Source organism: Flavobacterium sp. NRK1, from assembly GCF_024054175.1.
Taxonomy (GTDB): Bacteria; Bacteroidota; Bacteroidia; order Flavobacteriales; family Flavobacteriaceae; genus Flavobacterium.
Map to the genome: position 1 here is coordinate 1,643,930 of NZ_JAMXLA010000001.1, position 115,343 is coordinate 1,759,272.

At 36.8% G+C, this 115,343-nt stretch carries 99 protein-coding genes and 1 pseudogene (1 of these 100 cut by a window edge); 51 read left to right on the plus strand and 49 right to left on the minus strand.

Going from position 1 to position 115,343, the window contains the following annotated elements:
- Both NHE85_RS07550 and NHE85_RS07555 read left to right on the plus strand, forming a co-directional pair.
- Positions 1-964 (plus strand): RHS repeat-associated core domain-containing protein (locus tag NHE85_RS07550; protein WP_308219349.1); only part of this gene is annotated, 964 nt, incomplete at its 5' end.
- Entirely contained in the window at positions 961-1,623 is a 663-nt protein-coding gene (locus NHE85_RS07555; RefSeq protein WP_252811249.1) for a hypothetical protein, read from the plus strand. The genes NHE85_RS07550 and NHE85_RS07555, both read left to right, overlap by 4 nt.
- A 284-nt stretch (positions 1,624-1,907) precedes the next feature.
- Here the strand turns inward: NHE85_RS07555 and NHE85_RS07560 are convergent, their stop codons facing one another.
- Positions 1,908-2,438: a hypothetical protein gene (locus NHE85_RS07560; RefSeq protein WP_252811258.1), complete on the minus strand. Its 531-nt coding sequence runs from the start codon at positions 2,436-2,438 to the stop codon at positions 1,908-1,910.
- A gap of 50 nt (positions 2,439-2,488) precedes the next feature.
- On the opposite strand from NHE85_RS07560, the gene NHE85_RS07565 reads away from it, so the two are divergent.
- The 8 genes from NHE85_RS07565 (at position 2,489) to NHE85_RS07600 (ending at position 9,137) form a co-directional block, all read left to right on the plus strand.
- Complete coding sequence (locus NHE85_RS07565; RefSeq protein ID WP_252811260.1) at positions 2,489-4,543, plus strand: thrombospondin type 3 repeat-containing protein; 2,055 nt, start codon at positions 2,489-2,491, stop codon at positions 4,541-4,543.
- Between the two features lie 21 nt (positions 4,544-4,564).
- On the plus strand, positions 4,565-5,005 hold the full coding sequence (locus tag NHE85_RS07570) for a hypothetical protein (protein WP_252811262.1): 441 nt from the start codon (positions 4,565-4,567) through the stop codon (positions 5,003-5,005).
- 853 nt (positions 5,006-5,858) lie between these two features.
- The gene (locus NHE85_RS07575; RefSeq protein WP_252811264.1) at positions 5,859-6,455 is read left to right on the plus strand and encodes a Crp/Fnr family transcriptional regulator; all 597 of its coding nucleotides are present in this window, start codon (positions 5,859-5,861) and stop codon (positions 6,453-6,455) included.
- Between the two features lie 172 nt (positions 6,456-6,627).
- Positions 6,628-6,768: a hypothetical protein gene (locus NHE85_RS07580; protein ID WP_252811266.1), complete on the plus strand. Its 141-nt coding sequence runs from the start codon at positions 6,628-6,630 to the stop codon at positions 6,766-6,768.
- A 77-nt stretch (positions 6,769-6,845) separates the two neighbouring features.
- Positions 6,846-6,995: a carboxymuconolactone decarboxylase family protein gene (locus tag NHE85_RS07585; RefSeq protein ID WP_252811269.1), complete on the plus strand. Its 150-nt coding sequence runs from the start codon at positions 6,846-6,848 to the stop codon at positions 6,993-6,995.
- A gap of 203 nt (positions 6,996-7,198) precedes the next feature.
- On the plus strand, positions 7,199-7,510 hold the full coding sequence (locus tag NHE85_RS07590) for an EthD family reductase (RefSeq protein ID WP_252811271.1): 312 nt from the start codon (positions 7,199-7,201) through the stop codon (positions 7,508-7,510).
- A gap of 24 nt (positions 7,511-7,534) precedes the next feature.
- A complete protein-coding gene (locus NHE85_RS07595; RefSeq protein ID WP_252811273.1) occupies positions 7,535-8,308 on the plus strand; it encodes an NAD(P)H-dependent oxidoreductase in 774 nt (257 codons plus the stop codon).
- Between the two features lie 502 nt (positions 8,309-8,810).
- Positions 8,811-9,137, plus strand: coding sequence for a hypothetical protein (locus tag NHE85_RS07600; RefSeq protein WP_252811276.1), 327 nt, complete (start codon positions 8,811-8,813; stop codon positions 9,135-9,137).
- 74 nt (positions 9,138-9,211) lie between these two features.
- Here the strand turns inward: NHE85_RS07600 and NHE85_RS07605 are convergent, their stop codons facing one another.
- Positions 9,212-9,967, minus strand: coding sequence for a helix-turn-helix transcriptional regulator (locus NHE85_RS07605; RefSeq protein WP_252811277.1), 756 nt, complete (start codon positions 9,965-9,967; stop codon positions 9,212-9,214).
- 206 nt (positions 9,968-10,173) lie between these two features.
- Here NHE85_RS07605 and NHE85_RS07610 point away from each other — a divergent pair, with 206 nt between their 5' ends.
- The 5 genes from NHE85_RS07610 to NHE85_RS07630 all read left to right on the plus strand — a co-directional run bounded on the left by NHE85_RS07610 (position 10,174) and on the right by NHE85_RS07630 (position 19,106).
- On the plus strand, positions 10,174-10,599 hold the full coding sequence (locus tag NHE85_RS07610; RefSeq protein ID WP_252813285.1) for a YbjN domain-containing protein: 426 nt from the start codon (positions 10,174-10,176) through the stop codon (positions 10,597-10,599).
- Positions 10,574-11,287, plus strand: a complete 714-nt coding sequence (locus NHE85_RS07615; RefSeq protein WP_252811279.1) for a PspA/IM30 family protein — start codon at positions 10,574-10,576, stop codon at positions 11,285-11,287. Before NHE85_RS07610 ends, NHE85_RS07615 begins: the two co-directional genes overlap by 26 nt.
- Positions 11,288-11,299: 12 nt before the next feature.
- Entirely contained in the window at positions 11,300-11,950 is a 651-nt protein-coding gene (locus tag NHE85_RS07620) for an OB-fold-containig protein (RefSeq protein ID WP_252811281.1), read from the plus strand.
- A gap of 160 nt (positions 11,951-12,110) precedes the next feature.
- Positions 12,111-14,144, plus strand: a complete 2,034-nt coding sequence (locus tag NHE85_RS07625; protein ID WP_374676576.1) for a flotillin family protein — start codon at positions 12,111-12,113, stop codon at positions 14,142-14,144.
- Positions 14,145-14,255: 111 nt separating this feature from the next.
- On the plus strand, positions 14,256-19,106 hold the full coding sequence (locus NHE85_RS07630; RefSeq protein ID WP_252811285.1) for a DNA repair ATPase: 4,851 nt from the start codon (positions 14,256-14,258) through the stop codon (positions 19,104-19,106).
- Between the two features lie 132 nt (positions 19,107-19,238).
- Here the strand turns inward: NHE85_RS07630 and NHE85_RS07635 are convergent, their stop codons facing one another.
- The 3 genes from NHE85_RS07635 to NHE85_RS07645 form a co-directional block, all read right to left on the minus strand.
- A complete protein-coding gene (locus NHE85_RS07635) occupies positions 19,239-20,291 on the minus strand; it encodes an Omp28-related outer membrane protein (RefSeq protein WP_252811287.1) in 1,053 nt (350 codons plus the stop codon).
- Between the two features lie 40 nt (positions 20,292-20,331).
- Positions 20,332-21,072, minus strand: a complete 741-nt coding sequence (locus NHE85_RS07640) for a T9SS type A sorting domain-containing protein (protein WP_252811289.1) — start codon at positions 21,070-21,072, stop codon at positions 20,332-20,334.
- 108 nt (positions 21,073-21,180) lie between these two features.
- Positions 21,181-22,740 carry a T9SS type A sorting domain-containing protein gene (locus NHE85_RS07645; protein ID WP_252811291.1) on the minus strand — a complete coding sequence of 520 codons (1,560 nt, stop codon included), beginning with the start codon at positions 22,738-22,740 and terminating at the stop codon, positions 21,181-21,183.
- Positions 22,741-23,076: 336 nt separating this feature from the next.
- Here NHE85_RS07645 and NHE85_RS07650 point away from each other — a divergent pair, with 336 nt between their 5' ends.
- From NHE85_RS07650 to NHE85_RS07660, 3 genes are all read left to right on the plus strand, one after another.
- Positions 23,077-23,553: a TlpA disulfide reductase family protein gene (locus NHE85_RS07650; RefSeq protein ID WP_252811293.1), complete on the plus strand. Its 477-nt coding sequence runs from the start codon at positions 23,077-23,079 to the stop codon at positions 23,551-23,553.
- Positions 23,554-23,557: 4 nt separating this feature from the next.
- On the plus strand, positions 23,558-25,255 hold the full coding sequence (locus NHE85_RS07655; protein ID WP_252811295.1) for a DUF6029 family protein: 1,698 nt from the start codon (positions 23,558-23,560) through the stop codon (positions 25,253-25,255).
- A 175-nt stretch (positions 25,256-25,430) separates the two neighbouring features.
- A complete protein-coding gene (locus NHE85_RS07660) occupies positions 25,431-26,411 on the plus strand; it encodes a Gfo/Idh/MocA family protein (RefSeq protein WP_252811297.1) in 981 nt (326 codons plus the stop codon).
- A 61-nt stretch (positions 26,412-26,472) separates the two neighbouring features.
- On the opposite strand, the gene NHE85_RS07665 is transcribed toward NHE85_RS07660, so the two are convergent.
- The gene (locus NHE85_RS07665) at positions 26,473-27,066 is read right to left on the minus strand and encodes a hypothetical protein (protein WP_252811300.1); all 594 of its coding nucleotides are present in this window, start codon (positions 27,064-27,066) and stop codon (positions 26,473-26,475) included.
- A gap of 186 nt (positions 27,067-27,252) precedes the next feature.
- Between NHE85_RS07665 and NHE85_RS07670 the strand changes: the two genes are divergently transcribed.
- Positions 27,253-28,125: an AraC family transcriptional regulator gene (locus NHE85_RS07670; RefSeq protein WP_252811302.1), complete on the plus strand. Its 873-nt coding sequence runs from the start codon at positions 27,253-27,255 to the stop codon at positions 28,123-28,125.
- Positions 28,126-28,235: 110 nt separating this feature from the next.
- On the opposite strand, the gene NHE85_RS07675 is transcribed toward NHE85_RS07670, so the two are convergent.
- The 11 genes from NHE85_RS07675 to NHE85_RS07725 form a co-directional block, all read right to left on the minus strand.
- Complete coding sequence (locus NHE85_RS07675) at positions 28,236-29,705, minus strand: alpha-L-fucosidase (protein WP_252811304.1); 1,470 nt, start codon at positions 29,703-29,705, stop codon at positions 28,236-28,238.
- 83 nt (positions 29,706-29,788) lie between these two features.
- Positions 29,789-32,026 carry a glycoside hydrolase family 3 C-terminal domain-containing protein gene (locus NHE85_RS07680; RefSeq protein WP_252811306.1) on the minus strand — a complete coding sequence of 746 codons (2,238 nt, stop codon included), beginning with the start codon at positions 32,024-32,026 and terminating at the stop codon, positions 29,789-29,791.
- Between the two features lie 14 nt (positions 32,027-32,040).
- Entirely contained in the window at positions 32,041-34,206 is a 2,166-nt protein-coding gene (locus tag NHE85_RS07685; RefSeq protein WP_252811308.1) for a glycoside hydrolase family 3 C-terminal domain-containing protein, read from the minus strand.
- Between the two features lie 3 nt (positions 34,207-34,209).
- Positions 34,210-36,207, minus strand: coding sequence for a glycoside hydrolase family 97 protein (locus NHE85_RS07690; RefSeq protein WP_252811310.1), 1,998 nt, complete (start codon positions 36,205-36,207; stop codon positions 34,210-34,212).
- 93 nt (positions 36,208-36,300) lie between these two features.
- On the minus strand, positions 36,301-38,700 hold the full coding sequence (locus tag NHE85_RS07695; protein ID WP_252811312.1) for an alpha-xylosidase: 2,400 nt from the start codon (positions 38,698-38,700) through the stop codon (positions 36,301-36,303).
- A 31-nt stretch (positions 38,701-38,731) separates the two neighbouring features.
- Complete coding sequence (locus tag NHE85_RS07700) at positions 38,732-41,206, minus strand: glycoside hydrolase family 2 TIM barrel-domain containing protein (protein ID WP_252811314.1); 2,475 nt, start codon at positions 41,204-41,206, stop codon at positions 38,732-38,734.
- Positions 41,207-41,268: 62 nt separating this feature from the next.
- Positions 41,269-42,117 (minus strand): hypothetical protein, encoded by an 849-nt coding sequence (locus tag NHE85_RS07705; RefSeq protein ID WP_252811316.1) that lies wholly within the window; start codon positions 42,115-42,117, stop codon positions 41,269-41,271.
- A gap of 28 nt (positions 42,118-42,145) precedes the next feature.
- Positions 42,146-43,738: a RagB/SusD family nutrient uptake outer membrane protein gene (locus NHE85_RS07710; RefSeq protein WP_252811318.1), complete on the minus strand. Its 1,593-nt coding sequence runs from the start codon at positions 43,736-43,738 to the stop codon at positions 42,146-42,148.
- A gap of 11 nt (positions 43,739-43,749) precedes the next feature.
- Positions 43,750-46,857, minus strand: coding sequence for a TonB-dependent receptor (locus NHE85_RS07715; RefSeq protein ID WP_252811319.1), 3,108 nt, complete (start codon positions 46,855-46,857; stop codon positions 43,750-43,752).
- Positions 46,858-46,903: 46 nt separating this feature from the next.
- Complete coding sequence (gene xylA, locus NHE85_RS07720; protein WP_252811321.1) at positions 46,904-48,229, minus strand: xylose isomerase; 1,326 nt, start codon at positions 48,227-48,229, stop codon at positions 46,904-46,906.
- Positions 48,198-49,724: an FGGY-family carbohydrate kinase gene (locus NHE85_RS07725; RefSeq protein WP_252811323.1), complete on the minus strand. Its 1,527-nt coding sequence runs from the start codon at positions 49,722-49,724 to the stop codon at positions 48,198-48,200. The genes xylA and NHE85_RS07725 overlap by 32 nt, the downstream gene beginning before the upstream one ends.
- 245 nt (positions 49,725-49,969) lie before the next feature.
- Here NHE85_RS07725 and NHE85_RS07730 point away from each other — a divergent pair, with 245 nt between their 5' ends.
- On the plus strand, positions 49,970-50,689 hold the full coding sequence (locus NHE85_RS07730) for an NUDIX domain-containing protein (protein WP_252813286.1): 720 nt from the start codon (positions 49,970-49,972) through the stop codon (positions 50,687-50,689).
- Between the two features lie 40 nt (positions 50,690-50,729).
- Here NHE85_RS07730 and NHE85_RS07735 read toward each other — a convergent pair whose 3' ends face one another.
- On the minus strand, positions 50,730-51,728 hold the full coding sequence (locus NHE85_RS07735; protein WP_252811325.1) for a GntR family transcriptional regulator: 999 nt from the start codon (positions 51,726-51,728) through the stop codon (positions 50,730-50,732).
- Between the two features lie 99 nt (positions 51,729-51,827).
- Between NHE85_RS07735 and NHE85_RS07740 the strand changes: the two genes are divergently transcribed.
- The 4 genes from NHE85_RS07740 to NHE85_RS07755 are packed head-to-tail and all read left to right on the plus strand — an operon-like array spanning position 51,828 to position 56,824.
- Complete coding sequence (locus tag NHE85_RS07740; protein WP_252811327.1) at positions 51,828-52,883, plus strand: aldose epimerase family protein; 1,056 nt, start codon at positions 51,828-51,830, stop codon at positions 52,881-52,883.
- Positions 52,884-52,907: 24 nt separating this feature from the next.
- Positions 52,908-54,077 (plus strand): galactokinase, encoded by a 1,170-nt coding sequence (gene galK / locus NHE85_RS07745; protein WP_252811329.1) that lies wholly within the window; start codon positions 52,908-52,910, stop codon positions 54,075-54,077.
- Position 54,078: 1 nt separating this feature from the next.
- Positions 54,079-55,131 carry a UDP-glucose--hexose-1-phosphate uridylyltransferase gene (locus NHE85_RS07750; protein WP_252811331.1) on the plus strand — a complete coding sequence of 351 codons (1,053 nt, stop codon included), beginning with the start codon at positions 54,079-54,081 and terminating at the stop codon, positions 55,129-55,131.
- Positions 55,132-55,153: 22 nt separating this feature from the next.
- On the plus strand, positions 55,154-56,824 hold the full coding sequence (locus tag NHE85_RS07755) for a sodium/sugar symporter (RefSeq protein ID WP_252811333.1): 1,671 nt from the start codon (positions 55,154-55,156) through the stop codon (positions 56,822-56,824).
- Positions 56,825-56,922: 98 nt separating this feature from the next.
- Here the strand turns inward: NHE85_RS07755 and NHE85_RS07760 are convergent, their stop codons facing one another.
- Together NHE85_RS07760 and NHE85_RS07765 are read right to left on the minus strand one after the other, a co-directional pair.
- On the minus strand, positions 56,923-58,026 hold the full coding sequence (locus NHE85_RS07760; protein WP_252811335.1) for a DNA alkylation repair protein: 1,104 nt from the start codon (positions 58,024-58,026) through the stop codon (positions 56,923-56,925).
- A gap of 124 nt (positions 58,027-58,150) precedes the next feature.
- Entirely contained in the window at positions 58,151-58,465 is a 315-nt protein-coding gene (locus NHE85_RS07765; RefSeq protein WP_252811337.1) for an HPF/RaiA family ribosome-associated protein, read from the minus strand.
- A gap of 181 nt (positions 58,466-58,646) precedes the next feature.
- Between NHE85_RS07765 and NHE85_RS07770 the strand changes: the two genes are divergently transcribed.
- The 6 genes from NHE85_RS07770 (at position 58,647) to NHE85_RS07795 (ending at position 63,852) form a co-directional block, all read left to right on the plus strand.
- Positions 58,647-59,237 (plus strand): TetR/AcrR family transcriptional regulator, encoded by a 591-nt coding sequence (locus NHE85_RS07770; protein WP_252811340.1) that lies wholly within the window; start codon positions 58,647-58,649, stop codon positions 59,235-59,237.
- Between the two features lie 95 nt (positions 59,238-59,332).
- On the plus strand, positions 59,333-60,511 hold the full coding sequence (locus NHE85_RS07775) for an acetyl-CoA C-acyltransferase (RefSeq protein WP_252811342.1): 1,179 nt from the start codon (positions 59,333-59,335) through the stop codon (positions 60,509-60,511).
- 4 nt (positions 60,512-60,515) lie between these two features.
- Positions 60,516-60,953, plus strand: coding sequence for a PaaI family thioesterase (locus NHE85_RS07780; RefSeq protein WP_252811343.1), 438 nt, complete (start codon positions 60,516-60,518; stop codon positions 60,951-60,953).
- 8 nt (positions 60,954-60,961) lie between these two features.
- Positions 60,962-62,209, plus strand: a complete 1,248-nt coding sequence (gene fabF, locus NHE85_RS07785; protein ID WP_252811344.1) for a beta-ketoacyl-ACP synthase II — start codon at positions 60,962-60,964, stop codon at positions 62,207-62,209.
- Positions 62,210-62,230: 21 nt separating this feature from the next.
- The gene (locus NHE85_RS07790) at positions 62,231-62,971 is read left to right on the plus strand and encodes an SDR family oxidoreductase (protein ID WP_252811345.1); all 741 of its coding nucleotides are present in this window, start codon (positions 62,231-62,233) and stop codon (positions 62,969-62,971) included.
- Between the two features lie 152 nt (positions 62,972-63,123).
- A complete protein-coding gene (locus NHE85_RS07795; RefSeq protein ID WP_252811346.1) occupies positions 63,124-63,852 on the plus strand; it encodes a porin family protein in 729 nt (242 codons plus the stop codon).
- A gap of 38 nt (positions 63,853-63,890) precedes the next feature.
- Here the strand turns inward: NHE85_RS07795 and NHE85_RS07800 are convergent, their stop codons facing one another.
- The 3 genes from NHE85_RS07800 to asnS form a co-directional block, all read right to left on the minus strand.
- Positions 63,891-64,505 (minus strand): hypothetical protein, encoded by a 615-nt coding sequence (locus NHE85_RS07800; RefSeq protein WP_252811347.1) that lies wholly within the window; start codon positions 64,503-64,505, stop codon positions 63,891-63,893.
- A 6-nt stretch (positions 64,506-64,511) separates the two neighbouring features.
- Entirely contained in the window at positions 64,512-65,978 is a 1,467-nt protein-coding gene (gene rpoN / locus NHE85_RS07805; protein ID WP_252811349.1) for an RNA polymerase factor sigma-54, read from the minus strand.
- Between the two features lie 253 nt (positions 65,979-66,231).
- Positions 66,232-67,665: an asparagine--tRNA ligase gene (asnS, locus tag NHE85_RS07810; RefSeq protein ID WP_252811351.1), complete on the minus strand. Its 1,434-nt coding sequence runs from the start codon at positions 67,663-67,665 to the stop codon at positions 66,232-66,234.
- A 206-nt stretch (positions 67,666-67,871) separates the two neighbouring features.
- Here asnS and NHE85_RS07815 point away from each other — a divergent pair, with 206 nt between their 5' ends.
- Positions 67,872-68,198: a multidrug efflux SMR transporter gene (locus NHE85_RS07815; protein WP_252811353.1), complete on the plus strand. Its 327-nt coding sequence runs from the start codon at positions 67,872-67,874 to the stop codon at positions 68,196-68,198.
- 39 nt (positions 68,199-68,237) lie between these two features.
- Here the strand turns inward: NHE85_RS07815 and NHE85_RS07820 are convergent, their stop codons facing one another.
- The 4 genes from NHE85_RS07820 to NHE85_RS07835 form a co-directional block, all read right to left on the minus strand.
- Positions 68,238-70,733 carry a DUF5686 family protein gene (locus NHE85_RS07820; protein ID WP_252811355.1) on the minus strand — a complete coding sequence of 832 codons (2,496 nt, stop codon included), beginning with the start codon at positions 70,731-70,733 and terminating at the stop codon, positions 68,238-68,240.
- Positions 70,734-70,824: 91 nt separating this feature from the next.
- Positions 70,825-71,385 carry a ribosome recycling factor gene (gene frr / locus NHE85_RS07825; RefSeq protein ID WP_252811357.1) on the minus strand — a complete coding sequence of 187 codons (561 nt, stop codon included), beginning with the start codon at positions 71,383-71,385 and terminating at the stop codon, positions 70,825-70,827.
- A 23-nt stretch (positions 71,386-71,408) separates the two neighbouring features.
- Positions 71,409-72,116 carry a UMP kinase gene (pyrH, locus tag NHE85_RS07830; protein ID WP_252811360.1) on the minus strand — a complete coding sequence of 236 codons (708 nt, stop codon included), beginning with the start codon at positions 72,114-72,116 and terminating at the stop codon, positions 71,409-71,411.
- Between the two features lie 105 nt (positions 72,117-72,221).
- Positions 72,222-73,016: a patatin-like phospholipase family protein gene (locus NHE85_RS07835; RefSeq protein WP_252811362.1), complete on the minus strand. Its 795-nt coding sequence runs from the start codon at positions 73,014-73,016 to the stop codon at positions 72,222-72,224.
- 100 nt (positions 73,017-73,116) lie between these two features.
- Between NHE85_RS07835 and NHE85_RS07840 the strand changes: the two genes are divergently transcribed.
- On the plus strand, positions 73,117-73,734 hold the full coding sequence (locus tag NHE85_RS07840) for a thioredoxin family protein (protein WP_252811365.1): 618 nt from the start codon (positions 73,117-73,119) through the stop codon (positions 73,732-73,734).
- A gap of 57 nt (positions 73,735-73,791) precedes the next feature.
- On the opposite strand, the gene NHE85_RS07845 is transcribed toward NHE85_RS07840, so the two are convergent.
- From NHE85_RS07845 to NHE85_RS07875, 7 genes and pseudogenes are all read right to left on the minus strand, one after another.
- Complete coding sequence (locus NHE85_RS07845; protein WP_252811367.1) at positions 73,792-74,856, minus strand: S41 family peptidase; 1,065 nt, start codon at positions 74,854-74,856, stop codon at positions 73,792-73,794.
- 70 nt (positions 74,857-74,926) lie between these two features.
- Positions 74,927-75,550, minus strand: a complete 624-nt coding sequence (locus NHE85_RS07850; protein WP_252811368.1) for a YiiX/YebB-like N1pC/P60 family cysteine hydrolase — start codon at positions 75,548-75,550, stop codon at positions 74,927-74,929.
- A gap of 1 nt (position 75,551) precedes the next feature.
- Positions 75,552-76,148 (minus strand): hypothetical protein, encoded by a 597-nt coding sequence (locus tag NHE85_RS07855; RefSeq protein WP_252811370.1) that lies wholly within the window; start codon positions 76,146-76,148, stop codon positions 75,552-75,554.
- Positions 76,126-76,824 carry a tRNA pseudouridine(55) synthase TruB gene (gene truB, locus NHE85_RS07860; protein WP_252811372.1) on the minus strand — a complete coding sequence of 233 codons (699 nt, stop codon included), beginning with the start codon at positions 76,822-76,824 and terminating at the stop codon, positions 76,126-76,128. Before truB ends, NHE85_RS07855 begins: the two co-directional genes overlap by 23 nt.
- A gap of 7 nt (positions 76,825-76,831) precedes the next feature.
- A complete protein-coding gene (locus NHE85_RS07865; RefSeq protein ID WP_252811375.1) occupies positions 76,832-77,641 on the minus strand; it encodes an undecaprenyl-diphosphate phosphatase in 810 nt (269 codons plus the stop codon).
- An 88-nt stretch (positions 77,642-77,729) separates the two neighbouring features.
- A pseudogene (locus NHE85_RS07870) lies at positions 77,730-77,963 on the minus strand (DUF3098 domain-containing protein); the annotation flags it as partial.
- 102 nt (positions 77,964-78,065) lie between these two features.
- Complete coding sequence (locus NHE85_RS07875; protein WP_252811377.1) at positions 78,066-78,938, minus strand: ABC transporter permease; 873 nt, start codon at positions 78,936-78,938, stop codon at positions 78,066-78,068.
- Between the two features lie 137 nt (positions 78,939-79,075).
- Here NHE85_RS07875 and NHE85_RS07880 point away from each other — a divergent pair, with 137 nt between their 5' ends.
- The 4 genes from NHE85_RS07880 to NHE85_RS07895 all read left to right on the plus strand — a co-directional run bounded on the left by NHE85_RS07880 (position 79,076) and on the right by NHE85_RS07895 (position 84,672).
- Positions 79,076-82,057, plus strand: a complete 2,982-nt coding sequence (locus NHE85_RS07880) for a leucine--tRNA ligase (protein WP_252811379.1) — start codon at positions 79,076-79,078, stop codon at positions 82,055-82,057.
- 209 nt (positions 82,058-82,266) lie between these two features.
- Positions 82,267-82,971 carry a hypothetical protein gene (locus tag NHE85_RS07885; RefSeq protein WP_252811381.1) on the plus strand — a complete coding sequence of 235 codons (705 nt, stop codon included), beginning with the start codon at positions 82,267-82,269 and terminating at the stop codon, positions 82,969-82,971.
- A gap of 86 nt (positions 82,972-83,057) precedes the next feature.
- Positions 83,058-83,759: a zinc metallopeptidase gene (locus NHE85_RS07890; RefSeq protein WP_252811383.1), complete on the plus strand. Its 702-nt coding sequence runs from the start codon at positions 83,058-83,060 to the stop codon at positions 83,757-83,759.
- A 295-nt stretch (positions 83,760-84,054) separates the two neighbouring features.
- Entirely contained in the window at positions 84,055-84,672 is a 618-nt protein-coding gene (locus NHE85_RS07895; RefSeq protein ID WP_252811385.1) for a hypothetical protein, read from the plus strand.
- Positions 84,673-84,746: 74 nt separating this feature from the next.
- On the opposite strand, the gene NHE85_RS07900 is transcribed toward NHE85_RS07895, so the two are convergent.
- From NHE85_RS07900 to NHE85_RS07910, 3 genes are all read right to left on the minus strand, one after another.
- Positions 84,747-85,619, minus strand: coding sequence for a family 16 glycosylhydrolase (locus NHE85_RS07900; protein ID WP_252811387.1), 873 nt, complete (start codon positions 85,617-85,619; stop codon positions 84,747-84,749).
- 43 nt (positions 85,620-85,662) lie between these two features.
- Positions 85,663-86,133, minus strand: coding sequence for an Lrp/AsnC family transcriptional regulator (locus NHE85_RS07905; RefSeq protein ID WP_252811389.1), 471 nt, complete (start codon positions 86,131-86,133; stop codon positions 85,663-85,665).
- Positions 86,134-86,243: 110 nt separating this feature from the next.
- Positions 86,244-87,614 (minus strand): saccharopine dehydrogenase family protein, encoded by a 1,371-nt coding sequence (locus NHE85_RS07910; RefSeq protein ID WP_252811392.1) that lies wholly within the window; start codon positions 87,612-87,614, stop codon positions 86,244-86,246.
- Positions 87,615-87,720: 106 nt separating this feature from the next.
- Here NHE85_RS07910 and NHE85_RS07915 point away from each other — a divergent pair, with 106 nt between their 5' ends.
- Positions 87,721-88,107, plus strand: a complete 387-nt coding sequence (locus NHE85_RS07915; protein ID WP_252811394.1) for a DUF423 domain-containing protein — start codon at positions 87,721-87,723, stop codon at positions 88,105-88,107.
- A 79-nt stretch (positions 88,108-88,186) separates the two neighbouring features.
- A complete protein-coding gene (gene pckA / locus NHE85_RS07920; RefSeq protein ID WP_252813287.1) occupies positions 88,187-89,788 on the plus strand; it encodes a phosphoenolpyruvate carboxykinase (ATP) in 1,602 nt (533 codons plus the stop codon).
- 169 nt (positions 89,789-89,957) lie between these two features.
- Here pckA and NHE85_RS07925 read toward each other — a convergent pair whose 3' ends face one another.
- Together NHE85_RS07925 and NHE85_RS07930 are read right to left on the minus strand one after the other, a co-directional pair.
- The gene (locus tag NHE85_RS07925; protein ID WP_252811396.1) at positions 89,958-90,707 is read right to left on the minus strand and encodes a uroporphyrinogen-III synthase; all 750 of its coding nucleotides are present in this window, start codon (positions 90,705-90,707) and stop codon (positions 89,958-89,960) included.
- A 17-nt stretch (positions 90,708-90,724) separates the two neighbouring features.
- A complete protein-coding gene (locus NHE85_RS07930) occupies positions 90,725-91,390 on the minus strand; it encodes a DUF4271 domain-containing protein (protein ID WP_252811398.1) in 666 nt (221 codons plus the stop codon).
- Between the two features lie 104 nt (positions 91,391-91,494).
- On the opposite strand from NHE85_RS07930, the gene NHE85_RS07935 reads away from it, so the two are divergent.
- From NHE85_RS07935 to NHE85_RS07945, 3 genes are read left to right on the plus strand one after another with little or no spacing between them, the layout of a single operon-like run.
- Complete coding sequence (locus NHE85_RS07935; RefSeq protein WP_252811400.1) at positions 91,495-92,217, plus strand: polyprenol monophosphomannose synthase; 723 nt, start codon at positions 91,495-91,497, stop codon at positions 92,215-92,217.
- A gap of 10 nt (positions 92,218-92,227) precedes the next feature.
- Entirely contained in the window at positions 92,228-93,571 is a 1,344-nt protein-coding gene (locus NHE85_RS07940; RefSeq protein WP_252811402.1) for a dihydroorotase, read from the plus strand.
- A gap of 7 nt (positions 93,572-93,578) precedes the next feature.
- Entirely contained in the window at positions 93,579-94,037 is a 459-nt protein-coding gene (locus NHE85_RS07945; RefSeq protein WP_252811404.1) for a DUF4296 domain-containing protein, read from the plus strand.
- Here the strand turns inward: NHE85_RS07945 and NHE85_RS07950 are convergent.
- Positions 93,979-94,971: an NAD-dependent epimerase/dehydratase family protein gene (locus NHE85_RS07950; RefSeq protein ID WP_252811406.1), complete on the minus strand. Its 993-nt coding sequence runs from the start codon at positions 94,969-94,971 to the stop codon at positions 93,979-93,981. The two genes, NHE85_RS07945 and NHE85_RS07950, sit on opposite strands and share 59 nt — an antisense overlap.
- Positions 94,972-95,162: 191 nt before the next feature.
- Between NHE85_RS07950 and tyrS the strand changes: the two genes are divergently transcribed.
- Positions 95,163-96,464 carry a tyrosine--tRNA ligase gene (gene tyrS / locus NHE85_RS07955; protein ID WP_252811408.1) on the plus strand — a complete coding sequence of 434 codons (1,302 nt, stop codon included), beginning with the start codon at positions 95,163-95,165 and terminating at the stop codon, positions 96,462-96,464.
- Between the two features lie 52 nt (positions 96,465-96,516).
- Here the strand turns inward: tyrS and NHE85_RS07960 are convergent, their stop codons facing one another.
- The 4 genes from NHE85_RS07960 to NHE85_RS07975 all read right to left on the minus strand — a co-directional run bounded on the left by NHE85_RS07960 (position 96,517) and on the right by NHE85_RS07975 (position 102,227).
- Positions 96,517-97,497: an acyl transferase gene (locus tag NHE85_RS07960; RefSeq protein WP_252811410.1), complete on the minus strand. Its 981-nt coding sequence runs from the start codon at positions 97,495-97,497 to the stop codon at positions 96,517-96,519.
- 217 nt (positions 97,498-97,714) lie between these two features.
- Positions 97,715-98,053, minus strand: coding sequence for a T9SS type A sorting domain-containing protein (locus tag NHE85_RS07965; RefSeq protein ID WP_252811412.1), 339 nt, complete (start codon positions 98,051-98,053; stop codon positions 97,715-97,717).
- 109 nt (positions 98,054-98,162) lie between these two features.
- Positions 98,163-99,287 carry a hypothetical protein gene (locus tag NHE85_RS07970; RefSeq protein ID WP_252811414.1) on the minus strand — a complete coding sequence of 375 codons (1,125 nt, stop codon included), beginning with the start codon at positions 99,285-99,287 and terminating at the stop codon, positions 98,163-98,165.
- Positions 99,288-99,470: 183 nt separating this feature from the next.
- Positions 99,471-102,227: a TonB-dependent receptor gene (locus NHE85_RS07975; protein WP_252811416.1), complete on the minus strand. Its 2,757-nt coding sequence runs from the start codon at positions 102,225-102,227 to the stop codon at positions 99,471-99,473.
- A gap of 182 nt (positions 102,228-102,409) precedes the next feature.
- Between NHE85_RS07975 and NHE85_RS07980 the strand changes: the two genes are divergently transcribed.
- Complete coding sequence (locus NHE85_RS07980; RefSeq protein ID WP_252811418.1) at positions 102,410-103,093, plus strand: response regulator transcription factor; 684 nt, start codon at positions 102,410-102,412, stop codon at positions 103,091-103,093.
- A complete protein-coding gene (locus NHE85_RS07985) occupies positions 103,093-104,136 on the plus strand; it encodes a cell wall metabolism sensor histidine kinase WalK (protein WP_252811420.1) in 1,044 nt (347 codons plus the stop codon). Before NHE85_RS07980 ends, NHE85_RS07985 begins: the two co-directional genes overlap by 1 nt.
- Here NHE85_RS07985 and NHE85_RS07990 read toward each other — a convergent pair.
- Positions 104,110-105,171 carry a glycosyltransferase gene (locus NHE85_RS07990; protein WP_252811422.1) on the minus strand — a complete coding sequence of 354 codons (1,062 nt, stop codon included), beginning with the start codon at positions 105,169-105,171 and terminating at the stop codon, positions 104,110-104,112. The two genes, NHE85_RS07985 and NHE85_RS07990, sit on opposite strands and share 27 nt — an antisense overlap.
- 95 nt (positions 105,172-105,266) lie before the next feature.
- Between NHE85_RS07990 and trmB the strand changes: the two genes are divergently transcribed.
- From trmB to NHE85_RS08025, 7 genes are all read left to right on the plus strand, one after another.
- Positions 105,267-105,938 (plus strand): tRNA (guanosine(46)-N7)-methyltransferase TrmB, encoded by a 672-nt coding sequence (gene trmB, locus NHE85_RS07995; RefSeq protein WP_252811424.1) that lies wholly within the window; start codon positions 105,267-105,269, stop codon positions 105,936-105,938.
- A 2-nt stretch (positions 105,939-105,940) separates the two neighbouring features.
- A complete protein-coding gene (locus NHE85_RS08000) occupies positions 105,941-106,576 on the plus strand; it encodes a LysE family transporter (RefSeq protein ID WP_252811426.1) in 636 nt (211 codons plus the stop codon).
- A gap of 10 nt (positions 106,577-106,586) precedes the next feature.
- Positions 106,587-106,922 carry an MGMT family protein gene (locus NHE85_RS08005; RefSeq protein ID WP_252811428.1) on the plus strand — a complete coding sequence of 112 codons (336 nt, stop codon included), beginning with the start codon at positions 106,587-106,589 and terminating at the stop codon, positions 106,920-106,922.
- A 190-nt stretch (positions 106,923-107,112) separates the two neighbouring features.
- Positions 107,113-108,243, plus strand: coding sequence for an Mrp/NBP35 family ATP-binding protein (locus tag NHE85_RS08010; RefSeq protein WP_252811430.1), 1,131 nt, complete (start codon positions 107,113-107,115; stop codon positions 108,241-108,243).
- Positions 108,244-108,245: 2 nt separating this feature from the next.
- The gene (locus NHE85_RS08015) at positions 108,246-108,485 is read left to right on the plus strand and encodes a NifU family protein (RefSeq protein ID WP_252811432.1); all 240 of its coding nucleotides are present in this window, start codon (positions 108,246-108,248) and stop codon (positions 108,483-108,485) included.
- Positions 108,486-108,592: 107 nt separating this feature from the next.
- The gene (locus NHE85_RS08020; RefSeq protein WP_252811435.1) at positions 108,593-109,645 is read left to right on the plus strand and encodes an NAD(P)/FAD-dependent oxidoreductase; all 1,053 of its coding nucleotides are present in this window, start codon (positions 108,593-108,595) and stop codon (positions 109,643-109,645) included.
- On the plus strand, positions 109,645-109,968 hold the full coding sequence (locus tag NHE85_RS08025) for a 2Fe-2S iron-sulfur cluster-binding protein (RefSeq protein ID WP_252811437.1): 324 nt from the start codon (positions 109,645-109,647) through the stop codon (positions 109,966-109,968). The genes NHE85_RS08020 and NHE85_RS08025 overlap by 1 nt, the downstream gene beginning before the upstream one ends.
- Before the next feature lie 68 nt (positions 109,969-110,036).
- Here the strand turns inward: NHE85_RS08025 and NHE85_RS08030 are convergent, their stop codons facing one another.
- The 4 genes from NHE85_RS08030 to NHE85_RS08045 all read right to left on the minus strand — a co-directional run.
- Positions 110,037-111,380, minus strand: a complete 1,344-nt coding sequence (locus NHE85_RS08030; protein WP_252811438.1) for a T9SS type A sorting domain-containing protein — start codon at positions 111,378-111,380, stop codon at positions 110,037-110,039.
- 205 nt (positions 111,381-111,585) lie between these two features.
- A complete protein-coding gene (locus tag NHE85_RS08035) occupies positions 111,586-113,625 on the minus strand; it encodes a M43 family zinc metalloprotease (RefSeq protein WP_252811440.1) in 2,040 nt (679 codons plus the stop codon).
- Positions 113,626-113,771: 146 nt separating this feature from the next.
- Positions 113,772-114,557 (minus strand): DUF3050 domain-containing protein, encoded by a 786-nt coding sequence (locus NHE85_RS08040; RefSeq protein WP_252811442.1) that lies wholly within the window; start codon positions 114,555-114,557, stop codon positions 113,772-113,774.
- A 261-nt stretch (positions 114,558-114,818) separates the two neighbouring features.
- Positions 114,819-115,343: the end of an acyl-CoA dehydrogenase family protein gene (locus NHE85_RS08045; protein ID WP_252811444.1), read on the minus strand. The gene runs 654 nt beyond the window's last position; the window shows 525 of its 1,179 coding nt (coding positions 655-1,179); its start codon lies beyond the right edge, outside the window — the gene reads right to left on this strand; its stop codon occupies positions 114,819-114,821.

The following is a 115,343-nucleotide window of genomic DNA, read 5'->3' on the forward strand; positions in this document are numbered from 1 at the left end:
TATAGCTTATAACGATTATTATCCTTTTGGGATGCAGGTGCCTAATAGGTATTATAATGGTGCAGATTACAGGTATGGGTTCCAGGGGCAAGAAAAAGATAATGAGATTAAGGGTGATGGTAACAGTTTAAATTATACCTTTAGGATGCATGACCCAAGGATTGGGAGGTTCTTTGCGATTGACCCGTTATTTAAGGATTATCCTCATTATTCTCCTTACAGCTTTAGTGGTAACAAGGTAATAGCCTTTAAAGAATTAGAAGGATTAGAAGAAATATATACAATGACGGCTCAAAAAGCTAAATATGAAGGCTATGAATTATCATTGAAAATTCTTCAAAATAGCGGCATAATGTCTGAAATTGCTGCTAAATTCAGATTGGATAATACTAAAACAGACATTTACATGTCCGTAATGAAAGGTGTCAATGCTAGAGGTGATACTCATTTATATGATAGTCATGGTACAAAAGATAACCAATCTACATTCCCTGAAGTAATCATGTGGGATATGGCTCAAAAAGGGACTGGACTTAATGGTAAAGAACTCACTTTTATGAGAGACCATACAATTAAAAAAAATCAAGAGGTCATAATGGTAAGATTAGATGAAGATCTTGTCATAAGAGCTAATGAAGATTTAGACGATCTTAAGCAATTAACATTAACGATTGTTCATGAAATATATGCACATGCTGTGAATATGAAAACAGGTGATTATACTACCGATGAATCTACTGATCATCAAAAGTTTCACAATGACTCTAAGTTAACACACTTCTCCCCTCCTTATTATAAAGTTAAGAAAGATTCAGATGCTGGAAGATTTATAGAGAGAATTGAAAAAACTATTAAAGAAATGGGATTAGATAAAACCATGAAGAGTAATTCGGAACCAACACCAAAACCAACACCAAAACCAACACCAAAACCGACACCAAAACCAATACAAAAAAAGACATGAGAAACATCTGTTTTTTATTATTAATTTTAACTATCTCTGGATGTAATCATGATAATGACTACTTTAACGAGTTAGACAATCCCAATAATATTTTTAATATTAAAAAAACTACGAATAAATTGGATGGACATCATATATATGCTATTGATAGACCATATTTGGGAACATTTTCGTCGTTTACCGAAAGTAATTTCTTTTTAATTGATGAAGGTAGAGTAATGAATATATTTATTAATGAAGATTGCGATAAGGAGTATAGTACAGGCGATTATATTATTATTAAAAAATTTAAAGATTTAAAAAATGTAAAAAAATTAACTCCTTGTAATATAATTTTATCACCACTATTAGATTTTTCATTAAAAGAAGGAGATTCCTTAAATTATTTAAAGAACTACGTTATATATAATCAAAAAATATTTTTCGATCCTAATCTTAATGATTCCATTTATAAGTTTTGTCGAAAATGGAACTCTAAAACTTACAGCACCGTAATATTTGCAGCGAAAGCAAAAGGTATAATTGGCATTTATGATTCTATTGATAAAAAAGAGGAGGTAATTGAAGCTTGTGGATTAATTTATAGGGAAGCGAATATTCAAAAATTAAAACTCTTGAAACCAGATATTAATCTTAATTTAATTAGAGAATTTAGGTAATGGGGGTAATGTTTCAGATGTGTTGGTGCTTATTTATTTCTCAAGATCTATTCTGTAAATCAAACATTCATTTTCCAGATGTGTTGGTGGAAATCATTACAGAAACAAAACCGTTTTTGCTTCTAACCCCGACAGCAGCGGTATCCTTTTTGCAAAAAAGATAATGCGCATTGCGACTATTGATGTTATAGTTCCATTAGTTCAGGCTATATAAAAACAATAGATATCTTCCCGAACCGGTGAGAGATCAATTGTTTTTTGCTGTTATTCTTTTATCAACGCTTTTAATCTAGCTTCGCGTTCGGAACTAATCGGCACGCCTTTGTAATCATTATATTGCTGTTGCTTCCGTTGGTCGCGAATGTAGTTCCAGAGTTCGCCCATTTGTACTCTCGCACCATCCAAATCTGATATAATATCCATGCTCTCCTGAATGCTAAACTATAATTCGGGTAATAGATTATATAAGTTAATTTCATCTTCAAGACGGTACTCTTAGATTGGATTCCTTTTTCTTGTAGAGGTGTTTCAACCTTAACGGAAGTTTTAACCCCACGTTCCAATATCACACGGTTCATAACCTCAGTTACTACCTTTATATCCTTCTCTTCACATAGCAACGCATCGTAAACATACAGGACATCAATATATCTCTTGTTGAGGTCTTTGATAACATCGGTCATAATGCCTACTTCAACCTCAAACATTCTTCTGGAAGTTATCTTGTATCCATGCTCTTTCTTATCCTTAGAGATGTTCTCCAACATCTTAGGCTCATGCTCTTGGTAATGCTTAAAAAGGGGTGACCATTTCATTTGCACCCATTCCTTATTAAAAAATCCTAGGTGTTCAACTTTACCTTGAAATGTACCTGAATGGCCTTCAGCTTACTGCAGGTTACTGTGATAATCCTGCACTGGACAGTGATAACATAAAAGACACACTAGACAACTGTCCGTTTACCTTTAACCCGCTTCAGGAGGACGTTGATGGAGATGGTGTGGGCGATGTATGCGACAATTGCAGGATTACATCCAATGCCAATCAGTTAGACAGCGATAGTGACGGATTGGGTGATGTGTGCGATAATTGTAAGTTTACTGCTAATGCTGACCAGACCGATACCGATGGTGACGGGGTAGGTGATGCTTGTGACAATTGTAAGCTTGTAGCTAACACCAATCAACTTGATAGTGACGGTGATGGAATAGGCGATGTGTGTGAGGGAATGGATCAGGGTGAAGGTAAACTGGCTGCTATTGGTACTAAAATTACTACCGGAAGATTTGTAGGTAACAAACGCTACGAACTTACCAATCATTTGGGTAATGTTTTGAGTGTAATAACTGACAGGAAACTAATAGGGGGCAATACTACCGAAACTACAATATATGATATGCAATTTGCCACTACAACAGAAGGATGGGCTAAAAATTCCCAATCAACAGCTATAGCCGTTGAGGATGGCAGACTTAAAGTTACTACCGGAGTTTACGGTCATGGTGCACAGAAAAGTATATCACTTACTGCCGGAATAGCCTATTTGATAAGTTTTGATGTTGACAGAGATAATTTTACTGGCGGAATGAATTATAGGTTGGTTGATCCTGCTAACTACACTCCGGCATTAAGTACTGCAAATATTACGGAAAGTGGCAGAGTTTCCTTTACCTTAACAGTTGCAACTTCAAAAGCATATTATTTGCAGGTAAGGTTATATCAACCAGGATATTCCGGTGCAGCACAAAGTTTTTATATTGACAACGTAAAAGTTACAAAATTAACTAATAACTTTACTGTAGGATTTAACCCCGATGTTATAGCTTATAACGATTATTATCCTTTTGGGATGCAGGTGCCTAATAGGTATTATAATGGTGCAGATTACAGGTATGGGTTCCAAGGGCAAGAGAAAGATAACGAGATTAAGGGCGATGGTAATAGTTTAAATTATGCCTTTAGGATGCGCGACCCAAGAATTGGAAGGTTCTTTGCTACGGATCCCTTGGAATGTAGATACTCTTATAATTCTCCTTATGCATTTAGTGAAAATAGAGTTATGGATGGGGTTGAATTAGAAGGAAAAGAATTTAGCTTAAAGGAAAATGAAACTGGAAATGATATTGCCATAAGTGTAGCTTATAAGATAACTGTTGAAGGTAAGGTTACCGATGCTGATAAAAGTAGATATGCAGAAATGGCAAAAGGAATTAATTTTAGTGTAACTCAATTTGGAGGTCATGATTCAAACGGAAGTCGAATTTCATTTAACGCAACGTATGATTCCAAGGCTACAATAGAAATACGATTTGTTGATCAATTACCTATTGAAGGAAATGAAGAGGCTAAAAATTTTGGTAAAGTAATTAAAAAAGAAGCAGACGAACCTACCCTATTTATGGCTTTGGGAAAAACCCCACACAGTCAAAAAGGCGATGTAGTGAGTGGTACAGTATATGTTTTAAAAAGTGCTGCTTCACAATTTTTATATAATTATTCGAGAAGTGATAATAATAATAATAAATATGATTATTATTCTGGTGCTTATATAGCGTTACATGAATTATTTGTACATTTAATCAATCAAAATCCCCCAGGATCAGAAGATCATGTATACTATGAAAATATAGTAGACAAACCTAGTCAAAAAGTTTGGGGCGGTGAAAGAGTAAATATTACACCATTGGAAGCTCGTAAGAGCACATTTTCAAGTAGTGCCTATATTCCTCAAGACGAAAGAGAAATGTCAGTAAGTTTCTTTTTAACTTTAAGTCAAATTGATGGAATCGTAAAAAATATACGCAAAGGTTTGCAAAAAGATAAAGAAAATCCTCAAACAAATAATAATAATGCTGTTGTACCTTGTTCAGGTTGTTATACAGTTCCAAAACCTGCAGGTGATAATTATGGAAGCGAATAATAATATTAATAAAATGTACTTATGAGAAAAATAATTATATTATCCGTTATTCTTTTATTGATAGTATCATGTAAACAATTTCAAATTATATATGATTCCAGAAATAAGACTGATCAAATGAGAAGTGATGAACTAAACTCCAAAGATGGACCTTATACTTTGACAATTGCTTTTGAAAGTTCTTTAGTGAATGAACATGTAAAAGTTGAAGCACCTAGTATAGTTAATCCTGCTGATTGGCAAACTTATTTTAACAACAAACTAATTGATTGTGAAGAATATTCATGTAAAATTATTAAGGTTAATTCTGCTGGGATAGTTCACATATATATTAATAAAAAGAAGATTGTACTTGATAATAATCCTGAACACTCGCTATCTGAACACAGGTATCTATTTATAAGTAAAGAAAAAGGAAAATATATTTTTTATTTTTCAAACTATCCAAAAGCTATGTGGTAATGTGGTAATGTTCCAGATGTGTTGGTGCTTATTTATTTCTTAGTAGATATTCTGTAAATCAAAAAGTTAAATTATTTTACTTTATAAAATTAAAACAACCTTCGGGTTGTTTTTTTGTTTAATGTATGTTTAAATCTAATATAATGGCTTTAATAGAAGGTTCGTGTTCCAGATGTATTGGTGGCAAATCATCACAGAAACAAAACTGTTTTTCTGTATAAGGCCGATAGCGATCCAGTTTTTAATTTATTTTTTGACACTGGCCGAAATAATTTAATTGTATTATCTTCGTAGGGAATTATAATGTTCTTTAAATTAAATTATTATACAGGTATTAGTTGTGGCAAAATCGTGGCATAACTATACCAAAAAATACCAAACTTAGCATTTATGCGGGTTTTACGGATGGGTTCGAATCCCTTCCTCTCTGCTGAAGCGATTTTTTTAGCTTTTCAAAACAAAGCAAAATTTTCAAAAAGCTATGTAAAACCTGCATAATCAATGATTTGCAGGTTTTTTTATTTCTACATATTGATCAAAATTTTTAAAGATGCACAAAAAATTTGTGGCAAATCTATAGTACATCAGTTAGACCTTTATTAACTTTAAACGTTTGAATTTTTGATAGAAAAATTTAATTTTATAAGCAATATAGCTAACAAGAAATCTAGTTAATATTCATATTAAAACATATTAACTTGTATTTATGAGAATCTGAATTAATTTTTTTCCAATAATTGTGAGTATTGGGAGATAAATCTTATGCTATCTAAAGATTAAAAACCGTATGGAGCTAATGTAATATTTATTTTAAATGTTAAATTTGTGAATTATCCTAAAATAAATTACACAGGTGAAAGAATTGGAATCAATAAAAAAATATGTATCTAAGTACATCTCCTTAACTGAAGATGAAGAAAAATATTTTCTATCAGTTCTAACAGTAAAAAAAATTCGAAAAAAACAAAATGTTGTTCAGCCCGACTTCACTTGCAAATGCAGAAATTATATAGTCAAAGGCGCAATGAGAGCATATTATTTAGATGATAATTCTCAAGAGCATACAATCACATTAGCTATTGATGATTGGTGGATTTCTGATTTCAATAGTTATATTTATCAACAACCCGCTACGCTTTTTGTGGAGGCTTTAGAAGATACAATTGTTATACAAATTGAATATACAAATGAACAACTTCTATTGGAGAAAGTTCCAAAATTTGAAAGGTTTTTTAGAATTATTACTCAATATGGTTTTGCATTTTTACAAAGAAGATTGCTTTCAAGTATTAGCAAATCAGCTGAAGAAAGATATGAGACCATCTTAGTTGAATATCCTCTAATTGCACAAAGAGTACCTCAATTTGCTTTAGCTTCATATTTAGGAATGAGTACAGAATACCTTTCTAAACTTCGAAATAATAAAGTATCCTTAAAAAAGTTGAAGTAGTTTAATAAAATTTCTTAATTCACAATGGATTAAATCACTGTAAAAAAGTATTTAATCAAAAAAGAGTTGAACTAGTTCAACTCTTTTTTTTAATATTTTTCAAGTTTATTTTTTTAAGGTATTGCCAACTTTGTATAGTCAATAAGACGCATGTTATAAAAAAAATAAACTGATGGAAACAGGAACGAAAAAGGTAACTTTTGAAGTACCGAAGATAGAACAAGTATCTCAAAACAATCATACGATTTTTGATTATATGCAATCCGCATTTGTAAAAGTGCCCAACCTCTATGCAACTTTTGCCTTAAACTAAACGGCTTTAGCTGGCTATTTGGCTTTGCAGAATCGCAAGATACTCTCTCTGCAAAAGAAAGGGAAGTTATAAATTTAATGGCCAGTCAGGTGAATGATTGCAATTATTGTTTGCCTGCGCATAATGTTATTGGTAAAATGTTTGGATTTACAGACGATCAAATGCGTGAAATCCGCAAAACTCAAATTTCTTTCGATAAGAAATATGATGACTTACAAAATTTCTAAAAGAATCCGCCAAAAACCTAGGAGCTATTTCAGAAGAAACTTCTGCCACATTATTTGAAGTAAGTTATACCAAAGCAAATGTAATATGCATTGTTGTGATTATCGGTGACAAAGTCGTAAATAATTACTTATACAATTTTACTAAAATACCAGTTGATTGGCCTGAAGTTCACAAAATCTAAAATTTAAAAAGATTAACGATAATGATAAAAGTATTAGCGTATTTCAAAAACACGAAGGGGAAAAAATTTGATATAGATTATTATGTCAATCATCATTTACCATTGATAAAGAAAATCTGTGGTGAAAATTTAAAAAACTTATCGGTCGATAGGGGTTTGTTTGGTCATGAACCGAATTCAGAACCAGTATACATAATTGTAACTCATTTTTATTTTGAAAATTTAGAAGCATTTCAAAATTCAATAGTTAATAATCTTAATACAATTTTAGCAGATTCTCCTAACTTCACCGATATAGAACCTGTGTTTCAGATAAGTGAAGTTATACTATAATTAAATAATTAAAGACTAATAAAAATGAAGAAAAAAATTTTAATTGTTTTTGCTCACCCTGAGCAAACTTCTCTTACCAGAACAATGGTAGATACAAGTATTGAAACTCTTGAGGCACTAGGGCACGAAGTTATTTTGTCTGATTTATACGGCATGAAATGGAAAGCTGTACTTGATGAAACAGACTTCCCAAACAGAGTAAATAATGAAAGATTATCTTTTATACATGAGTCAGGTAATGCTTATGCTACCCAAAGTCAAACGCCAGACGTAGTAATAGAACAGGAAAAATTATTGAGTGCGGATGCAGTTATCCTCCAATTTCCATTATGGTGGTATGGTATGCCTGCCATATTAAAAGGATGGATCGAGAGAGTATATGCTTTTGGATTTGCTTACGGATACAAAAATGGCACCAATCAATTTAGATTTGGAGAAGGTATATTAAGTGGTAAGAGAGCAATTGTTTCTGTATATGCTGGTGGACCAGAAAGCGATTATAGCGCTAGAGGTATTAATGGACCAATCGAACAATTATTGTTCCCTCTAACTCATGGAGTGTTATTTTATCCAGGAATGGAAGTGTTGCCAACACATGTAGTACATAGTGCTGCCTTCATCAAACCTGAAGAAGTGGAAAAGGCTAAAATAGAGTGGAAAAAAAGATTAGAGAATCTATTTATAGACAAACCTATCCCTTTCCGAGCGCAAAATGGAGGAGATTACCCAGACCGCCATGTTTTAAGAGATGATATTGATCCTGAAAAAACAGGAATTCTAGCTCATATAGCGAAATAATATTAAGTATTTGTGAGTAAAAACGCCTAATTTTCAGTCTGTTGCCAAAACAAAATTATTGTGGTGCATTCATGGTGCAGTTAAATTGTAGTTCCAAAAATGCCAGTGTTTACAAGCATAAACATATAGGTTCGAATCTCTTCCGCTCTGCTTAATAAATCCCTATGAAATCGACATTCAGTTTTGTAGGGTTTTGTTTTTTAGGTGATATTTCGGGGAAGTTTGTGTTGCTAAGACAACACTACCGGATGTTACTTTCCAGTTACCCCTTCATATAGTTTGGTGTTTAAAATGCAAATTTGAAGTATTTAGCCTGGCCAAAGACAGAATAAAGAGTGTGGAGAAATGATTTGAAGTGGGGTTCTGATCTTGAGAATTAACAATTGATAAGCAATGAAATTATTCATTTAAAAAAAATAACTTTGTAAGAGATAAGATGGCTTTTGGTCTTAGAATGGAGATCAGGGTATCTTAGTATTAACTAAAGATTGTATAAAGCACAATGATTAAAGTATTCGTTATCGGATTCTTAATACTAATAGTTTCCCTTTTTATTTGTATTTACAAGATAATTCTTTTAAAAAAAGAAATTTATTATAAATTTATTGATCAATCAAAAATGATTACTTCTTTTGATAAGCTTATGGATTATGATGGGAATTGGCTATTTAAAGAAATTGCCTATAAGGAATTATTATTTGATAATCCAGAAAATCAATGGCTGATTAAGTATGTTAAATCTATAAAAAAGTTAGAACGTGCAAGCATATTTCTAGTTGCCATAATTGTAGTGTTTGCTATAATAATGAAATATTTTGAAGCGGTGTAATTTATGCCTAACCTGGATATAGATGTCAATATAAAAAACCTGTTCAATTAAATGAACAGGTTTTTTTTGTGTTGCTACATTTGACTGGAGGATTTTTGCTGCAATGCTGCCAAGGTGCTTTCCATTTGGGCAAGTCTTTGTTCAAGGGCATTGTCATTTGTCAGCATAGTGTAACGAAAAACATGTATAATTTTCCAAACTGCTTTTATATTGTTGGTATTTAAAAGAATAGGCTCAACACCCGGATGGTTTGCAGTTAGCATAACTGCATTGTTATTGTGTGTAAATTTTCTAAAATAGAGTTGTTCGTTTGCTAAAGCAACGGCCAGCTCTCCGTTAAGGGTGTCAAGTTCATTTAAAGGTATTTCTGTACCTATTATTATGTCTTTCGGATAAAATCCTGCCGATCCGCCCGACATAGTTAAGTCGTCAATTACAAAAGCAATTTTATCTTTTCCGGTTACATTGGGTAATTTTATGGTTGGAAGATCTATATTGCTAATTATATTAGCAAATTGGAGAATAAATTCTTCCTTTACTTCAGGAGTAATACATTTTATAGCTTCAAATCCATCATTTCTGTAGGTGTATTCTGTTGTTATAGCTTCATTAAAGCGTAATAAACGATTAACGGTGAGCTCTTTTGTAAGCAATTCGTCTATACTAATGCTAAAGTGATTAGCAATTTTTACTACTGTTTCCAATTTCGGATTACTACGCTCTTCTTCGTATGCACCAAGTGTAGCTCGCTTTAAATCAAATATATCGGCAAATTCCTGCTGACTAAGATTACGTACACTTCTTATTTTTTTAAGGTTCTTTCCAAACATAAAAAATATTTTTGCTAATTTTATTTGCAAATAATTCTAATTTTTGTAAATTTGCTCTAACGATATTAGCAAATATAGTAATAATGCTAATACAGTGAGCTTAATAACGTAAAAAATAATAAACGTTGTTAAAAAGTGATTAAAACTTAACTTGCCCGAAAGAAGAAAAAAAGCGAGTTTTATAAAATTATTTTAATAGCTGTATGATGAAAGATTATTTTGGAGTGGTAAAAAATTACCTGAATGAACTTCAGCTGGAAATTAAGTATGAAAACAAAAAAGAAAGTGTTTTCATGGTTAACAGCGAGCAGGATGGTATTGTTAATCTTATTATATGTGTTGCTCACCCTATTGTGATTTTTGAGCAGTACCTTTTTGAGGTTAACCCCGATGCGCATTTTGTGTTTAAGGCATTGCTGCAAAAAAACCGCGACATTATTCATGGCGCATTTGTTCTTGATGATACAGGCAGAAAAGTAATTTTCAGAGACTCACTTCAGCTCGAAAATTTGGATCAAAATGAGTTCGAGGCTACATTAAATTCGCTCGGCCTGCTATTGAGTGAGTATTCAGAACAGATTATTAACTTTTCAAAAAACAAAAGCAATGAGATTTCTAAGAAGATTATTTAAGATAGGGCAGGCAGAAGTGCACCACGCCATAGATAATATGGAAGACCCTATAAAGATGACCGAACAGGGTATAAGAGACATGAAGAGCGATCTTGACACAGGTCTTGAAGCACTTGCCCAGGTAAAAGCCATGAGCATAAGAGCTAAAAATGAAATAGAAGAATGTGCCATAAAGGCCGAAGACTATAGCGAAAAAGCGATGCTTATTCTGAAGAAAGGCCAAAAAGGTGCTATGGATACTGCCGATGCAGACAGATTGGCTACCGAAGCTTTGGTGAAAAAAGAAGAAGCTTTAGCGGCACAAAAAAGGGCGGAGGCAGATAAAGAAAAGTTTGACCAGAATGTATTGCAGATGGAAGCGAATGTGCATACCATAAAGCAGAACATAAATAAGTGGGAGAACGAACTTAAAATATTACGTTCGAGGGTAAAGGTAGCCGATGCTACAAAAAGCCTGAACAAACAAATGGCTAAGATTGACAGTAACGGAACTATTTCGCTGCTGGAAAGAATGAAAGATAAAATTGTACAGGAAGAAGCACTTGCCGAAGCCTATGGTGATATTGCCAATGCAACCAAATCTGTTGATGACGAAATAAACAATGCGGTTGATGTTAAAAAGGACAAAGCATTCAGCGAACTTGAAAAACTTAAAGAGCAGCTGGGTATAAGTGGTCCGAGAGATTAAAAACTTTTATAAATGAAGGAACTAATAGAGATTTCTTTTTCTCCGGTAAATGCTTTTTTTACCATTATGTCTATCATAATGGTAATCTATTGGCTGCTGGTAATAATTGCAGGTATAGATCCTGATTTGTTTAGTGTAGATTTTGATTCTGCTGACATTGATGTGGATACCGACCTGGATATTGAAGCTGATGGAGATGCTGACGGTAATGGCTTTATTAAAATACTGGAGTATTTTAATTTTGATGAACTGCCGTTAATGTTTATTATTACCATTATATTTTTCAGTATGTGGCTGGTAGGTGTAAATATTACCTATTATCTGGGTATAGAGAGCACTTTGTTAGGGTTCCTGCTAATTATTCCAAACTTTATCCTGAGTCTGTTTGTGGTTAAGCTGTTTAGCAAACCTCTGGGCTATTTATATAAACAGGTAAACCATAAAGGCGAGCCGGAAATAGATTTTTTAGGCAGAAGATGCAGGGTTGTATCATCTGTAAGTCATGATAAAACGGGACAAATAGAACTGACGGTGAACGGAGATCCCATAAAAATATATGCAAGAAGCAATACACAAGAGAAACTTGCAACAGGCCAGCAGGCAGTTATAGTGGGTGAAAGTGAGGATAAAAAATACTATCTCGTAGAGAAATTTGATTATTAAACCAACCAATCAATTATCCAGCCATGTTTTACTTAATTACACAAATTGTTGCAGCTTTTACCGCTGCGATACGATACATTATTGAAATTATTTTTTAAACCAATTATTATAATTACAAACACTTAAAATCAAAATGTTAGGAAATTCTTTACTTATTACAATGATAGCTATTATTATAGTAGTTATCGGCCTGCTTGTATGGATTGTATCCATGTATAAAAAAATCATACAAGGTAAGGTTATAGTTCGTACCGGTGCAGGGGGTACAGTGGTGTTTTTTAATGCCGGCCTTGTAGTTCCGGTACTGCATAAAATGGAGATAATGGATATCTCTGTTAAAAAACTTGATGTTGAACGTACGGGTGTAAACGGACTTATTTGTAAAGATAATATCCGTGCCGATATTAAGGTTACATTTTTCATAAAGATAAATAAATCTACATCAGATATTATAAACGTAGCACAAACTATTGGCTGTGGCAGGGCATCTGAAATAGATGTACTAAGAAACCTTTTTGATGCCAAATTTTCTGAGGCACTTAAAACAGTAGGTAAAAAGTTTGATTTTATTGAGCTTTATGAAGCCCGTAGTGAGTTCAGGGAAGAAATTATCTCTATTATCGGTACAGATCTTAACGGTTATGTATTGGATGACTGTGCTATTGATGACCTGGAACAAACACCGCTTAGCCACCTGAAAGCAGATAATATTCTTGATTCTGAAGGTATTAAGAAAATTACCGAATTAACGGCTGCGCAAAACATTAAGGCAAACCTTATTCGCAGGGACGAGGAAAAAACAATACGTAAACAGGATGTTGAGGCACGCGAAGCTATTTTGGCTTTAGACCGCCAGCTTGCCGAGAAAGAAGAACAGCAAAAACGCGAAATAGCAAATATTAAGGCTCGTGAAGAGGCAGAAATTGCTAAAGTTAATGAAGAAGAAAGGCTGAAGTCGGAAACTGCAAGAATAAATACTGCCGAGAAAGTAATGGTGGCCGAAGAAAATAAAGAGCGCCTTATAATAGTTGCGGCTAAAAACAAAGAGCGTACAGCAGCAGTAGAAAACGAAAGGGTAGAAAAAGACCGTGCTTTAGAGCAGACGGAAAGAGAGCGTATTGTTACTCTTGCCCAAATAGAAAAAGACAAAGCTGTTGAGGTAGAGCGCAAAAATATTCAGAATGTTATCCGCGACAGGGTTGTGCTTGAAAAAGGCGTGGTTCAGGAGCAGGAAAACATGAAAGATATTGAGGCATTTAAAGAAGCCGACAGGCAGAAAAAAGTAGCTGTTACCCGTGCTGAAAAAGAAAGTGAAGAACTTTACATTAAGCGTTTAAAAGCTGCAGAAGCAGAAAAAGAAGCTGCAAAACAAAAAGCAGAAGAAATTAATATTGAAGCAGCTGCGAGAATGGCTGCCAGCGAAAAAGAAGCAGAAGCAAGAAAAATACTTGCAGAAGCTAAAGCTAAAGAAGATGCTACTGTAGGGTTATCTGAAGCACAGGTAATGCATGCTAAAGCAGATGCTAATGAAAGACAGGGTATTGTAGATGCTGTGGTTATAGAGAAAAAAGCACTTGCAGAAGCTGCCGGTATTAAAGCAAGGGCAGAGGCGTCTAAACAACTTGGTGTTGCAGAGGCAGATGTTATTAAAGAAAAAGCACTGGCAGAAGCTTCGGGTATTCAGGAAAAAGCTGAGGCTATGAAAAAACTTGACGGTGTAGGTAAAGAGCATGAAGAGTTTAAGCTGCGCTTAAACAAAGAGCTTCAGGTAGATCTAGCCCATATCAATATTCAGAAAGATATTGCAGATGCTCAGGCAAATGTAATTGGCGAAGCGCTTAAAGCTGCTAAAATTGATATTGTGGGTGGTGAAACTATGTTCTTTGACCAGATTGTTGGTCAAATTACAAAAGCCAAAGGTTTTGACAGGCTGGTAAACCATTCTGAAAATATTACCGATATTAAAGAAGCTATACTGGGCGACGGTGCCGAAGGACAGGAAAATCTCTTGGAAAGGATAAAAGGTTTTGCCGATAAATATGGTATCTCATCCGAAGATATTAAAAACCTTACGGTTGCAGGACTGCTAATGGAACTGCAAAACCGCAGTAATGATGATGGCGAAAAAGGCCTGTTCTCTAACCTGATGGATATGGCTAAAAACCTTGGCCTTTCGGGTAAAAAATTAGGATAAGTTTTCTCTGATTTTTATATTTTTCCCGCACAGAATGCCACTGTGCGGGATACTTTTCTTTTTGAAATTACTGTGGAATACGCAGTACTATAATCTTTAAACCAACCAATCATGAGTACACTGGAAGGCGGTACATATGAAATTATACGCGGTCGTCTGGAAACCCAGAAAAATGATCTTTTGGGCAGGCTGCAAAAACTTAATGAGGCAAGAAAAGGGGTTTTTGGCAGTATAGAAACAAAGCTTATTGCCAATAACCGTATTATAACCGAGAATAACTGTATTCCATACGACATAGTTTGTGTAGATGGTAAATGTATTTTTGGTTACAATGTTCACTTTGGTTTGCGTACCGATATTAAAACAGAAGATGTATTCAGCATATATGTTTATGAAGATGGAGAGTTTAAGCAGGAAGGGTTAGACCTTATTGCCGATGAAACTTTTCTGACCGATTTTTATAATCTGTACAAATATTACAGAGATACAGAGTTTAGAAAGTTTTTTGTATCGGGTAATTATCTGCACATGGTATTTCAGATAAGTGAAAGAGTATCTGATATTAAAACATTTAAATGGCTTATAAAAGATGGTAAACTTATTTATCAGGATAACAGGAGTGATAATGAATATCGTTTTCCGAGACAGCATGATTTTAACTGGCAGGAAACTACCAGAGAAATGCAAAAATATGGTAAGCATCCTCATGTGTCTATACTTGACAAGGTATTTGTAGAAACTGTTGGAGGGACACTTACCATAAAAATTGAAGATAATACTGCAACAGGAAAGGGAATTTATGAAGAGGATGTAATACATCCTGATCAGACTCTTGACGATGGTAATTTTCAATATGCCGATTTAGGGAATCTTATAGCATTGCAAATAAAGCCTTTTCAGGAAGAGGCCAGATACTTTATATACAACCATAAGCTGCAACAGGTTAAAAAGATTGATAGTCTTTCCACTTCAGCTATTTTATTACCGGATCAGCACGGGCTTATATTTTCTAATGGGTATTACCTGCAAACTGGAGAGTATAAAGTTTTTGAAAACAGCCTGCAAAATCTGCTTTTTCAGGAAAGGATAGCTTCACCAAACGGTGAAGATTTTATGTATGTTTTTTACGAAGAAGCTTCAGGGCAATATGTACTGATGTCTTACAACCTGATAACGCAGGTAGTAACTACTCCTATTATTTGTAATGGCTTTACCATACTTAAAAACGGTGAGCTGTGCTATTTTAGGGCAGAAGCAGAACAAACCAAAAATCACCTGGTGCAAATATGGCAAACCCCTTTTATTAAGGGAGACATTATGCCATCGCAACATAAAGACAGCTTTATTTATAAAGTAGGTAACAAGGATATAGTTAAGGCTATGGCCGATGGGCAGTATATAGTGACGTTACTTAATAAAAATGACGATTATGACGGATTGTATGCCGATTTAACAAGGCTTGCTCAAAACATACTCGATTCTTATTACTGGATAAACAGTACGGATACTTTTGAACTTAACCTGCCCTTAACCGAAATTAAAAATACAGCTAATGCTGCTATAGATGAATTTGAAAAAGTAGTACAGCTAAGGCAGAATGCTAAAAAAATAACGGAAGAAGTACAACAAAAAGCAGAGAGCCTTTTTATAAAAATAAAGAGTTCTCCGCTTGATGATATTGATGCATTTGTTTCAGATCTTGCTGGTTTACGCTCTTTAAGGGGAGAGGTTGTAAGCCTTAGGGAAGTGCGTTATGTTGATGAGGAATTTATTACTGAACTTGAGGCCGAGATTGTAGCGCAAACTGAAACGATTTCGCAAAACTGCGTTCAGTTTTTAATGGATGAAAAGGCTTTGGTGCCTTACCATAAACGTGTTGAAGAAAAGCAGAAAGATCTTGAAGGTATAACTACCGTGGCAGAAGCTCGAAAGCTGGAAGATGAGGTAAACAGTATAACAGGCGATCTTGAAATGCTGATTGATATTGTGTCGAACTTAAAAATAGATGACACATCACAGTCAACACATATTATTAATACCATATCGCTGATTTTTTCGACACTTAACAGACTTAAGGCAGAGATAAAGAATAAGATTGCGTCTTTAGGGGGTAAAGAGGCAAAAGCCGATTTTGCGGCCCAGATAAAACTGATAGACCAAAGCATAGTAAATGCGCTGGATAGGGCAGTGACTCCCGAGAAAACGGAAGAGCTGCTAAATAAAATATCAGTACAGTTAGAGGATCTGGAAGCTCGTTTTGCCGATTATGAAGAGTTTACAGTTTCTATAATAGAAAAAAGGGAAGAGATCTATACCGCTTTTGAGGCAAAAAAGAACAGCCTTATTGAAGCGCGTAATAAAAAAGCGGTTGCAATAGAGAATGCATCGGAACGCATTCTTAAAAACGTATCGTCAAAAGCACTTACATTAAATTCGATTGAAGAAATTAATGGTTATTTTGCTGCTGACCTTATGATTGCAAAACTACGCGATCTTGTAGCCCAGCTTATAGAACTGGAAGATACCGGTAAAGCGGAAGCTATAGAAACGCAATTAAAATCGGCCAGGGAAGATGCGCTGCGAAAGCTTAAAGATAAGCAGGATCTATATGAAGATGGAGAGAACATAATTCGATTCGGCAAGCATAAATTTGCGGTTAATAAACAGCCGTTAGACCTTACGATAGTATATAAAGATGGGAAACTTAATTATCATTTAACCGGAACAGACTTTTATCAGGAGTTGAAAGACAATACCTTATTAGCTTCAAAAAAATACTGGAATCAGGATCTTGTTTCAGAAAATGAAGAAATATACAGGTCAGCTTTTTTGGCATATAAAATATTTAGTATGCATTCGCCTGGTAGTCTATATAACCTGACAGATGAAGATTTACAGGCTTTGGTAACAGAAGAAACATCTAAAAACTATACGGAAGGTTATATAAAAGGCGTGCATGATGCCGATGCGTTTAAAATTTTAAAAGTACTTGTGGCTAAGCACAATAATTTAGGTTTGCTGCACTACAATCCTGCTATAAGGGCTTTTGCTCAGTTTTTCTGGAATAGTATGCAGGAGGAAGCCCAAGGTCAGCTTAACAAAAAAATAAAAGCTTCGGGCAGTGTTTTGGCTATATTTCCGGATAGCAGGGAATTTAATTATATAATTAACGAGGTTGCTGCCAGGGTATCTGAATTTTTGGAAGGCAATTTTGCTGCTAAAAACAGTACTGTAAATGCTGCTGATATTGCTAATTATATTTTTGAAGAACTTAGGGATAACGATGCTTTTGTTGTAAGCAATAAGGCACTACAACTTTCGGAAAGCTTCTTAAAAATGCTTGAAAGCAAAGGAGCCGGAATAGTTTTCAGACAAAGTATTGATAATTCTAATAATACCAAAGATACTATACAACTGGCTATACAGTGGGTCTCTTCGTTTCTTGCGCAGGCAGGGCAACTTCAAAATACAGAATATTTATATGAGGTAGTGGCATTGTTGTTATACAGGCGTGAGTCGGCTGAGAAGGTAATAAGTATTGAGCCCTATGAGACAATTACAGGGCTTGCAGGATCTCATCCTACAATTGCAGATGGTAATTATGAATTTAACTATCATACATTTACGGGTTTGCTTAAAAATTATTTTAATACTGAGGTTCCTGCATTTGAAAAATTCACGAGTGAGCGCCATCACTTAACGCAGAAGCTAAAATCAGATTTAAGGCTTAATGAATTTATGCCTAAAGTATTGACTTCTTTTGTGCGAAATAAGCTTATAGATCAGGTGTATTTACCATTGTTTGGCGATAATCTTGCTAAGCAATTGGGTAGTGCCGGAGAAAGCCGCAGAACAGACCGATCTGGTATGTTATTGCTGGTATCGCCGCCGGGGTATGGTAAAACCACCCTGATGGAATATCTCGCAAACAGGCTTGGGCTGGTATTTATGAAAATTAACGGGCCGGCGATAGGGCATGAAGTTACATCGGTAGATCCAATGTCTGCAAATAATGCTGCTGCAAGAGAAGAGCTTAAAAAACTTAACCTTGCGCTTGAAATGGGTAATAATGTAATGTTATACCTGGATGATATACAGCACTGTAGTCCTGAGTTTTTACAAAAATTCATATCGCTTGCCGATGGTACCCGAAAAATAGAAGGTATATATAACGGCCAGGCTAAAACCTACGACATGAAATCTAAAAAATTCTGTGTTGTTATGGCTGGTAACCCTTATACAGAGACGGGTGAAAAATTCCGTATTCCTGATATGCTTGCCAATCGAGCCGATATTTATAATCTGGGCGATGTAATAGGCAATACCAGTGAAATGTTTGAACTGAGCCTTATTGAAAATGCACTTACTTCTAACCCGGTATTGTCGCAATTGGCATCTAAAAATATGGATGACCTGTATCCGTTAATTACAATGGCTGAAACAGGGCAAAAAGACGGACTGGAATTAAAAGGCAATCATACAAAACAGGATATTGAAACCTATCTGTCGATATTGAGTAAAGTGGTTAAAGTGCGAAGTGTGGTTTTAAAAGCTAATGCTGCTTATATAGCTTCGGCAGCTATGGAAGATGCTTACCGCACAGAACCACCGTTCAGACTTCAGGGCTCTTACCGTGATATGAATAAACTTGTCGCTAAAATAGTGCCTGTAATGAATGATGAAGAAATACAAACACTCTTGTTATCTCATTACCAAAATGAAACACAGACACTAACAAGTGCGGCAGAAGCAAATCTTTTAAAATACAAGGAAATGACAGGAATGCTCTCTGATGCTGAGGTTGAGCGATGGAATACTATTAAAGAAACCTTCCTTAAAAATAATAAACTAAAAGGATTTGGAAATAAAAATGAAATGGCTCAGGTAATTTCGCAAATGATGGAGTTTACTGACCATATTGAAGCTATAAAGGAAATTCTAAGGCAAGGACTTAATAAGTAATTATAAAAAGGAAAGGCTCTCTTATAATGGGATTTTAAGAATTTAATGAATTAATCTCTAACAGTTGCATAATTAATTTGGTATAAAAAAAACCACCCATTTGGGTGGTTTATACAAAGTAAAACGAAATTTTTATAAAAGTTCAAGTTCCTGTGTAATGCCTGGAGCTGCTTTTCTGATGTTTACAACTCTTCCTGTTTCATCTATTACAAAAGCAACAAATTCTACGTTTTCGATATTGGAAACATTGACAGGAACCGGAATACTAAATGATTTTGTATATGTATTACCTATTATTGTTTGGTTAGTATCAATAGTTTCTCCGGTCATAGTAGTTGGACAGGCTCTTAATACATGATTATGTTCATATCCTACAAGAATATCACCCTCATAATATGATGTATAGTTATGTTGATCATAGATAAGTCCATTTTCAAGTACATATACCACCAGCTTAAGATTATTATTGAAATCTTTACCAAACATAACGTTTACATCCATAGTGATGGTGCCGTTTGCAATAGATGAGGTCATAGCAACACCAAGCTTAGGATTTTCACCCTGAGTAAGCGCTATAGCCTGGCTTATATTGTCAGGCTCAGGAAAGTTCCATTGGATATTCCTGTTAAGGTATCCTTTGGGGTAGCCAGGTGAAAGACCTGCTGCTTTTTCAAAAGCTGCAGTATCAAATGTATAAGGATCGTAACCCGTATCATTAGGGTTAGTACCCGGACCATGAATAGCTACTGCAATAGCATCCTCGGTTTGATTGTGAACCAGTTCTATAGCATGCGCTACTCTTGGGCACCAACCACACCATACACCTGTGTAATCTTCCATCAGCATTCTTTTCCTGAAGTTTATACCGGAACCATCGTGATAGTTTATCATTAACGGAGCAGACGTTACAGACTTATAAACAGCAGTCACTTCGAAATTTCCAACAACATCTGATGTAAATGTATTGTCATCAATTTTGACGCCATCTACATAAAATTCAGTATCCTCTGTAAGTAAATCACCTTTGCTGTTCTTTACCGTAAAAATAACAGGCTCACCTATTACCTGTACAGAAGTATCAGCCGTAAGACTGATGTTTTGCTGTGACTCCAGTATTTCATAGTCAGAAGAGCAGCCAGTAATAACCAACAGGGCCGCAACTATCAGGATTAAATTCTTTTTCATTTTATTATAAGCTTACATCAGTAATTTTTACTAACATGTATTAATTTTTAACGATCTTTATCTGAGCCGTTTTATTTTCTACTGTAGTGAATTTTGCAAAGTAAACACCAGCCGCAACAGTTGAAAGGTCTATTGACTGTGAACCTGTAGTAACATCAACATTTTTTATTATCTGACCATTAATGTTAACAATTTGCAGTTTCGCATTTAGGTTTGTAGTAATATCTAACGTATTTTTTACTATTGTATTGTTTATCGAAATCCCCATTCTTTGTAAAGAGGCGAAATCACTGGTTGTTGCAGCAGGATCATATTTGTAAGTGAATGTGATAAGTGGTTCACCTATTTCATCACCGGCAGCATCAACCTGTATAATTCCTAATTTATAAGTTATTGGTTGTCCTGCTACATCTGCCACAGTTTCGCTATTGTAAAAGTAATTAGTTGGTCCCGCATCTTGCTGTGGTGCTACAGTAATACCTGTAAGCTGAGCAGGAGCTGTTGTACCATTAGGAGCATCAAAATAACAGTTAGGGCCAAAACAGAACTGTACATTTGATCCGTCATCATTATTGCCTGTTTCAATCATCTTTAGTTTTATGTTGATGGTTGCATCAGACACATTTATTATCTGGAAATGCATTTTTGCCTGCTCTCCTGTAGTAGTATATGTGTAAACACCTTCGTTTTCAAGCTGTATATCGTTATCATATACTTCTATTACTTGTGCCTGTGCAAAAGCGCTAAGGAAAAGTGCAGCTGCTAAAATAATCTTTTTCATTTTATTTGAATTTAACTTAATGTATGCATTTATTAAAAAAGCTATCGGAAACAGTGAGACTGCTTCCGATAGCGCTATATTAAATAACTGTTTTAAATAGCGTTTAGACTATTTGATGATCAGTTTTTCTACTCTCTCGCCAGATGCACCATTGATTTTGGCAATGTACATACCTGTCTGAAGTCCGCTAAGGTTAATAGAACCACCATTCTCAATACCTTTAGCAGTATGAACTGTTTTTCCTGTAATATCTACAACTGTAACATCAATAGTTTCCTGAGTGTTAAAGTTAAAAATACCAGTTGATGGGTTAGGGTAAATTGCAAATGATGAAGTTTCAAATGTATCATTCCCGAGTACTCCGTTTTCTTTAAATGTAGCATCCTGCCAGAATTGCTGACCGATATTACCATCATTTTCAAATAATACAGTTCCATCAGCTGAAGTTATTTTTACACCGTGCTCAACATCTGGTCCTGATTCGTTAGTAACCCATCCGTCACCATAGCTATCCTGAAGAACTACACCAAGACAAGTATCCGGAGTAACTGCACTTATTGTTGTAAAATCAATAGTGTAGTTTAAAGTTTTTTCTTTGTATGTAGGACTATTAGTGTAAGTTGGCGTTTGCCAAGCGATCATAGCATCACCGTCTTCATTATAATAAATGATATACAGTTTCATTTCAGCCGGATATTCATCTGTATGTAATACTACGTTTACATTTGCAGAAGATTCAACTGCAGCATTAGGAATTACAGCATATTCTTCAGAAATATTATTTTCAGGCATTGTATTAAGTGCAGCAGCACCATTTACCTGAGTAAGTACTGCCTGGTATGTAGCTGTACCATCTGCCTCAACTCCGTCGAAAGTAATTTCTCCATACTCAAATGCCTGAAGATCAAGTCCGCTGAATGTTTGTGTAGCTACAACTTCGCCGTTTTGCTTAAGCTGTGCTTCTACACTGGTAACATCATGGCCAAATCCTTGTACATAAGCACTTACAGCAAGGGTTTCATCACAAGACCTTAGTGGAGCAGCTTCAATAGCTCCCCAATTGTCCAAACCTACCATTTCAGAACCTCTGGCTTCATTAATAGCAGCAACCATGTTTGCCATCGTATCTCTCTCTAAGTTTGTAACTTTACCAAGTTCTCCTGGTGTTCCGCTTGGAGTTATTATATAAAGAGATGGGAAAGCTTCAAGTCCATAGTCTGCAGCAGCAGTATCGTTATTGATTACAGGATATGGTGTGCCTGCAAGCCAGTCACCTTGAGAAGGTCCACGCTCAGGGTAACCTCCTTCAGGGGGTAAACTTTGTCCGTCTAATTCAAGTACATTTGTGCTTGGGTCAGCCTCAATAAATATTACCACAAGTTCATCACTACCTTCAGGTCCATATGCAGCATGAAGGTTTTCAAGAGTATGTGATAGGTGGAATGACCAACAAGGGCCACACCATGCAGCAGACATGTCTACAACAACAGTTTTTCCGGCATCAAGATAAGTCTGAAGAGAAATTTCTTCGCCATATGTTACCTGATCTCCATCAATTGAAACTATTCGGTTTCCCGAAAATTGTGGTGCATCAGCGCCATCTGCAATTTGCGCATTTGCAGCAAAGGCTCCTAGTAGCATCACTCCTAATAGTAATCTTTTTTTCATAATTTAAATAAGTATAGTTGTTATTTTATCTCGATTTAATTAAGTCATTATGAGTTAAGCATATATAAACTTAAAGTAAATTTTTGTCGAAATTATGCAAAAAAATGACATCACAAAATTTTTTTCGAAAATCATGCGAAAAAACAGTGTTAAATGTAGTTTTTTTTGATAATTCTACCAAATCTATAGAGTTTTAACCGTGTAAAATGCAACTTTTTTTGCCTATTCTGTTATTCTTTTCAATTTTTAACCTATCGGACGGGTGTTGGCAGTTAAAATTTTTTTAATATTGCCCTCTCAACTGCAATTGCAGTTTTTAAGATAAAAATTTTTTATATGAAAAATCTTGCTTTACTGTTTTTATTTCTTACAGTTTCTGCTTACGCACAAAAAGAAATGCCTTCTGTTACCCTTAAGTCGGTAAATAATAAAGTTGTTAATGTAAAAAATGACTTTGCAGAAAAGGATAAGCTTTATGTATTTACATTTTGGGCTACATGGTGTGTGCCTTGTATCAATGAACTGGATGCTATTAATGAAAATTATGCAAAATGGTCTAAAGAACTTAATATGGAAGTAATAGCTGTTTCTATAGATGACAGCCGTACGCAAAAAAGGGTAAAACCTTTACTTAACGGAAAAAAATGGCCATATACTGTATTACTTGACACTAATCAGGATCTTAAAAGAGCTTTAGCTATTGCTAACCCGCCATATACTGTTGTTGTAAAAAACAGAAAAGTTGTTTATGTACATAATGGTTACAGTCAGGGAGCTGAAAAAGAACTATATAACAAACTGAAGGAACTGTAGATTAATGAAAAAATTACTTTTATTACTGCTTCCTTTAGCCGCCGGCTCTTTATATGCTCAGGAAAATGATACTATAGAAAAAAAAGACTATGGTAGAATATATGGTGGTTTTGAATCTAATGCACAATGGTATTTAAATGATAAAGGCAGAGGACTTAACCATCCTGAAGATCCTGTACGTTCAAATAATTACCTTCTTTTAAATTATCAGTTAAAAGGCTTCTCTGCCGGAATTCAGGTAGAAGCTTATGAACCTAATGCACTTTTAAATTATAACCCCGGATTTAAAGGCACTAATATAGGAACTTATTATGCATCCTATAAAACAAGTAAACTTGAGCTTACTGCTGGATATTTTTATGAACAATTTGGCAGCGGTATGCTTTTACGTGCATGGGAAGACCGTGCTTTAGGTATTAATACTGCCCTTCGTGGTGGAAGAATTGTTTTCAGGCCAAATGATAACATAAGGCTGACAGCTTTATACGGAAGACAACGTACCGGCTTTGATGTTTCGCATGGTGATATATATGGTTTTGATTCAGACTTTAACTTAAGTACTTTATTTAAATTTGAGGAAAGTGATCTTTCTTTTGGTGCAAGCTATGTAGGAAGATATGAAAAAATTGATCTGCCTGATCCTCAGTTTGATGAACTTACAAATATGTTTGCCGGTAGATTCAACTTCATTCATAATTCTTTTTATGTTTCAGGAGAATATAATTATAAGCAGAAAGACGGCGTACTTACTACTCAAAATGAGTTAACAAATGATTTCGTTAAACCGGGCAATGCTGTATTGCTTAACTTAGGATATTCTAAAGAAGGACTTGGCATAGATGCTACTTTCCGCAGAATGGAAAATATGAAGGTGCTTTCTGAAAGAGTTCCTACATCAACAGGTGACGGACTTACAACAAGCTTGAATTTTAATGATAAAGTATTAAACTTTACACCGGCTCTAACAAAGCAACATCACTCTAACCTGGCCAATATATATGTTTTCCAGGCACAGAGCAAAGTGGATTATATTGATCCGGTTAGAATGAAAGCAGGTGAAACAGGCGGACAAATTGATATTTTTTATGATTTTGCAAAAGAAACTGCACTAGGAGGAAAATACGGGACTAAAATAGCACTTAACATGTCTAGCTGGTATAATCTGGCAGGAAGTTACAGAGCCGTTCCTGCTGATTATGATACTAAGTTTTTTGGAGTGGGTGAAAAGTATTTTTCAGACTATAATCTTGAAATTAAAAAGAGGCTTTCCGATAAATGGCTTACAGGATTTTACTATATTAATCAGTTCTATAATAAAGAATGGTTAGAAGGCGGCGAAAAAGTAAAAACCAATATTGTTACGGGAGAGGCTACTTATAATTTTGCTGCAAATAAATCAATTCGTGTTGAAGCTGAGCATATGTGGGCCGATGCTGACAAGAAAAACTGGGCAGGAGGTACCGTAGAGCTGAATCTTAATGATAAATATTCTCTTTATGTATGGGATATTTATAATTATGGGAATGATGACAGTAGTAAACAAACCCATTATTATAATTTGGGAGGAGCCTATCGTATAGGTGCTACTCGTATTGCTGCGAATTACGGAAGACAGCGAGGAGGTCTTGTTTGTGTAGGCGGTGTATGTCGCTTTGTACCTGAAAGTACAGGTTTTACTTTAAACATCAGTACAGCATTCTAAAATAAGAATTACCAAAGATTATTATATATTTATATAAAAGCCCTGTGATTATAATCACAGGGCTTTTTGTTTATTTTAATAAAGGTTTATTTGATATTAATGTAGTCTTTTTGACTATAAGTTGTTTTAAAAAGAAAACTTATCTATTTTTAGCAATTGAAAACAAACTATTCTAATGGAAAACTATCCTAAAATTATACGCTGGGGCATTATAGGCTGTGGTGATGTTACGGAGCGCAAGAGCGGACCTGCCTATCAAAAAACAGAAGGATTTGAATTGCATGCGGTGATGCGTCGTGACGCACACAAAGCTGCCGATTATGCCAAAAGGCATAATGTGCCTAAATTCTACAGCGATGCGGATGCTCTTATAAATGACCCTGAAATAGATGCTGTATACATTGCTACACCTCCGGATACACATAAGTTATATGCTCTTAAAGTTGCCGAAGCCGGTAAACCATGTTGTATAGAAAAGCCTATGGCTCCTTCATACCATGAATGTGTTGCTGTTTGCGAGGCTTTTGAGAAAAAGCAATTGCCATTATTTGTTGCCTATTACAGACGGTCACTACCGCGGTTTTTACAGGTAAAATCGTGGATTGATGAAGGAAAAATTGGAGAGGTTCGCCATGTTAACTGGTATTTAAGTAAAACACCTTCACCAATAGATTTGTTAGGAGAGTATAATTGGCGTACCGATGCTAAAATTGCAAAAGCTGGCTATTTTGATGATCTGGCAAGCCATGGCCTTGATTTATTTGTTTACCTGTTTGGTAATGCAAAAAAGGTATCTGGTAATAGTCTTAATCAGCAGGGATTGTATTCTGCAAACGATGCGGTTGTTGCCTCATGGGTACATGAATCGGGCGTTACAGGGACCGGAAGCTGGAATTTTGGTAGTTTTGAAAGAGCCGATAGTGTAACAATAATTGGCAGTGAAGGTAAAATAGAATTTGCAGTTTTTGATGATGTACCTTTAGTACTTACTACAGCAAATAACAGGAAAGAATTGGAAATACCACATCCTAAAAATATACAGTTGTATCATGTTAAAAACATGCATGAACATTTAAGAGGTAATGGTCAACATCCGTCTACAGGCCTTACCGGGGCACATACCAGTTGGATAATGGAAAGTATGATGGGTATATAAAAAAGGAAAGGCATCCCGCAACGGATGCCTTTTTTTATAACCAAACCTAACCTTATAACTATTACTTTGCAGCAATAGTTTCAACAAACATTCTGTTATTATATTTCATTACAAAAGTGAATTGATCTGCCTGAATTCTGTTTGTATCAAAACGCTTAGCAATGTCGTCTTCACCTGTAAATGTTTCGCTGTATAATTCAACGTTATTTTCGTCGTATAATTTTATTTCAACCGGAGTTTTGTCTACATCTTTAATGTTAACAGTAACTAAGCCATCTTTAGTTGTTAGTACAGGTTTTAAAACCTGAGCAATAGCTTTCTCTGAAACTGAAGCTGATTTTTCGTCAATTTTTATTTCATAACGCGCTACTTTAGCTCCATTTTCTGCTTCAAGGTAATAATTGCCTGCTGGAAAAGCATTCAGGTCATACGTCCTGCTTATTTTACCATCTTTAGCTTTAATGTTTTCTTCAAAAAGAACTTCTCCGTCTTTTCCATATATAGATACATGTGCTCTTGTATTGTTAATTGAAAAATTGATTAATTTTCCAAGACCGCTTCTTACGCTTACAGAAAAGTCTGTATCATTTGCTCTTACTCCAAATGCAGTTAAAAACACTGCAAAGGCTAAACCTAATTTTACTACATTTTTCATACTATTAATTTTTACTTTGGTTTAACAAAAATTCTATGATGCTAAATTAATCCTGTTGTATAATAGTATGCGCACCTATATTTTCTAATTTATATGCTATATTAACCTTTCGAAAACGTTATAGGTTATTTTAATGTAAATATTGGCGAAATATCTGTAAATTTGTACTGCTAAAGCTGATGAAACATGAAAAATTTAATGGCAACTTATGAGGCAATTGAGCCTGCTTTTGGTAGTTCGTTTTATTATTCTAAATATGTACAAAATGCTAATATAAAAGCTCATGTTTGGCATTATCATCCTGAAATTGAGCTTGTGTTTGTAAACGGAGGAACGGGTAAGCGGCAAATAGGCAGTCATATCTCTTATTATACCGATGGTGATCTTATACTAATAGGTAGTAATTTACCCCATTGTGGTTTTACTGATGACCATACCGGAAATAAGAATGAAACCGTAATACAAATGAAGCCCGGCTTTTTAGGTGAAACTTTTATGTCTTTACCTGAAATTAAAAATATACTTCAGCTTTTTGAAAGGGCTAAAGCAGGTATAGCCTTTGGGGAAGAAACTAAAAAAGTAATTGGGGAAAAGATTGAAAGTATGGAAGGTCAGCCGCCATTGCAGCGATTACTTGCTATTATAAATATTTTAAATGAATTGGAACATTCTAAAGATTATAAAATATTAAACGCAGAAGGGTTTGCTCTGGAAACCCAATTACAGGATAATGACAGAATTAATATGGTATTTAACTATGTAAAAGATAATTTTAGAGAGCCAATAGAACTTGAAGATATGGCTAATATGGCAAGTATGACAGTACCATCGTTTTGCCGTTATTTTAAAAAGGTAACCAATAAAACATTTACACGCTTTGTAAATGAGTATCGGATTGTTCATGCATGTAAGCTGCTTACCGAAAAACAAATAAGTATTGCAGATGTATGTTATGAAAGTGGATTTAATAATTTTAGCCACTTTAATAAGTCTTTTAAAGAGTTTACAGGTAAAAGCGCATCACATTACCGCAATGAGCTAAAAGCAGTAGTGCAGTAATTATATTACTTCATACCTAATTAAAGATGGAGTTTGGATGGTATAAAACAGAAACTCCACCACTTCTGAATAATTATAGAAAGTGATGGAGCTTTTATTGTAATGTAAATTTACTTTAGTTCTATTTTAATAACAAAAGCTTTATCATCAACTTTTGTTGATGGTGTTTTTACATGAAGGCCTATTGCATTCTGAGTAAAAGCTATTTTTTCATTACTGCCTAAAACAGACACTTTTGCAGCCTTATGTGTTTTTGATAGGTTTAGGGCAGTAAGTGTTATGGGTACATTTTCTCCGGGCCAGCCTAATACTATGGCATATACAATATTACCTTTACGGGTATATCTTATATCCTGTGGTGTATAAGTTAGCTTATCCAGAAACATACCTGATTTTTCCTGTTTTGTAGGGCCTTCGCCAAATACTTCCCAGGTACGTGAGCCGTAAATGGCTTCACCATTTACTTCCAGCCACTTGCCAATAGTAAGTAAAACTTCTTGTTGGTTTTGTGGTATAATACCATTTGCCATTGGCGACACATTAAGCATTAACGCTCCGTTTTTGCTTACAATATCAGCTAGCAAATCTATAATCTCATCTGCCGATTTTAACCCGAGATTATTGGTGTAACTCCAACTGCCCACTGAAACGGTTTCATCGGTAAGCCAAAAATCTTTAGTAATGGCATTTTGGCGGCCTTTTTCAAAATCTTCTACGCTTACAGATTTTGGTAATTCGCCTTCTTTATGGGTTATAACAACCTGCTTATTATCTTTTACGGAATTGTTGAAATAATAGGCTACAAAATCTTTTTTATACTCATCAGGAATTTTACTCATTTTACTATCAAAATAAATAAGATCAGGAGAGTAATTGTCTATTAATTCTTTAAGTTCTCCAAGCCAGTTCTGATAAAATTTTTCAGCAGATATATTACCATACATCTGTGCTAATAAAGGATCTTCCGATGATGTTGGCATTTTAGGATTGTATGGGAAATAGGAAATATCATCCAGCCATTTGTCGGGGTTGTTCTTATTTATCTGCAGGTTACGGTCTTTATGAAAAGATGTTACCAGTTTCATTCCTCTGCCATGAATGGCTTTTTCAAGTTCACCAACCAAATCGCGGTGTGGCCCCATAGCCATACTGTTCCACGGATTTATTTTACTGTTCCAGTTGCTCCAGCCATCATGATGTTCGGCAACTACTCCGGCAAATTTTGCACCTGCTTTTTTAAATAGCTCGGCCCAATCGTCGGCATTAAAATATTCAGCATGAAACATAGGTACAAAATCATGATAGCCAAATTTAGAAGGTTCACCGTAAAGAGAAACATGGTGTTTATATTCATCAGTACCTTCTATATGCATATTACGCGGATACCAGTCATTTGCATAAGCAGGAACAGATAGTACACCCCAATGCGCATAAATACCAAACTTAGCATCTTTAAACCATTCTGCAGTTTCATCATATTTGCCAAGCGATTCCCAGTTTGGCTCATAAGACGCATCTTTAGTTTGGGTATGTGCTGTAAAACAGCTTGCTGCTAATACTGCTACTATTATCTTTTTCATTTATGCTTTAATAAAAAGCCACGAATTACATTTTCGTACAAATTCTCAGATTTGTGAAATTGATGTAATTCGTGGCAGAATAATTATTTTATTGTAACAGTAACTTCTTGTTTGCTATCTCTGGAAGAGTTACCTAATTTAAATGTATAAGTACCCGGCTCAACTGTCCATTTTTTAGAAGCTGCATCATAATAAGCAAGTTCTTTAACCGGAAGGGTAAGGGTTGCTTTTTGAGTACTGCCAGCTTTTACCATAACTTTAGTAAAGCCTTTAAGTTCTTTTGCAGCACGTTCTACTTTAGAATTTCCTATAGAAGAATATAACTGTACTACTTCTTTACCATCTGCTTTACCTGTGTTCTTAACATCAAGGGTAACAGTAATGGTTTCATTTTCGGTATATTCTTTCTTATCTGTTTTTGCATTAGCAAATTCAAATGTTGTATATGATAAACCGTAACCGAATGGATATAACGGTACTATGTTTTTAGTGTCAAACCAACGGTAGCCTACAAGTATACCTTCTTTATACTCTTCGGTTGCCCCGCCAGGGAAACTATTTGTTGCATGTGCAGGAGAATCTTGTATTTTCTTAGGCATTGTCCAAGGCAGTTTACCTGATGGGTTTACGTTGCCCAATAACACATCTACTATAGCATTACCTGCTTCAGAACCATTATACCATCCCCACACTATTGCAGAGTTTTGTGCTGCTACATTATTAATATCATAAGGTGCCCCTGCAATAAAAACTACTATAGTTTTTGGATTGGCAGCTTTAACAGCAGCAATAAGTTTTTCCTGTCCGAAAGGTAATATAAGGTCTGCACGGTCGCTGGCTTCTGTTTCATAATCACGGTTTGCGCCTACAAACAATATTGCTACATCAGACTTTTTAGCGGCGGCTACAGCATCTGCAACCATTTTAGAGTCAAGCTCGTTTACAGTTTCTTTGGCTTCCTGAGTTACGTCGCCAAATTTCATTTCTTTTTTTGGTTTGAACAACGTTTTGTACCCCTCGGCATAATTAATAGCAACTGATTTAGGCAGTTTCGCTTTTAAAGCATCGAGCGGAGTAACCTCATGTTTGGTTTTTACACCTGCACCAAAACCACCCTGAGCGTGTTTTTGTGTTGCGTTAGCACCAATAATTGCAACGCTTTTTAAGGCAGAAGCATTTAATGGTAAAAGGTTTTCTGAGTTTTTAAGAAGTACAACCGACTCAGAAGCGATGTTGTATGCATCTTTATAATGTGCCTCTGTAGCAATGCTTCCTTTTGCACGGCTGTCTTTTTTACCCATTGCTTTAACATTGTAAAGCAGTTTTAGTATTCTTTTTGCATGCTTGTCAACTTCTGTTTCAGTAACAGAACCTTCTTTTACTGCTTTGATAAGTGGATTAGCAAAAAAATGATCATCAAAAGAAGCGGCAGGTGTACCCATTTCCAGGTCTGTTCCTGCTTCAAGGGCTTTTTTAGTGCTGTGTACAGCAGCCCAGTCAGAGATTACAACACCTTTAAAACCCCACTCATCTCTTAAGATACTTTGAAGCATATATGGATTTTCGCAAAGATAATCACCGCGGAATTTATTGTAAGCACCCATTACACTATATGCTTGTCCTTTTACAATAGCATCGTGAAAAGCCGGAAGGTAAATTTCGCGTAATGTACGCTCATCCATCTGTACATCTACAGTACCACGGTTAGTTTCCTGGTTATTTGCAGCATAGTGCTTTACACACACCGCCACATCATTTTGCTGAACACCTGTTACATAAGGAACAACAAGTGTTTTATTTAAGAAAGGATCTTCAGTCATGTACTCGTACGTACGACCTCCAAGCGGCGTACGGATAATATTGAATGCAGGAGCAAGTAAAACGTCTTTGTCACGTGCACGTGCTTCTTCACCTATGCTTTTACCAAAAGTATATGCCATTTCAGGATTCCATGTAGCAGAAAGTCCGCCACCGGCAGGGTAGTAGGTAGCAAAATCGTCGGTATTGCCCGCAGGTGCCCAGCTGTTACGCGATATTTCTTCACGAACCCCAAGCGGCCCATCTGCCATGTGAACTTCAGGAACACCAAGACGTTCTACACCTTTATTGGTAAACATACTGTAGCCATGCAACAGGCCTATTTTTTCTTCAAGGGTCATTTGCCCAACTATAGAATCTATCTGAGCGTCATATTCGTCGCTTATAGGGGTAGCCTCATAAGTAGCAGCTACTTCGCCTGCATCTGCAGTTTCTGTTTCTTTTTTACATGATACCATTACCAGCACAAGTGCGGCTGAAAGGCATAACATTTTATTTTTCATAATAATATAGATGTTTATTGGGTTCTGATTGTTCTTGTAACAGTAATAGCGTCTGATGCGCCACCTGCCTGTAATTCTATACTCTCTTTTTCAAGTTCAAAACGCTGATTTTTCGTGTTCCAGTATTCAAGGTCTTTTGCACGTAAAGTAAGTGGAATTGTCTTTGTTTCGCCTGCTTTAAGCATTACACGTTTAAAGGCTTTAAGTTCTTTAACGGGTCTTTCAACTTTAGAGTCTGTATGTTTTATATATAGCTGTACTACCTCTTCGCCATCGCGGTTTCCGGTATTGGTAACGGTTACATTTACAGTAATTGCTTCTCCTTTTTTAATAGATTCTTTTTCTACGTCAATTCCTTTATAAGTAAAGGTAGTATAGCTTAATCCGTAACCAAAGGCATAAAGCGGTTTACCTTTAAAGTACATATATGTACGCCCGTTACGAATGTTATAATCTAATAATGGTGGCAAATCGGCAATATCGCTAACCCATGTCTGGGTTAATCTCCCTGCCGGATTATAATCTCCAAAAAGCACATCGGCAAGTGCATTACCTGTTTCCTGACTATTATGTGTCATGTGTACAATTGCAGGAACGTGTTCCTGCGTCCAGTTAATAGCATAAGGAAAACTACTCATTAATACAACAATTGTATTGGGATTAGCCTGATGTACAACTTTAATTAAATCTTCATATTCCAGTGTAAGCGATTGCCTGTCTACAGCTTCCTTTCCATTGCTTGGTAACGGGCAATCTGCCCAGCCTGCATCACACCACGGGTGGTTGCCTGCAATTACTATTGCAATATCAGCTTCTTTAGCAATCTTTACAGCTTTACCATCGGAGTTATTAACAGCGTATGTTATTTTAATATTTTCACCTGCTTTAGCCTTAATGCCCGCCATAGGCGTAATAGTATAAGGCGGAGTTCCGCTATACCAGTCCAGTAAAACTTCATCAGCTCTGGGACCAATAACTGCAATGCGCTTCACCTTTGCTTTGTTGATAGGCAATAATTGTTTCGCCGGATCATTTTTAAGTAACACAATAGATTTTTGTGTTGCTTCAAGAGCAAGTTTTTTATGTGCTTCAGTGGTCCAGGGGTCTATGGCATTTTTATCGGTACCAATAGCTGCATAAGGATTGTTGTTTGTAGCATCCAGCATTCCCAGTTTAATCATTACACGATAATTGCCGCGCAACACTTCGTCTATGTCTTTTTCTTTAAGATATCCATTTGCTACAGCACCGTAAACACCGTCAATAAAATCATCAAGAAACTGGTTTATACCTGCTTTTATTGTTGCCGCTGCTCCAAGATATTTGTCTTTATAATATTTATGGTCAGACAGTAATAGTCCAAAAGCACCACCATCGGTACAAATAATACCATTCTGTCCCCATTCTTTTACCGTAATATCTTTCAGCATAGGATGTACCATTGCCGGAATACCATTTACTTTATTGTAGGCAGCCATATAAGCACGGGAACCTCCTTCGGTTACACCCATCATAAAAGGAAGGGAATAGTATTCACGCCAAAGCCTTTCGTCAAAATCAGATGATGTATAGGTACGTCCATCTTCGTTGCTATTGGCTAAAAAGTGTTTCATTAACGATGCTGTTTGCCAGTATTTAGGGTTGTTGCCCTGAAGCCCTTTTACAAAAGCTACCGTCATAGTACCATTAAAAAAAGCATCTTCACCATAGCTTTCTTCAGTGCGCCCCCACCGGGGGTCACGGGCTAAATCAGCATTGGGAGCACGTACTACTAACCCTCCGCGATTGTATTTCTGAAAAGCATAGCGTGTTTCTATACCTTCAACATTGGCAACTTTCTGCAATAATTCGGTATCCCATGTTTCACCCAGGCCATAGGCCTGAGGAAACGTTGTGGTAGTTATAGGCTCTTTACCTTTACCTTCCCAATGACCGGGTCCGCCAAGTGCAAGTCCATGCAGTCCTTCAACATGTCCTGCACCTTTTACCACAAGACGGGGTACCGAAGGATCTGTACTTAATGCCTGTATTTTTTCATCCAGAGTCATTAGCGACAATAAATTGTCTATACGTTTTTCGGTATCCAGATCAGGATTCTGAAAAGGATATTTATATGCTTTTTGCTGTGCTGAAAGTGTTGCTGTTACTAAAAAAAATATGTAAACTGCATACTGTTTCATAGTTTATAATTTTTTGAATCTAACAGCAGTACCCCCTGAAACAGGTAGTTTTATAGCAAGTTTATCTTTGGCAGTAACTGTTTTTTTACTTACCGCCACTTCACCCGGATTGTGTGTTTCGTCTGTTCCCGGAGCATCGGCATATATCTGTGCCTCATATTTGACTTTAGGATCCAGAAACGATAAGGATACTTCAAGCTCACGTGCATCTTCATTCGTAAGGCTTCCTAAATACCAGTCTGCACTGTTACGGTCTTTACGTACCGTTGTTATATATTGGCCTATTTCTCCGTTTAATACTTTAGTATCTTCCCAGTCTGTAGGTACATCTTTAAGAAACTGCATTTCCGGCTGTCCTTCATAGTTTTCAGGAAGATCGGCAAGCATTTGTATTGGTGAATAAAGTGTAACATATAAAGCAAGCTGTTTAGCAGCGGTGGTATGTACACGTTTACCCGGATATCCTTGTGTTACTTCTACATCTATAACACCCGGAGTAAAATCCATTGGCCCTGCAAGCATACGCGTAAAAGGCAATATCGTTTCATAACTTGGCGGGTTACCCTCGCTCCATGCATTATATTCCATACCACGTGCGCCTTCGCGCGCCATCATGTTAGGGTAAGTACGGCGTTCTCCTGTATCTTTTATAGGTTCATGAAAGTTTACTGCAAGGCCATATTCTGCAGCTTTTTCAAGTACATAACGGTAATATCGTACTCCAAACTGACCATGATGCCATTCTTTCATATTTAATTTAGAACCCACCTGACCAATTTTTATATCACGAATGCCCAGTTTTTTATACAAAGCAAAACCTGCATCTATCTCTTTAAGATAGTTTATAATATTAGAACCTGTTTCATGGTAGCCTATAAGATGTACATCTTTTTTGTCTCCATATTTAACAACTTCTTCCAAATCAAAGTTATCTGCACTTTTTGTAAAACTAAACATGTGCATTTTGTTTTCATACCATGCAGGTGTCCATCCTTTGTTCCATCCTTCAATAAGTAGGTGGTGAAAACCTTCTTTAGCAGTAAAGTCTATATATTCTTTTGCATGCACTGTAGTTGCGCCCTGCTTTTCACCTTCCCAAAAACTGTATTTACCAATGTGCATTCCCCACCATATACCGAAGTATTTAAAAGGGTGTCCATAAGCTGATTCTTTAAGTTTATTAGGCTCGTTAAGATTAAGTATAAGGTAAGATTCTATAAGATCGCCTGGTTTTTCACCAATTTGAAGTGTTCTCCAAGATGATGTAAAACCACCTTTATAACGCGCTTTTATACCGTCTGACCATGGTACAAGATCTGATTTAAGTTTAGACCCTGTAGTATGCTCTATTACCATACTTGGCCAGTCTGTCAAATTGGCTTCGTGAAAGCTTATTACATTATTTTTGTTTTCAATGGTAAGCGGGGTATGTACTTTATTAAGTGTGCTTACCGGAGATTTTGTAAACAGGTACTCATAGCGGTTTTCCTGGTAAGCAGGTATCCACCATGCATTTCCGTCTTCTTTAAGGTTAAAGGCAGTAACTTCATCTTTTACAAAAATACTGTCTTTAATGCCTTGTTCAGGAAACACATAACGAAATGCTATACCGTCATCAAAAGCACGAAATTCTATATTTAATTTATGCTTTGTTTCCTTGTTTTTAAGTTCAACTACCAACTCGTTATAATGGTTACGAATGTTTTTCTTTTCACCCCATACCTGAGTCCAGGTATCATCATGGGATAATTTTTTTACATTGGCAATTTCAAGGTTTTTGCTTAGGTCTTCATTAGTAAGTATAAAACCCATTGCCGATGCTGTTATAACATCATTTTTACCATGCTTAACGGCATAGGTAGGTACATTGTTTACCAATGCAAAATTAATAGTGTTTTTTCCTCCGGGAGAGGCAAGCTCGTAAGCATTCTTTTTGCTCTGTGCATTTGTGGCAATTGCCGAAAGTAATAATGCAGGCAGTATAAATTGTTTAATTGTCATAATACTATATAATTGTAATTAGCTTTAAAAACCCGGGAACCGGAAGTCAAAACAGTTCCCGGGATATTAAAGAACTAACCCAAATAACAAAATTTATTTTATCCACTCCGTTTTAAATGTTGTCTTACCGTTTAGCGGATTCTGACCCACTTCAAAGCTGCTGCCGGATTTGGTAGCAGTAACGGTTTGCGCTTTATCTCCATCCGGCAGATATATTTTACCTGTAGCCGTATTGGTACCTTCAGCAGCATATACTTTTAAGGTAAGTCTGGTCCAATCCATATCTTTTGTAGATTGTGCAAGTTTTATATGAGGCAGTACTGTACCATTTTTTACTAATGCTATAATAGGAATATCACCTGCTTTAATTTTATGCCATCCGCCCTGATATACTTTTTTAGTCTGGTAGTCTATCCAGGTGCCTTCCGGCAGATAAACATCTCTTTCCGTTACTTCTTCAAATAAAGGCGCTACCAACATATCCGAACCGAACATGTATTGATTATCTATAAGCCATGATCCCGGATCATTCGGAAACTCTACAAACATAGCACGCATCATAGGTAAACCTCTTTCAGAACAGTCTTTAGCCTGAGCATAAATATATGGCATCAGCTCATAACGCATATTATCTGCCTTACGGAATGAGTTAAGAAAATCTTCGCTGTACAACCAAGGCTCTGTAGGTGGTTCTCCGTGGCTGCGCACGTGTGATGTTAGCATTCCAAAAGGAGTCCATCTTTTGTATAGATTTTCAGGCGATTTAGTCACGAAACCTCCAACATCATGGCTCCAGAAACTAAATCCTGAAAGACCAAGAGATAATCCGCCTCTAAGTGTAGCGCTCATAGCGCTATTTGTAGTAGCAGCATCTCCACCCCAATGTAACGGGTAACGCTGGCTGCCAGCCCATGTACTACGTGCCCATATAAGTGTATATCCTTTTTCGCGTTTGGTAACTTCGGCAACTGCTTTATTATAACGTAAAGGGTATAAGTTATGCTCATAAAAACCTGTTCTGCCATTGCTGTAAATGCCATCTGCAGGAGCAGCTTCACCAAAGTCAACTTTAAATACAGCCACACCCTGGTCAAATAAATGTTTAAGTTTACCCTGATACCATTTTACGGTTTCCGGATTTGTAAAGTCAAGTACTGCATCTTCATAAGGCAGGTTGCCTTTACGGTCTTTTACTGCAAGGTTATTATCTACAATTTCATTAAAAAGTGTGTTTTTTGGCGTAAAGTACGGTAGTTGCCACAGGCATACATTAAAACCGTCTTTTTTCATGTCTGCCATCATTTTAGATGCATCATCAAAACGTTTAGAAGCAAACTCGTAGTTGTTTCTCCAATCTACATCAAACCAACCTGTGTCAAAATGAATAACATCACTTGGTATTTTATATTTACGAAGGTTTTTAGCAACTTCACGGCCTTCTTTTTCAGAGAAGTAAGTTATACGGCTCATCCAGAAACCAAATGACCAAAGAGGCGGCATTGTTGCTTTTCCGGTAAGATCTGTATATTGATCCAGAATGTCTTTCGGTTCACCAATAAATATAAACAGGTCGGCTTCATCATCGCCAATCATCATTTTGTTAGCTCCGGCCCAATATTTACCAAAGTCAACCGTAATAGGCGATGAGGTATGCATAAATACACCATAACCACGGCTGCTCATGTAAAAAGGAATAGGCTTGTACATGGTTTCATTCTGAACGCCATTGGCATCATCTGTCCATAGTACAACTTTTTGCCCGCGTTTGTTGAATTGTGTAAACGATTCACCACAGCCAAATATTTTTTCGTCCGGTTCAAGGCTAAATACAGGAGCCATACTGCGAGAATAATCACTATTACGGCGCACATAACTGAAAGGTAGTACAGGCGTATAAGTACTTGCAAAATCGCTGTTATGAAGTGTACTTGTAAGCAGCTTGCCGCTTGCATCATATATTTTTACATGCCAGGGTTTTGCTATTATTTCAACAGAACCATACTTGCTTGTATATTTGTGGCCTGTACTCGTTTTGCTATATTTCCAGCTTTCAGGATGGTTTGGTGCAGTGCCGTTTACCAACATAAGCGATTCTGTTGGCTGATGGAACTGAGGCCCAGAAGCCATTTTTATACGTACAGTCCTATCCGATACAAATTGTATTGCAAAAGGCTGTATAGGTGAAGCCTCATATTCTGTAGCAGGAAACTCATTTGCTGCTATAGAGTCTGGCTTTACCAGCATATTGTTAAATGCCTGCCTTGTTTTATAATTATAACGTGTATATTTTACCGTTCCTTTACCGGTTGCTGGGTCAAAACTAGCCAGTTCGTCGGCAAAGTAAAAAGTGTTAGCGTAGTTTTCAAAATCTTTGCTAACATCTACCGGTGCATTAAGTACATCGATATTCTGTATCTGAGCAGTGGCTTTTTGGGCAAAGGCCAGGCCTAATGCCAGACTAAGTGTTACCGCTGCGATAGTTGATCTTTTCATTTTAATAGATGTTGTTGTATTTTTTGGATGTTTATTCGGCTGTAATTTTTATAGATTCACTTTTAAGGCCATTAGCGCTTGCAGTAAGTTCTATAGTTCCTGCTTTTTCGCCTGATTGTACAATTACAAGACATTTTCCGTTAAGTGCGGTATGTTTGCTGGCTTTATAAGGCTCATGGCTCACAGGGTCACCACTGCATACACCTACAATTTTTCCATTGCCTTTTATGCTAAAGTTTATTTCGTTATTTGCTGTTGCTGCAAAAACGCCTTTATCATCAGTAATGTCAACGGTTATAAAGCTAAGGTCATTACCATCGGCTTTAATAGTGCTATGATCGGCTGTTAATTTAAATGCTGCAGGAGCACCGGCAGTTTTAACTTCTTTTTCCAGTACTGTTTTGCCATTTTTACGCGATACTGCTTTAAGTGTTCCTGCAGTATAAGGCACGCGCCACATTACATGTAGGTCATCACCTTGTTTACTGCGTTTGCCTAATGATTTTCCGTTAAGGTAAAGTTCTACTTCATCGGCATTATTATAGTATGTCCAAACATCTACGTTTTGTCCTTCTTTCCAGTTCCAGTGCGGAAAAATATGTAGTACATCTTTATTTGTCCACTCGCTCTGATACATATAGTATATATCTTTAGGGAAACCTGCAAGATCTACTATACCAAAATAAGAACTGATAGATGGCCATTGGTAAGGCGTAGGTTCGCCAATATAGTCAAAGCCTGTCCAGATATACATACCCGAAAGATAATCGTGTTTTTTAATTACTTTCCAGGTTGCTTCGTGTGTAGAACCCCAAGGTGCCTGTACCTGGTCATAAGCAGAAACTGTATTGCCGGGATTTCCTTCATTAAAAGGTATGTCCCATCTTTTTGGCCATAGTTTTATAGTGTCAGACTTGGCATCATAGTAACCTCTTGTTGCCAGTGCCGAAGTAGTTTCGGTAGCAATGAAAGGTATGCCCGGGAAGTTTTTTTTATGTTGAGTATAGGTTTCATGAGCATAATTGTAACCAATAATATCCAACGCACCAGATCCTGCTAAAGCATTTGGTTTAGCAGCTGTTTCTTCAAACTGAATATTAACATCACCATTTACAACAATTGGGGGGTTCATTGCAGCAGTTATTGGTCGTGTAGTGTCTAGAGTCTTTACAATAGAAGCAAGTTCTTTGCCTATTTTTGCACCACGTTCATCCCATTGTTCGGGTATTTCATTGCCTATGCTCCACATAAATACGCTAGGGTGGTTACGGTCTCTCAATATCTGGTCTTCCAGATCTTTTTTATGCCATTCATCCCAGTTATTGCTATAATCATATTTGTTCTTTTGCTGTTTCCACATATCAAAAGCCTCATCCATTACAATAAAGCCCATTTTGTCGCAAAGGTCTAAAAGTTCAGGTGCAGGAGGATTGTGTGAGGTACGAATACCATTAACTCCCATTTCCTTTAATATTTCCAACTGACGCTCTATTGCGCGGGTATTTATAGCTGTACCTAAAGGTCCAAGATCGTGATGAAGGCAAACGCCTTTAATTTTAACCTGTTTTCCGTTTAAGAGAAAACCTTTGTCAACGTCAAATTTAAAAGAACGTATCCCGAATGGAGTAGAGTAGAAGTCAACAACATTGCCATCTACTTTCACTTCGGTTATAGCGGTGTAAAGTTCCGGCGATTCTACATTCCATAGTACCGGTTTGTTTACATTGGTTTCCTGTTTTATTTTTTTTTCGGCATTTGCCGGAATAGAAATTTCCTGGCTTACCGATGTTACCTCACTATCACCTTTAAAAATAGTAGTAGTAACGGTAGCTTCTTTAGGTTCAGCATTATTGTTATTAATTGAAGTTTCAAAAGCAACAGTTGCTTTTTCTGCCGAAACCTGAGGTGTTGTAATGTAGGTACCATAGGTCCCTACATGAAGTTTATTTGTAGTTTGCAACCATACATTTCTGTAAATTCCCGATCCGGAATACCAGCGTGAATTAGGTTGTTGTGCATTATTTACCTTTACCAGTACCTCATTTTTGGTATCACCATAGTTTAAGTATGGGGTAAGGTTATATTCAAAACTAATATATCCGTTAGGGCGTTTTCCAAGGTAATGTCCGTTTATCCATACCTCGCTGTTATTATAAACACCATCAAATACTATAGATGTAATTTTTGTACTGTCTGCCGGGGCTACACTAAATGTTTTTTTATACCAGCCAAGGCCTCCCGTTAGTGCTCCGCCGCCTATTCCGGCAGGGCTGTTTTCATCAAATTTGCCTTCTATACTCCAGTCATGGGGCAGGTTCAATGTGCGCCATTGTGTAGTAGCGTTTAGGGTATCTTTATCTTTTACGGCATCGTTTAAATGAAATTGCCAGCCTTTATTAAAAGCCACTTTACGGTTGTTTTGTTCTTTGGTATCACTGCTGCTGCAGGCTGCAATAGTCAGCAGGCCGGTTACAACAAATGTTTTTAAAATGTGAATTTTATTCATGGCTGTTTTTTTTGGAAAAAAAGCCGGTAAGCGTTTTTGGATTCACTTACCGGCATTAAGCTTTATTCTTTAGGCTTGAAATGATAAACGATCTGGCAAGGGCTTTGTCCTGCTCTGTCCTGATCACGAACTACAGAAAGTCGAAGTGACGTATCAGTAATTTCAACAACATTAACTTTAGACCAGTTGCTAACATCCTGATAATAATCGCCGCCGTGAAGCATTTCTACACCACTGTTAAAAAGCAAAGTGTGGTTTGCTACATCATAACTGTAAGTTCCTGCTTTCGTGGTCTGGCTGTTTGTAGTAAGGGCTGTTTGGGTAACGCTGGTATTGTAGCCGCCATTAAGGTCAAAAGTCATTTCTCCCCAGTTTTTATTTTCCATAACCCATTCATTTCCGGCATAATCAGGAAACCAGTTCCAGTAATCTGCTCCGCTTTCATTGTATGGAAAGTCAAATCCTGCCCATCCTATCGGGCCCGACATGTCCAGTACCCATGTTTTTCCTTCTACACCGTTTGTAAGCATCTGCCATTCAGGAGAGCTAAAGTATGAATCGTCATTTTGTTCAATGTTTACCTCTACCGGTGCGGCATCAACTCTTCCGCCTCTTGTAAAGGCAGTGAAGTTTACAGTATATGTTCCTGCAAAAGGGAAAGTTACCTGATTCTCATTTTTGTTAGAGTGCCCAAGGTCATTGCCGTTTGCATCTACATAACTCCAGTAAGGTATAATATCTTCTGTAGCGTTTGTCATTGTAACCATATTGCCATTAGAGGTTACATTGATATTAATATCAGAAGGTTTTAGTGATAGGGCAGGAAGGCTGTCGCGGTCTTCCTGAGGCTCGCAGGAAACTAAAGTTCCTATAGCCATAAAGGCTGCAAGCAGTTTAACAACATTTTTCATAATCATCTGTTTTTATATTGTTAGTAAATTACCATCCGGGGTTTTGCTCAATAGTTCCGTTAGATATTATTATCTGCGATTGTGGCAGTGCAAACCAGCCAAGCGTTTCTGTTCTGAAACTTGTTTCAAAACCACCCGGCATACTTGAAGCATCTACTGCAGCTTTTGTTGTAGCCATATCTTGTCTTATAAGATCAAACCAACGGTGGCCTTCAAGGGCAAATTCAAGTCTGTTTTCTTCCATAATACTTGCTTTTGTAACAGGCACACTATGTGTGTCGTCGCCAAATGCACGTGCACGCACCCTGTCAATACATGCCTGTGCAAAACTGGTATTAGTATCAAGATTAAGCTCTGCCGCCATAAGCAATACATCAGAAAAACGTATTACAGGGTAGTCTTCATAATTGTCAATCTGGAAATCGCCACCATTTTTAGACACAAGGTTCTGGCCCGCTTCATCAGTTATAGGGCAGAATTTTTTCCACGAATAACCGGTGTACTGGCGCACACCTGCTGCTTCAGCATCAAATGTAGGTGCATCTACGGCATAGTTTAAAATAGTTGCATCTCTACGGATGTCGCCATCTTCATAAGCATTATATAAAACAGGTGTTACAGTAGCACCTCCCCATCCCTGTGCAAAAGGAGCTTCGGCAGGCGAAGCGCCCCTTACGGCAATATTCACAGCAAAACGGTTACCTTCATGAAGATTCCAGTCTGTATTGCCCGAACCGTTAAATCGTATAGCAAATACCATTTCATTATTGCCTTCACCTTCATACGGAACGTTTGCAGAAGCGGCAGAAGCTAACCAAAGGCCTCTGAAATCTTCAACAAGGTTATGGCCGCTATTATTTACTACATCATTAATATAATTAACCGCTTCTGCTTTGGTTACTACCCCTGCAAGATCCGGTTTTTCATAATAATCGGTGTAAAACAAAAAGGCTTTGGCAAGGTAGGCTTCGGCAGCCCATTTAGTAACGCGTCCGTAATTTGCATTGGAAGGCTGAGAGTAGTTTTCAGGACCCAAGTTTTCGGCTGCAAATTTAAAATCTTCAGCAATAAGCGCATAGGTTACTTCTGCGCTCTGTCTTGGAAGCTGGAACTCATCAGATTTAACGGTATGGTCTAAAGGAACAATATCGCCAAATACACGGGCAAGCTCAAAATGGAAATGCGCCCTTAAAAAACGTGCTTCCGCTTCATATCTTGTTTTAAGTGCAGTATCTGCTCCCCATTCAATATTATCAAGGTGCTCAAGTAAAATGTTCGCCCTGTAAATACCTATATAGCATGTTTCCCATATAGGGTCGTTCATTTCTTTATCAGTTACAAACTGAAAACGATCCAGTTCTAATGCTACGTTACTGTCGGCAGTACCAAAGCCACCGTAGCAGTTATCAGATGCTGTTTCAGTATTAAGCAGGAAACCACCATAGCCTTCTCGCTGCAGCACGTCATATACCGCTACAAGGCCCTGCAAAGCATCTTTTGGTGTTTTATAGAAATTTTCTTCTACCTTATCAGTAAAAGGTTCGTTAGTTATAAAATCTTCAGAACATGCTGCTAGTACAAGCAATGAAGATAAACTTAATAATTTAATATACTTTTTCATTTTTCAAGCTTTTAGAAATTAGCACTAAGTCCTATCATATATGTTCTTGGCTGAGGATAAAAACCTACATCTATACCTCTTGCCCAGCTTTGATTTACGTTACCAAAACCAACCTCTGGGTCCATACCCGGATATTTAGTGAAGGTAAACAGGTTATTTGCCGAAAAATATAGTCTTAACTGGCTAAAATTCTCACCAATACTGTTGCTAAGTTTAGCAAGGTCGCACCCTAATGTAACGGTTTTAATCCTGAAGAAATCACCGTCTTTTATATAAAGGTCAGAGAATTTAGTATAATTACCATTATCTGTTGTACCATAAGTAACCCTTGGTGTTGAGTTAGAAGTTCCTTCTCCGGTCCAGCGGCTAAATACATCTGTAGTATAGTTATAGAACGGTCTTGAATAATCGCGAACACCATAAGCTATCTGGTTACCACCTGCACCGTATGTATATACAGAAAGATCGAATGCTTTATAGTTTAACTGAAAGTTAAAGCCATAGTAGTAGTCAGGGTTAGGGTCGCCAATATTGGTTTTATCATCGGCATTTATAACACCATCATTATTACGGTCTACAAATTTAACGTCTCCCGGCTGTGCAGATGGCTGTATAGGACTGCCGTCTTTGGCATAAGCCTCTATTTCAGCCTGGTTTTGGAAAACACCAGCTGTCTGAAGTCCGTAGAAGAATCCAATAGGCTGTCCTTCCTGTACACGGTTCATTTCATCAAGTCCCTGGAAAAGTAAGTTTGTTTCACCGTTAATAATTCCATTTGCGTTGGCAATACGTGTAACCTCATTTTTGTTGTGAGAGAAGTTAGCATTTACAGATAATCTCCAGTCATCTCCAAAACTTTTAGTGTAGCCTAAAGCAATTTCAAAACCTTTATTGGTAACGTCGCCACCATTAATATAAGGAGCAAATGCACCTGCATATTCAGGAGCTATAGATTGTACTAACCAGTCTTTTGTTTTTTTGTTATAGTAATCAAAAGTAAGGTTAAAGTCTGTAAATAAAGTAGCATCAAAACCAACGTTTAATTGTTCAGATGTTTCCCATTTCAGGTTAGGATTACTTAAATAATCAGGACTGGCTCCGGTTTGAAGTGGAACTTCGTTATCGCCTGTACCAAAATGGTAATTTTTGTCGTAAGAGCTGATTGTAGACATATATGCAAATGATCTGGCAAACTGGTCATTACCATTTTGTCCCCAGCTACCACGCACTTTCATTTTGTTAAGCACTTTAGCATCCTGAGAATAAAAGTTTTCGCGATCTATATTCCATGCTCCTGAGAATGATGGGAAAACAGCGTATTTGTTGTTTGGTCCAAATTCTGAAGATCCGTCCCGTCTTATTGTAGCTGTAATAATATATTTATTATCATAGTCATATAATAATCTGCCAAAAAGTGAAGCAATGTTGTAAGGTGATTTACCACCTGTAACAGTGTTTAAAGTTTTGTCAGTAGTATTGCTTAGGTAAGCATGTTTAAAATCATCAAATATCAGGTTTTTACCTGTTCCGCTCGAAAATTCAGAAATACGCTCGCGTGCAGATGTACCTGCAAGAAGGTCTAAATTATGTTTTCCAAAACTGGCTTTATACTGAATAGTATTATCCCACGTCCATGAAAAATTATTGGTATTGCCCTGCGTTACCGATGAAATAGTATTATAAGATACAGATGACAGCTGGTAAACAGGAAGGAATGAACGGTAAGCATTATCGCTTACGTCAATACCAAACGATGTTCTGAAAGTAAGACCTTTTACTAAATCTACTTCAGTAAATATGTTGCCTACGTAGCGGTTAGTTTTACTCTCATTAAAGTTATTGTAGTATAATAATCCTACAGGGTTTGTAATGTCGGCACTTATATTTGATGAACCATAAGTACCATCATCATTATAAGTAGGGTAATTAGGAGGAGTATTTATAAAGCCCCTTATTGAATTGTTGTAAATACCGTCATCTGCAATACCCTTGCTCTTAACGTTTGAATAAGTAAAGTTTTCTCCAAATCTTAAATAATCTCTTAATTTATATGTACTGTTCATTGTAAAACTGATACGGTCATATTGTGACTGACCAGTGCTGCTGCCTATAAGTCCTTCCTGACCATAGTAAGAAAGCCCTGTATTATAGGTAGCTTTCTTATCGCCGCCCGAAATTAGCAATGAATGATTTTGTTTCAGGGCACCATCTTTAAAAAGATCGTCCTGCCAGTCATGGTTTTTCATATCATTAATTTGCTGCTGGGTATAAAGCGGTGTCATGCCGGAATTTACACGGGCTTCATTCATAATAGTAGCATATTCTTTGGCATTTAGCAGATCCAGTTTTTTATAAACTTCCTGAAAACCGGTATAGCTGTTAAGTGACACGTTCATTTTACCTTCCGTACCTCTTTTAGTAGTTACCAAAATAACACCGTTTGCAGCACGTGCACCATATATAGATGCAGCAGCAGCATCTTTTAATATATCCATCCTTTCTATTATAGAAGGGTCAAGATAACCAATACCGTTATCTACAATAACACCATCTACAACATAAAGCGGGGTACTGTTGCCTGTTGTACCTGCACCACGAATATTTACTACCATACCTGCACCCGGCTGGCCGGAAGTTGAAGTGATAGAAACCCCTGATGACTGGCCCTGCAAAGCACTGGTAGCATCTATACTGTTTGTTTGCTGAAGGTCTTTACCGCTAACTACTGTTGTAGCAGCACTGGAAACCTTTCTTTTCTGGGTTCCGTAACCCACCACTACGATCTCTTCAAGTTCAGAAGCTTCTGACTTAAGCGATACAGAAATTGTTGTTTGATTGTTAACGGCTACTTCCTGCGCAGCAAAACCTATGTAGCTAAAAACTAATGTAGCATTTGGGCTTACTGCAATCTGGAAATTACCATCCAAATCTGTCGATGCACTGTTCGTTGTACCTTTTTCTATTACACTTACTCCCGGTAAACCCATGCCGTCATCGGCAGCAGTTACTTTACCTTTAACCATACTTTGTTGCGCAAATACGGTTGTAAAAGCAAGTGTAAACAGAAATGATAAGCAAAAGGTAACCATCCTGTGCGGAATACAAATTTTACTTTTCATAATTAATTAGAGTGTTTGGTTATTGTTGTTTTAGTTTTTGTTTCTCCTAGTAAGCATTGGCAACTATTTGTTCAAACAGTTCTTGTCTTCCGCTTACCGGTAGGGGTTCTCCACTTTGACGAGCAATTTCACTCAGTGTTTCCAGGGTAAGCTCTCCCTTTTCAAACTTAGCTCCATTACCACCATCAAATGATGCATAACGCTCATTGCGTAATTTTTTATAATCGGTGTTTTGCAAAATATGGTCGGCAGCTATAAGACCTCTTGCAAATACATCCATACCCGATATGTGGGCAATAAATTTATCTTCAAGGTCTATTGAATTACGACGCACTTTAGCATCAAAATTAACTCCACCACCTTGTACTCCTCTGTTTTCAAGGAAAACAAGCATAGCCTGTGTAACTTCATAAACATCTATAGGGAACTGGTCTGTATCCCATCCGTTTTGATAATCGCCGCGGTTAGCATCAATGCTGCCCAGCATTCCTGCATCTGCAGCAACCTGTAGTTCATGTTCAAAAGTGTGGCTTGCAAGCGTAGCATGGTTTACTTCTATGTTAAGCTTAAAGTCATTTTGTAATCCGTATGTTTTAATAAAGTTGATACATGTAGCCGAATCAAAATCGTATTGGTGCTTCATAGGTTCCATTGGCTTAGGTTCAAGTAAAAAGTTGCCTTTAAAACCCTGTTTTCTTCCATAATCGCGGCAGGTAGCTAAAAAACGGCCTAAATGCTCTGTTTCACGTTTCATATTGGTATTTAAAAGGCTCATATAACCTTCACGTCCGCCCCAGAATACATAGTTTTCTCCACCAAGCGCAATAGTTGCATCCATTGCAATTTTTACCTGTGCTCCTGCATAAGCAAGTACATCAAAATTTGGATTTGTAGCAGCGCCATTCATAAAACGTGGGTTGCTAAAAAGATTAGATGTTCCCCAAAGTAGTTTAATGCCGGTTTCCTGTTGCTTAATTTTAGCATACTCTACCATTTCCTGCACACGTTTTTCAAACTCGGCAAGGGTAGAAGCTTCATCTACCATATCCACATCATGAAAGCAGTAATAAGGTATGCCAAGTTTAGACATGAACTCAAATCCTGCATCCATTTTTTCTTTCGCTCTTGCAATAACATTTTCATGTTTATCCCATCCAAAAGTTTCGGTAGGACTACCAAACGGGTCGCCTCCTTTATTGTTTAGTGTATGCCAGTATGCCATGGCAAATTTAAAGTGGTCTTTTAGCGTTTTACCTGCTACCACACGGTTTTCATCATACCATTTAAAGGCCAGCGGATTTGTACTTTCCTTACCTTCATATTGTATCTTATCTATAGTACTAAAGAATGATTGATTTGTTGCTGTGCTCATTGTGTTGAATTATATTAATAGTGTTTTTCCATTGCTCATATATCTCCCCATATTGCTGTCTCAAAGCCGCGTTAGGTTCAATGCGGTCTATGCATGTAAGGCTTTCAAAAGCTTCGTTTAGCGTATTAAAATATCCATAGCCATAGGCAGCGCCGCGTGCGGCTCCATCTGCTCCGGCAGTATTGTAAAGTTCTACTGTGGTTTGTGTTGTATTGGCGAAAATTTCCCTAAAGACAGGGCTTAAAAACAGGTTGGCTTTACCGGCGCGCACTACATCGCCCGATGCCCCTACAGATTTCATTACATCAAAACCATAATTCATGGCAAACACAATACCCTCACACGCAGAGCGCACCAGGTGTGAAGATTGATGAATATTGAAATTGAGGTTTTGTATGCCCGATGTTGCCTGCTTATTATTAAAAATGCGCTCAACGCCATTACCGAAAGGATAAAAACGAAGTCCTTCACTTCCTACAGGTGCTTTAGCAGCTTCTGCATTTAGTTTTTCGTAAGATACAAGCTCGTTGCTTCCTATCGACATTATTCTGCGTAGCCATTGGTATAATATGCCCGAACCGTTTATGCAAAGCATTACGCCATTGCGTTTTTCCTGTTCGGTGTTATTTACGTGTAAAAAAGTGTTTATGCGGTTATTAGCATCATAAGTGTCATTATCGCTAACCGCATATACTACTGCAGATGTTCCTGCTGTAGTTGCTATTTCGCCCGGGCGAAGTACATTTAAAGACAATGCATTATTAGGCTGATCACCGGCACGGTAAGTGATTTTTACATTTGGGCTAAGTCCAAGCTCCGAAGCTACTGTTGCATCTATATCTGCCTGATGGCCAAAATTGGCAACAATTTCAGGAACCAGGCTTTCCGGTAGTTCCATAGCGTCTAAAACTTCGGTAGCAAGTCGTCCTTTTGAAAAATTCCATAAGGCTGCTTCAGATAGTCCTGAAGTACTGGTTTGGGCTTTGCCCGATAGTTTTGCTGCTATAAAATCGCCTGGAAGCATAAAATAAGCTGCTTTTGCAAAAACCTCAGGCTCATTATCTTTTACCCATTTTAGTTTAGAAGCCGTAAAGTTACCCGGACTGCCTAAAATTATTTTCTGGGCATTTTCATGACCCATAAGATCATAAATAGTATCGCCTGTTTCTGCAGCACGGCTGTCACACCATATTATCGACGGGCGAACAGGGTTTAGTTGTGCATCTGTAAGCACAAGACCATGCATTTGATACGCAATACCTATGCCTGCTATACGCTTAAGGTCTATATTATGTTTTGCATTAAGCTGTCTTATCCCTGTTTTAACATATTGCCACCAAAGGTTAGGATCTTGTTCTGCCCATCCAAATTTTGGAGCTATAATATCCATCTCAAAATCAGGGACACTGACTGAAGCCAAAATACTTCCTTTTTCGGCATCGAGAACCGAAAATTTTATTGATGAGCTTCCTAAATCTATCCCTAAAAAGTACATACGGTAGTTATTTTATTATTGTAAATTAATTATTAAGAAATTTCAGCGGCTAATATACTACAACGATTTTTCTTATGGTTAATTTGACCACAAGTATAAAACATTATTTTCATATTAACAAAATATTAAGTGAAAAAATTAATTATTACCATTTGTGGCTTAGTATGTTAGCATATGTTTAAAAAATAAGGGATGTTGGTTATTTTGAAAAAATGCCTATATTCGTTGGGATTTAATTGAAAATGATGGTAAAAAAAATTATAGATAAGGAATCCGGAAAAGTAACTGAACGTTCGGTAATGAATGCCATCACAATTGACTCTGTTGTTTTTGGCTTTGATAAAGGTAGTCTTGAGGTATTGCTCGTTGAGCATGCCGAAGGTATTCGCAAAGGAGAATGGGGTCTTCCGGGAGGATGGATACATGAAAATGAAAGCATAGATAATGCAGCTCACCGACTATTAGCAGACCTGACCGGACTTGATAATATTTACCTTGAACAGCTCAAAGCATTTGGTGAACCAAACCGTTTCCCGTTGGGGCGTGTTATTACAATAGGTTACTATGCTCTTGTAAAAAGAGAAGATTATAATATTAAAGCCGGTTTTACCGCATCTGATGCTAAATGGTATAAAATTGCCGATGTGCCTAATCTTATTTACGACCATAACGAAATATTGAATTATAGCCTGCTTAATCTTAGAACACGCGTGCGCCAGGCTCCTATTGGGTTTAACCTTCTGCCTGAAAAATTTACTTTATTTGAGCTGATGCAGCTTTATGAAGAAATTTTGGGTGTGGAAATGGATAAATCTAATTTCAGAAGAAAAATACTCCGTATGAAACTGCTTGTGCCTCTTGATGAAAAACAAAAAGATGTTTCGCACCGTGCTGCTCAGCTTTATGAATTTGATCCCAAAATCTATGAAAAGCTTACTAAAAAAGGATTCAATTTTGAATTTTAGATAAAAGGAACTTCGGATTATATATTCCGGAGTTCCTTTTTTAAAGTGAGCCTCTTTCAATAAGCTTGCTTTTATTTTCAATCTGTCTTTTATCCTGATGAATGATCATTTCGGCAAGCAAACGTCCCATTTCCATAAAATCTGTAGAAATGGTTGTAATGCCATTACTTACAACCTTTTTTAATGGAGTATCATTATAGGATATAATGCCGATATCTTTTCCTATAGTGAAATTTTGAGCTTTAGCCTGTTCAATAACGCTAACTAAATGACGGTCGTTAGGTATTACATATACTTCACCGGATGTTAGTGTACGGTTTTCAAAATCGGAAATAATAGCATGTTTATAGCCGTTGTTGATACAAAAATTTGTAAAGCCTTCTGCAATGCCTGGTGGTTGTTTAAATGCCGGGAAAATGAGTATGAGCTTTTTGTACTTTTTTAGTTTTTCTATGCCTACGGTAAGGCCATCATAAATATTTTTTATAAAGTTTTGATGTACCGAAGGGTAGTTTTTAAGTTCAGAATTAGTTTGATCTAATATATATACATCATTTTTAGGCAGGGTTTTTATACTGTCTGCCGCACCATTAAGTGTAGTGGGCATAATAATATACTTGGTGTAATCACCATTATTTTCATTGATTAGTTTTTTAAATACATCAATACTGAAGTAGTGAAAAAAAATATCTACCTGAGCTCTGTTATCCATGGTTTCAATAAACGAATTATAGAGATCTTCCTTAAATGAATTAAATTCATCAAACAGCAAAAATATGCGCTGTTCAAAACTAAATTCCTCACTCTTTATATAATATCCCTTTCCAAGCCTGGCATATATTATCCCTCTTTTCTTGAGCTCGTCATATGCCATTAATACAGTATCTCTGGATAGTGAAAATTCAAGCGCTACCTTATTAACGGAAGGCAGCTTATCGCCTTTTTTAAGCCGCTTTTCTGCAATGCCTGTTTCTATAGACAGTATGATCTGTTTATACTTCGGTAAGCTTAGCTTATTGTCAATAGTAATTATTTTCATAATAATGTAAACTGGTGGCTAATATACAAAAACTGGTAGGTACCGGTATGATGCATTGGCATTAACTTTTATTTTTGGCGATGATTCTATAAAAAAATAATGGAAAAAAATCATATTTCACATTTTTCGGGTAATAGTATTGCGAAATTATTTGGCACCCTACAAAATGGCACTGAGGTTTACTCTTACACACTTTCTAATGGTAAAGGATTGGAAGTTAGTTTTATAAATTATGGAGCTGCAATAACTTCGTTAATTGTTACAGGTAAGAATGGAGAAAAGACCGATGTGGTTTTGGGGTTTGATACGCTTGAGAGTTATGTAGAATCATATAATCTGCCAAGTCCACCTTATTTTGGGGCTGTTATAGGCAGATATGCCGGGCGTATTGCTAATGGGCAATTTGCCATTGATGGACAGCAATTTAAACTGAATAAAAATCTTGGAAATAACACATTACATGGGGGTAAATCAGGATTTTGCAATGTAGTGTGGAGTGTTAAAGAAATAATTCAGGAGGGAGATAGTGCTGCTATAGTATTTTCTTATACAAGTCCTGACGGAGAGGAGCATTTTCCGGGTGAGCTTAAAACAGAAGTGAAATATACACTTACACCTGATAATGAAATTGTAATAGAATATAATGCTGAAAGCAGTGAAGATACTGTTATAAACCTTACACAGCATAGTTACTTTAATCTTGACGGACATAAACATGATGTTTTAAGTCAGCAACTTATGGTAAACAGTGCAACATTAATAGATATTACCAACGATGGCATACCGACCGGAAAATATATTGAAACCAGCGAAAAAGGATTTGATTTTAAAACGCCTGTGGCTTGTCCGGGCAAAATAGATAATTCGTTTGTGCTTTCATCTATGGAGCAACCGGCAGCCACACTTTTTAGTGAAAAGACCGGACTTAAAATGACTGTATTTACAGATCAGCCTTCGGTACATATTTATGTAGGAGGTAATTGTTTTGACAGGATTACAGGTAAAGATGGCGCGGCTTATCATCCGCATAGCGGAATTTGTTTTGAAACACAAAATTATCCTGATGCACCAAATCATGATAATTTTCCTTCTGCGATTTTACGTAAAGGAGAACAATATATACAAAAGACTATGTGGAAATTTGAGGAGCTATAAAATACCCTTTAGGTAAATATTATAATGAAAAAGAAATTAGTAAAAGGAGTAACAGATTATTTTAAAGAATCGTTTAAAACAGGACCCCAACATATTTTTTTGTCTCCGGGCAGAATAAATGTTATTGGGGAACATGTAGATTATAACGATGGCTTTGTATTGCCGGCTGCGATTAACAAATATATTTGTTTTGCAGTTTCAGAATCAGGTACTTCTCAATGTACATTTATTGCAAAAGACCTTAACGAAACGTATTCATTTGATTTAAATGACGATTTAAAGCCTACAGATATTATGTGGGCTAATTATATTTTGGGTGTTTTATATCAATTAAAAGAGCGCACCAGCAATCTTAAAGGTATAAATGTTGTTTTTAGCAGCACTATACCCATGGGCGCGGGCTTATCATCATCGGCAGCACTTGAATGTGGTGTTGGTTATGTATTTAATTATATGTTTGATATTGGCCTGAGCAAAGAAGATATTGCACTTATCGGACAAAAATCAGAACATACATTTGTTGGGGTTAACTGCGGTATAATGGATCAATTTGCCAGTGTTTTTGGTAAAAAGAACAGCGTAATAAAACTGGATTGTAATTCACTGGAATATGAATATCATAAAGCTGACTTTAAAGAATATTCGCTATTATTGCTTGACAGCAATGTAAAACACACCCATCTTACATCCGGTTATAATACCCGCCGTCAAGAAGTCGAGCAGGGATTAGCCATACTTAAAGAAGCTTATCCGGGTATTAAAACATTTCGTGATTGTAACGAAGAGCAGGTATTGGCACTTCGTGAAAAATTGGGAGAAACCATATACAAACGCTGCCATTTTGTGGTTCAGGAAATACAAAGGGTACTTGATGCAGTAGAAGCACTTGAAGCTTCAGATTTTAATAAATTAGGAGCGCTTATGTTTGCAACCCATGAAGGACTAAGTAAAGAATATGAAGTAAGCTGCGATGAGATTGACTTTTTAGTAGATGCTGTAAGACAGGATGAAAATGTACTTGGTTCGCGAATGATGGGTGGCGGTTTTGGCGGCTGTTCTATCAATCTTGTAAAAAAGGGAAGTGAAAATAGTATTATAGAACGCATTAAAGCCGAATATAAAGCCAAATTTGGCATTACCATGAAAGCGTATAAAATTAAAATTTCAAAAGGCACAAGCCTTTACAAAAGATAATATGCAGCAATTTGATAATAATGAGCATCCGCACAGGCGCTATAATCCTTTAACAGGAGAATGGGTGCTGGTATCGCCACACAGGTCTAAAAGACCGTGGCAGGGGCAAAAGGAAGCTGCCTCAAATACTGCATTGCCAGCTTATGATCCTGAATGTTATTTGTGTGCCGGCAACATCCGTTCTAATGGTGTGAGGAATGATGAATATACCGATATTTTTGTTTTTAATAACGATTTCCCTTCCTTGCTTACAGATGAAGTTTCAACGCAAGAGAACAGTAGTTCTTTATTTCAGCTTAAGCCGGAAAGGGGTATAAACAAAGTAATTTGTTTTTCGCCAAGGCATGACCTTACCATTCCTGAAATGGAAATAAGCGCATTGGTTAAGGTGGTAGAAACCTGGAAAGAACAGTACACAGAACTTGGTAGTAAAGACTTTATAAACCACGTACAGATTTTTGAAAATAAAGGTAGTGTAATGGGATGCAGCAATCCGCACCCGCATGGGCAAATATGGGCGCAGTCATCATTACCTACGCTTGTTGAAAAAACACAGGCAAATTTGTTAGATTACTACGAAAAAAACGGTAAAAGCCTGCTTGCAGATTATCTCGCAGAAGAGCTTACTAAAAAAGAGCGAATTGTAGTCGAAAATGAGCATTTTGCAGTTGTAGTTCCTTTTTGGGCTACCTGGCCTTATGAAACAATGATTATAAGCAAAAGGCATTTTGGAGCTATTACTGAAATGACAGCGGAAGAAACGCTGGCATTTGCCGAAATATTAAAAAGGATTACCGTAAAATATGACAACCTTTTTGAAACCTCTTTCCCATATTCTTCCGGAATACACCAAAAACCTACCGATGGAAAGCCGCATCATGAATGGCATTTCCATATGCATTTTTACCCGCCATTACTTCGTTCGGCTTCTGTAAAGAAATTTATGGTAGGATATGAAATGATGGCAGAGGCGCAGAGGGATATATCTCCTGAAAAAAGTGCCGAAATTTTAAGGAATCTCCCTGAAATACATTACAAGCAAAAAACTATATAACTGAATTCACACACATGAAATTATGAAAGCATTATCTACCGCTGACTATATCGTTTTCTTATTCTACTTTGTTCTTATTGTAGGGTACGGGTTTTGGATATACAACAGGAAAAAGAAAGAGAGTACAAGCAGTAATGATTATTTTTTAGCCGAAGGTTCATTAACATGGTGGGCTATTGGAGCATCGCTTATTGCCAGTAATATTAGCGCCGAACAATTTATTGGTATGAGCGGGAGTGGCTTTAAAATGGGACTTGCCATTGCTACTTATGAATGGATGGCAGCAGTATCGCTTATTGTAGTAGCTGTTTTCTTTATTCCGGTATATCTTAAAAATAAAATATTTACAATGCCGCAGTTTTTAAACCGCAGGTATAATGGTACAGTAGCAATGATCATGGCTGTTTTCTGGCTATTGCTGTATGTAGTTGTAAATCTTACGTCAATATTATATTTAGGGGCTTTGGCAATTAGCAGTATCTCAGGGTTCGATCTTAACCTTTGTATGGTATTCCTTGCGTTTTTCTCTATCATGATTACTCTTGGTGGTATGAAGGTTATAGGGTATACAGATGTTATACAGGTATTTTTCCTGATATTAGGAGGGCTTGCAACAACCTATCTTGCGCTTAACCTTGTAGCCGATCAGTTTGGTGGTTCGGGTATAGTAGATGGTTTTAATTTAATGACCACTCATGCCGGCGATCACTTTGAAATGATATTTGATAAAACAAACTCTAATTATGCCGATCTTCCCGGGCTTTCAGTTCTTATAGGGGGTATGATTATTATTAATCTTAACTATTGGGGATGTAACCAATATATAACACAGCGTGCTCTTGGTGCCGATCTTAAAACAGCACGTGGCGGTATTCTGTTTGCATCATTCCTTAAATTACTAATGCCAATTATAGTTGTATTACCGGGCATTGCTGCTTATGTATTACATCAGCAGGGTGGTTTTCAAACAGAGATGCTTCAGGGTGGAGAATTAAATCCTGACCGTGCTTATCCGGTACTGCTTAACTTACTGCCGGCAGGATTAAAAGGATTATCTTTTGCGGCACTTACTGCCGCAATTGTAGCATCGCTTGCAGGAAAAGCAAACAGTATAGCAACCATATTTACGCTTGATATTTATAAGCAAAAACTAAACGTTGGAGCCAGTGAACAAAAACTGGTTAAAGTGGGTAAAATAACTGTTTTAGCAGCTATGGTTATAGCTATACTTATAGCGCCGTTTATGGGTATAGATAAAAAAGGAGGCTTTCAGTTTATACAGGAGTTTACAGGCTTTTTAAGTCCGGGTATCTTTGCCATGTTTATTCTTGGCTTCTTTTGGAAAAAAACAACATCAAATGCCGCTTTGTTCGGAATGATCGGCGGATTTGCTTTCTCGGTATTCTTTAAATTCCTTCCTGGCTTTATGGATCTTTCTTTCCTTTATGACTGGGGATTTGCTGTGCCTAATGCAGAAGGCATTTATGAAATACCGTTTATAGACAGAATGGGCTTTGTATTCCTTATATGTGTTACTGGTATGTTCTTTATAAGTGTTAAAGAAAGCCGTAAAGGAGTTTCTCCTAATGGTCTGGAAGTAGATACTTCAATGTTTAAGGTGTCACCGGGCTTTACTGTTGGCGCACTTATAGTTACTGCTGTTATTGCAGCGCTTTACACTTTCTTCTGGTAGAATTTTGTTAGCTTCATGTAATAGAAAACCCTTTTTGCAGCAATGCTTAAGGGGTTTTTGTTTTCAGAATGCCGTATTTTATAAATTAAGCTATAGAATTATAAGGCCAGATTAAAACTTAAAACAGGCTCTTTTTCCTGACCGTTTATAATAATTGACAATTGATGCTCGCCCGGATAGAATACTCGTGTTGTTATAGCTTTAAATGACTGGTTTCTAGTTATGACAGCTTGCTCCCCAGGCTGGTATGTTTTTTCACTTATTTTAAATACTTTTTTAGCAAGTTGCCCTTTGGCTTTCATGTAATACATTCCATATTCTAATCGTACGGTTTGCGGTTGCAGGCTTATGTTTTTTATGCCAAAAGTAAACGTTACACTGTCGCCCATTTTTACCACAGGCGTAATTATTTCAAAATCTGAAAATTCAATATGTATGGCATCAAGTCCGTATATTTTTAATATTTCTGCATGTCCCTGTTTCAATAAGGTACGGCTGCCATGTTTAACAATAGCATCTGTTAAGGTATTGTAGCCTTTCCATTTTTTTGCAATATCAATAACCACATCAGGGTGGTCTTTTGCAATATCATTAATGTTATTAGCAACGCTGCGGCGCACAAATTCAGAGGGATCATTCTTTAGATTTTCCAGTATAGGCAATACCGCCGACGGATCTTTTTTTAGATGAGGTATCGCCATAGCCCAGGGTAATCTTGGCCGGGCGCCTTCGCTGGCAAAACGGCGCACTTTGTAATTATCGTGTAGCGACCAGGCCTGCATTTGTTTCATCATCTGATCGGGATATTTTATCAGGAATGGGCGAACGGCAAACTCGCAGCTTGTATATTGGGTAACATATTCAAGCGCTTTTATAGCATCATCATAATGATCAAGGCCATATACTTCTATATAATCGGGTAGAAACATACTAGCTAGTCCGTCTTCTCCAAAATTGGCCTGCCTTGCATTTTCTATTATGGTTTGTAATGCATCTACAGCTAGGGCAAAATCCTTTGGCATAAAATGATGCAGCACAATAGCAGTATGGCGCATTCTTTCTTTTAGTTCTTTATTTTCAAAACCATCTGAATTTATTAGTCTTATAAATTCTGCCTTATCAAAACCGGGAATAGATTCTGTAAGTATAGCCGATAATCTGTTGTAAAAAGAAGGAGAATATAAATTTTTAAGGGCGCTCATTTTTGCTGTATTTAAAGCACAAATTTACTTTATTTAAAGTAGGCTTTAATACTTGCTCTGAAAAAAAAGAACCCTTTAGTTGTTATGCTAAAGGGTTTTCTATATAAACTATTTTTCGGTAATTTTAATGGCTCTGTAATTTACCATAAGTATGGTCTAAAGCATTTTTAAGTTTATCCGTGGCACCTTTAATGGCTTTTTCTACGGTGTCGGCATGGTTTGTAGCAGCTATAGGTTTAAGTCCTTCAGGATGCGCTTCAATAGTACAACGCTTGTCGTCGGGTCCGGTTTTTGCTCCGTTTTCATCTGCTACATGAACCTTTATAGTGGTTATTTTATCATCAAATCGTTTTAAGCTTTCCTGTATTACTGTTGTAAAGTAATTTTCTATCCTTTCATGGCCATTATCGGCGCAATCAATGCTGAACTGTATTTGCATAGTTGTTGTTTTTATTGTTTTCTTTATAGTAAAGTTACGCTTAATTTTCTGGATTATGAAGTGTATTATAATAAGATTAATAATTGTTTGATTATAATACTATAGAAAAAATATATTGACATTTACTTTGATTAATATACCAATTGGTATAATTTTGTAAAGTGAAATACGAAAAGGAATAATGAGTAAGGCAGAAAAAACAAGACAGTACATAATTGAAAAAACGGCACCTATTTTTAATATGAAAGGTTATGCCGGGACTTCTATTAATGATATTACAGAAGCTACTGGCCTGACTAAAGGGAGTATATATGGCAATTTTGAAAATAAAGATGAGGTTGCTCTGGCTGCCTTCGATTATAATTTTGCTAAAGTTTCTTCTATTGTCAAAACAAAAATGGCTGCCAAGCATCATACTATAGATAAGCTTAAAGTGTACCTTACTGTATTTTTAGATTTTAATAATTTTCCAATATTACATGGCGGATGCCCTGTACTTAATACAGCTATTGAATCTGATGATACACACGGCAAGCTGCGTGCTAAAGCAGTATCGGCTATTGAAAAATGGTATGCAAACATTGAAGGCATTGTAAAGGAAGGGATTAATAACGGGCAGATAAAGCAGGGTACTAATGCCAAAGATTTTGCAGGTGCTTTTATAGCACTTATTGAAGGAGGTATTATGCTTGCAAAGGTTACAGGAAAAATGCATGGACTTAAAGCCGCAGTAAAACAGGCTGAAAAGATGATAACGGATATAGCCACTTAAATTTTTTATTAAAAAATATACCTATTGGTATATTGATTATGAGTGATATTTTTTTTGGATTAAAATATACCGATTGGTATAAAATATATAAAAATATGAAAGATGTATTTATAGTTTCTGCGAAAAGAACACCTATTGGTGGTTTTTTAGGGAGCCTTTCGGGGTTTTCGGCTACAGAGCTTGGCAAAATAGCTATAGAAAATGTATTGAAAGAGAGTGCTGTTCCTGCAACTGAAATTGATTCAGTATATATGGGCAATGTATTGTCTGCTAATCTGGGCCAGTCGCCGGCAAGGCAGGCTGCAAAATTTGCTGGCATAGACGATCATACAGATGCTACTACAGTTAATAAAGTATGCGCTTCGGGTATGAAAGCAGTAATGCTTGGTGCACAGCAAATTCAGTTAGGTATAGATAACGTTGTTGTTGCAGGTGGTATGGAAAGTATGAGTAATGTGCCACATTATATCAATCAGCGTATAGGTAATAAAATGGGACATGGAATTGTTACCGATGGCCTTTTAAAAGATGGCCTTACCGATGTGTATAATGATTTTCATATGGGAAATGCTGCCGAAATAACTGTGCGCAAATACAATATAACCCGTGAAGAACAGGATGCATATGCACTACAGTCTTACAGCAGGGCTGCTAAAGCCTTTGCTGACGGAAAATTTACAAAAGAAATTATACCAGTTGATGTAAAACAAAAAGCAGGTGTTGTTACCATAACTCAGGATGAAGATGTAAATAAACTGATTGCCGAAAAGGTTCCAGCACTTAAACCATCTTTTGAAGAAGGAGGAACCATAACTGCAGCCAATGCCAGTAACCTTAATGACGGAGCTGCTGCTTTACTGCTTGTTTCTGCCGAAGCACTGGAAAAATATAATCTTACGCCACTGGCTAAAATAATTGGCTATGCAGATGCTGCTCAGGCTCCGGAATGGTTTACAACTTCTCCTTCTATAGCTATACCAAAAGCATTACAGCAAGCAGGACTTTCTAAGGATGATATTGATTATTTTGAAATTAATGAAGCATATTCGGCTGTAATACTTGCTAACCGTGAAATACTGGGTATTGCTCCCGACAAGATAAATGTTTACGGAGGCGGAGTTGCAATGGGGCATCCTATTGGGGCATCCGGGGCAAGAATTATTGCTACACTAACATCGGTACTGGCACAGGAAGGTGGCAGGTATGGTGTTGCAGCAATATGTAATGGTGGCGGTGGAGCATCGGCAATAGTAATAGAAAATCTTCAAAAATAATTATATGTTTTCAGACGCATCAGAATTCTTAAAGAGCCGTATCGGCAAACAGGTAACCGATTCTCCTTCTCCTTTTATGAGCTGGCTAAAACCGGTAATGGTAGAGGTAAATGAAGGCAGCATTGTTTTTGAATATACTATTCGTAAAGAAATGACCAATCCTTTTGGTACACTTCACGGTGGGGTTACTGCCGCAATAATAGATGATGCTATAGGGGCAACACTCATATCATATGGTGAACCTTACTTCTACGTATCGGTTAATCTTGCGGTAGATTATTTATCATCGGCACGCAAAGGTGATATAATATTTGCCCAAACAACCATTATTAAAAAAGGCAGGCAGATTGTAAATGCACAATGCGATATATGGAATAGCGATCGAAGCAGACTTATAGCTAAAGGGTACACCAACCTTATTAAAACTGAAATAAAGAAATAATCCTGTATATGAAAAGAGTAGCAGTAACCGGCCTTGGGGCAATAACTCCGTTAGGCAATTCCGTAACCGAATTTTGGAATAATATAATTGCAGGTAAAAGCGGGGCAGGACCTATAACCAAATTTGACACATCAAAATTCAAAACTCATTTTGCTCACGAAGTGAAAGATTTTGATATAGAGCAATATGTAGAAAAAAAAGAAGCCCGCAAGTATGATCTGTTTACGCAATATGCTATTGCTGCTGCAGATGAAGCAATAAAAGATGCTAAACTTGACTTTGCAGCTATGCCACAGGAGGAGCGGTTTGAGGTAGGTGTTATTTGGGCATCGGGTAATGGTGGGATAGGCACATTTGAAGAACAGCTTAAAGAATTTTACTCGGGAGACGGAACACCACGATTTAATCCGTTTTTTATACCAAAAATGATAGTTGATATCGCAGCAGGCGTACTATCTATACGCTATGGGTTACATGGGCCTAATTATGCAACAGTTTCTGCATGTGCTTCATCTAACACAGCCATTATTTCTGCATTTGATACCATAAGGCTGGGGAAGGCTAAAATTATGATAGCAGGGGGTAGTGAAGCGGCTTTAACTCCCGCATCTATAGGTGGCTTTAATGCATCTCAGGCATTATCTAAGCGTAATGACAGTCCTGAAACGGCATCACGTCCTTTTGATGCAGACAGGGATGGTTTTGTAGCTGGAGAAGGTGCAGGAGCATTAATACTTGAAGACTGGGACTATGCAGTTGCACGTGGTGCTGCTATTTATGCCGAGATGGTAGGCGGAGGAATGGCTGCAGATGCTTATCATTTAACGGGTACCCCTGCCGATGGGCTTGGTGCTGCACTAGGTATGCAAAAAGCATTAAAAGATGCAGGTTTAAACCCTCATGATATTGATTATATAAATGCGCATGCTACTTCTACCCACATAGGAGACCTTAGTGAGCTAACTGCAATTGATACTGTTTTTAAAGGTATAGATGTAGCTATAAGTGCTACTAAATCTATGACCGGGCACTTGCTGGGGGCAGCGGGTGCAGTAGAAAGTATAATAAGTGTGCTGGCATTAAAAAATGACATTATACCTCCAACAATAAATGTAGAAAATCCGGATGCTGCTATACCTCAGGGTTTGCATTTGGTATTGAATACTCTCGAAAAAAGGCCGGTAAATTATGTACTCAATAACACTTTTGGTTTCGGAGGGCATACGGCAACATCAATATTTAAAAAAGTAAATTAATAAATACATATATCTGGACAAATGAAAACAACAGGAAATACAATTTTAATAACCGGCGGTAGTGCCGGCATAGGGTTAGAAATGGCGCGTCAGTTTACAAAACTTGGCAATAAAGTAATAATTACCGGAAGGGATAAAGAAAGGTTACATAAAGCGGCTGCCGAATTGGGTAATGTAACTGCAATACCGTTTGATGTTAGTAATTCTGAAGATGTAAAATCTCTTGTAAGCCGAATTACAACAGAATTTCCCGATTTAAATATACTGGTAAACAATGCAGGGCGTGCTATAATACACAATTTAAGTGCGGCAAACGGTGCCTATGAAAAAGCAGAAGATGAGATGCTTACTAATTATCTTTCGGTAATACGCCTTACAGAAAAACTATTGCCATTACTGCAGCATCAAAAAGAATCGGCTGTAATTAATGTATCATCTGTTGTGGCTTTTGTACCTACACAGCACCTGCCAACTTACGGAGCGAGTAAAGCAGCATTGCATTCATATACAAAATCGTTACGACTTGCGCTTAAAGATACATCTGTAAAAGTTTTTGAACTTATGCCTCCATTGGTTAATACAGAATTGTCTGCGGAAATAGGTGGCGAAAATGGTATAGCACCATCAGTTCTGGTTGATGATCTTATTGATGCTTTTAAAACTGACAGGCTGGAAATACGTACTGGAGATACAGATATTATTTATAACCTTAATAATGAAGATCCTGAAAAAGCCTTATTGATAATGAATGGCCTTGCCTAAAACATTCCGGCATTTTTGCCGTTTCTATATACATCTATTCTTAAAACAGTCCCGCATTATCGTGGGACTGTTTGTTTATTCTTAAAATTTTGTTGGCCGGGCTTAAACTATTGCTCAAACTTTTGCATCTTTGTAAGACAAGAATCACGTATATGAGGCTGCCTTTATTGTTTTTACTTTGTTTATTGTCGTTCACGGCAACGGCACAGATTTTTGAATCTAAAGTGCGCGATACTATTGTGAAAGACAGTGTCGCTCCCATTGCCGATTCTAAATACAGAGAAGATCAGTTTTATGCATCTCTTTCTTATAATTTAATGCAGGGTAAGCCCGGTTTATATTCTCAGTACTCTTTTTCTACGGGTATTACAGCAGGCTTTTTAAGAGACATGCCCATAAACAAAAGGCGTACTTATGCAATTGCTGCCGGCCTTGGCTACTCTTATAATAATATAAAGCATAATTTTATAGTACAGCCTATAGAAAATAGTGTAAACAGTTACCAGCCAGTTGCAGAAGGCAGTTTTGATAAAAACAAACTTGTGCTGCATTATCTTGAATTACCTATTGAACTTCGCTGGAGGAATAGTGACTCTATTAGTCATAAATTCTGGAGGGTATATCTGGGTTTTAAAATAAGTTACTTATTTGCCGATAAAGCCCAATACCAGCCTGAAAGTGGTATAAAGATAAAAGTTAAGAATGACGCAAACCTTAACGATTTTGTTTATGGCGCTTATATCTCCGCAGGATGGAATACCTGGAACTTTTATGCTTACTATGGTTTTACACCTATATATAATAATGCACCCATAGTTGACAGCGACCAAAAGTTAAAATTAAACGCTCTTAATTTTGGTCTTATTTTTTACATTCTCTGACACATCAATTTAGACCGTTATTGATAAAATAGGCTAATTTAAAGTGAAGGCAACAGCCATATAAACCATAATGCAACCTGTGGAACAATTCCCAGTAATGTGCCCAATATAATTTCACTCATGGAGTGTACTTTTGTCTGCAGCCGTGATGATGCTACAATACCGCCGCAAAGTACAAGAAAAGCAATAAGGTTAATAAAAGAAATATGGTAATATACCGAAATACCGATTACAAAAACGATAAAAGATGAAACCGCCATGGTGTGCAGGCTGGCATTAAAACCTGATATAACTAAAGCTAAAGTAATTACAACGCTTATAAGTGTGCCGGTAAAGTAATAATACAGTTCAGGAATGACTACTATAGATAAACTGTATTTTATAAGTATTAATAATAGAATTGCATATATAGCAAGTGGCAGCCTTTGTTCTTTTGCATTGGGAATTTTAGACTTCATTTTACCTAATGACCGAAGTAAATAAAAAACAGACATTGGCAATAATACCGTTAGTATTAATACCTGTATAAAGGCAAGGTAGATTTCGTGCTTATAAAAAAAACTATTGGCTACAAGAAAATAAAATATCGTGGCATATACCGGAATAAATATCGGATGAAATATATAAGAGAATATGGCAAGAAATTTTTTCATGCCGGCTTATATTTTCTTCCTCATCCTGGCTACAGGAATATCCAGCTGTTCACGATATTTTGCTATGGTTCTTCGGGCAATAGGATAACCTTTTTCTTTTAATATATCAGCTAGTTTATCGTCAGGCAGAGGTTTGCGCTTGTCTTCTTCTTCTATAACCGTTTGCAGTATTTTTTTAATTTCTATTGTAGATACATCTTCACCCTGATCATTCTTCATGGCTTCAGAGAAAAATTCTTTAATTAGCTTAGTGCCATAAGGTGTTTCTACATATTTACTATTTGCAACACGTGAAACTGTAGAAATATCAAGACCTACCATATCGGCAATATCTTTAAGAATCATTGGCTTCAGCTTTGCTTCATCACCATCAAGAAAATATTCTTCCTGGTAATGCATAATAGCATTCATAGTAACAAAAAGGGTTTCCTGACGCTGTCTTATAGCATCTATGAACCATTTTGCAGAATCCAGTTTCTGCTTTATAAACTGTACGGCGTCTTTTTGGGCATTGCTTTTCTCGCGGCTGTCTTTATAGCTTTGCAGCATTTCCTGATAGTCTTTTGATACATGCAGTTCAGGTGCATTCCTTCCGTTTAGCGAAAGTTCAAGTTCACCATCAATAATACGGATTGAAAAATCAGGCACAACATGCTCTACTGCTTTAGAGCTGCTTTCATAGGCACCGCCCGGTTTTGGATTAAGCCTTTCTATTTCATCTATAGCCGCACGAAGCTGATCTTGTGAAATATCATATTTTTGGAGCAGTTTGTCATAATGCTTTTTGGTAAAAGCATCAAACTGGTTTTCAAGTATATCTATAGCAAGATCTACAGCACTGGTAGGTGTTTTATGTTTAAGCTGCAATAACAGGCATTCCTGCAAATCGCGGGCGCCAACACCGGCAGGTTCAAGTTCATGAATAATATGCAGTATGCGCTCAACGGTCTTCTCGTCAGTATAAATGCCCTGAGTAAAAGCCATATCATCAACTATATCGGAGATATTGCGGCGGATATAGCCCATGTCATCTATACTTCCTACCAAAAATTCGGCAATATCGCGCTCTTCGTCTGTAAGTATAAAAGTATTAAGTTGCTCTATCAGGTTTTGATGAAAACTAACAGGGGCAGCAAAAGGCATGGTACGGTCTTCGTCGTCATCACTATAATTATTGGACTGCGTTTTATATCCGGGAATCTCGTCGTCGCTTAAATACTCGTCAATATTAATCTCGTCGGCATCAATCCTTTCATTATCGTAGTCATCAAAATCATCAAAATCCTCGCTTGTATCAAACTCGTCTTTTTCATATTCATCTTCCTTCCCTGTTTCCAGTGCAGGGTTTTCAACCATTTCTTCTTTAAGGCGTTGTTCAAATGCTTGCGTAGGCAGTTGTATCAGCTTCATCAGCTGAATTTGCTGCGGCGATAATTTTTGGGATAATTTTAATTGTAAGTTCTGCTTAAGCATAAGTAAACACAGTCATTTTTACAGTATAAAGTTACAAAAAAGGGTGATTAAAAAATGCACCTTTTTTGATAAAATTAATACTAATAGAATCAGGGTATAATTTTTGTGGAATGCGCAGGTTGTTTTTTATTCTATGTAAAGGGTTAAAAACCTGTATATGTGTAAAGTTTGATTTAAAAAACCTGAATAATAAAAAAGCCTCACATTACTGTAAGGCTTCTCAATTCTATTATATCAAATCTCAATGCTAAGATTAAAATTCTGCGTTTTGCGGTGTTCTTGGGAAAGGTATTACATCACGGATGTTTGTCATACCCGTTACAAATAATACAAGTCGTTCAAAACCAAGTCCAAAACCGCTGTGTACTGCAGTACCAAAACGACGGGTATCAAGATACCACCAAAGTTCTTTTTCGTCTATACCAAGTTCGGTAATTTTTTGCTGAAGAACATCTAAACGTTCTTCCCTTTGCGAACCGCCTACAATTTCACCAATGCCTGGGAAAAGGATATCCATAGCACGAACGGTTTTATTGTCATCATTAAGCCTCATGTAGAAAGCTTTAATGTTAGCAGGGTAATCAAATAATATTACCGGAGATTTAAAGTGTTTTTCTACAAGGTAACGCTCATGCTCACTTTGCAGGTCGGCTCCCCACTCTTCAATAATATAATTAAATTTCTTGTTCTTATTTGGTTTAGAGTTTTTAAGAATATCAATAGCTTCTGTGTAGCTTACACGCTTAAAATTATTTTCTAATACAAACTGAAGTTTGTTTAACAGGCTCATTTCGCTGCGCTCTGCCTGTGGTTTTTGTTTTTCTTCATCTGTAAGCCGCTGATCCAGGAATTTAAGATCATCCTCACATTTATCAAGCGTATATTTTATAACATACTGAATAAAATCTTCTGCCAGATCCATGTTGGCATCCAGATCATTAAAGGCAACCTCAGGCTCTACCATCCAGAATTCGGCAAGGTGGCGTGAAGTATTGGAGTTTTCTGCGCGGAAAGTTGGACCAAAAGTATATACCTGGCCTAATGCCATTGCAAATGTTTCTGCTTCAAGCTGTCCGGATACAGTAAGGTTTGTTTCTTTACCGAAAAAATCCTGTTTATAATCTATATTACCCTCTTCGTTTAAAGGAGCATTGTTTAATGGGAATGATGTTACCTGAAACATTTCACCTGCACCTTCGGCATCACTTCCGGTAATAATAGGTGTGTTTACATATACAAAGCCTTTTTCCTGAAAATACTGGTGAATTGCAAATGACAGAACCGAACGTACCCTCATTACCGCACCAAATACATTGGTACGCACACGAAGGTGGGCATTTTCACGTAAAAACTCCAATGAGTGTTTTTTTGGCTGCATAGGAAACTTTTCAGCATCGCTGTCGCCAAGTATTTCAAGGTTTTTTACCTGAACTTCATATTTTTGTCCTGCACCTTTGCTTTCTACAAGGTCTCCCTTAATAGCTACAGCAGCACCGGTTGTAATGCGTTTTAGTGTGTCGGCAGGCGTATTTTCAAAATCTACTACGCACTGTATATTGTGTATAATGGAGCCATCATTCAGTGCTATAAACTGATTATTTCTAAAAGTTCTTACCCATCCTTTTACTAATACATCATCAACAGGCTTCGTGCTGTTTAGCAGGTCTTTAACTTTTGTGTGCTTCATTTTTAAAAATTTAAACTTGTTTTACTGTAATGTTCCCTGTTTTTAGCCGCAGGATACAAATGCCTGCAAATGTAGTAAAAAGCATAAAAAGGTAATATGCATTTTTACTATGAATTATACCAATTTACATAAATTTATTACAGCATAAGTCAAATATTATAAGGCCTGCATGGTAAAGCTTATCTTTGCAGCGAAATATTTTTATTATGAACTGGATATTACTTGTTATCGCAGGATTATTTGAGGTAGGATTTGCTTCATGCCTGGGTAAAGCGAAAGAGACTACCGGAATTACTTCTAATTACTGGATGGGAGGTTTTTTTGTATGCCTTACCATTAGTATGATATTGTTATATAAAGCTACGCAAACGCTGCCTATAGGTACGGCTTATGCTGTATGGACAGGGGTAGGAGCGGTTGGTACAGTACTGGTAGGAATATTTGTTTTTAAAGAACCTTCCGATTTTTGGAGGTTATTCTTTTTAACTACACTTATAGCTTCTATAATAGGGCTTAAGTTTGTATCGCATTAGTTTAGCTTCTTGTAAGAGAGATTGGGTGAGGAAAAATAGCTAAAATAAGTTCAGTACAAACGATATTTTTACTGAGATGTTTCTGTCAAATTGTTCAAGATGATAAGGGCCGTAGCGGTAAAAGGCAGAAATACCCACAATACTGAAAATTTCATTCAGTTCAACGCCGCTTTCATAATAGCCTTTTTCCATAGTCTTAAAATCCACGCCAATGTGGTCGTTTTTATCGTGCATGTTGCCCCATGCGGCACGTGTTACTAATACCGGAGCCATTTTAAATTTTCCCGACAGGGTAAACTTTCTAAAAGCATGCTTTAGCTGCCCCATCATGTATTGGCTTGAAAAGAATTCATTAAAATACATGGTTTCAAAACCGTTTTTACCTGCAAAAGTAATACGTGCCAGTATGCCATCTTTGTCAAGATTATTTGGCGAGGTACTATACAAATGAGTTAAGGGAGTGTTGCCCAGTGCAACCCCGGCCTGCACCAGTCCTGAAGTTTTTTGCCCGTTAAGATATTTTTTTTCAAATTCTGCCCTTGCATCCAGTTTGCTAAATGTGAGATCGCTGTCCAGTACATTAGCAATTGACTGTGTATACTGAAAAGCAAATTTAGGGAAACGTTTTTCGGTCTCGATCCTTCCGTTTGGTGTCTGCATATAATCACTGAAAGGGTTCCACTGTATGGCTCCCGTAAGTGTAGTAAGATAAAATAGCCTGTAGGATTTATCTTCCGGTGTATAGATGTAGCTGAATTTAGGATCTATCCGGCTGCGTGATAACTGCCAGAAGCTTTCACTCTTCGGTATTATTTTGGTTTGAATGTAAGCCTGGTAGGTTTGGTAATTATAAAACGTTAGAAGGTTTAATAAGCGCGGGTCGTAAATTTTAAAGGTTTTTTTATCCGTAGCAAAAGATGTACTTGCAATTTCGCTAATATCATCTGCATAAGATACCCCTATCCACGAATTGGAAAAGTTGCCTACGCGTACAGCGGCTCCCATTCCGTATTTAAAAATTCCGTCTTTTGTACCATAAGCACCATAGCCGCTAAGCCTGAAGGTTTCGGCAAATTTATTGTTGGTTACAAAACCGGCACCAACCCTAAAGCCCTCGTAATTATTATAACGTATTATTTTTTGCAGATCAATATCAAAAGGGCCTACTGGCAAATAGCCATTTATAACCCTTCTGCCTTTTATAATAATTTCTTCCCAGTTTTCCTGAGCTACAATACTGTCCATAACAGTATAAGTAGTCATGCTTCGGTCATCAAGCGTATCAGGCCTAAATCTATTCCAGTAGCTTTCGGGCCTGTTTATGGCATCACTTGTTATGTCTATAGCTACACCGGCACGTTTTATAACAACCGGAATATCAAATTTTTTGTCAAAATTGCTCGATTCAGAATACACATATACAAGATCCGATGGTTCTGTGTCGCGTTTGCGTTTGCCCGTACCTTCTGCATCAAACTTAATGGTTTCTCCAAGTATTTTTATATCCTGTTTATTATTGCCCTTAACTATTTTAAGCGTTTTCTTATCAGGAAACCATAAATGTTTTTCTTTTTCATAGCTAAAAAAGTGGGTAGAGGTAATATCCAGTACGTTTTTAACCCTAAAAACGGCCTTTGCTATACCGTAATTTTTAGTGTCTATATAAATAACCCCTTCAAGTTTCTTTTTCTTTTTTTCTTTTTTAGGAAAAAAATGAATCATATATACATCACGGTTATCTATAGATACAGTATCAAGTATTTTGTAATGATATTCCTTTAAGGCATCAAAGGCAAGCGGGCCTTCATATTTTGTTTCCAGTATATCTATCTTGTCTCTGTATACAGAATAAGACTGGATTTTCAAACCAATTATTTCATAAAGGGGCTGCTTAAATCCCGCCATGCGTGTAGCAAGCACATTCTCTTTAAGTCCCTGTTCACGGTTATATAAAAATTCAGATACTTTTTCGGTTTGATAAAGATGCCTTTTTTCAAGCAGCTTTTTGAATTTATAATCCGTAGAATCTATTTTTTTGAAGATTCTTCCTGCTTTTTCATAGCTGTAAATAGAATCCAGTGTTCCGTTAATAGAATCAGGATTGGCAGTAACAATAAGGCGCTCATATGTCTTATAAGAAAAACTGCTTAGCTTTTGCTGGGGGTCATTGATTATCCTGCCTCTGATGGCTCGTTTTATAATGCCAATTACGGGGTTTTCGTTATTTATAACCAGCTCATTAAGCTGTTCGGGCTTAGCCTCTAAAGCGACCGAATAAAATATTCTTCCGGGCGTAATTTTAAACGAGCGTTGTTGGTAGCCTATGTAGGCAACGGTAAATATTTCATGCATTTTAGCATGTTCCAGTACAAATTTGCCGTCTAAATCGGCAATTATGCTTTTCCCGTTTTGCTGATAAATTGTTGCAAAGGGTAAAATTTCCTGCGTTTCGCTGTCTTTTACTATACCCGTAATGGCAGACTGTGCCTGGCCGGCCAGGGAAATAAAAAAAAGCAAAAACGTAAGGATTCTCATGTAGTCTTTATAGCTAAACGAAGCAACAGTAAATTTGTTACGGCAAAGATAGTATGATTATAAAAAAATCCGCCACAGTGGGCGGATTTCATTATACTTTCATTATCTCAGCTTCTTTAACAGCCAGCAGATCGTCAATCTTCTTTATAAAACTATTGGTAAGTTCCTGCACATCTTCTTCTGCGCTTTTACATGCATCTTCAGATACTCCTTCTTTTTCAAGTTTTTTAATATCGTTATTAGCATCTTTACGTGCATTTCTAATCCCTATTTTTGCATCTTCAGCTTCAGATTTTGCCTGTTTCACCAGGTCTCTTCTTCGCTCTTCGGTAAGAGGAGGCACGCTTATAATAATATTGTCGCCGTTATTCATTGGGTTAAAACCTAAATTTGCTATCATAATAGCTTTTTCAATAGGCTGAAGCATGCTTTTTTCCCAAGGTTGTACTGTTATTGTTCTTGCATCAGGTACATTAATGTTTGCAACCTGTGAAAGTGGTGTCTGAGATCCGTAATAATCTACAAACACGCCGCCAAGCATGGCAGGTGTTGCCTTACCGGCACGTATATTAAGGAATTCTTTTTCAAGGTGGGCAATAGAGCCGTTCATTGATTCTTTTGCCGTATCTAAAATAAATTCAATTTCTTCCATGGTGTAATTCTTATTCTAAAAAATTAAACATTTACAGTAGTTCCTACCAGTTCGCCTTCACAAACTTTCATTAGGTTGCCTTCTTTATTCATGTCAAAAACAATAATAGGCAGTTCATTTTCCTGGCTAAGGGTAAAGGCAGTAGTATCCATTACATTAAGTCCTTTTTTAAGAACATCATTAAATGTAAGAGTGTCATATTTTACCGCAGCAGGGTCTTTTTCAGGATCGGCTGTGTAAATACCATCAACGCGTGTACCTTTAAGTATAACATCAGCATGAACTTCTACACCTCTAAGTACAGCAGCAGTATCTGTAGTAAAATATGGATTACCTGTTCCTGCACCAAATATTACAATTCGTCCTTTTTCAAGGTGGCGTACAGCCCTTCTCTTGATATAAGGTTCAGCAATTGCCTCAATTTTTAATGCTGTCTGCAAACGGGTCTGCATACCTGCATCTTCAAGGGCACCCTGTAAAGCCATACCGTTTATTACGGTAGCAAGCATGCCCATATAATCTCCCTGAACCCTGTCCATACCATTGCTGGCACCGGATACACCTCTAAAAATGTTGCCTCCGCCTATTACAACGGCAATTTGCACACCTTTATCATGTATTTGTTTAATTTCAGCTGCATATTCGGCAAGCCTTTTAGGGTCAATGCCATACTGCCTGTCGCCCATAAGGGCTTCGCCGCTCAGCTTTAACAGGATTCTTTTATATTTCATAGGGTAAATTTTGACTGGTGCAAATATAGTAATAAATGTTTTTCCTGAAATACAAATTTCGGGAGGCAGCCCGTGTTATAACTTATAAATAGTAATGCAAATTTATTACGAATGAGATTCTATTGGTATTAATTCTTCATACGACTTTTTAGCGGCTTCATATCCTATGTTAAAAATCTCATCCATTTTTGCTTTATTGGTTTCAAAAGTACTATATAATGCCAATTCGTCAGGTGCTATAACCCAGTCACATAGGGTGAATTTTTGCATGTTGGTGTTGGCAGAAAGCAAATCGTATGCGCGTGTGGTAACTGAGCGTATGGTACGCAGGTCTCCGGCATCAATTTTCTGAATTGGGCTTACATAAATACCTATAAGATTATCACAACGTCCCTGTAAAATATCGGTAGGGAAGTGGTTTATAATTCCTCCGTCACTATATAGCCTTCCGTCAATTTCATAAGGAGATATTATACCCGGAAATGCTGATGAAGCCAGTACAGCATCGGCAATTTTTGTTTCGGCGCTAAAAATTTTCAATTTGCCGGAAACTAAGTCTGTTGCTGTAAGGTGCATTTTATAAGGCATATCGCCAATTGTAGCATTTTTAAAAACCGATGTAAAATAATCACGAAAAGCTTCAGAATCTATGAAGCCCGCTTTACGAAATGTAAAGTGTTTCCAGTGGAAAAAATAAATAGATTTAAAAAAGTCCAGTATTTCCTCTGGTTGCTTTCCCCAGGCATATAAAGAAGACACTATGGCTCCCGAACTTGTGCCTGCTATATGAGAGGGTGAGAGGCCTATCTCATCAAAGTATTTTAAAACGCCCGCGTGGGCTATCCCTTTTGAACCTCCGCCCGAAAGCACCAGCCCAATTGTACCGCCATCAATTTTCATTTTATAGTAATTTACCTGACTAAATTACAGTTTTTTATTGAATGGTCTTTTTTTTGATGTGTCAAAAGTTATATTAATTTTACATAAAAAATTGAAAGATATGAACGTGACAACATCATTAATTGAAAATAGCTTAAATAAAAGCTACTCATATAAACAATACAGGGAGCACGTAACAGCATTGCTTAAAGAAGGTCTTTCTACAGGTAATACACAAAGCGAAGATCTTACTCATTATAGCACATTAAATGAAGTGCGGATGAACCGTTTAGATAAGACCATCATTATTCCTGAAGAAATAAAACAAAAGCTTAGAAATCTAAAAAAAGGACACACGCTTTTAGTAATTTCGGAAGGATGGTGTGGCGATGCAGCACAAATAGTACCGGTTATTAATAAAATGGCGGCCGAGACTGATAAGCTGGATATGAAAATCGTACTTCGTGATGAAAATGATGAACTTATGAATGATTATCTAACTAACGGTGCCCGCTCTATACCTAAGCTGGTACTGATAGAAAAAGATACTCATATAGCAAGAGGCAGTTGGGGTCCGAGGCCTCACGACGCAGCCAGGCTTATTATGGATAATAAAGAAAAATATGGAGCTGTAACTGCTGGAGCCAAAGAGGAACTGCAAAAATGGTACTTGCATGATAAAGGTTTAAGTACTATGGAAGAGATTCTATTGTTACTGGAAAATTCTGAAAATATGTAATTCCTAATTTGTAGTTATAATAAAAAATGAGCCTGATAATTTTATCAGGCTCATTTTTTATTCTTGTTTTTCACTTTTCAGAGCATCCAAATAAAAATCTTTGACTTCCTCATCTTTTGCTGTTTTTAAAAGCGTTTTTAGGGCTAAAATATGAGCTTGTTTTAAACTGGTTTCAGGTTGTGTTTTAATATCAGGAGTTACACCTGTGCCTTCCCAATTTGTTTTGGTAATGGGGTTAATGGCTCTTCCGTTGGGTATAAATACTACAAAACCTTCGGGTAATTCTACCGAACCGCCCGGATTTGCGCCACCGCCTGTATTTTCCCCAATAATTGTAGCTCTTTTTTGCGTTTGCATATCATAAGTAAATTCCTCTCCTGCAGAAAATGTGTTTTTAGAAGCAAGTATATAGACAGGCTTGTTAAGGTATCGTTTACCCGGAATATCAGTTAATGTCCAGTATTCGGTGGTTTCACTGCCTTCCCTGTAGTACATATCATTAATGTGTACAGGATTTCTATCAAAAAAATAACTTACCAGGAACTGCACAGTTTCAGGATCACCACCATGATTAAGCCTGAGATCGAGAATTAAGGCATCGGTATTTTCTAAGTAGGTCATGGCTGCTGTGGCAACCTTACCTGCTTTTTCCATCTGATGAAAAGCTGTTATTTTTAAATATCCAACATTACCATCCAGAATATCCATTTTTGGGAAACCCCAGTTTCTCCTTACTTTTAGCCGCTCTTTGGCAATCCGCTTATTGTATTGTTCTAGTGTATCGGTGCTGCCAGCAGCAACAGGCTTATCATACCAAACCCTCATGTGTTTATCGTTTAATACCCTGCGTAACTGGTTGGTTAGCGTATCTGCAAATACAGAAGCATTATTAATTTTTGAATATACTCCGTCTTTTTGGAATTGATGGAACTGCTTTTCAGATTTTTTAGCGATATCAGGGAAGATATAAATATCATTCAGGTTTTGTAAAAGAGAGCTGATTACCTTGTCTTTTTGTTTATTACTGATATTGTTTTTAAGATTATCCTGGGCATGCAGGAGGCCGGAATGCAATGTTACCGCAAATGCGATAAGCATGCTTAAAAGAATTCGATTTTGCATTTTGATATGATTTGATTGATGATTAATCAAATATACTAAAAATGCTGTAAAAGGAGTGGGATTGCAACTGCTACTCTATGCTTCCCACTATATCAATCTTATCTGATGTAGATATCCCACCAGGATTACATCCCGGCTGACCTTCGGGAATTGTTTTATTTATAGACTTGTAATATTCTACCCATGCCGGAAAAAACTCATTTGTGCCGGGCTGTTTGTAGGTCATTGGGAATAGCTGAAAGAACGGCTTGTTGTTATTGGCTGCCTTAAAGGCATCATAAATAAGTTCAGAACAGTAATAGCTGCCATTATCGTAAACATATTCATCATCGTAGGCCACGCCAAGCTGTTTCAACGAAAAGGCAATAGCAGGTTGTATAAGCTTTTTATATTGTTTTTTAAGCCTGCCTACAAGCATGGGTTTTTTAGTGTTTTTTGAAAATTTCTCAAGAGTAGTTAGGCGTACTGCACTTCCTGCTGCTTCAATAATAAAAATAGTATCATTTCGGTGATATACCATTCCCATGTGGCTAAAGTCATTTCCTTTGTATCCTTCTGTTACTGCTTCTATAGCATCACATAAAGGGCCGCAGTCCATATCCTGAAAAATAAGGTCGCCATCTTTTAGGGTTACTTTTTGCTGTGCAGAATGAAAAGAGAATGAAAAAAGGAAAAGTAATACTATTGCTTTCATATCAGTTAAAGTTAAATATAGATATTCCAATATTTATACTGCTTACCTGACGTATATCATACAGCCCGAACCCGTAAAAATTAAGTTCAATAAAAATGCCGGTATTCCCGCTGTCTGAAGCTCCAAGGCGGTATTTTTGATATACTCCCGAAAGGTCTCCACGGCCAATAGCAAATGCACGCCCTACACCTATTTGTAAAAACAAAGTAGAATCGTCATTAATAGCCGGATTTATTAAAAGTGAACCGTAAACCGGAACTGCTACAAGTTTAGGGGTTATTAATCCGTCTATGCCGGTGTTAATGCTTAGTGCAAAAGTTTCTGTGGCATGAACTCCAAAACCACCCTGAAAACTAATACCATCAGGTATAAACCACGTGCCTTTATTGGTGTCGTTAGGATCATTAGTGCCATATTCCGGATTTCCCCTAAAAGGCACTGAAAGTGAGAAGTTAGAAAAAGCTCCTGCTGAATCAAAGAAACCGTTTTTTTCTTTGGTGTCTTTTATTTCTGCGGTAACAAATACGGTCTGTGCATGGCTGTAAAAACCAGTCAGAAGTAGTACAAGCAATAATCTATTCAGCTGCAGAAACTTCATCTTCAAAATCTTGTGGAGATATAGCATCTTCAACAGAAAATTCTCCAATTTTTGTTCTGCGCAAAGCAGTAAGGTGTGCTCCGCTTTGCAGGGCTTTACCAAAGTCGTTTGCCAGCGATCGTATATAAGTGCCTTTACTACATACAACCCTAAAATCTATTTCGGGTAATGCTATGCGTGTAATTTCAAATTCGTGAATAGTAGTTTTCCTAAAAGCAATTTCTACTTCTTCTCCGGCTCGTGCGTGCTCGTACAGCCTTTTGCCATCTTTTTTAATAGCAGAAAATACAGGAGGCTGCTGGTCTATTTCACCAATAAATTGTTTTGTAGTTTCCTGTACAAGTGCATCTGTTATATGTTCGGTAGGAAAGGCAGCATTTACTTCGGTTTCCAGGTCAAAGGAAGGAGTAGTGCCGCCAACCATAAAAGTACCGGTATATTCTTTCTCCATACCCTGAAGTTCTGGTATGCGCTTAGTGAATTTACCTGTGCATACAATAAGGAGTCCGGTAGCAAGCGGATCTAAAGTTCCGGCATGGCCTACTTTTATTTTTTTAAGTCCCAAATGTTTTTTTAGGGCCCATTTCACTTTATTCACTGCCTGAAAAGAACTCCAATGCAATGGCTTGTCTATAAGAACAACTTTTCCTTCCTGGAAATTTTCGGGTGCCGCCACAGTAAAATTATTTGTAAGTTGTAAAATAAGCTAAAAGCACCGCGCCAACAATTATTCTGTACCAGCCCCACGGTTTAAAACCGTATTTTTTAATAACGCCAATAAAACCTTTTATAGCAATAATAGAAACTGCAAAGGCTAATATATTGCCTACAATAAACATTTTTATATTGTCGTTGCTTTGTAGTAAAAGTTCATAACCCTTAAGGCCTGTTTGGTGATAGGTTTTAACAAATACCGAATAAACCGTTACTGCTGCCATTGTAGGCACAGCCAGGAAAAAAGAAAATTCGGCTGCTGTTTCGCGGGTAAGTTTTTGTTGCATACCTCCAATTATAGATGCTGCCGAACGGCTTGTGCCGGGCATCATGGCAAGGCATTGCCAAAAACCTATGGTTACTGCTTTTTTAATGGTGATGTCTTCTTCCTTGTGTATTTGAGGAGTTGTAAAAAAGTTCTCTACAAATAGTAATATTATGCCGCCCACTATTAATACTATTGCAATTGGTATAGGGTCTCCAAGAGCGGAGTCAATCATATCGTCAAATATGTATCCTAATATAAGGGCAGGTACAACTGCGCATGCTAATTTTATATAAAAACCGAGTCTGCTAAAGTCAAAGAACTTTTTCCAGTATAAGGCAACTACCGCCAGTATAGCTCCGAATTGTATAGATACCTGAAAGAGTTTTACAAAATCGTCTTCCTGAATACCATAGTATGAACTTGCAAAAATCATGTGTGCTGTGGACGAGACGGGTAAATATTCGGTAAGCCCTTCAATAATGGCAATGATGATGCTCTGGAAAAAATCCATTTAGTTATTTCTTTTTATTTGTAAAATTTTTAATAGGCTTCTCTTCAGGAAAAGTCTCTCCGTCTGTAGTGTTCTTTACAGCAGGGTTAGGATTTTTAAGAATAGCATAAATAGTAATTCCGAAACCAATAAGTACTACTGTAGGTGCCAGGCGTATTCTTCTGAAATTAAAAATATCTTCCCTAAATACATTGGGGTCATCACTACCTCCGCCAGACATTAATATAAAACCAAGCGCAATAACAGCCAGGCCTATTAAAAGTATTTTATAATTTACCTTTTCAAAAAGAAAATGGGTTTTTATTTCGTTATTGTTTTGCATCGTTTTTTGTTTAAGGTTTAAGGCTTAGAGTAGTTAATAACTGTTGCCTTAAAATATTTTATCTTTTCTACTATCTCAAATCTAACATCTCGATACTCAAATCTAATACAGGTCGTCTGTTCTTAAATTAAGGAATCTCTGCGTTGCAAAAAATGTACTTATTGTTGATATAATAATTCCGAAAGCCATAACACCCGAAAGTACAATTGCGGTAGGAACCCAGTCTTCCCAGATATTAAGTACAGGGAAAGCACCGTCTAAATAATATACAAGCCATATAAGTGCGGCTATTGCAAGAAGGGAGCCTATAACACCTAATTTAATGCCTCTCCATACAAACGGCCTGCGGATAAATGATTTTGTAGCGCCTACCATTTGCATTGTTTTAATTGTAAATCTGTGATTATAAATAGAAAGCCTTAAAGAACTGTTGATTAAAAGCATAGATATAAATACCAGTACACCGCTGATTATTAATATCCAGAAAGTAATTTTTTTAATATTCTCGTTGGCCATCTCTACAAGCATATTGTCGTAGCTAACATCGCCAACATAAGGGTTTGAGCGTAGTTCTACTTCAATTTCTTTTATTTTTTTAGGCTGAACATATTCACCTTTAAGGTGAATATCATAAGAATCCAGTAGCGGATTGCTGTCCAGTAAGGTTTCATAATCGCCAACAATATCCGGATTGTTTTTAGCTGCATCTTCTTTAGAGATGTACTTGTGGTCTTTAATATATTTGGAATTCATAAGCTGAACGCCAAACGCTTCCTTAACGCTGTCTGTTGCTTCCCTTTTAAAATAGACGGTCATAGGAATGTTTTCCTTTACGTGACCGGATATTTTTTCGGTATTAATAACAAACAGTCCTAGTGTGCCCAGCATGGTAAGCACGATAAAGATGCACAGTATTACAGAAAAATAAGAAGAGATCAGGCGTCTTTTCTGGAACTTTTCAAAAGATGGAGCCATAGATTTGATTTTAGCCGTAAAAATAAATAAACTATTTTGTTTATGATAGTTTATAACGGGCAAAGTTTTGACTTTCGTACAATAAGCGTAAATTTGCGTGCCTTTTAACTTTAAGACTTTACAACTTTTGACCGAAAATGAGATATAATCCAAACGAAATAGAGGCCAGATGGCAAAAATACTGGGCTGAAAACGGCACTTTTCGTGCTGAAGATATAACCGATAAACCTAAATATTATGTATTAGACATGTTTCCTTACCCATCAGGGGCAGGGCTGCATGTTGGGCATCCACTGGGTTATATTGCATCAGATATTTATGCACGCTATAAGCGCCATCAGGGCTTTAACGTGCTTCACCCTCAGGGATATGACAGCTTTGGTCTTCCTGCAGAACAGTATGCCATACAAACAGGGCAGCATCCTGCATTGACTACCGAAACTAATATTGCACGTTACCGCGGGCAGTTGGACAGGATAGGATTTTCGTTTGACTGGGACAGGGAAGTACGTACGTCTAACCCGGAATATTACAAATGGACACAATGGATATTTATTCAGTTGTTTAATTCATGGTATAATTTAGAAACCGATAAGGCAGAAGATATACATACCCTGATTGCTAAATTTGAAGCTTACGGAAATGCAGGAGTAAAAGCTGTTAGTGATGATGCTATTGCTGTATTTACTGCAAACGACTGGAAAGGGTATGATGTGAAAGTTAAAGAGCAGATACTACTAAAATACAGGCTTACTTATCTTGCTGAAACCGAAGTGAACTGGTGCCCGGCACTGGGTACAGTACTGGCGAATGATGAGATTGTAAATGGTGTTTCAGAGAGAGGCGGTTATCCGGTTATCCGTAAAAAAATGACACAGTGGAGCATGCGTATTTCTGCCTATGCAGAAAGATTATTGCAGGGGCTTGAAAAAATAGACTGGACGGAATCGCTTAAAGAAAGCCAGCGTAACTGGATAGGAAAATCGGTAGGTGCATCAGTAACATTTAAAGTAAAAGATTCAGGAAAAGGAAAAGGTAAAATGGAGTTTTTGCTTTCGGGCGATGACACCAGTGACTATACTATAGAAGTATTTACCACCAGGCCTGATACCATTTTTGGTGTAACTTTTATGACACTTGCTCCCGAGCATGAACTTGTAGCTAAAATAACAACACCCGAACAAAAAGCAGCGGTAGATGCATATGTTGAAGCTACAGCAAAACGCAGTGAGCGTGAGCGTATGGCTGATGTTAAAACAATATCCGGTGTGTTTACAGGAGCTTATGCAGAGCATCCGTTTACCAAAGAGCCAATTCCGGTTTGGATAGGCGATTATGTGCTTGCGGGCTACGGCACTGGGGCTGTTATGGCAGTGCCTGCAGGAGATCAGCGTGATTACGATTTTGCAAGGCATTTTGATATTGAGATAATAAACATATTTGACGGTGTAGATATTTCTGAAGAAGCTTATGGAGCCAAAGAAAATGTAAAACTTCAGAACTCTGATTTTTTAAATGGACTTGATTATAAAAAAGCTACTAAAAAGGTTATAGAATCGCTTGAAGATATAGGGCAGGGTAATGGTAAAACAAATTACCGTTTGCGTGATGCCGTTTTTAGCCGCCAAAGGTATTGGGGAGAACCATTCCCGGTGTACTATGTTAATGGTATGCCGCAAATGATAGATACCAAACATTTGCCGGTTCGTCTTCCTGATGTAGAGAAATACCTTCCTACAGAAGACGGACAGCCACCATTAGGTAATTCTAAAGAATGGGCGTGGAGTACTATAGAAAATAAGGTTGTAGCTAACGACCTTATAGATAATATAAGTGTGTTTCCGTTAGAACTTAACACCATGCCGGGATGGGCGGGAAGCTCATGGTATTGGTTAAGATATATGGATCCGCACAATGAAGATGCTTTTATAGATCCGAAGGCTGAAGCCTACTGGCAAAATGTAGACTTATATATTGGTGGTAGTGAACACGCAACAGGGCATTTGCTATATAGCCGTTTCTGGAATAAATTTTTAAATGACAGAGGGTATATCCATCAGGATGAGCCTTTTAAAAAGCTTATCAATCAGGGGATGATCCTTGGGATGAGTGCTATGGCTGTTAGAATAAGTTTTGAAGGAGAGCTTAACAAAAAAGTTCCTCCAATATTTATTTCCTCTAAACGATATTATGCTGAGAGAGATGCTGCTTCTCCTGCTTATCGCATACAATTAGATGAAATATTATCTAAATATGTATCTGAAGAAGAGCGTAAAGGCTATAAAAAAATATTTTCTAATGTTCATGTTGATGTATCTTTTGTAAATGCATCTGACGAAATGGATATTGAGGCATTTAAAAAGTGGAGACCGGAATATAATGACGCTATTTTCCTTACAGAAGAGAATGGTAAATATACTGTTGCCCGTGAGGTTGAAAAAATGTCTAAGTCCAAATATAATGTGGTAACACCTGATGATATTTGTGATCAGTATGGCGCTGATACCTTAAGACTTTACGAAATGTTTTTGGGTCCTCTTGAGCAGGCTAAGCCCTGGAATACTGCCGGTATAACCGGAGTGTCAGGCTTTCTGAAAAAACTATGGAAATTGTATTTTGATGATAATGGCCTTATAGTTACTACCAAACCGGCAAGTAAAGAGGCGTATAAAACCCTGCATAAAACAATTAAAAAAGTTCAGGAAGATATAGAGAATTTCTCATTCAATACATCGGTAAGTTCGTTTATGATCGCAGTTAATGAGCTTACAGCTATGAACTGCCATGAGCGCACTATACTTGAGCCGCTTGCAGTGCTTATATCTCCTTATGCACCGCACATTGCAGAAGAATTGTGGCACAGGCTTGGTCATCAGGGCAGCATAGCCCGTGTGCCTTTCCCAATATTCAACCCAGAGCATTTGGTAGAGAGCAGTAAAGAATATCCGGTTTCGTTTAATGGTAAAACCCGCTTTACTATAGAATTGCCTATGGATATGAGCGTAGCAGATATTGAAAAAGCTATTTTAGCTGACGAACGTACTGCACAGCAGCTTAATGGGGGTGCTCCTAAAAAGGTAATAGTTGTGCCGGGAAGAATTATTAATATTGTTATGTAAAGATATTACATAAATATAAAACTGAAAAAGCGGCTTAAATGCCGCTTTTTTTGTCCCAATTATACAATTTTATAATGGTGCCGGTATCGAATTTTGCACCAGTATCCAACAACAATAATATTTTTTACTCATTAATAACGGGTAAAAGCAACTAACAGAATTTTTCTCTATTTTTAATTTAAAATTTTAATAATCAATTTATCAATCACATGAAAAAAATCACACTTACCTTAATAGCCCTGCTTGGGTTTACGGGTGCAATGGTTGCTCAGGAAACTGAAACAACAACCACTACAAAATATGTAAAGCCCGATAATAGAGACCGTTTTAATTTTTATTATGGATTTGGTGTAAATGTTTTAGGGGATTATAAAATGAATGATAAGCTTAAGGCTTCAGGCATGCCTACAATAGCAAGTGCCGCACCTGAGTTTACTTTTGGTGCTAATTATACTCCTTCTGATACCCGTTTTTATCATGACCTGGAGCTGGCGGTGGCCTATATGGATGATAAAACAGAAACAAACAGATTAAGAACATCTGTAGTTTCATTTAAAATAAGGGTTCATTATAAAGCAATTGAAACTGAAAATTTATTTTTATCGGGAGGACTTGATGTGGGGGTTGCTACCACTCTTGTAAATCTTTATTCAAGAGGTAATACTATTGATCTTGATGATCTTAATCCGGCAACTCATACAGGACATATTAATATGTATAGCACACAGTTTTCAGCAGGGCCATCTCTAGCACTTGGTCTTTTCCAGAAAAAGGCTTTTCCTGTTCGTATAAATACAGGTTATAATATTGGTTTTACACGAGGCAAGTGGAAATCTGATTTTGCTAACGTAGCAAATACGGTTAGTGAAAGCGGTTTAGGAAGCTTCTACGCAAAAGTAAGTATTGGATTCTAATCAGGTCTGACAAAATTTCATATAAAGCCAATCTGCAAAGATTGGCTTTAATTTTGCTATATAATTACCACATTAAAATAAAAAAAATGATTGGGTATTATATATTATTAGGATTAATTGCTCTTGTAAGTTTTGCTGTTAGCAGTAAGCTTAAAAGCAAATTTGAATATTATTCTAAAGTCCATTTACGCAACGGTATGAGCGGTGCGGAAATTGCGCAAAAAATGCTTAACGATAACGGAATTTATGATGTTAAGGTTATTTCAACACCGGGACGTCTGACAGACCATTATAACCCTGCCGATAAAACAGTAAACCTTAGTGAAGCAGTATATAATCAGCGTAATGCAGCGGCTGCAGCGGTTGCTGCACATGAGGTTGGGCATGCAGTACAGCACGCTACCGCTTATCAAATGCTAAAACTTCGTTCGCAACTTGTACCTGTAGTTAGTGTAACATCGGGTATGTCTACCTGGATAGTGCTTATTGGTTTAATGCTTGGTGCTGCTGCTAAAATTGGTGCTGGTTATTATATTGCTGTAGCAGGACTCGTACTTATGGGTTTTGCAACATTGTTCAGCTTTATTACATTACCTGTAGAGTATGATGCAAGCAATCGTGCACTGGCATGGCTTAAAAATAAAAATATGCTAAGCCCTCAGGAATATGACGGAGCAGAAGATTCTCTTAAATGGGCGGCTAGAACCTATGTAGTTGCGGCGATAGGCTCGCTGGCAACATTAGTATATTGGGGCCTTCAGGTATTTGGAGGGTCAAGGGATAGATAATCCCTTTCTATATATAGAGTGAAAAATCCGCTTCGGTGTACCGGGCGGATTTTTTTATTGTAATGCAATGATCATTATAAAGAGATGGTTTGAGGCCGTTTTACGCGTTTAATCCTTGCAGGCTTTACCACGCTCTGGCGGGAGCGTCTCGCCTGTGCCATGACGCAAGGGTAATTCTAAAAGTTGATTTGAATGAACAGAGGAACGAGCAAGACGCTTGCGCCGCAGGGGAGAAATAAAATTAAAAAAAACATTGTATAAAAATACTATTTTTGATAAAATATATTTTTATACAATGTACAGAATTTCTACAATTATTTTACTTATTGTGTTTATCTCTTGTAAAGAGGGTGAGAAAAGTAATGACGTTGAAACATCGAAAGATAAAATTTTGGAATACAAAGACCAAGATAAAGATGTGCAGGAACTCATTGATTTAATTAGATGGTTTCGTGATAATAATTATAAAGATTATGTACAAGAAGATGGTGTTTCACGTTACGTAACTTACGATGAAGAAATAACATCTTCTAATTTATATTACAAATCAAAACCTTATAAAATAAGTAAGGCTGATAATTATACATGTGTGTTTTTTGCATACCTCATTAATTTTAATTTTAAAGGAAAAATGGATAAGGAGCAAATCATTAATGTGCCGTTAGCTAAACACAAATATGTAATGATGTACTTTAGAAAAGAATATCAGGATGGTGATGAAAATGTGAACGAACGCATTTTACATGGTAGTGCATCGCCAGATTATTACGAATATTATCCAATAATTTATGATAATAAAAAGGAGTTCATAACTACAGTTACATCATACAATTCATACTGGGGCAATGAGGTTGATTTAAATTTGAAAAGTGATATTTTAAAAGCTTTAAAAGCTGGTAAACTTTTGGAGTAGTCTCCTCCCCGCCACCACACCTACCACGCTGGCGAAAGCGTGTCGCTCGTGTCACAAAGTAAAAAGTCCAAGTGTCATTCTGTCCTAAACACCTTTACCCAGTCTATATACATAGATGATGTTTTTACTTTTGAAGGATCAAGATTGTTAAACATAGTACCGCCAATTGCGAGATTAAGTATTATATGCTGAGGTTTGGCATAAAATTCAGGAATATAATTTTGCCCGGGTTCCGATGCTTGTTTAACAGCTACAATAGTACCGTCCAGCAGATAGGTAAGGCTGTTTTTAGTCCATATTACTTCATACACATGGTAACTGCCTGTAAGATTTTTGCTTGTTGTTATTTCTTCCGATGTAATATCGTCATTTGTTAACGGAATACCGGGTTGGCTGCCGTAAAAATAATTGGTTACATAATTATTTTTGCCACCGGTCGCTTCCAGTATATCAATTTCACCATGAGTAGGCCAGGGGTCTCCATAACTCCAGAAGGCAGGCCACATTCCATAACCTTCAGCAAGTTTTATACGGGCACTTATCCTGATTTTTTGAGTGGATGTTGTAGGAGCAATTTCAAAGTCAGATTCAATTCTTCCTGATGTGTAATCATAGTCTGAAAGTTCATCACTATCGGGTAGTACAGGGCCTGTTACCGTTTCTTGTTTTGCTTTTATTTCAAGTATGCCATTTGTAATTGTCAGATTGTTTGCCTGGTAAAATTGCAACTCGTCATTGTAAGCACCACCTATCCAAATGTTCCAGTTACTTAGATCTGACGAAAAATTATCTTCATAAATTTTGGTATATCCGGAAACTGAAAGTGCGGTCTCATCAAGGTCAAAATCATTTGAGGTACTATTGTCTGTATTATCATTGCCATCACTACAGCCAAGGAGCATTAGCAACCATGATAATAAGGGCAGTGCCTGTTTGTAGTGTAGCATAATTGTCTTTTTTATTGAAACGCTGATTGTGCTAAAAATTGTGTTATAGTTGTATCTGCCTTTCTATCTGCTGTTCCAGCGAAATAAAAGTTTCTGTACGCGATACTCCGGCAATTGGCTGTATTTTATGATTAAGCAGCTGCATAAGATGTTCATTATCCCTGCAGATTATTTTAATGAGAATAGACCAGTTTCCGGTAGTGTAATGACATTCGAGCACTTCAGGTATTTTACGCAGTTCTTTAACGGCTTCTGGGTTGCTGGCTGCTTTTTCCAGATAAATGCCTACAAATGCCATAGTGCTGTACCCTAAAACTTTTGTGTTTACTATAAATTTTGAGCCTGCTATAACTCCCGCCTGTTCAAGTTTGCGTAATCTTTGGTGTATAGCCGCGCCGGATATGCCAATTTTTCCTGCAATTTGCAGGATAGGTTTACGGGCATCTTCCATAAGGTAGCGTAGAATTTCTTTATCTATGCCATCTATTTCTATTTGTAAGGAATTTATTTTCATGCTTTCATTTTATAATCAAATATACTGTTTTGAATTATAATAAGTAAGTAAAAAACAAAACCTTCCCGTTAAAAGGAAGGTTAAGCAAAATTGGGTTAGTTATTGAAGTTTTAGCTGGCTACATTATTGATATTGTATCCCATGTAGCTGCCTTGTTTTTCATGAAAAACAACCCCAAACTCTTCAAGTTCTTTAAGTATAGGTAAGTAAACTTCTTTGTTTATAGGTAATTGTACTCCCGGAGTGTTAATGTTTCCGTTAAGTATTTGTAATGCGGCTATGGCTACAGGCAGGCCAACAGTTTTAGCCATTGCTGTATAGGTTTGGTCTTCACCCAAACATACCATAGTAGCGTCTATCTGATGTCTTTCGCCAAAAAGCTCATATCCTATTTTATGATACATGACTATCATGTCTTTATCGTCCGGGCCTAATGTCCATCTGTCCGATAATATTTTCTCTAATATCTGTGCAGGGGTGGCATTATGAAGGCCTACTATTTTATTAGGATTAAACAGGTCAAGATCGACAAGTTTTTCCCACTGGTTATCATCCTGATCAATGTTTAATATATGTCTTAATTTAAGCTCTACAGAATCGGTAGGATGATATGGCAGGAAAGAATTTGTAAAATCCCTGTAGCTCATGGTTTCAGAGTTTTCCATTATATAAGTATCATCTGTCATACCCAGCTGAACAAACATATTCCATGATTTAGAAAAACCTACTCTTCTTAATGTTCCGCGATATAAAGTAAGTGCATCATCAAGCCCATAAATGCTTCTGTACTTTAATGAGTCGCGGTTGGCGTAGCCTTCAAAACGGCCATAACCTTCTACATCCATAAATTCTGTACGGCGGAAAAGCTTGTTATAAGGTATATATTTATAGGTGCCTTCCTGAATAAATTTTGCAGTTCCTCCCTGACCGGCAAGTACTACGTTACGCGGATTCCACGTGAACTTATAGTTCCATAGGTTGTTATCACTTTCAGGGGCTACTAATCCGCCGCAAAAAGATTCAAATAAAAGTATTTTTCCTCCTTTATTACGAATATCATTAATAATTTTCATGGCACTCATATGGTCTATTCCCGGGTCCAGACCAATCTCATTCATAAAAACCAGATTATTTTCTTTTACCTGTGCATCAAGGTCCTGCATAGCAGGGCTTATATAGGAAGCGGTAACCATATGTTTACGATAAGTAATACAATCTTTGGCTACTTCAAAATGAAGATGCGCCGGAAGCATAGATATTATTATATCGGCTTTACTTATTTCCTCTTTTCTTTGTTGTTCATTAAATATATCAAAAGCAATTGCTGTAGCTCGCTCGTGTCCTTTGGTTTTGCGCTGTGCCAGTTCAACTGACAGGTCGCCTATAGTAAGGTGCAGGTTTTCAGATTCTGATTTGTTAAGCAGATAGTCAATAAGTGACGATGCTGAACGGCCGGCCCCGATGATTAATATATTTCTCATAGCAGTGATGTAATTATCACACGAAAGTAATAATATGTTATATTTATAAAAAATTTTATAAGATAAAATTTATAGAAGTTTCTAATTTTACGTCAGTATTATAATTATGAATAGAAAAATTATTGCAATAGCTGCTGTATTGGGTGCTGTTGCCATTGTACTTGGTGCTTTTGGAGCACATGGACTTAAAAACCTTATTTCTGTGGAATCTCTGTCAGTTTTTGAAACAGGGGTAAAATATCAAATGTATCATGCCTTGTTTTTACTTTTTCTTGGCAGTACATCATTAGTATCTGATAAGGTGAAAAATATCATTCTGAAACTGGTAGTTGCAGGAGTGGTGTTTTTTTCAGGATCTGTTTATTTTTTAGCATGTAATGTGCTTTTTTCTTTCGACTTTAAGAAAATTGGTATTATTACTCCCATTGGAGGATTACTATTAATAGCGGCCTGGGTTACCTTATTTTTACATTTAATTAAACAAAAGCGATAATTTTTTTGTAAATTGATACGTTGTAAAAAAAATATTTTTACTTTTGTGCTTTGTAACAATGCAACTTATATCTAAAAGTATGGATAATTACGGCCTTTCTACGAAAACGATTTCGTTGGAAAACTTAGGAATAAAAAATGCTAATGTGAGATATCAGTTAACTCCGGATGAGTTACATGATATTACGATTGAAAAAGGCCAGGGTGTTGAGAGCGATACAGGTGCACTTGCTATCAATACAGGTGAGTTTACCGGAAGGTCGCCCCAGGATCGTTTCATTGTCCGCGATAGTATTACTGAAGATAAAGTATGGTGGGGAAATATAAATATCCCATTTGATAGTGCTAAGTTTGATGCACTATATAATAAAGTAACTGACTACCTTTCTAATAAAGAGGTTTTTGTACGCGACAGTTATGTTTGTGCAGATGAAGATTACAGGCTTAATGTAAGAGTGGTAACAGAATATGCATGGTCTAACCTGTTTTGTTATAATATGTTCCTTCGCCCTGATGAATCTGAACTTGATGATTTTGTGGCTGACTGGCATGTTGTATGCGCACCGGGTTTTATGGCAGATCCTGCAGTAGACGGTACACGTCAGCATAATTTTGCTATACTTGACTTTACAAGAAAAATTGCTCTTATAGGAGGCACAGGATATACCGGTGAAATGAAGAAAGGAATTTTTTCAGCGCTTAATTTTATCCTTCCTGTAGATAAAAATACTTTACCAATGCACTGTAGTGCAAACGTGGGAGAAAAAGGAGATACTGCTATTTTCTTTGGTCTTTCAGGTACTGGTAAAACCACGCTTTCTGCAGATCCTGACCGTAAGCTTATTGGTGACGATGAGCACGGATGGACTAACGAAAATAGTGTGTTTAACTTTGAAGGCGGCTGTTATGCTAAGGTGATCAATCTTACCGAAGAAAATGAACCGGACATCTTCAGAGCTATTAAAAGAGGAGCGATCCTTGAAAATGTGATATTTAAAGAGGGTACTAATGAGGTTGATTTTGAGGATGTATCTATTACTCCTAATACACGTGTTAGTTATCCTATTTACCATATAGATAATATACAGCCGGGCTCGGTAGGACATAATCCTAAGAATATTTTCTTTTTGAGCGCAGATTCATTTGGTATTCTGCCTCCAATTTCTAAGTTAACACCTGGTCAGGCAGCTTATTATTTTATTTCCGGTTACACTGCAAAAGTAGCAGGTACCGAGGCCGGAGTAAACGAACCGCAGCCTAACTTCTCTGCTTGTTTCGGGGCGCCGTTTATGCCGCTTCACCCTGCAAAATATGCAGAAATGCTAAGCAGTAAAATGAAAGAAGCCGGAGTTAATGTATGGCTTATAAACACAGGCTGGACCGGTGGGGCTTATGGTACGGGACACAGAATGAAACTTAAGCTTACAAGAGCTATGATTACAGCTGCTCTTAATGGTCAGCTTGATAATGTAGAGTATAAAAACCATAAGGTGTTTGGCCTTGCAATACCACAAACCTGCCCGAATGTTCCGGATGAAGTACTTAATCCGAGAAATACATGGGAAGATAAAGATGCTTATGATGCTAAAGCCCTTGAACTGGCTGAAGCATTTAAAAATAATTTTGCAAAATTTGAAGAATTTGCAAATGAAGAAATTATGTCCGGCGGACCGTTGGCATAATGTGAATTTTAGAATAGATGTTTTTTGGAAAGAAGGCTGTCTCAGAAATGGGGCAGCTTTTTTGTTTTAATTGACAGCACAATTTTTATTGTTGGGTGATAAGTAGATGCCAATTTTCAGAAATAAAAAAGCCGCTCATTAAGCGGCTTTTTGTATATAAAGTAGTTTTTTATTTTTCCTTATTAACTTTAAGTATGTATTTTTCTAATGCCATTGTCATAGAAGGAGTGTCTGGTGTTGGAGCCATAATATCCACTCTTAAATCATTGTCCAGTGCCTCTTTTTGAGTTGTACTTCCAAAAACAGCTATACGGGTGTTGTTTTGCTGGAAATCAGGAAAATTTTTAAATAATGATTTTATTCCTGTCGGGCTAAAGAAAACAAGTACATCATAGTACACATCTTTAAGGTCACTAAGGTCGCTCATTACTGTTTTATAAAATGTTCCGGGAGTCCAGTCTATCTTTAAAGCATCAAGTGTTTGAGGTATATCAAAGTTTAGCTGATCTGATGCGGGTAAAAGAAATTTCTCGTCTTTGTATTTTTTAATAAGAGGAGCCATATCGGCAAAATCTTTCTGTCCTACATATATTTTTCTCTTACGGTACACCACATATTTTTGTAGATAAAAGGCAATAGCCTCACTCTGGCAAAAGTATTTAAGTGTTTCAGGCACTTTATAGCGCATTTCTTCTGCAACGCGAAAAAAATTATCTATTGAATTTTTACTCGTAAGGATTACAGCTGTGTAATTGTTAAGGTCTATTTTTTGAGCCCTGACGTCTTTAGCGCTTACGCCTTCAACGTGGATAAATGGCCTGAAATCAACCTTTACTTTTAGTTTTTGCTGAATTTCGAAGTATGGTGAATTTTCTACTTTAGGCTCCGGTTGCGAAACCAAAATTGTTTTCACTTTCATATTTGACATGTTCTATACTAACTGTTTGTAAACCAATAATACATGAAATAATAGGGTGCTATTTCAAGAGTGCAAAGATACAAAATAAAATAGAATAATTTGCCTAGTATCAAGTTTTGATAAATCCTTAATGAAACCAGGTATGAAGCGACACTCGCTGCTATAATTAACCCTATAATTATATATATCACAACGGGGTGTTGCGAGGTATTGTAAAATAAGAAAATGTTTACAGGTAAAAGCAGCAGGCCTATATAGGTTCTGTAATTTACTTTATGCAGGTTAAAGAGTTCGTTAAACTCCTCAATATTAAAGGATGTGGCAATAATTTTCTCGATAAGGTACTTAGATAATATAAAAACGCCTATAAGTGTAAAGATCTGTATAAAGGCTACCCAGCTTGTTTTTTCTACAATACCAAAGTAGCTTAAAAGAAACTGGATTAAAAAAGTAAATGATATTACCTGAATGAAAAAAAAAGAAATAGTAAACCAGCTTAACATATTGCCGCTGTCTTTATATATCTTAGTATATTTATCTGATACGGCAAGTTTTATAAATTCAGAAAATCGTGTTTCAAATATATTGCGGTTAATGGCAATAATGGCAAAACAGGCTACAAATACCAATGTTGCCCAGTCTTTTCCGCTTGCTATTCTTTCGCTATAAACAAGTTCCATCATGCTGCAAAATTAGTGTTTTTTGCATTCTCTTATTTTAATTATAATTTAATTATGTGTGAAGCGTTAGAAATACATTATTTTTGCACCAAAATTCACGGCATCACATGAGCGAAGGCATAGTTATAATACCAACTTATAACGAAATTGAGAATATAGAATCTATTATCAGGGCAGTTTTTCTGGTTGATACGGCTTTTGATGTGCTTATCGTGGATGATAATTCACCGGACGGTACTGCTGATAAAGTTAAAGAACTGCAGGCTGAATATGCAGGCAGGCTTTTTCTGGAAGTGAGAGCAGGAAAATCCGGTCTGGGTACGGCTTACGTACATGGCTTTAAATGGGCAATAAATCGAAAATACGAATATATTTTTGAGATGGATGCCGATTTTTCACACAATCCGCAGGATCTGGAGAAGCTTTATAATGCATGTGTTAAAGGAGCGGATATGGCTATAGGGTCCAGGTATGTAACAGGGGTTAACGTGGTAAACTGGCCTCTTAACAGGGTACTTATGTCTTATTATGCTTCAAGTTATGTGAGATTAATTACCGGTATGACAATAAGAGATGCTACGGCAGGATTTATTTGTTATAGGCGAAAAGTTTTGGAAAGCATTAATCTTGACAGGATTAAGTTTGTAGGTTATGCTTTTCAGATAGAAATGAAATACCGTGCGCATGCTAATGGCTTTAATATTGTAGAAGTGCCTATAATTTTTACTGACAGGACAAAAGGAGAATCAAAAATGAGTAATGCTATCATTAAAGAAGCTATCTTTGGGGTAGTGGCGCTACGAATAAAACGAATGCTAAACAGACTTTAGGAAAGAATAAATGAACAGGATTTTAATTAAGAATGCCAAAATCGTTAATGAAGGGTCGATTTTTGAAGGTGACCTTTTGATTGAAGATAAATTCATCAGGGAAATCGCGGAAAATATCAGCGCAAAATCTTCTGACGTAATAATTATTGATGCAGAGGGAAATTTTCTTATACCGGGTGCAATTGATGACCAGGTACATTTTCGCGAACCGGGACTAACTCATAAAGGTACAATTGAGACCGAATCACGTGCTGCTGTAGCAGGCGGCATAACTTCGTTTATAGAACAGCCTAATACGGTTCCAAATGCGGTAACGCAGGAGCTTTTAGAACAAAAGTATCAAAGGGCTTCAGAAACATCATATGCCAACTATTCATTTATGATGGGTGGTACAAACGATAATCTGGAAGAAGTGCTGAAAACCAACCCGAGAAATGTTGCAGGTATTAAACTTTTCCTTGGGTCATCTACAGGTAATATGCTTGTGGATGATGAGGAAGTACTGGAAAAAATATTTTCAAGTACAAAAATGCTTATTGCTGCACATTGTGAAGATGAAGCCACAATTCGTGAAAATCTTGCAAAGTATAAAGAAGAGTATGGCGATGATATTCCTGTAAAATTTCATCCGCTTATCCGAAGTGCGGAAGCTTGTTATATATCTTCCTCAAGAGCTGTAGAGCTTGCTAAAAAAACAGGCGCGAGGTTGCATGTATTCCATGTATCAACAGCCAAAGAAACCAACCTGTTTACTAACAAGATCCCTCTTGAAGATAAAATGATAACTGCAGAGGTGTGTGTACACCACCTTTGGTTTAGTGATGCTGATTACGAGAAAAAAGGTGCATTTATTAAATGGAATCCTGCTGTGAAAACGGCTGAAGACCGTCAGGCATTATGGCAGGCGTTGCTTGATGACAGGATTGATGTAATAGCAACAGATCATGCGCCTCATACACTTGATGAAAAAAATAACCCTTACACAAGCTCACCTTCAGGAGGGCCGCTGGTTCAGCATGCTGTAGTAGCCATGTTCGAGGCTTATCATCAAAATAAAATATCTGTAGAAAAGATTGTAGAGAAAATGGCACACAATCCTGCTAAGATATTTAAAATTGAAAAAAGAGGTTTTATAAAAGAAGGTTACTATGCCGATCTTGCTATTGTTAATCCCGGATTACCGTGGAATGTAAAAAAAGAGAATATACTTTATAAATGTGGATGGTCGCCATTTGAAGGTGTTAATTTCAAATCGAGGATAACCCATACATTTGTAAACGGATCTTTAGTATATAATAATTTTAAAGTAAAAGATATTCGCTGCGGGGAAAGACTTTTATTTGAAAGAGAATAATTCTGTAATGAATAGGATAGCATTATTTTTAGCATTATTTGTATTTTTAGCATGTAAAAAAGAAGCTGCTGAAAAACCTGAACATATGCTTACTGAAGACCAGATGGTAGATATTTTATATGATATTACCATGCTTCAGGCAGTAAGGTCTTTTCAGCCGCAGGTAATTGATAATAATAATGTAAATCCTAAAAAGTATATATACCTTAAGCATAACATTGACAGCCTTACTTTTGCTCAAAATAATATTTGGTATGCTTCTGACTTTGATAAGTATGAAAAAATTCAGAACAGGGTAGCAGAGAGAATAAAAAAAGAAAAAGAGGACATGGTTCCTAAAAAAGATACTGCGGCAGTAAAAAAAGATTCTGTAAAACTTAAAAAATCTGAAATTCCCGGTGCCGAAGCTAAAAGGGATAGTTTTCGGAAAGCTGCTTTAGATAGGGTAAAACATCGTAGAAACTAAAGTTAAGCGTCTCTTTTATTTTTTTATTACTATATATGTCCTGAATATGCGATGATTTTGCCATTGTACGGGTAAGCTTTCTTTTTTGGCGCAATAGTTTAGATAATAACCAGTCTATCCTCCAGGCAACAGATGTCATTAAAGGCGATGCATATATAAAAGGCTCTGCTTTGTTCATGCCTTTTGCAATAGTATCCAGCATATCTTTAAATGATATATTATCGGCTACAAGGGTAAAGCGCTCACCATTTATATTGGTACTCATCAGGCTAATCATAGCTTTTACAACATCTTCTACAGCTACAATGCCACACATGCCTTTAGTATAAAAATACTGGCCGTTTTTTACGGCTTTAAAAATGCTTCCGCTGCCGTTATTTGGATACCCCGGCCCGAAAATAATTCCAGGGTTTACAATAACTACATTAAGACCTTCCTGCCAGGCACGCCAAACTTCCATTTCAGCGCCATATTTACTAATGGCATAATCGCTGTGCCTTACTTCAGGATTCCATTCTGTTTCTTCTGTAATAGGTTCATTTTCTTTCGGGTCGCCCAGTGCAGCTATAGAACTTACATGGCAAAACTTTTTTACACCAAAATCTAATGCACAGTTTACCATATTAGCAGTGCCTTCAATATTAATCTTTCGCATAATATCTTCGTCAGCAGGTTCAAAAGAGATATATGCGGCGCAATGGTAAACAGTATCAATTCCTATGAATGCTTCTTCCAGTGAAGGGATATCGGTTATATCTCCTTTAACCCATTCGATATTTTCAAATAATGAAGGATTGATGCGGGTAGTATAAATGCGGGTTTTGTTTAATGATTCTTCGCTGCGGTATAAAGCACGTACCTTTTGCCCATTTCCTGCTAATTGAAGCAGTAAATGTGCACCTACTAATCCTGTTCCGCCGGTTATTAATATCATTATAGCAAAAGTACATTTTGTGTGCATTAAAATTGCACTTCAAATGCAATAAAATGTGCTAAAATTCACTAAAAGCATATTTTCAATGAAAAAAATGCGATTTTAGTGCATTTGTTTTTGCATCTTATGCACTGTAGAGTATAAAAATATCGTACACATAATGTATTTTTGCAGCTCATTAAAATATACTCATGAAAAATTTTGTAGAAGAACTAACATGGAGGGGCATGGTACACGATATTATGCCGGGAACCGAAGAGCAACTGAATAAAGAGATGACTACTGCCTATATAGGCTTTGATCCAACTTCAGATTCATTGCACATAGGTAGCCTTGTGCCTATCATTATTCTTGTTCATTTACAAAAATGCGGTCATAAACCCATCGCTCTTATAGGGGGTGCTACAGGTATGATTGGCGATCCGTCAGGCAAATCAGATGAACGTAATTTACTTGATGAAGCGGCTCTTGCCAAAAATGTGGAGGGTATAAAAGGGGTGTTGTCACGTTTTCTTGATTTTAATTCAAAAGATGCAAACGCACCAGTATTAGTGAATAACTATGACTGGATGAAAGAGTTTTCATTCATAGGGTTTGTGCGTGATGTGGGTAAGCGTATTACCGTAAACTATATGATGGCGAAAGATTCTGTTAAGAAGCGTCTTACAGGCGAAGCCGGATCAGGTATGTCATTTACTGAATTTACCTACCAGCTTATTCAGGGATACGATTTTTACCATTTGCATAAAGAATACAACTGTTTACTTCAGTTAGGCGGAAGCGACCAGTGGGGTAATATTACCACAGGTACAGAGCTTGTGCGTAGGATGAACAATGAAGGTGCCAAAGCATATGCCATGACGTGTCCGCTTATAACTAAGGCAGATGGTTCTAAATTTGGAAAATCTGAGGGAGGCAATATATGGCTTGATGCAGATAAGACTTCTGTTTACAAATTCTACCAGTTTTGGCTTAACACTACAGATGCTGATGCGGAAAAATATATTAAAATATTTACATTCCTTCCGCAGAAAGAGATAGAGGCACTTATTGAAGAACATAAACAGGCACCACATTTAAGGGTGTTACAAAAAAGACTGGCAGGCGAAGTAACTACTTTTGTGCATGGTGAAGCGAATCTTGAAGATTCTGTAAAAAAATCAGAATTTGTATTTTCTAATTATGCGAAGGAAGATCTGCAGGACCTTAATGATGAATTTTTTACTGATATTTTTGGTGAGTTTTTTGTGTCTCCCGTAAAAAAATCAGCTTTAGGTATCGAAGCTAATATTATTGATGTACTAACAGAAGCAACGGGTATTTTTCCTTCACGTGGTGAAGCAAGAAAGGCACTAATGGCAAATGCTGTAGCTATTAATAAAGAAAAAATAAACGAAACCTATACACTATCTGAATCAGATGTAATACTGGATAAATATATCCTTATATCTTTTGGAAAGAAAAAGAATTTTGTTGTTCCTGTAGAATCCTAATCAACGAGTATATATAAGTAAAAAGGAGCTTTTTGGGCTCCTTTTTTTGTAATTAATACACCATTAAATTACATCCTCTTATATCTGAATTGTCGAAACGCCCTAATACCTCAAAGGATTGATTGGTGTATTTTTTTCCAAGATCCTGCGTTGCAATAAATGAACATGAATTATAATTAGCGAGATCTATTACATTTATACCGCCTGTTTTTTCGTAATCTACATAAGTCAGGGCATCTTCGGTATCACGAATTAAAATATCCATCCAGGGCGGGCACTCAAAAATACCATCGCCTAAAGAATAAGCCTGCGAAAGTAATTCGGTCATTCCGTATTCCGAGTGAATCTTGCTTACTCCAAAACCTATGCAAAGTATATTGTGAAGCTCTTCGCGAATCATTTCTTTACGGCGGCCTTTCATACCGCCTGTTTCCATGATAATTGTATTTCTTAGATCAAAACTTTGCTTTTCTGCCAAATCTAAAAGTGCATAGGTAACGCCTATTAGCAATATATTTTGTCCGGCTTTATCCAATTTGGTAAGCTTCGCTATAAGCTCATCGTAATTGTGCAGGTGAAAGCCGCTTTCAGGATTATTAGAACTTTCAATAAGATCTTCTACCATATAGATAAGCGATGATCCTTCACGCTCTAAATAAGATGGTAAAAGGGCTAATACTGCATAGTCTTCTATATTGCCATAAAACTGTGAAAACGCCATTCTGAAACTTTGCTCATAATAGCTTATATCTGTTATTAAATGGCGGCTTGTAATTGCTCCTGTGGTACCGCTGCTGGTAAATGTTTCCTGTATGGGGTCTTTACTGCTAATTACATTGTGGCTTTTAAAAAACTGTATGGGTAAAAAAGGTATTGCTGCTACCGATTTTACATTCTGTTTGTCTTTTTTCAGGAAATCGCAAAAACTACGATATACAATATTATTATCGTACTGATGGCGAAATACCTTGAGTGTGATTTTTTCAAACTCTTTTTTAGAAGATATGGTAAATATGTCTTGTGCGGTAACCAATGTAAAAGTTTTGGCAAAAATACAAATAAAAAAGCACCCTGCATTGCGGTTGCCTTAACTTAGCTAAACACATAGTTATAGTTACTGAATTGGCGTGTAATAACTTTTAAATTATTACAGCTATGCAAAATTCAATTAAAGGGATAATTTAATATAGAATAAAAGCGACATAAAAAAAGCACCGCTATTGTGGTGCTTTTATATTATTTTTAATCGATTACTCTACAACCAATTTTCTGGTAGCAGAAGCATCTCCTTCTTTTACTTTTATTATATAAACGCCACGTGTAAGGTTTGAAATATTAAGTTCTTTACCATTAAGCGTTGTCTGGATTATTCTTTTTCCCAACATGTCAAAAATCTCTACATCTTTGCTCATAGCAGGTTTTGCAGTAGTAATATATATCCTGTCTGCCTTGGCAGGGTTAGGGTATATACTAAGTCCTTCTATCGGCTCCTTTCCGGCCGTAATGCCTCCTTTGTTTTCCTGTGCTATAGCACTAAGGGAAAAAAAGCATAATAGGAGTAAGGTTATATAAAAGTATTTTTTTGTCATATGGTGATATGTTGGTGTAAATATACAAAATATATTTCAAATATTGTACCAAAAAAGAGCCCCTCAAATCTGAGGGGCTAATATTTTATTTTCAGATATTTATTTCTGATTATAGACCTGTCCAAGAAGCCCAGCTTGGTATAGCTGCACCACTACCTGCACCTGTATTGTTTCCAACAGTTACGTAAGTATCAAAACCGTTAGTTATTGTAGGTACATTAGTAAATTGTACTGTAGTTAGTGGGTTAGCTGCAAAATAAGCCTGAGTTTCAGCACCATCAAATTTAACACCAACACTTCCTGTAGCTGTAAAATCTTTGATGAATACGTTAGTGAATTTACCATGAGTACCTCTTCTTAGCATCATACCACACTCACTTGTTACAGCAGCATTGTTACGGCCAATTAAAGTTACATTGTTAAATATAGGGCTTGAAATTGGAGTAACTAAAGCATTGTTAGCATTGCTGTCAGCTTCTATACCACGGCTGTCAGAAGAGAAAGCTAAAGCAGCAGACTGATCAGCATACATGTTAGTTGCAGAACCGTTCCATCCTTCTGTCCAGTCGAAAGAGTCATCCTGGTTTCCTATAGAAAGTAGGTTTGTAACATTTACAGATCCACCAAACCATTCGAAACCGTCATCAGATCCCTGGTAAGTAAGAATGTTGTCAACTTTAGTTCCTGAACCTACAGAGTAGAAAGTAACACCGTTAAATTCTGCGTCAGGGTTAATTAATGCACCAGCATATTCTACTCTTATATAAGAATAAACACCAGAGTTATCAGCAGGGTTTGTACCACCATAGTTAAGACCAGTTACTTCAGCCTGCACACCTACACCTGCATTAGATAAAGCTTTACCACATATTACTAAACCTCCCCAGTCGCCAGGAGCAGGAGTAGCACTGTTTGATGTCATAACGATTGGTTTTGCAGCAGTACCCTGAGCTATAACTTTAGCACCTTGTTTAACTGCAAGGAAAGCAACTGAAGTACCTTGTGTATCTCCTTCAAGTCTTGTACCTGCAGGAATTGTTAATGTAACTCCGTCGTTAACATAAACCGGTCCGCTTATAGTATATACTGTGTTAGCGTCAAGAGTCATGTTTTCAGTAATTTCACCTGAAAGTGTAGCCTCATCCTGTTGGCCTGATCCTGAGTTTGAATCATCATCTGAACAACTTGTAAAGATTGATGCAATAATAGCTAAGCTTAAAACTAATTTTTTCATTGTTTTCTTTTAATTAATGTTGTTTAATTTTGTATTGCAAAGATGCTACAACGCATCTTTTTAGAAGTTAAGGACGGGTTATCTAATCTTTAAAACTACATGTATTTTAAGTTAATAAAACGTTACGTGTATAAGCAAAAAAAGCAGCCAGAAATGGCTGCTTTTTTGTTGATGTTGAATATGTTAGAATATACTGTATTTTATACTTAGGCTAAAATCAGATCCTGCTTTATAATTATATGTGGTAATATCCCCGCTTTGATTTTCCTGTACACGTCTTATCCTGCTGTTAAGAATGTTTTCTACTGTCAGGCCAAGTGTCCATTTTTCATTAATGGTTGTGTTAGATACAAAGTTTAACATCATAATGCCTTTTTCAACAATATTACCTCTGTCAAAAGAACCTAATGAATAAATTCTGTCATGGAAGTAGTTTCCTACTACAGATACTGTTGGCCTGAACATACCACTTTCTATTCGGTAAGTTAAATCGGCATTTAAAAGCAACGGAGAAGCTCCTTGTAGTGCATCGCTGCTATCGTTAAAATTAACGCTTAAGGTTCCGTTAGTTTCCTGTGCTACTTTTTTACTGTCAAGTTCCTGATGAGAGTACATAAGTGTACCGTTAATGCCAAAGCTTAAGGTTTGCTTGGTAACATCGTCAACTTTCCAGATGTTTTTTTTCATTTCAAACTCAATACCTGCAACATAAGCAGATTTACCTGCATTAACAAAAGTATTGTCATTAAGGGCTGAGTTTAATAATACCTGGCTTATAGGGTTGTTTATGTATTTTCCAAAAACACCTGCCGAGTAAACTTCATCATTTTCAGGGAACATTTCCCATTTAAAGTCAACATTATAATTGTCTGATGCTTTAAGGAAAGGGTTACCTACCGAGTTTTCTCCAATACCTTCATAACGGAAAGGCGCTTTTTCTTTAAACTGTGGCAGTGTATATGTTTTACTTAATGCTGCACGCAGGTTGGATTTTTCTGTAACGCTGTATTTTAATGTAGCAGCAGGTAAGATATATACTTTGTCAATTTTAGCATCGTCAGGAGTAACTGCTGTTAAAGGTATATTAGTATCCCACTTTAGCTCCTGTAGTACTTTTTCTGCACGTAGTCCAACTGTATAAGTAAGTTTGTCAGATAAATTGTGCTCAAAATTTGCTAAACCTGAGTGTACGCTAAGATCTGCATTATATGTAAAAGGTTTAAGGCTTTGTAATCTTGACGTTGTGATATAAAAAGTTCCGGGTACATTTTGCGTAAGCGACTGGTTTGAAGCATTAAGAAAACTGTCAAGGTTATTCTTGTCTATAAACTGGTTTTCTGCCTGGCCTACCCTAAAGTTGAATTGTGTAGCTTCAAAATCTCTTGATTTTATTCGTCCATTATAACCAAAGCTCAATTTACCTTTATAAAGTTCGTCTTCTCCTTTAAGTACTTTCAAATTTCCTATAGCTTTAAATGCATATTCTTTTTCATCTATATACTGAAAGTAACGGTTGTTTGTAGTAGGGGCTGCAGTATTAAAAGTATATAGACCGCTATCCTGACGTACAAGATTGTTAGTTATCCTGTCCGGCATATCTGCATTTACAGTACTGTAAGAAGCTCCCCAGTCAATATCAAGTCTTTCACTATAATCGTGTTTGCCTAATAACTGGTTAACAAAAAGCTTGTTTTGCTGGGTAAGAGTTTGTCTGTTAAATTCATAACGGGCATCACCTTGTCCTAAGTAAGTGTCATATTCTCCTACTGTACTTTTTGAAGCATTTACAAAAATACTATTTAGCTTAATTGTGTTTTTAGCATCTAACTTATAAGCTAAATTAGCCATTAAGGTAGTTTTTGTAGAAAACTCATATTTATTTACATTGTAGTAGTCTGTAGATACCTCGTCATTTGCAGTAACATTTTTTTGCGAACCTTTTTTGTATGTGTAGCCATTGCCATAGTTTGCTGTAGCAAAAACGCTAAAACGGCTGTCATCCTTAAAGTTGAAGTTTTTACCGCCTGATATACCAAAGCTTCCGTTTACAGGATTAGATTCGGTAACAGGGCTCCATTTTGTGCCAAACTGATATTCTTTTGTAGATGTTGGCGTGTTTACGTTGTAAAAACCTGATTTATTAGCGCCATCAGCCATTTTAAAGTTTGAATCAAAAGCCTGATTGTTTAAGCCGCTTCCTATTTTTACATTAAGCTTGCCATTTCCGGTGTGTTCTTTAGAGATAATATCTACATTAGCACCACCCATATCTCCATATTGTGATACGTCATATGTTTTGCTGATACCTACAGACTGAATAATATCTGTAGAGAAAAGGTTAAGGGCTACGTTTTTATTTTCAGGCTCGTTAGATGGTAACGGAAGTCCGTTAAGCATAGTGCTGTTATAACGGTCTCCAAGGCCACGAACAAATATACCGCTATTGCCTTCCTGTTTAGAAATACCTGTTACTTTAGTTACTGCCTGGGCAGCATCACTTACACCTTTACGGGTAAGTTCCTGCGCACCTATACTTTGCTTAATGATAGCTGCATTTTTTTGGTCCATCAATAGAGCAGTTTCTTTTTCACGGTTTACAGTTTTTTCTATAACTACATCTTCAAGCTGTACGCTGGTAGAAGCAAGAGCCTGGTTTAAAACTTTAGTTTCGTTAGCTTTAACAGTAACCTGTACTTCTTTAGTTTCATATCCTAAAAATCCAAATACAAGAGTTACAGTTCCCGGTTGTACGCTTAAAGAGTATTTTCCGTTTTCATCGGCGTTTGTGCCGTTAGGGGTTCCTTTCACTGCAACGCTGGCAAACGGCAGTGTTTCATTATTCATGTCTTTGTCGGTAATTGTACCAGTAATAGTACCTTTGTTTTGGGCGAACCCTAATGCGAAGATAAACAGTGCAATTAATGAGAATTTAAGTTTCATTTCGTGTGTTATAATTTTGGTGCAAAGTAACCGCCACTCTTTGAAAGCTATGTTATATAATAGTTATCTGTGGATTTACTATTTATTATTAAATTGTTAACAGATTAAATTACTGTTAACACGTTTGATGGTTTTGTATTATCTTTACCTTTGAGCCCGAAAACATCAATGAAATTGTCATTATGAAGAAAAAAGAGATCAAGATCTTATTAGTTGACGATGAGCAGGATATCCTGGAAATTGTGGGCTACAATCTGACACAGGAAGGGTATCAGGTTATAACGGCTGTTAATGGCAGAGAGGCTGTAGCCAAAGCAAAAAAAGAACTTCCGCATCTAATTATAATAGATGTTATGATGCCCGAAATGGATGGTATGGAAGCTGTAGAAAACATAAGGAAAATACCGGAGCTTAGCAACGTTATTATTACTTTCCTTACTGCAAGAAGCGAAGATTATTCGCAGGTTGCAGGGTTTGATGCAGGGGCAGATGATTATATAGCAAAACCTATTAAGCCAAAATTGCTGGTAAGCAAGGTAAAAGCTTTGCTTAGAAGGCTTAAAGATGATGAGGCTAAAGAAGATGTGCTGCGTGTAGGTACTATAGAGATCAATCGCGAAGAGTACAAAATTATAATGGAAGATAAAGAAATAGTGCTTCCAAGAAAAGAGTTTGAACTGTTTTATCTGTTAGCTTCAAAACCCGGCAAAGTATTTAAAAGAGAAGAAATTCTTGATAAAGTATGGGGTAATGAAGTAGTTGTGGGCGGAAGGACTATTGATGTTCACATTAGAAAGCTTCGCGAAAAAATTGGAGACGATTTATTTAAAACTATAAAGGGAGTGGGCTATAAGCTCGAAATTTAGTGGCAATAAACTTTAAAAAAACATACAAATTTGCCGTAAAATCGGCACTTTATATTTCATTATTCTCAACCGCCTTCCTGGCGGTTATGTTGCATTATTTCCTTACCCTTAACTGGAATTTTATTGCAATATTCTCAATATCATTATTTATATTCTCCTTTTTTGTACTCCAATACAGAGTTGAAAGATTTATATACCGAAGGGTTAAAAAGATTTATGATGATGTTTCGCTATTAGAGTCAAGCAGCTTCAGGAACAAGTCCATCACTACAGATATGGCTACGCTTACCCGCGAAGTTCAAAAATTTGCAAGGGATAAAAAGATAGAGATTGAAACACTTAAAATTCGTGAAGAATACCGCAGGGAGTTTTTAGGGAACGTATCACATGAGTTAAAAACACCTCTTTTTACGGTACAAGGTTATATACTTACATTGCTTGATGGTGCAATGAATGATAAAGAACTTCGTAAAAAATACCTGCAACGTGCTGAGAAAGGTGTGGAGAGGCTTATATATATAGTGCAGGATCTGGACATGATCACTAAAATGGAGGTTGGCGACCTAAACCTTAATTTTACCAAATTCAATATTGTAGAGCTTATACAAAATGTATTTGATCTTTTAGAGATGAAGGCAGATAAAAAGGGGATTATGCTCATGTTTGATATGAAGTACATTAAACCTATTATGGTGTACGGAGATCAGGAAAAAATAGAGCAGGTATTAACCAATCTTGTGGTTAACTCTATTAAATATGGAAAGGAAAACGGTACTACCGAAGTTAGTATTGAGGACCTTGTAAATAACAAGATTATTGTAAGAATAAAAGATAATGGGGAAGGTATAGAAAAGAAAAACATTTCACGCCTTTTTGAACGTTTCTTCAGAGTTGATAAAAGCGGAGCCCGTACAGAAGGCGGCTCAGGTCTAGGTCTTGCTATTGTAAAACATATAATAGAGGCCCACGACGAAAAAATATATGTTGAGAGTAAATTTGGAGAGGGGTCAGAGTTTTCATTTACACTCGAAAAGACAAAATAAGTCTTTCCACTTCATATCTCCGGCAATATGCTTCAATCCTTTATAATGATCTGCTTTATGCAGATCATTTATTTTAAAGTCATTTTGGGTAGCATAAGGCACAAGCCCCGATTTCTTTAATTTTTTAGCAAGATATTCCTGTTCATAACGTCCGGGAGTAGGTATAAAAAAAGCTTTTTTGCCCAGTTGTGCCAAATCCATAATTGTACTGTAACCTGATCGGCAAAGAATCATTTCACTTTCATTAAAAGCCTGTTCCAGTGCTGCGCTGTTCATAAAGTTATAATAGGTTACATTGCCTTCTTCTATTATGGTTCCTTCCTCTTCAATTACGCCCCTTATAAAAAGTGTTTTACCCGTAAAATTTACAAGTTCCTGTTTTAATTTTTGTTCTAAAAGGCTTCTTTCGGGTTCTGTACCCGAAAGAATGATCATAAGGTCATATTTTTTGGCAACCGGTTTTTTATGCAGCCTGCTTAGAGGCCCAATATATTTTAGTTTAAGATAATTATCATAACTGTGTCCAAGCTTGCCTGATAAATTTGGAGAATATTCTACATCGGGTATCCAGCATTCATTGTATTTTTTTATAAAGCGCTGATGCAGCGGGGTTGTAATCCAGGTAGTTGTACCAGTAAGCACATTAAGCTGATGGGTAATAAATGCACAGGGTATTGCTTTAGATCTTGCCCCAAGCCTGTTGTCTGAAATTATACCTCCAATATTGTGATCTTTTATAATTTGGCGTACTGCTCTTTTTTCTTCCCGTACTGCTTTTAACATTCGTGGCAGAAGTCTGAAGATTTTCATTTTAAAAAAAATGCCTTTTTTGGTATATTCAATATGATAATGGGGCAGCTCAATTGCAGTAAGGTGAGGAAATTCTTTTTTTAAAAATGCTAAAGCCATGCCATCTGAAGCTATAATAGGTTCATATCCGTGGTTTTCTAAAGCTTCTATAACAGGAATGCAGCGGGTGGCATGGCCCAGCCCCCAATTGAGCGGGGCTACAAGTATTCTTTTTCTTTGCAGCAAAATGGTATTTTTTGATAACTATTTAATAAGTGCAATCTAAAATTATTTCCATTGTCGTATATTTCCCTAATTTTACCAAAAATTTAAATTAAAAAGTGGGAAGCAAGAACAAACTCAAGAGGTTTAGGGAAAATGAAACATTTGGCAATGTAATGCAGCCATCCCGAGAAGAGGCTGTAGCAGGAAATTTTCAGATGAAGGGCAAATGGAATGAGTTTTTTAAAAATGATAATCCGATAGTACTGGAGCTTGGCTGTGGTAAAGGAGAATATTCGGTAGGTCTTGCAGAACGCTATCCCGACACTAATTTTGTTGGTATAGACATTAAAGGTGCCCGTTTTTGGAGGGGTGCAAAAACTGCTGTGGAAAACGGACTTAATAATGTGGCATTCCTTCGTACACAAATAGAGCTTATAGAACATTTTTTTGCCGAAGGCGAGGTAAGCGAAATATGGATTACATTTCCGGATCCTCAAATAAAATATAAGCGTACCAAACACAGATTAACTAACACAGAATTTCTTCAACGTTATAAAAAGATATTAAAAGCTGATGGAGTGGTAAATCTTAAAACCGATAGCGAATTTATGCATGGTTATACTTTAGGTTTATTGCATGGAGAAGGACATGAGGTTATTTACGCTAATCATAATGTATATCGTAATGAGGGTGCGCCGGAAGTGGTTACGGCTATACAAACTTTTTACGAGCAGCAGTATCTTGAACAAAATAAGCCGATAACCTATATTAGGTTTAAAATAAAATAAATATGGAGATTGTCCTTCCCCTGGTTTTGGGTATTGTTGTTTCTGCTACAGGTATTATGCTGCCGGGGCTGATTAATATGACGGCTGCAAAAATAAGCCTTAAAGAAGGCAGGAGAAGGGCAGTTTTTTTTGCATTAGGAGCTACAGTAGTAGTGTTTTTTCAAACCTATATTGCGGTTTCTTTCGCTAAGTTTATAAACAGCAGGCCGGATATAATATATTTACTGGAAGAAACAGGGCTTGTTATTTTTAGTGCACTTACTATTTTCTTTCTTTTTATAGCCAAAAAGAAAAAACTGAAAAAGGAAAAAGAAATTATAAAACGCAATAGTCTTACGGGTAACTTTTTTCTTGGGGCTTTACTTTCCGCGCTTAATTTTTTCCCCATACCTTATTATGTGTTTGTAAGTGTTTCGCTTTCGGCATATAAATATTTCTACTTCACACACTTATTTGTTTTTCTTTTTGTAATGGGTGTGGTTGCAGGCTCATTTTCTGTGTTTTACCTCTACATAGTTTTCTTTAAGAAAATTGAGCACAAAACCGATTTTTTTCTGCAAAATATCAACTATCTGCTTGGATCAGTAACAGGACTTATCTCGGTAATAACACTTATTAAAATTTTACGAAACCAATAATTTTTTAAATATGCCTGACAAAGATAATTTTTTTGAAAAGGTATATGATGTAGTAAGGTTTATACCGCATGGCAGGGTTACCAGTTATGGAGCTATTGCTAAATATTTAGGAGCGGCACGCTCTGCCCGTATGGTTGGATGGGCTATGAATGCCTGTCATGGGCGTGAAGATGTACCTGCGCACCGGGTAGTAAACCGTGTTGGTTTATTGTCGGGTAAACATCATTTTGAGGGTACAAATCTTATGCAGCAATTGTTAGAAAGCGAAGGGGTGAAAGTGAAAGACAATAAGATTGTAAAATTTGAGAAATATTTTTGGGATCCGGTGGACGAGCTTAAATTTTAAAAATATTCTTAGTATTATATAAGTAGATGCCATATTTGTTTTTTTACTTTAATACAAATGGTAAATAATCTGTTTTTATTATCAAAACGTCAAAATGATTAACCTATAAAACTTTACCATATAAACTTTTCATACTATCTTTGCAATTTGAAATCAGTCTTAATAAGAGGCAGTTAGATTAATATAAATCATGAAGTTAGATAGAAAAGAGATATTAAGCGCACTTGAAACTATTACACTTGCCGGAGAAGGGCAAAATATGGTAGAAAGCGGCGCTGTTAAAAACGTACTTACGTTTGGAGATGAAGTGGTAGTAGAGCTTGTAATGAGTACTCCTGCTATGCATATCCGTAAAAGGGCTGAGGCCGATATTATTAAAACAATCCAGGAAAAAATATATGCCGATGCTAAGGTTAAGGTAAATGTAAAAGTAGAAGCGCCTGAAAAACCTGAAATTAAAGGCAAGGCCATACCGGGTATCAGCAATATCATAGCTGTATCATCTGGTAAAGGAGGAGTAGGTAAATCTACCATTACTGCAAACCTTGCAGTTACCCTTGCTAAAATGGGCTTTAAAGTAGGTGTGCTTGATGCTGATATTTACGGGCCTTCCATGCCTATAATGTTTGATGTTGAGCGTGAACGCCCAATATCGGTACAGGTGGATGGTAAGTCTAAAATGAAACCTATACAAAGCTATGGTGTAGAAATATTATCTATAGGATTTTTTACAAGTCCTGAGCAGGCGGTAATATGGCGTGGCCCTATGGCTTCAAAAGCACTTAACCAAATGATTTTTGATGCTGACTGGGGTGAGCTGGATTTTATGCTGCTTGACCTTCCTCCGGGAACAGGAGATATCCACCTTTCCATAATGCAGTCATTGCCGATTACCGGTGCAGTTGTGGTTAGTACACCGCAGGCGGTAGCCTTAGCCGATGCTAAAAAGGGTGTGGCAATGTTCCAGCAGGAAAGTATTAATGTTCCTGTATTGGGTATTATAGAAAATATGGCTTACTTTACACCTGAAGAACTGCCTGATAATAAATACTATATCTTTGGTAAAGAAGGAGCAAGAAACCTTGCTGAAGATCTTGATGTGCCGTTTTTAGGTGAAGTACCTATTGTACAAAGCATTCGTGAAGCCGGAGATTACGGACGTCCTGCTGCTTTACAGACAGCTACACCGCTTGAAGCTGCTTTTGAGGAGCTTGCACGCAATGTAGTTCAGGAAACGGTAAACAGAAACGACAACCTTCCGCCTACAGAGGCAATAAAAATAACTACAATGGCTGGCTGTTCAGCCGTTAAAAAGAACTAATAATGACTACAGAAGAAATAAAACTTAATGTGGAAAAGGCGCTTGATGAAATTCGTCCATTCCTTGAGTCTGATGGCGGAAACATTACGCTTATTGGTGTAGAAGATGATAAGCATGTTACAGTACGTCTGGAAGGAGCATGTGTGGGCTGCAGTGTAAACCAAATGACGCTTAAGGCAGGTGTAGAAACCACAATTAAAAAATATGTTCCGCAGATAGAAACTGTGGTAAATGTTGCCTAAAATTCATCTGTAATTCAGCTAATCATATTAGCTGATAATTATCATAAATATTAAAAACAGTTTTAAAGACATTTGTGCTTTAAAACTGTTTATCTTATTACTACACAATGATTACAACCGATATACTTATTATTGGCGCGGGGCCGACTGGCCTTTTTGCCGTTTTTGAAGCAGGACTGTTAAAATTAAAATGCCATATTATAGATGCTCTTCCGCAACCCGGAGGCCAGTTATCTGAGCTTTACCCTAAAAAACCCATTTTTGATATTCCCGGATATCCATCGGTGCTCGCTGGCGATCTGGTTGATAACCTAATGGAACAGATTAAGCAGTTTCAGCCGGGTTTTACACTTAATGAGAAGGCAGAAACCATTCAGAAGCTTGAAGATGGTACTTTTGTGGTTACTACAAATAAAGGAACTGAACATCATGCCAAAGCAATTGCAATAGCTGGTGGTTTGGGTAGTTTTGAGCCAAGGAAACCTCTTATTGAAGATATAGAGTTTTATGAAGATAAAGGGGTAGAATATTTTGTAAAAGATCCTGAACTTTTCCGTGATAAAAAAATTGTTATTGCCGGTGGCGGAGATTCAGCTCTTGACTGGAGTATCTTTCTTGCCAATGTAGCTTCACAGGTAACGCTTATTCACAGAAGAAATGAATTTAGAGGAGCGCTTGATTCTGTAGAGAAAGTGCAGGAACTTAAAAAAGCAGGTAAAATTCAGCTTATTACTCCTGCCGAGGTTACAGGAATTCATGGCTCTGAAAAAGTAGAGGCACTTGATGTAGAGATAGATGGTGCCCATCAAAAAATAGAAACGGATTATTTTATTCCTCTGTTTGGGCTTACACCCAAATTAGGGGCTATTGCCAATTGGGGGCTTGAGATAGAAAAAAATGCCATAAAAGTAAATAATGCGCTTGATTATCAAACTAATGTTGAAGGTATTTATGCTATAGGCGATATTAATACATATCCAGGTAAATTAAAGCTGATTCTTTGTGGTTTCCATGAAGCTACTTTAATGTGTCAGAGTGTTTATAATAAGCTGAATCCGGGTAAGAAATACGTTCTTAAGTACACCACAGTAAGTGGAGTGGATGGTTTTGACGGCACGCGTAAAGAGGCTGAAAAACAAGTTGTAAAAGCAATAGAATAATGGATGTAACTATAAAAATAACAGACAGGGAAGGGGTAACTCACGAAGTGCAGGCGCCAACGGATATGTCTATGAACATTATGGAGCTTTGCAGAGCTTATGAATTAGCTCCTGAAGGAACTATTGGTGTTTGTGGCGGTATGGCAATGTGTGCTTCATGCCAGTGTTATATACTTAATGATATTGCACTACCCGAAATGGGACCGGATGAAGATGCTATGTTAAGTGAAGCTTTTAATGTAAAATCCAATAGCCGCTTAGGATGTCAGATAGCTATAACACCCGAGTTAGAAGGGCTTGAGCTTGAATTGGCTCCCGAATAACCCTTATAGCATAAAAGTAAAAAGGCGTTCTGAATTTCAGAACGCCTTTTTATATATTGGTATCAAAATTAGTTTTTAATAAACTTGATAGTTTTAGACTCGTTACCTTTATCTATTTTAATAAAGTATATACCATTGCTATAAGCAGATGTATCAACAGTAAGATTAGCTTCTGTTGTAACTTTTACGTTAGCTACAGTTTGTCCTATGCTATTGTATATAGCATAATTATCAGGCAGATCTCCATTTTCTACTTTAATATTAAGTACATTTTGCGCCGGGTTAGGATATACTTTCGTTCCCTGTAGCAATTGAAGGTCAGGTGTTGAAGCGACACCACAAACCGTAGAAGTTAATAGAGAAGCTCTTCTTGGAGAATTCTGAAGCACCACAAGCATTCTGTCAAGCTGATTTTGTGTAAAAATATGCATACATTCATCATTACTATAATCCATGTAATTCTGAATCATATCTAAACCTACCTGAGGACAGCTATCTTGTCCAAGTGGACAACCTTGTGTGGCTGCATTAGCAACCGGTGTGTCTGCACAATAGTCATTCCCTTGACAGTTATCATCATCCCCCCAAATATGTCTTAGACCTAAAGCATGCCCTATTTCATGTGTTGCAGTTCTACCATACTGGTACGGCCATTGAAAAACATTACTGTCAACTTTATTGGCAGATCCGAAATTTTTATAGCTTATTACTACACCATCTGTAAAATCGTCGCCACCATAATCTGCTAAACCTTGTAATCCGGATTCTGATGGGAATTGAGAGTACCCTAAAAGATTAGAAAGCTCTCCACCCCAGTTAACAGTCCATATATTGAAGTACTGTGTTGGATCCCAAATTGTAAAACTTTTAAAATCCTCAACACTTTGTCTCGTAGTAAATTGAGTTGTAGTAGTAAAAAGTCGGTCTATACCATCAGTTGCATTGCCTTCCATGTCAACCTTTGCAAGGCAGAATTCAATCTGAGTATCTACTCCTAATCCGGAATCATCAAATCCTGGTGTGCCAGCCATCATTCTGTAATCTTCGTTTAATACATCTATCTGTGATTGTACCTGTTCATCAGATATATTCTGAACGCTGGTATTATATACAACGTGTACAACAACAGGAATTGTCATAATGGTATTTCCTGATTTTTGTTTGCGTTTTTCTCTTAGCTCTTTTAGCTTTTCCTGCATCCAGGCTTCAAACTGTACTTCAGTAGCTCTTTTTGGGTTGTTTTGCTGAAGTATAAGTTCATTTTCGTATGATGCACATCTAACAATTCCATATTTGTTAGGTTCTAAAGGATATTTACCAAAACTTCTTGGCTGCTCTTGCGCATTTGAAATAAATGAAGCAGATAAAAGTAGTGCTAAAGCTATACCTTTAAGAGTAATTTTTCTTTTCATTTTCTAGGTATTATTTTTTTTTGCAATATATTCAAATTCAATAGGACTAAAAAATTATTGAAGTTAAATATTAAAATTTTGTTAATAGAACATGCAAATTTAAACTTGTTTTTCAATAATAGAGAAGAAAACTTTAAAAATATAAGTTTAAAATAAAAGTGGCTATCTTAAAATAGATAGCCACTTTAAATGTAAAAAATATTATTTAGTATTTTACAAACTGTAGGGTTTTAGCCTGGTTGTCTTTACCAAGTTTAACAAAATAAACACCATTTGAGTAATTAGTTATATCTAAAGTCTGTAACGAAGAAGTAAATATACCATTATCCATTATCTGGCCAAGACTATTGTAAATAGTATAACTATCAGGTGTGTCCATACCATTAGTTACAGCTATATTAAGAATATTATTCGCCGGGTTCGGGTATAGTACTATATTGTTAAGTGTTTTTTCTATTTCTTTATTACCTAATACTATATTTACTCCAAATTGTGCAAAATCAGCATAAAGAATATCATCGAGAGCCTGTTCTTTAATTATAGTGCCATCGCTTGTTTCAAGTGAATAATAACCTTCGGGTATACCATCAACACCGGCGTCTATAATTATGAATGCATAACATGAGTTACTGTTAACTTCTACTTCCTGAACATCAAGCACACCGCCCGGTGTATCTTCATAACCTGTTCCGTAAGCTATAGTATTTTGATCTGAATCCATTAGTAGCCATGTTACTTCCGATGCAGCATCGTCAGTCTGAACAGTAATAGTAACAGTTTCGGTATCAAAAATAAGTTCGTCTTCAATAGGGTCAAACGAAAAATCGTTTGTTCTTGTATTGTTAGATGCTAATGCATCTGCGCCACCATTTATAGATTGTATAGCAACTGTAAACGTGTGTTCGCCTTCCTGTGCTCCCATTGCCGGAAGCTCAATTCTCGCATCTTCATTTGGCGCAAGAGAACCTGTCCACGAGTAAGTTATGGCCTCTGCATCATCAACCATATAGTTTATAACTGCCGAGGTGATAGTGTTAGTTCCTCTGTTCGCAAAAGATAAAACAGGTGAAAAATCATTACTACAGTTTGTACTGAAAGGCAGTAGGTAAATTGCTCCGTCATTATCCAAACTTGCCGTACCGGGTGTACAGCTATCTGCTAACGGAAGGTTTTTTCTTCTCGGAGAATTGGCTAATACAGCCTGCATTCTATCTTTTTGGTCTTGAGTAAATGTATTTAAACATACATCATCAGTATAATCCATGTAGTTTTCTATCATATCAAGCCCTTCGCTTTCAGGACATGAGTCTATTCCTATCTGGCAACCATAGTTAGCATTAAGTGCTGTGGGTGTATCATCACAGTAATCATCTGCTGTAGCACAATCTCCTGTATCACCCCAAATGTGTCTTAAACCAAAAAAGTGGCCAATTTCATGGCTTGCACTTCTCCCCATATTTCTTACTTCATCATAAGTCCCTTCCGCATAATAGTTTACAGACCCTACATAACGTGCGCCAAGCGCTACACCATCTGTATTTGCTGTAGAGGTTTGTCCGCCAAGTCCTTCAAGTCCGGACTGGGTTGGAAACTGAGCATAGCCGGCAAGGTAGCCGCCAGGGATAAATATGTCCTCTACAATCCAAATATTAAGGTATTTTTCAGGGTCCCACTGTGTTTGTGCTTTAATTAGCTCTACTTCTTCCTGTTGCCATCCGTTATCGTCACCAATGTTGTAACGAACAATCCCGTTGGAAGGAAGGCCGTTAGGAGTACGCTTTGCAAGGCAGAATTCAATTTCCATATCAGCACCAACAGGATTAGAGTTAAAACCCGGAGTGTCTGCTGCTCTTCTATAATCTTCATTTAACACCTGAATTTGAGACAATATCTGTTCATCAGATATATTTTCATTTTCACCTATTGCATCACCATTGTGTATAACATGAAAAACCATTGGGATAGTAACAACTTCATTTGTGCCATTACCGTTTTTTTGCAGTCTTTTTGCTCTGGCTTCGGCTACTTTAGGAGCTATCCATTCTTCAAATTCCGCTTTTTTGGCTCTTTCAGGATTTTTTTGACTTAATTGTTCTTCATACTCAACGGTACCGCAATAATTTGAAGCCGCAATAAATGGCTTACCGAATTTTTTTGACCCTTTAGGTGTTTGCTGGGCATTTGCTGTTAAGGCAAACATACCGCTTAGTAATAAAAAGGAAACTTTAAAAGTAAATTTCTTCATTATGTTTTTTTGAAAATTATGGTTGTTATAAATTAGTAACGGGATTACTAATTTTGTTACAAAAGAAATTAAAAAAACATTAAATAAAAAACTACAGGTGTTAAAGGTTCTTTTTATGCACTTAAAAAAACCGGCTTAAAGCCGGTTTATATAGATGCCATATCGTGTTGCATTATATTTTCTTCAATCGCATTCCAGAGTCCTATCCTCTTTTCCAGGGCAAGCATAGATATTTCTTCTACTTCTTTCCATTTTTGAGAATCATCAGCACAAAGTTCTGATATCATTTGCATAGCCATAGGGCCATGTTCATCTGCATCAAGCTCAATATGCCTTTCAAAATAATAAATTAGCTTATCAAGATTGGTTTCAGGAAAATTTTTCTGAAAATTCCTTAGTATTTCTGTAAACATTGAAGGTATAAGGTCTTCACGGCCAAATGTAAATGCAGCCGCAATTTCGTGCGGTTTTCCCTGTTCAATTACGCGGAATGTAAAATCCAGAAATGCTTTTATATTTTCATGCAGGCTGCTGGTTCTTATAGATACAAATATATTTTGCGTAGTTACCACATCTTCAAGAAAAGCTTCTATTGAAGTTATGTCAGCGCCACAGGCCTTCATTGCATCAATATACATTTCGTAGTGGCTTTGCCTTTTTCCATCGATGTTAATATCAGTTTCTTCGGCAAGTACTATTTCGTTTATCAGGTAGCGCATATCAGGATTACCTACTGGCAGCCACGGAGTAGTGGTACAGGTAAGTTTAGATTGTAATGCCTTAAGGAGGGACATGAAATCCCAAACAGCATAAACATGGCCTTCCAGAAAATGCTTAAGGTCATCTATGGTTTTTACTTTTCCATACAGTGAGTGATTTAACAGCAGTTCCTTTTGGGGTTGAATACTACTGTTGATAGTAGCGGTGTTCATAGCAATAGTTTTTACAAAATTAAAAAAGCTTTAGCATAAAGCAGGGTATTTTATATCAATTTTATCAATACAAATATAATGCCTCGTTATTTTAAGATTATTTCTTTAATAACGTAATTATTTAAGAAATATTGAAATAAAGCTTATATTAAAATATACGTTTTACCTGCCTAAAAGGTTTTTTGTTCAAAACTTTTTTTAAAAAGATAATAAAAAAACGCCGCGATACTATCGCGGCGTTTTTAGCTTTTCCTAATTATTTTATTTAAAAGCAGCATGGCCCGTAATATCCATACCGGTTATAAGCAGGTGTATATCATGAGTGCCCTCGTAAGTTATAACACTTTCTAAATTCATCATATGGCGCATAATAGAATATTCTCCTGTTATACCCATTCCTCCTAAAATCTGGCGTGCTTCGCGTGCTATATTTATAGCCATGTCTACATTGTTTCTTTTAGCCATAGAGATCTGTGCAGAAGTCGCTTTGCCTTCATTTCTTAATACACCAAGCCTCCATGTAAGTAACTGCGCTTTTGTGATTTCGGTAATCATTTCGGCAAGCTTTTTCTGCTGAAGTTGAGTTGCTGCAATAGGTTTGTCAAACTGTATGCGTTCCTGTGCATAACGTAAAGCAGTATCATAACAATCCATAGCGGCGCCAATAGCACCCCATGCAATTCCGTAGCGTGCAGAATCTAAACACCCAAGTGGTGCGCCAAGGCCGGATTTGTTAGGCAACAGATTTTCTTTAGGTACTTTTACATTATCAAATATAAGTTCTCC

Excerpts from the sequence above, each read along its gene's own strand:
- NHE85_RS07855 (WP_252811370.1), bottom strand. The coding sequence starts at position 76,148 with ATGAAGTTTCTGCAGCTGAATAGATTATTGCTTGTACTACTTCTGACT.
- NHE85_RS07760 (WP_252811335.1), bottom strand. The coding sequence starts at position 58,026 with ATGAGCGCCCTTAAAAATTTATATTCTCCTTCTTTTTACAACAGATTA.
- NHE85_RS08010 (WP_252811430.1), top strand. The coding sequence starts at position 107,113 with ATGAAGTTAGATAGAAAAGAGATATTAAGCGCACTTGAAACTATTACA.
- NHE85_RS07880 (WP_252811379.1), top strand. The coding sequence starts at position 79,076 with ATGAGATATAATCCAAACGAAATAGAGGCCAGATGGCAAAAATACTGG.
- NHE85_RS07655 (WP_252811295.1), top strand. The coding sequence starts at position 23,558 with ATGAAAAAATTACTTTTATTACTGCTTCCTTTAGCCGCCGGCTCTTTA.
- NHE85_RS07895 (WP_252811385.1), top strand. The coding sequence starts at position 84,055 with ATGTACAGAATTTCTACAATTATTTTACTTATTGTGTTTATCTCTTGT.
- NHE85_RS07660 (WP_252811297.1), top strand. The coding sequence starts at position 25,431 with ATGGAAAACTATCCTAAAATTATACGCTGGGGCATTATAGGCTGTGGT.
- NHE85_RS07680 (WP_252811306.1), bottom strand. The coding sequence starts at position 32,026 with ATGAAAAATAAAATGTTATGCCTTTCAGCCGCACTTGTGCTGGTAATG.
- asnS (WP_252811351.1), bottom strand. The coding sequence starts at position 67,665 with ATGAAGCACACAAAAGTTAAAGACCTGCTAAACAGCACGAAGCCTGTT.
- NHE85_RS07770 (WP_252811340.1), top strand. The coding sequence starts at position 58,647 with ATGAGTAAGGCAGAAAAAACAAGACAGTACATAATTGAAAAAACGGCA.
- tyrS (WP_252811408.1), top strand. The coding sequence starts at position 95,163 with ATGAAAAATTTTGTAGAAGAACTAACATGGAGGGGCATGGTACACGAT.
- NHE85_RS07735 (WP_252811325.1), bottom strand. The coding sequence starts at position 51,728 with ATGAAAATAATTACTATTGACAATAAGCTAAGCTTACCGAAGTATAAA.
- NHE85_RS07750 (WP_252811331.1), top strand. The coding sequence starts at position 54,079 with ATGCAGCAATTTGATAATAATGAGCATCCGCACAGGCGCTATAATCCT.
- frr (WP_252811357.1), bottom strand. The coding sequence starts at position 71,385 with ATGGAAGAAATTGAATTTATTTTAGATACGGCAAAAGAATCAATGAAC.
- NHE85_RS07800 (WP_252811347.1), bottom strand. The coding sequence starts at position 64,505 with ATGAAAAAATTTCTTGCCATATTCTCTTATATATTTCATCCGATATTT.
- NHE85_RS08020 (WP_252811435.1), top strand. The coding sequence starts at position 108,593 with ATGATTACAACCGATATACTTATTATTGGCGCGGGGCCGACTGGCCTT.
- NHE85_RS08025 (WP_252811437.1), top strand. The coding sequence starts at position 109,645 with ATGGATGTAACTATAAAAATAACAGACAGGGAAGGGGTAACTCACGAA.
- NHE85_RS07980 (WP_252811418.1), top strand. The coding sequence starts at position 102,410 with ATGAAGAAAAAAGAGATCAAGATCTTATTAGTTGACGATGAGCAGGAT.
- NHE85_RS07700 (WP_252811314.1), bottom strand. The coding sequence starts at position 41,206 with ATGAATAAAATTCACATTTTAAAAACATTTGTTGTAACCGGCCTGCTG.
- NHE85_RS07835 (WP_252811362.1), bottom strand. The coding sequence starts at position 73,016 with ATGAAAATTGATGGCGGTACAATTGGGCTGGTGCTTTCGGGCGGAGGT.
- NHE85_RS07620 (WP_252811281.1), top strand. The coding sequence starts at position 11,300 with ATGAAGGAACTAATAGAGATTTCTTTTTCTCCGGTAAATGCTTTTTTT.
- NHE85_RS07710 (WP_252811318.1), bottom strand. The coding sequence starts at position 43,738 with ATGAAAAAGTATATTAAATTATTAAGTTTATCTTCATTGCTTGTACTA.
- NHE85_RS07755 (WP_252811333.1), top strand. The coding sequence starts at position 55,154 with ATGAAAGCATTATCTACCGCTGACTATATCGTTTTCTTATTCTACTTT.
- NHE85_RS07965 (WP_252811412.1), bottom strand. The coding sequence starts at position 98,053 with ATGACAAAAAAATACTTTTATATAACCTTACTCCTATTATGCTTTTTT.
- NHE85_RS08015 (WP_252811432.1), top strand. The coding sequence starts at position 108,246 with ATGACTACAGAAGAAATAAAACTTAATGTGGAAAAGGCGCTTGATGAA.
- NHE85_RS07740 (WP_252811327.1), top strand. The coding sequence starts at position 51,828 with ATGGAAAAAAATCATATTTCACATTTTTCGGGTAATAGTATTGCGAAA.
- NHE85_RS07685 (WP_252811308.1), bottom strand. The coding sequence starts at position 34,206 with ATGAAACAGTATGCAGTTTACATATTTTTTTTAGTAACAGCAACACTT.
- NHE85_RS07905 (WP_252811389.1), bottom strand. The coding sequence starts at position 86,133 with ATGAAAATAAATTCCTTACAAATAGAAATAGATGGCATAGATAAAGAA.
- NHE85_RS07625 (WP_374676576.1), top strand. The coding sequence starts at position 12,111 with ATGATAGCTATTATTATAGTAGTTATCGGCCTGCTTGTATGGATTGTA.
- NHE85_RS07925 (WP_252811396.1), bottom strand. The coding sequence starts at position 90,707 with ATGAAAGTGAAAACAATTTTGGTTTCGCAACCGGAGCCTAAAGTAGAA.
- NHE85_RS07890 (WP_252811383.1), top strand. The coding sequence starts at position 83,058 with ATGATTGGGTATTATATATTATTAGGATTAATTGCTCTTGTAAGTTTT.
- NHE85_RS07560 (WP_252811258.1), bottom strand. The coding sequence starts at position 2,438 with ATGAAATGGTCACCCCTTTTTAAGCATTACCAAGAGCATGAGCCTAAG.
- galK (WP_252811329.1), top strand. The coding sequence starts at position 52,908 with ATGAAAAAGAAATTAGTAAAAGGAGTAACAGATTATTTTAAAGAATCG.
- NHE85_RS07780 (WP_252811343.1), top strand. The coding sequence starts at position 60,516 with ATGTTTTCAGACGCATCAGAATTCTTAAAGAGCCGTATCGGCAAACAG.
- NHE85_RS07865 (WP_252811375.1), bottom strand. The coding sequence starts at position 77,641 with ATGGATTTTTTCCAGAGCATCATCATTGCCATTATTGAAGGGCTTACC.
- NHE85_RS07580 (WP_252811266.1), top strand. The coding sequence starts at position 6,628 with ATGGAAACAGGAACGAAAAAGGTAACTTTTGAAGTACCGAAGATAGAA.
- NHE85_RS07565 (WP_252811260.1), top strand. The coding sequence starts at position 2,489 with ATGTACCTGAATGGCCTTCAGCTTACTGCAGGTTACTGTGATAATCCT.
- NHE85_RS07945 (WP_252811404.1), top strand. The coding sequence starts at position 93,579 with ATGAATAGGATAGCATTATTTTTAGCATTATTTGTATTTTTAGCATGT.
- NHE85_RS07595 (WP_252811273.1), top strand. The coding sequence starts at position 7,535 with ATGAAGAAAAAAATTTTAATTGTTTTTGCTCACCCTGAGCAAACTTCT.
- NHE85_RS07555 (WP_252811249.1), top strand. The coding sequence starts at position 961 with ATGAGAAACATCTGTTTTTTATTATTAATTTTAACTATCTCTGGATGT.
- NHE85_RS07970 (WP_252811414.1), bottom strand. The coding sequence starts at position 99,287 with ATGAAAAAATTAGTTTTAAGCTTAGCTATTATTGCATCAATCTTTACA.
- NHE85_RS07605 (WP_252811277.1), bottom strand. The coding sequence starts at position 9,967 with ATGTTTGGAAAGAACCTTAAAAAAATAAGAAGTGTACGTAATCTTAGT.
- NHE85_RS07615 (WP_252811279.1), top strand. The coding sequence starts at position 10,574 with ATGAGATTTCTAAGAAGATTATTTAAGATAGGGCAGGCAGAAGTGCAC.
- NHE85_RS07730 (WP_252813286.1), top strand. The coding sequence starts at position 49,970 with ATGGTAAAAAAAATTATAGATAAGGAATCCGGAAAAGTAACTGAACGT.
- NHE85_RS07570 (WP_252811262.1), top strand. The coding sequence starts at position 4,565 with ATGAGAAAAATAATTATATTATCCGTTATTCTTTTATTGATAGTATCA.
- NHE85_RS07820 (WP_252811355.1), bottom strand. The coding sequence starts at position 70,733 with ATGAGAATCCTTACGTTTTTGCTTTTTTTTATTTCCCTGGCCGGCCAG.
- NHE85_RS07910 (WP_252811392.1), bottom strand. The coding sequence starts at position 87,614 with ATGAGAAATATATTAATCATCGGGGCCGGCCGTTCAGCATCGTCACTT.
- pckA (WP_252813287.1), top strand. The coding sequence starts at position 88,187 with ATGGATAATTACGGCCTTTCTACGAAAACGATTTCGTTGGAAAACTTA.
- NHE85_RS07775 (WP_252811342.1), top strand. The coding sequence starts at position 59,333 with ATGAAAGATGTATTTATAGTTTCTGCGAAAAGAACACCTATTGGTGGT.
- NHE85_RS07690 (WP_252811310.1), bottom strand. The coding sequence starts at position 36,207 with ATGACAATTAAACAATTTATACTGCCTGCATTATTACTTTCGGCAATT.
- NHE85_RS07900 (WP_252811387.1), bottom strand. The coding sequence starts at position 85,619 with ATGCTACACTACAAACAGGCACTGCCCTTATTATCATGGTTGCTAATG.
- NHE85_RS07875 (WP_252811377.1), bottom strand. The coding sequence starts at position 78,938 with ATGGCTCCATCTTTTGAAAAGTTCCAGAAAAGACGCCTGATCTCTTCT.
- NHE85_RS07670 (WP_252811302.1), top strand. The coding sequence starts at position 27,253 with ATGAAAAATTTAATGGCAACTTATGAGGCAATTGAGCCTGCTTTTGGT.
- pyrH (WP_252811360.1), bottom strand. The coding sequence starts at position 72,116 with ATGAAATATAAAAGAATCCTGTTAAAGCTGAGCGGCGAAGCCCTTATG.
- NHE85_RS07650 (WP_252811293.1), top strand. The coding sequence starts at position 23,077 with ATGAAAAATCTTGCTTTACTGTTTTTATTTCTTACAGTTTCTGCTTAC.
- NHE85_RS07950 (WP_252811406.1), bottom strand. The coding sequence starts at position 94,971 with ATGATATTAATAACCGGCGGAACAGGATTAGTAGGTGCACATTTACTG.
- NHE85_RS07885 (WP_252811381.1), top strand. The coding sequence starts at position 82,267 with ATGAAAAAAATCACACTTACCTTAATAGCCCTGCTTGGGTTTACGGGT.
- NHE85_RS07630 (WP_252811285.1), top strand. The coding sequence starts at position 14,256 with ATGAGTACACTGGAAGGCGGTACATATGAAATTATACGCGGTCGTCTG.
- NHE85_RS07645 (WP_252811291.1), bottom strand. The coding sequence starts at position 22,740 with ATGAAAAAAAGATTACTATTAGGAGTGATGCTACTAGGAGCCTTTGCT.
- NHE85_RS07915 (WP_252811394.1), top strand. The coding sequence starts at position 87,721 with ATGAATAGAAAAATTATTGCAATAGCTGCTGTATTGGGTGCTGTTGCC.
- NHE85_RS08005 (WP_252811428.1), top strand. The coding sequence starts at position 106,587 with ATGCCTGACAAAGATAATTTTTTTGAAAAGGTATATGATGTAGTAAGG.
- NHE85_RS07840 (WP_252811365.1), top strand. The coding sequence starts at position 73,117 with ATGAACGTGACAACATCATTAATTGAAAATAGCTTAAATAAAAGCTAC.
- xylA (WP_252811321.1), bottom strand. The coding sequence starts at position 48,229 with ATGAGCACAGCAACAAATCAATCATTCTTTAGTACTATAGATAAGATA.
- NHE85_RS07635 (WP_252811287.1), bottom strand. The coding sequence starts at position 20,291 with ATGAAAAAGAATTTAATCCTGATAGTTGCGGCCCTGTTGGTTATTACT.
- NHE85_RS07610 (WP_252813285.1), top strand. The coding sequence starts at position 10,174 with ATGAAAGATTATTTTGGAGTGGTAAAAAATTACCTGAATGAACTTCAG.
- NHE85_RS08000 (WP_252811426.1), top strand. The coding sequence starts at position 105,941 with ATGGAGATTGTCCTTCCCCTGGTTTTGGGTATTGTTGTTTCTGCTACA.
- NHE85_RS08040 (WP_252811442.1), bottom strand. The coding sequence starts at position 114,557 with ATGAACACCGCTACTATCAACAGTAGTATTCAACCCCAAAAGGAACTG.
- NHE85_RS08030 (WP_252811438.1), bottom strand. The coding sequence starts at position 111,380 with ATGAAAAGAAAAATTACTCTTAAAGGTATAGCTTTAGCACTACTTTTA.
- NHE85_RS07695 (WP_252811312.1), bottom strand. The coding sequence starts at position 38,700 with ATGAAAAGATCAACTATCGCAGCGGTAACACTTAGTCTGGCATTAGGC.
- NHE85_RS07590 (WP_252811271.1), top strand. The coding sequence starts at position 7,199 with ATGATAAAAGTATTAGCGTATTTCAAAAACACGAAGGGGAAAAAATTT.
- NHE85_RS07850 (WP_252811368.1), bottom strand. The coding sequence starts at position 75,550 with ATGAAAGCAATAGTATTACTTTTCCTTTTTTCATTCTCTTTTCATTCT.
- NHE85_RS07940 (WP_252811402.1), top strand. The coding sequence starts at position 92,228 with ATGAACAGGATTTTAATTAAGAATGCCAAAATCGTTAATGAAGGGTCG.
- NHE85_RS07665 (WP_252811300.1), bottom strand. The coding sequence starts at position 27,066 with ATGAAAAATGTAGTAAAATTAGGTTTAGCCTTTGCAGTGTTTTTAACT.
- NHE85_RS07930 (WP_252811398.1), bottom strand. The coding sequence starts at position 91,390 with ATGATGGAACTTGTTTATAGCGAAAGAATAGCAAGCGGAAAAGACTGG.
- NHE85_RS07790 (WP_252811345.1), top strand. The coding sequence starts at position 62,231 with ATGAAAACAACAGGAAATACAATTTTAATAACCGGCGGTAGTGCCGGC.
- NHE85_RS07640 (WP_252811289.1), bottom strand. The coding sequence starts at position 21,072 with ATGAAAAAGATTATTTTAGCAGCTGCACTTTTCCTTAGCGCTTTTGCA.
- NHE85_RS07845 (WP_252811367.1), bottom strand. The coding sequence starts at position 74,856 with ATGCAAAATCGAATTCTTTTAAGCATGCTTATCGCATTTGCGGTAACA.
- NHE85_RS07795 (WP_252811346.1), top strand. The coding sequence starts at position 63,124 with ATGAGGCTGCCTTTATTGTTTTTACTTTGTTTATTGTCGTTCACGGCA.
- NHE85_RS07675 (WP_252811304.1), bottom strand. The coding sequence starts at position 29,705 with ATGAAAAAGATAATAGTAGCAGTATTAGCAGCAAGCTGTTTTACAGCA.
- NHE85_RS07715 (WP_252811319.1), bottom strand. The coding sequence starts at position 46,857 with ATGAAAAGTAAAATTTGTATTCCGCACAGGATGGTTACCTTTTGCTTA.
- NHE85_RS07585 (WP_252811269.1), top strand. The coding sequence starts at position 6,846 with ATGGCCAGTCAGGTGAATGATTGCAATTATTGTTTGCCTGCGCATAAT.
- NHE85_RS07725 (WP_252811323.1), bottom strand. The coding sequence starts at position 49,724 with ATGTACTTTTTAGGGATAGATTTAGGAAGCTCATCAATAAAATTTTCG.
- NHE85_RS07815 (WP_252811353.1), top strand. The coding sequence starts at position 67,872 with ATGAACTGGATATTACTTGTTATCGCAGGATTATTTGAGGTAGGATTT.
- rpoN (WP_252811349.1), bottom strand. The coding sequence starts at position 65,978 with ATGCTTAAGCAGAACTTACAATTAAAATTATCCCAAAAATTATCGCCG.
- NHE85_RS07935 (WP_252811400.1), top strand. The coding sequence starts at position 91,495 with ATGAGCGAAGGCATAGTTATAATACCAACTTATAACGAAATTGAGAAT.
- NHE85_RS07765 (WP_252811337.1), bottom strand. The coding sequence starts at position 58,465 with ATGCAAATACAGTTCAGCATTGATTGCGCCGATAATGGCCATGAAAGG.
- fabF (WP_252811344.1), top strand. The coding sequence starts at position 60,962 with ATGAAAAGAGTAGCAGTAACCGGCCTTGGGGCAATAACTCCGTTAGGC.
- NHE85_RS07975 (WP_252811416.1), bottom strand. The coding sequence starts at position 102,227 with ATGAAACTTAAATTCTCATTAATTGCACTGTTTATCTTCGCATTAGGG.
- NHE85_RS08035 (WP_252811440.1), bottom strand. The coding sequence starts at position 113,625 with ATGAAGAAATTTACTTTTAAAGTTTCCTTTTTATTACTAAGCGGTATG.
- NHE85_RS07705 (WP_252811316.1), bottom strand. The coding sequence starts at position 42,117 with ATGAAAAATGTTGTTAAACTGCTTGCAGCCTTTATGGCTATAGGAACT.
- NHE85_RS07600 (WP_252811276.1), top strand. The coding sequence starts at position 8,811 with ATGATTAAAGTATTCGTTATCGGATTCTTAATACTAATAGTTTCCCTT.